The organism is Mucilaginibacter sp. P4_D1, assembly GCF_056401935.1.
In genome coordinates, this window is record NZ_JBFUIJ010000011.1 from 1 (window position 1) to 115343 (window position 115343).

Consider the following 115343-nt stretch of genomic DNA (forward strand, 5'->3'; position numbering starts at 1 on the left):
GATGTAACGCTGGCTCAGCAGTACCCCTATAAGTTTCATTATTTAACCGTTGACGAGGGATTATCACATACCGACGCCAACGATGTTGCACAGGATAAACAGGGGTATATTTGGGTAGCCACTTTTTTCGGCCTGGATAGGTTTGACGGTTATTCGGTTAAAAAATTTTATAATACCAACACACCACTAAACAACGCCTTTAAAAACAGGCTGGTAACTATTTATCCTGATGACGATGGAAATATTTGGCTGGCCACAGAAGGCGGCCTGCAATGTTTTAACCCAAGCCTGGAAAAGTATACTGATTATACCGAGACAAAAAAAAACAGCAACACCAGTTTTCAAAAAATATTTAAACCCAGGGGTAACCTCATTTATATTTTTACCGGCAACCAGCTCAAAGTATTCCGGATTAACGGGACTAATATTGAGGAGCAAAATTTAGTTACCCCTCCCGGTGTACAGTTTTCCGATATGGTGCAAGACCATAAAGGCCAGCTTTACTTAACAAGTAATAAGGGTATGTGGGCGCTTGATAAAAACAACCGTTTAAAAAAGGTACCTATTGCAGGCCTTACAAATGAAAACATATCGCGGGTGTATTTTAACAATAACGATAGTCCGGTGCTATCTGCAGAAAACAAAATATTACTTGTAGAAACAAGACAGGGTGCTACAGGGCAGGTTTGGGCTGTAGGAAAACAATTGGCTTGCCCCAGCTTTATAAGAAATATTACCGAAGGCGAAAAAGGCGACTATTGGCTAAATATTGGCCCCAGCCTGCTCAGGGTTGACCACAACTTAAACCTGGTACAAACGGTGAGTGATAAAAACTCACCCCACGGCTTAAATTCGGGTTCATTAAGCAAGGTATTTGTTGACCGTACCGATTGCTTGTGGGTTTGTACATTTGGCGGAGGGTTAAATTATTGCGATTTAAATGAAAAGCCATTTTATACCATTCAGCATAACCCCGAAGTCGCCAATTCACTTGCGGGCAATCACATCCGGTCTGTAATGGCCGATGGCGATAACCTTTGGATAGGTACCACCGCCAACGGGCTTAACCTGTACAATTTAAAAACTCAAAAATTCACTTATTACAATACCAATAATTCTCGCTTAAGATTAAAAAGCGATGTTATTACGGCTTTAACAATTGATAGCGACCATAATTTATGGATAGGCAGCTCGGCAGGTATCGAAATATTAAGACCCAACGGTACCGAATTGTGGAAACCCAACGGATATCAAAACTTCCCCTCCCACGTAATAGATACCTTTGTTAAAGATTATTACGGCAATATTTGGTTTGGCAATCATCAGGACAAACACGGAGTTATATGGAAGGATGCTAAAAATATTTACCAGGTAAAATACTACGACGAGGGCTTTTTTATTTTTGCGGATAAAAGCACGCCGCAGCTCCTTGTATCCAGCACGCATGGGTTAAAGCGGGTACTAATTGACGCGCAGGGCAATATTAAACAAACGTTCATTTACAGGGCATCTGGACAGCCAAATTCTTTAAGCTCAGATTATACCTACCCTATCAGCAAACAAAATGACAGTACTTATTGGATAGGCACCATTGGCGGCGGGGTTAACAGGCTTGTTTTGTGCGCCGCTAACAACTCATATACCATAAAGCAATACTCAGGCAGTTACGGTATTTTTAACGATGTAGAGAGCCTTGAAATTGATAATGCCGGTAATATATGGATGGGGGGCAATGGGCTGGAGTGCCTTAATCCATCAACGGGCAAATTGATACGGTATGATAAAAACGACGGCCTGCAGGGTAATAGTTTCAAGGTAGGCTCATCATACAAAGGCCCCGATGGCCGTTTATATTTCGGCGGCATTAACGGACTCAATTATTTTTACCCGGACCAGATCAGGGCCAACAGCATTGCAGCTATGCCCGTTTTAACTGATATTTTGATCAACAATCAAAAGCCGGGTTATGGGTTAGATGATTCATCGCAAAACAATATAAACCAGGCTATCGGTTACGGCAAAAAACTAACGCTTAGCTACCTCCAAAACAATTTTGTTATCTTTTTTTCATCTATGCATTTTGCAAACCCGTTAAAATGCAAATATCGCTATAAACTGGTTGGCTTTGATAAAGACTGGCAATACACCGATGGTAAAAACCCAAGCGCGGCCTACAGCAACCTCGATTACAGCAATTTTAGATTTGTGGTGGAAGCCACAAATAATGACGGGGTATGGAGCAAAAGTGAGGCCGGCACAAACATCACCATCACCCCGCCCTGGTGGAAATCGGGCATGGCTAAAACCATTTATATCCTGCTTATCATATCGGCGCTGCTGGGAATTTATATTTACCAGGCTCGTTGGTACCGCCTTAAGCGTGAGGTTGAAATCCGCAAAGTAAACGAGGCTCAACGTGAGGAAATACACCTGCAACGTGAGGAACTTTACCAGCAGCAGCTAATGTTCTTCACAAATGTATCGCACGAGTTTCGTACACCACTAACTTTAATTTTAGGTCCGCTGGAAAGCTTGATAAGTCAGAATAAGAACAAGGCGCTTGATTATTCCTACCAGCTCATGTTCAGGAATGCCAAACGCCTCATGAACCTGATAAGCGAGCTGATGAACTTTAAAAAAGTTGCTGATAGTATTGTAAAGCTACAGGTGCAGCCGTTGGCAGTCAACCAATTTTGCAGGGACCTGGCCTGGGAATTTCAAAACCTGGCCGTTAATAAGGGGATAAATTTCGAACTTAACTACCATACCGATAGCCAGGACGCACTTGCACAAACCGGATACTTTGATGTGCAGGTACTGGAAAAGATATTGTTTAACCTTTTGAATAACTCGTTCAAATACACCAACGCCGGCGGGCGCGTTTCCTTCGAGATCTTTTTTGATATCGAACGGTTTACGCCATCCTTTAACACCGGCTTCGAATTGTTGGCCAGGGAACACCAGGCAAAAAAATACATTTTTTTTCGCGTAGCCGATACCGGCATAGGCATTTCCAGCGACTCTATCACCCGTATTTTTGACCGTTATTACCGTATCAGCAAAAATCACCTTGGCTCGGGGGTGGGCCTGGCACTGGTTAAAAGCCTTACACAGCTGCACAAGGGTAACATTTATGTTTACAGCGAGCGGTATAAAGGCACCGAAATAATTATAGGCATTCCCTGGGGCGAAGAAAATTACCTACCGTCAGAAAAAACAGCTTCCGGATTGGTAGAGACACAGCTGGAAGTTATTGATAATGCCATTCAATTGCCATTGCCAGAATATGAAAACGAAGGCATTGGAGTTCAAACTAAAAACCGCAAACACATTTTACTGGTAGAAGATAACCAGGAACTGCGTACCTTTTTAAAACAGGCTTTTGAAAAACACTACCAAATTTACGAGGCCGAAGATGGCCACTCCGGGATGGAATTAGCGGCCAAAAAAGTACCGGACATGATTATCAGCGATGTTATGATGCCGGGAATGAGCGGTATTGAGCTTTGTAAGGCCATCAAAGAAACCTTTGAAACCAGCCACATCCCTTTTATCATCCTATCGGCCAAGGATGCCTTAGATACCAAAATTGAGGGAATGGAATCGGGCGCCGACTTTTATTTTGCCAAACCTTTAAGCATCGATCTTTTGCTGCTTACCGTACACAATATTTTTGAACAGGGCGAAAAGCTCAAACAACGCTATACCAAGGATTACCTGGTAAAAGCCACCGAGCTTGTACACTCCGAAAAAGACAAGGAATTTTTTAATAAATTATTAAAGTTGATCGAGGACAACATCCAGGATTTGAATCTTGATGTCGATTTTTTATGCAGGCATTTGTATATAAGCCGCACTAAGCTCTATCAAAAAATAAAGGGAATATCTGACCAATCAGTTGGTGAATTTATCCGGACCATCCGGCTAAAAAAGGCTATCCAGATTATGACGCATGAGGACGTTGCTATGAATGAAGTAGCCGACAGGATTGGCCTGCAAAGCAATTCAAATTTTTCGCGGGCCTTTAAAAAGGAATACGGCAAATCGCCCTTGCAGTTTATGCAGGCTTTAAAAAAGAGCTAAGTACCTCATCTGGCATGTCAAAAAGCTCCAGGTAAATCGCGGCGTTCATACGCTCGACGGCTCATCACATCCAGCATTCACAAATCAATGTTATTAAAAACCAAAAACACTTCATAGGGTATTTGTACTATTCTACCCTCCGTACATCCACATTTACATACATACGTTGGCCGGCGCCGCTGTAAACCACACCTTTTAATGGTACTACGTCGGCAAAATCGCGACCGATGGCAGTACGGATATGCCGGTCGTTAACCAGCAGGTTATTGGTGGCGTCAAACTCCGTCCACCCGATGTCGGGAATGTATAATGCTATCCAGGCGTGCGAGGCATCGGAGCCAAACAGTTTTGATTTTCCTGGTGGCGGCAGCGTTTCGATATATCCGCTTACGTACCTGGCCGATAAGCCTATCGACCGTAAACAGGCCAGCGAGAAATGCGCAAAATCCTGGCAAACACCTTTTTTATGTAAAAAAACTTCTTCCAGCTTGGTAGTAACATCTGTAAAGCCGGGGGTGAAATCAAAATCATTAAATATGCGCGAGTTGAGATCAAGCATGGCTTCCATAATTGGCCTGCCGGGCGTGAATGATTTTAATGCATACTCCCTGATGCCCTGTATAAACACCACATGGTCCGATTCAAGGTAAAATTGTCTGATGTCACTTTCAGCATCGGTACTTTTCAGCCAGATCACCACGTTTTCCCAGGGTGTCGTATTTTGGGGCGCAGCGCTTATCCATACCGGCTCGGAAATTTTAACCTCGCTTTTTATCTCGACGGTTAACCGTTGATGAAACTCTTCTATCGAAAAATAGATGAATTTATTACTAAAAAAGTCTTCCCTGGTCACAACCAAATGTGGTACGGGGTGAATTTGGTAGTTCACCTTCTCCACCTCCTGAAAACTGTGGTTAACCGGCACCTGGTACACCAGGTTATGGCATAACGATGCCGGCAGCTGGTATTCATATTTGGTGATATGGGTTACCTGGTATTTCATAAGCTTTGGCTATTGTGAAAACACCTGTTAAAAAATGCCTTTGTATTAGCGGTTCTCATAATTCGGGTAGCGCGTTATTATTTTTTACAAAACTGTACTGGCTTTGTGTTGGGCTAAAATAGCTTTCAAATATAATGGTTGATGCCTGGCTCAATAAGGTAATCAGGTGGTGTAAAAAGCCGTTAAGCTCTTTTTTGCCAAAGCCATTGGCATTGGCCGATGGTACCATCTTGTTTACATCGCAAAGCCTGATCATGGTTAAGGCCTCCAGCAGTTTTTTGTGAGCAGGGCTAAGGCCGCCTTCTTTATGGTTATCTGGCAAGTGCGCCAGGTGCTCATCAATTTTAGCAATTAAAAACGCTACCGATTTTGGATTATCCTCGTTAACCAGCAGTAAATTGAGCACACCCGGCAATTGCAGCGTCGACCGGTATAGGTATCGATAGGTAACCAAACTCTCGTTGCACATCAGCACCAGTTCCATCAATTGCTTCTCCACCTCTGGTGTTACGTTGTTAGCCAACGCCGCCTGTAAAATGATGCATGTATTTAACGATGACTCTAAAAAACGGCCTATGTTAAGCAACCGCCAGCTGGATGCCCTGGTCATGTTATCGTTATTAAGGCCGATAAAAGCCATCAGCTTAATGATAAACTGATCGAGGTTATGGTAAATCTTGCGTAAATCATCGCCGTTTTCCTTCATCAACTCAAATTCTTCGGATATACTATCCAGAATCCTCCATGTATCGAGGCTTAAACGATCGCGTACGGCAAATCCGTTTGTTAAAAATGATTGCAAGGATTGCGCCAAAGTACCCGCCCTGCCTGTTTCAACAACCAGCGACAATAACTCCTTTTCGGGCTGCCGTAACCTGGTCTGATCGGCTGAGGCAAAACCGGGTAAAGTACCCGTTACCGCGCTTAATGTTTTAAGCAGTATTACCAGCGTCTGGTTGGTTTCGGGGTGAATTTCATCATCGCGCTCGTTGTAAATTTTAAGCACAATACGCATTAACCGCACGTTTATAACTGCCCTGTCAAGGTACCGGCCCAACCAAAACAAGCTCTCGCCGGTGCGGCTTGGCAAAATATTTTTTACCTGCCGCAATACCGGCTGATTAACGGCGGGCTTTGCCTGGCTCTGGGGCGATGGGCCCAGCACCCAGGTATCCTTACTGATACCACCCGATTGGTTAGAAATAATAAACTCGCCTTTTGTAGGAAAACTCCTTGATAAACCGCCCGGCATTACATGGTAAACCTCTTTATCCATATCGGCTACAATGTAACTCCTGAAAACGGCGTTGCAGGCTTCCAGGTTGTTGCCAATTAATGATGGCGTGGTGCTGAAACTTACTACCTCCTGCGCCACATATAAATAAGGCCGGGTGTTTATTTCGGTTCTCAAATCATCTGTCTGCTTTTTGCTCAGTTCGCTGCCGATGTATGGGCGGTTTTCGTTACTCCGGTAAATAGACCGGATAATAAGGAAGGGCAGGTTATCCAGCACATATTTTTTTTCTTTCTCGTGCCCGCACCACCAGGTGGCTACCGATGGTAATATCAGTTCTTCGTTTAACAGGTGTTTGCACAGGCGCGGCAGAAAAGCCATCAGGCCAGGGTTCTCCAATATGCGGCCGCCTAATGGGTTAATAATGGTCACCTTTTTTTGCCGCACGGCTTCCATCAACCCAACAACACCTAAGTGCGAATCGCCTAAAAACTCCAGCGGATCGCAAAATATATCGTCAACACGGCGTACAATAACGTCTACTTTCTCTAACCCTTTTAAGGTTTTTAGCCATACATAGCCATCGCTCACGGTTAAATCCTGCCCAAAAACAAGGGTAAAACCTAATGACGATGCCAGGTAGGCGTGCTCAAAATAAGTTTCGTTGGCCGTACCCGGCGATAAAAGCACCACCCTCGGGTTCTCTTTATTTTGTAAAGCGAGCCTTGTAAGCGTATTTTTTAATGTTTGATAATAAGACGAAATTTTACGCACCTGGTTTTCCCGGATCAAATCCGGGAAAACCCTGGTCATGGCGGCCCTGTTTTCCAGCGTATAGCCGGCACCCGATGGGGCGTCGGCACGGTCATGCAGTACCCACATTTTGCCCAGGGGGCCACGTACCAGATCGGCAGAGTATTGAATAAGCTGAAATTTGCCGGGTATTTTAATTTTATCGGCCTGCCTTAAAAAACCTTTATGGCTAAATACCAGCTCAAAGGGGATAAACCCCTCTTTAATCAGCCTGCGTTCGCCATAAATATCAGCTATGATCAGGTTAAGCAATTCAGCACGTTGTACTAAGCCTTTTTCAATGTTCTCCCATTCCTGCTGGCTAAATACCATTGGCACAGGGTCAAGCTTCCAGGGGCGGTTAATGCCGTCGGGATCGCTGTACACGTTATAAGTAACCCCATTATCGCGCAACTCCTGGCTAATTTCCCGGCTCCGCTGCTCCATTTTTTCAAGGCCCAGCTCGTCATAAGCATGGGCAAGCTTTTTCCAATGCTCACGCACTACGCCTTCGGGCGCGGCAAGCTCATCAAAAAAAGGTTTGGCAGTTTTACCGTTCCGCTCCAGGTAAGTTTCAATCATTTTCCAAATGTCTGATTTTTCTGCTATAAATTCTTGGCATTTTTATATCGCCTCAAATCCATGGTATACGGGTATTCCGGGCTAACAACTTCATTGGTGATGGTATATTGTGGTAATATATTCATTTTGGTAACAAACCTCCCTCCTGCTGTTTGCCGGGCAACAGCCGGCTCAACCAGGTTAACCGAATGGCCAAAATCAAAAAAGCGGGAAATTATGCGCGATTCGGCTTCATAGCTGTTTACCGGGAAGGTATCGTAGCTGCGGCCTCCCGGATGCGACACATGGTACTGGCATGCAGCCACTGATTTTTGCGTCCAGGTGTCAAACAAATCAAACACCAGCGGCGTATCTGTACCGATGGTTGGATGCAGTGCCGATGGCGGTTGCCAGGCCCTATAGCGAACCCCTGCAATATACTCGCCTTGTACACCTGTGCTTTTTAGCGGTATTTTTAAGCCGTTACATAAAAAGGTGTAGCGCGAATCGGTAAGGCCCGATATTTTAACCTGGATACGTTCCAGCGAAGAATCCACAAAACGCGATGTGCCGGTGCTTGACATTTCTTCTCCCAATACATGCCATGGCTCAATAGCCATCTTAATTTCGATATTGATGTCATCTACCTGCAACTCGCCCAGGAAAGGGAAACGGAAGCTAAAGAAAGGCTCAAACCACGAGATATCAAACCCATAACCTGCATCGCGCAGGCTATTTACCACCTCGGTCATATCTTTATAGCAATAGTGCGGCAGCAGGAAACGGTCGTGCAGTTCGGTTCCCCAACGTACCAGTTTATGGTTGTATGGGGTTTTCCAGAACCAGGCCAGTAACGTGCGGATCAGCAGGAACTGCACCATACTCATGCGGTAATGCGGTGGCATATCAAATCCCCTGAACTCCAGGATGCCTAAACGGCCGCTTGATGAATCGGGCGAGTAAAGCTTATCGATACAAAACTCCGAGCGGTGTGTATTGCCCGTGATATCTGTTAAAAAGTGACGGAAAATCCTATCAACCAGCCAAAAAGGAACTTCATTTTCGGACCGGTCGGGAACTTGCTGAAACGCTATTTCCAGTTCATAAAGCGTTTCCATCCTTCCCTCGTCAACCCGTGGCGCCTGGCTGGTGGGACCTATAAACTGGGTAGAGAACAGGTATGACAAGCAAGGGTGATGCTGCCAAAAGGTTATAAAACTGCGCAGAATATCGGGCCTGCGCAATAGCGGGCTATCAGAAGGCGTTTCGCCGCCCAGGGTTACGTGGTTACCTCCACCTGTCCCGGTATGCCTGCCGTCAATGTTGAATTTTTCTGTGGCCAGGCGAGATTCTGCTGCCTTTTTATACAGAACATCATAATTTTTTGCCAGTTCGCGCCAACTTGCCGCGGGGTGAATGTTCACCTCGATAACGCCGGGATCGGGCGTTATCATCATTTTGGTTACCCGATTGTCTGTCGGCGGATCGTAGCCTTCAATTAATACCGGCATCTTTAGCTTCTCTGCTGTACGCTCAACGGCATTCACCAGGTATAAATAATGCTCAAAATAACTGGTAGGCGGGAAAAATATAAACAGTTTGCCCTGCCGCACTTCAACCACCATCGCCGTTTTAAAAATGGTTTTGCTGTTATTGAATTTGGTGCCGGTTACTGGAATCAAATGATCGCCATCGGGCAAGGCATCCACATCGGCAAAAAGGCTTCTTTCCGGTAGCTCTTCCTGCTCTGCCGGGTCAAAATACTGCACCGAATCCAATGGCAGGCGCAAGCCAACCGGCGAATTACCCGGTACCAGGAACAGGTTTTGCCGCCTGAACGACCATTTACAACTTTGCCAGTTGCTTTGCTCCAGGTCCCATTTAATAGGCACCACATAGCCAACAGGCTCATTCAGGCCAGTATTCAGCAACTCGGCCAGTTTTTGCCGCTCCAGCGGAGATTTCAGGTCAACTTTCAGCGGATCGACATTGATGGGCGTTTTACTCTCTTCCCACAAAAAGTAAAAAGGGTCTTCGTAAGTTGGATTAATATTTTTAGGGTCGATGTGCAATTCTTTGGTAAGCAGCTTCATGAAGCCTTTGGCATCCTTAGGGCCAAGGCCGTAATCTTTCGACAGGTCGGCCATTAAGGTATCGTTGTTCCATAAAGGCACATTATCCTTACGCCAATAGCAGGCAAGTTTCCAGCGGGGCAGCGGCTCTCCTGGGTACCATTTGCCTTGCCCGTACTGCATTAACGCGCCTTCACCATACTCATTTTTAAGCTTGTGGAACAAGATATTGGATAAGCGGCGCTTATGCTCGCCATCGGCAGCCGAGTTCCACTCAGGTGCTTCATTATTATCTACCGATACAAAAGTTGGCTCGCCGCCCATGGTAAGGCGTACGTTGTTGGCGGCAAATTCCTCATCAATCTTATCGCCAAGGGCCATAATATCTTCCCATTGCTCGTCAGAAAATGGTTTGGTTACCCGTGGCTTTTCTTCAATACGGGTGATGGTATTTTCAAAATGAAACTCTGTTTCGATGGGGTCGTTTGTATCGCTGATGATACCACCACTAATTGGGGCTGCGCTCTGCGGATCAGGCGTACAGGCCAATGGGATATGTCCCTCGCCGGCAAATAATCCAGATGTCGGGTCAAGCCCTATCCAGCCAGCGCCAGGCAGGTAAACTTCTGTCCAGGCATGCAGGTCGGTAAAATCCTGCTCGGGGCCTGATGGGCCATCTAATGATTTAATGTCGGGCTTTAACTGCACCAGGTAACCCGATGCAAAACGCGCAGCCAAACCAAAATGCCTTAACAATTGTACAAACAACCACGCGGTATCACGGCATGAACCCGATTTAAGCTCCAGCGTTTCCTCGCAGGATTGTACGCCCGGCTCCATGCGGATATTGTAGGATATTTCAAGATAAAGCAGCCTGTTTAGGGTAACCAAAAAATCCTGGGTAACTGCATTTTTCTTCAGTAACTCGGCGGCTTTCTCTGTTAAATCCATTAACAGCGGGCCACGCTCGGTTATCTCCAGGTATGGCACCAGGTTCTTTTTTAATGAATCCTCATACTCAAAAGGATAGTGATTAGCATACTCCTCCACAAAAAAATCAAAAGGGTTTATCACCACCATATCGGCAATCACCTCTACATCAATCACAAATTCATTTACCTTCTCGGGGAAAACAATCCGGGCAAGGTAATTACCAAAGGGGTCCTGCTGCCAGTTTATAAAATGCTTTTCGGGTAATATTTTTAGCGAGTAGCCTTTAATCATGGTACGCGAGTGCGCAGCAGGCCGTAAACGGATAACTTGTGGCGAAAGCGTGATATGTTTATCGTACTTGTAACTTGTAAAATGACGAATTGCTACTTTTATTGACATCGGCTATGTTTTATGTTATAAACATAGCCTATTTACAGTAAAATATTCAACAAAACCGGCAATTATTTATAGATTTTTTAATATTTATAAAATTCAGTCCCACTGGTATCAATAACGCTGTTGGCTGCAGTTAAGCCGCGGCTGTAAGTTGTGTACTTATCGGGCGTCCTAATTCAAAAACACCTCGTCCATAAAAACCCAGGCTGGTTTGCCTTTTGCCGGGTGCCAGGCAGGGACACTTTTAAGCGGCCTGGCAACCAGTTTTATACAGGATATGGGCTGGCCGCTTTTCAATTTACAATCCAGGTTCATGATGCTGTAAGTATCTTTTTTAAGCGGCGCGGCAGGTGTAACACTCCCTAACAGTTTGAGATGAGATTGATCGGTGCCGCCCCACACCTCTACCTTCGCGGGCAAAAATATCTGAGGGCCAGTATTGCGCATCACGTTAATGTTAACGGTATGTAAATCGACTGGCTTATTAAACCACATCAGCAATTCCAGGTCTTTTTGTGAGGCCAGCCATTTGCCATCGCCAAAATTACCGCTGCCCAGTTCCTTATCTATCATTGTTTTGGCGCCCTCGCCTTTGTATTTACTATCGGGATAGGTTGAAAAACTGATGCTATCAGGGGTATAGGTTGATTTATAAATATTAAACTGAACCGTATCGCTGCCTATCCAACCGGCTTTAAATGCCCTGGCGCGAATTACCGTGCTTTGCGTAAATGAAACGCCTGGTTTATAGGATATAGCATGAATACTATCCGGCGCGCTACCATCGGTAGTATACCGGATATCGGTTCCTTTTATCGGGTTGCCGAGCTGTAACAGGTAACTTTGCTTAAATATTACCGCAGTGTTTTTTAACTGCGGACTGGTAAGTTTTAAAGGCTTGCCATCATCTTTAAAACCGGTTAATAGGGTAACGTGCTTATTTGCTTTTTGTAGTGGCGCAAGATCGGCGGTTTTAAGGCCTGTATCCCAGATGGCCAGTTCGGTAAGGCTCTTGATGGCTGCCAGTTGCTTTACATCGGCGGCGTTTAATTTTACGCCTGCCAGCGAGAGGCTTTTAAGCAACTTAAGCGAAGTCAGTTCTTTTAGCCCCGCGCCGGTAACATCGCTAAAATTGAGGTTAAGCCTGCGCAGGTTTTCAAATTGGGCTATTGTTTTCAAATCAGCGTCCTTCACCGGCATTTTATTCAGGTCGAGCGATACCACCTGTTTTTTAATGGGACTAAGCTCGTCAAGCGCCTTGATGTTGTAGGTGCTTTTGTTGTAAATATTAACGGCCAAAGCGGGCGATTCGTTAGCCAGTGAATAAATTACCCGGTAATTATTGTTTAGTTTTTTAATCTCCTTATCGTCGGCTGCCGAAAAATCGTATGTCTCCTCCGCGCTTTCGGCGGGCTTTAATAATGTTGCTGCAATCATCCGGAGCGAATCGGTTGCGGGCAGGTCAATAACTTTTTTCTTAAAGTCGGGCTTGTTTTTTACCCAAAGGTAAAGCAGTACTTTTTCTTCGTCGGTTAGCTGCGGCTTACCGGTAGGCGGCATGTGCTTCTTTTCAGTTTCGGGCATGTGTACCCGTTGCAGCAGCAGGCTCATAGCCGGATCGCCGGGAATAAAAAGTTTACCATTTTTGCCGCCTTTTAATAGTGCAGACTGGCTGGTGAGCATTAGTCCGCCTTTCATTTTATCGGCATTATGGCAGCTTTGGCATTTGATTTCAAAAATCGGCCTGATAACGTCCTGGTAAACAAAGGCCTTATCAAGGGGTACTTTATTTTTATCCTTATCCATTACCGGTCCTAAAACAAAATCGTCGCCGTGGGTAAGGTTTGCGCCAAAATGCCCGGCCACTATTAAACAGAAAACCGTAACCAAAGCCCCTGTTTTGGCCAGCGTAGCGGTGTATTTTGTTGTGTTACGAATAAGATAAACGCCGTAGCCTACAAACGCCACACTGACACCAAACCACTTATGCCATAACAAATTGCCTCCCTCGTAACCCGGCTCGCGCGACAACAGCAGGCCCATAATTACCGTTAACGACGATAAAAGCGCGCCCAGTACCAGTAAATAATTGGTAAAGTTTTGGTAAAACCTTTCGTTAACAAACCCGGCCCTGAACCGGAAAAACTCCAGCACCATAGCCAGCATCAATATTACGATAGGGAAATGCAAAATTAAGGGGTGCAACCGCCCAACCGGCTGTAACCATTGCGGCACAACCAGGCTATCGCCGGCTACCAGTAAAACTAAAATGAAAATATTAAGCGCAAACAACGCACCGTCTGCAAAACCTTTATGGCTGCTCTTCATACCAGCAACAATATTTTATTTATCAAAACCAAATAAGCTAAAACGTTTTAAATACATCGATAAAAGATGTCAGCAGTCAAATCTATCAAAACCGGATAAGCTAAAACGTTTTAAGCATATCACTAAAAAGATACCAGCCGTAAAAATCAAAATCCTGTTAATCCTGTAAAATCCTAAAATCGTGTTAAGTGATAATCCCCTTTACCACATTTCCGGCCACATCCGTCAGCCTGTACCTCCGGCCTAAGCTTTTAAACGTAAGCTTTTTATGATCGATACCTAACTGATTAAGCATGGTAGCATGAAAATCATGCACATGAACAGGATCTTTAACAATGTTATACCCAAAATCGTCCGATTCGCCGTAAACCATGCCCGGTTTAATACCACCGCCGGCCATCCACACACTAAAGCAGCGCGGGTGATGATCGCGCCCATAGTTTGCTTTCTCCAACTTGCCCTGGCTGTAATTGGTACGGCCAAATTCGCCGCCCCATATTACCAGGGTTTCATCCAGCAGGCCACGTTGTTTTAAATCGGTAACCAAAGCGGCCGAAGCCTGGTCTACGTCCTTAGCCTGCCCGGCCATTTCCTGTGGCAGGTTGCTATGCTGATCCCACCCCTGGTGATAAAGCTGCACAAAGCGAACGCCGTTTTCTGATAGCTTCCTGGCCAGCAAACAATTGGCCGCGTAAGTACCGGGAATCAAACATTCGGGGCCGTACATTTTAACGATGTCGTCCGATTCTTTGGATACATCCATAATTTCGGGCACGGCCGTTTGCATGCGGTAGGCCATTTCGTACTGCTGTATCTTGGTGTTTATCTCCGGATCGCCGAATTGTTTATAGTTGATATCATTTAAAGCAGCCAGGTTATCCAGCATTTTGCGGCGTTCGTGCCGGTTTAATCCTTCGGGATCGTTCAGGTACAATATCGGATTTTCGCCGCTACTGAATTGTACCCCCTGGTGAATAGAATCTAAAAATCCATTACTCCACAATTTGGAGTATACCCCTTGCCCGTTGCCTTTTCCCTTGGATAATAATACCGTAAAGGCCGGCAGGTTTTTATTCTCGCTGCCAAGGCCATAGCTTACCCACGAGCCCATACTGGGGCGGTTACCCTGCTGTGCACCGGTCTGGAAAAAAGTAAGCGCAGGATCGTGGTTGATGGCATCGGTGTTCATCGAGCGAATGATACAGATATCATCGGCAATTTTGCCTATATGCGGGAACAGGTCGCTCACCCATGCCCCCGATTCACCGTATTGTTTAAAATCGTAAAATGAACCTACCAGCGGGAACGATGACTGCTTAGCAGTCATCCCGGTGAGTATCTGGTTACCGCGTACCGATGCTGGCAGCTCCTGCCCCATCATCTCGCGCAATTTGGGCTTATAATCAAATGATTCCAGTTGCGAAGGTGCGCCGTCCTGGAAAAGATAGATCACCCTTTTGGCTTTAGGCGCAAAGTTGGGGATACCCGGTACAAAATCCGCTTCGGCATCCGCACCGCTGCCACTAAAAAGATCGGGAATAAGTAATGATCCTAACGCAACACTCCCTATCCCCAGGCTTAACCTGGAGAGGAACTTGCGCCGGTTTATATTGAGCCTGCTCTCTAAAAATTCTTTCTCCATATCAGGTTTTTGTTATCGCTTCTTCTACATTGTACATAGCATCAACCACTTTCATCATAGCTGCCAATGTTACTTTATCAAGGTTAGCAGGTATCGGGTATTCGCCAACGCTTAACAGCTTTTGGGCATCAGCTTTGTTCATCCCTTTCAGCTCATCGTTATAATACGCTGTAAGTATAGCCAGTTCTTTTTCCTGCGGATGGCGGCACATAATCAGCCGGAACGCTTTGGTTATTTTATCCTGCATACGGCTGTTATCCTGCAATAACTTTGCGGCCAAAACACGGGATGCCTCCAGTACGGCAGGGTCATTAAGCATCACCAAAGCCTGTAAGGGCGTATTGGTGCGCAGTCGTTTTACTTCGCACTGATCGCGGTTGCTGGCATCAAAAATACCCAGCGAGGCTGGCGGCACAGTACGTTTGATAAGTGTATACATACCCCTGCGATAAAGATTGGGGCCATGAACCTGTTTATAGCTGGCCAGCTGCCCGCGGCCGGATGTCGCGTTTTCCCACAAGCCGGGCGGCTGGTACGGGTTAACACTTGGGCCGCCAATGGTATGGTTAAGTAAACCACTGCTGGCCAAAACCAAATCGCGCACAAACTCGGCAGGCAAGCGGCTACGGGGGCCGCGCGCCAGCCAGGTATTTTCAGGATCGTCCTTTAACTTTTCGGGGCTGATTACGGCTGATTGCCTGTAGGTAGCCGACATAACAATTTGTTTTACCAGCCGTTTGATATCCCAGCCATGATCCCTGAAATCAACAGCAAGCCAATCCAATAATTCGGGATGCGAAGGCAAATCGCCTTGCATGCCAAAATCGCCCGAGCTTTTTACAATGCCTTTGCCAAAAAACTCCTGCCAAACCTGGTTTACAAATACCCTTGCCGCAAGCGGGTTGTTTTTATTAAACAGCCATTCGGCCAAACCGAGGCGATTTTTAGGATAGTTCGCGGTAAATGGTAATATAGCCTTGGGCGTACCCGGCTCAACAACATCACCATGAGCGTCGTAATTGCCGCGTTTGAGGATATAGGTTGGCCGTACTTTATCGCTATCGGTCATGATAGATACAATAAGTTTATCCGTATCCTGCTTATTGATAAACTTCATCACCTTTTTAGCTTCATCGTTACTTATTTGCATCAATGGCCGCTTGGCATAAGTTTCGGGACCGCCTACAACCGACTCGATGCCTACTTCTTTTACATTATTAAAAAAGGCAAACATTTGGTAATAATCTTTTTGCGAAAACGGATCATATTTATGATCGTGGCAATGGGCGCACTCCAACGTAACCCCAAGCAGCGCTTTGCCGAAGGTGTTGGTACGATCTGTTACGTAGCTTACCCGATACTCTTCATCAATTACGCCACCTTCTTCGGTAATTTTGTGGTTGCGGTTAAAACCTGTTGCCAGCAATTGCTCGGTGGTGGCATTAGGCAGCTGGTCGCCGGCTATTTGCCAGGTAATGAATTTATCGTAGGGCAGGTTTTCATTAAAGGCATGAATTACCCAATCTCGCCAGGGCCACTGGCTGCGGTAATTATCGTCCTGGTAACCGTGCGAATCTGCGTAACGGGCTACATCCAGCCAATGCAGGGTCATTTTTTCGCCGTACTGCGGGGTTGCTATTAACTGGTCGACTACCTTTTGGTAAGCGTTGGCGCTGTTATCGGCCAAAAAGTTATCCATCATTTGCAATGTTGGCGGCAAGCCTGTCAAGTCAAGTGATACGCGTTTTAGCAAACGTTCTTTATCGGCTTCGGGGTTAGGATCAAAACCCTTTTGCTCCATTTTTTGAAGCACAAAATTATCTATCGGATTTTTTGGCCAGGCGGTATTTTGCACCTGCGGAACCGCATAAGAACGCGGTGGTACAAAAGCCCAATGTTTTTCATAGCGGGCGCCTTGTTTAATCCACTGCTTAATCAGGTCGATTTCAAAAGGTGTTAATTTTTTGAGGTTGGACGAGGGCGGGGGCATTTGCTCGGAAGTATCTTTGGTTGAAATGCGCCTGTAAACTTCAGACATCACGGGATCGCCGGCAACAAGCGCATGGGCTGTTGGGTTATCTTTCAGCGCTTTAAAGGCGCTTTCGGGAATATCAAGCCTTAAATCAGCCTGGCGGTGTGCAGCGTCGGGCCCGTGGCATTTAAAACATTTGTCAGATAATATAGGGCGGATGTTAAAGTTATAGCTGATGGTATCGGGCATTTGCTCCGCATCTGTTTTACCAGCCCGGTTGCAGGCATCCAGGGTATACAAAACACAGGCGGCTATTACAAGCCACACTAAATACAACTTCCGGAACATCAGTCTACTAATTGGTTAATTAAGAAATTAAAGTTATTAATTTCAATCGTAATCTGCAATTTGATTTCCGGGCCGTTGGTAACATTTCAACTACAGTAATTAACACAAAAAAAAACGGGCCTGACAATAATGCCAGGCCCGTTTTTTCTTGTGTCTTGATTCTTATTGTTTAACCGGGGTAGTATCCGGCGCTTTACCTATCAAATCCATAAATTGATCGAGTTTTGGCGTGATAATAATTTGTGTACGCCTGTTTTGGTTTTTGCCAGCCTGGGTACCATTATCGGCAATGGGGTTATACTCGCCCCTTCCACCGGCAGTTAAACGCTTAGGATCTACATTATAGGTGGTTTGCAAAGCCTGTACTACAGACGAGGCCCTTAAAGCACTTAAATCCCAGTTGTTACGGATGTTTGTTTGTTTAATTGGTACATTATCGGTGTTACCTTCAATCAACACATCGTAGGTTGAATAATCCGTAATGATTTTAGCAATCTTGGCCAACGACGATCCTGCTTTATCAGAAATTTCATAGCTCCCAGATTTATATAACATATTATCAGACAAGGAGATATACACAACACCTTTAAGCACCTGTACATCTACCCCCTGGGCTTCTTCCTTACTCAAAGAACGGGTAAGGTTATTAGTTAACACCATATTAAGTGAGTCGCTTTTGTTTTTGGTAGCCACCAGGTATTGGATGTATTTGTTGGAAGCATTTATTTCATCAACCAGCTTTGAAATGTTTGCACCACCCTGGTTATTGCCAGCCAAACATTTATTCAAAGCGTCCTTGAGCGAAWTGTTATTCGACCTCTCGGAAGCCAGCTGTTCTTCAAGGCTGGTGATTCGCCCGTTTGATACGGCCAGTGCCTGCTCGCTTCTTTGATATTTTACACTTAAGTCTTGTGTGCTATTTTGCAATTGCGTGTAATTGCCCTCCAGTTCCTTGTATTTTTTGCTGCTAACGCAACTTTGGGTCACGGTTGCTACAATAAGTACCAACGGTATTAAATGGTAAATTTTCATATCTGTTATTGTTTAATAGCCTGCTATAGTTTATTTATAGTCAGCATAGCATCTACAACAAAATTTTGAGTAAAAAGTTTACAATGCAAAATTTATGAGGGCAGCAATTTTAAAAAAGGTTTTTGTTTAACTTTAAAATTCACTCAACTTTTCCACTTTCAAAAAAACCGAAGGATCACTACTCTGTCATCTGACTACTGTGTGGGCGGATAAGGAATAATCTTTTATATTTGGTTATGCCAAATTATACCCCACCCGTTACCGGGAAATACATCGACCCTTTAGTGGATTTCGCTTWCAAAAAAATATTCGGCAGTGAGCCTAATAAAGACCTGCTGACCGCTTTTTTAAATGAAGTATTCAGAGGACGGAAGCATATTGTAGACTTAATTTACAATAAAAACGAATACCCAGGCGATTTAAAAGATGAAGGATCGGCCATATTTGATCTGCTTTGCACGGGAGATAGCGGTGAACATTTTATAATTGAGGTTCAGCGGGCAAAACAGGGGTATTTTAAGGAAAGGGCCTTATTTTATACTTCCCGCCTTATAAGCGACCAGGCGCCAAAAGGCAGACGGAGTGCCTGGGGTTATAAGATTACCGAAGTATATTTAATAGCCTTGTTAGAAGATTTTACATTGGAAGATAGCCCGGCAAATAGCTATCTGCATGATATTTGCTTATGCAACAGGGATACCGGTGAAATTTTTTACGATAAACTGGGTTATACCTATGTAGAATTGAGTAAATTTGTTAAAACGGAAACCGAACTGGAAACCGATTTAGATAAATGGCTCCATGTATTAAAAAACATGAGCCGGATGGAAAAAATTCCGGTTTATCTTCGGAAACCCATATTTGAGAAATTGTTCAGTATTGCAGAATATACAAACCTGACAAAGGAGGAGAAAACGATGTACGATAGCAGCTTAAAATACAAATGGGATAATAAAAATGTGATTGATTATGCCCGACAGGAAGGTATGGAAAAAGGCATGGTAAAAGGTATAGAAAAAGGCAAACGTGAAGAAGCCTTGGATATTGCCCGTGAAATGAAAATGGACGGTTTGCCATTGGCCCAAATTTCAAAATTTACTAAACTTTCTGCTGAAGAAATAGAAAAACTTTAAATACTCCCATCTTAACAGGGATCAATACTTTTGTCAGATTTGGAGGCTATTAGCTGCGCCCATTCAAATTAGATTACTTTAGTAATCGGCAAATTTCTGCTTATGCAAAGTCATATCCTTACCAACAATCGTGCTTAATTTTTTCGGGCAAAAAAACGATTATCGCTTCTGTTGAAAAAGGGGCACCCAACCAACATTGYTAATTAATTGAGGAAGATGAAGAAAGATGGAGAAATTTATCTCACGGTATGAAAAGTAGTTGTTTAAGGGGCTGGATAGCGGTATTGTTGCTCATGGCAACAGCAGGCTGTGGTTTGGTAAGGTCAATGGGTAAAAGTCCGCAGGGAGAAGAGCTTGCCCGTTTGGATACTTTGTCTAATTACAAAAACGGGAGTTTTGAAAACGTAGCCGAGCGTTCCGACTCCACTATCAAGCGTAAATTTCTTTTCCTGCACAGCCGCCCTAAAACCATTCGCCCTTCTCACGCATTGCCCTGGGTTAAAACTAATTTGAATACACTGGCCGCGCCAGCGCCAACCATCGTATGGTTTGGGCATTCCTCTCTGCTCATCAAAACCGGGCAGGGTAATGTACTTATTGATCCTATTTTTAGCAACCATGCAGGGCCAGTACCTGGATTAATTACCGCATTTGCCGGCACGATGAATTACCATGCTGAGGATATGCCGCCAATTGATGTGCTGATCATTTCCCATGACCACTATGATCATTTGGATTACCGCACCCTGAAAAAATTAAAAGATAAAATCAAAATGGCTGTAGTGCCCATGGGCGTTGGCTCGGATTTGGTTTACTGGGGATTTGATCCCAAAAAGATCACCGAACTGAATTGGGGCCAATCTGTCACGCTGCCTGGTGGCCTCCAGGTTACCGCTACCCCGGCGCAGCACCGCAGCAACCGCTCATATACACAAGAAAATAAAACGCTTTGGGCATCATACGTGATACAGGCGGGCCATTACCGGTTGTTTTACAGCGGCGATAGCGGCTATGGGCCACACTTCAAAAAAATAGGCCAGCAGTATGGCCCCTTCGACCTGGCGCTGATGGAATGCGGGCAATACAGCCCGAATTGGCCATGGACACATCTGCTGCTGGGGCAAACCGCCCAGGCGGCCGTTGACCTGCAGGCTTGTTTGATACAGCCCATCCACTGGGGTAAGTTTGTGGAAGCTAACCATCCCTGGAACGAACCTATTGAAAAGTTGCTGCCAGCTGCTGAAAAGCTGGGAGTTGAGGTAAACGTTCCGCGTATCGGTGAGCCTTATACGTTGGGTGATCCGCTCAGGACCAAAATATGGTGGGATTTTAAATAAATTATTGGGCCGATTGCCTAACGTGCAGCCTATGGCCCGCCTGTAATATTGTCAACGTTTTTGGTAAACTGACTTGATGAAAATGAATCACACAAGCGTATGGCACCCGGATACACACCCTTTTGCAAACACCTGAACTTTGCCGCTAGAGAGTTTAAACCGGGGAATGTGTATTTGAAATGCCACATGCCTGCGTGATACGGAATAAAATTAGTCAACGTTAAATGTAACGCCTGTTAGCTCTTCAGTCAATTTCCATAACCTTTTGGCACCGGCCTCATCCAGAGAATACGGTTTTACACCATTTGATATTGAAGGATTGATGGCCAACTCAGCAACGTCAACATCTTCAAGATAAACGCCACCTATTTGGTTTATCAGCGGGCTTGTGGCAGCCCATATGGTTGTTGCCGCCCCTTGTGGAATAGTTTTTAACGATTCAATAACTTCCTGCACAGGGTTTCCTTTATCATCCAAAAAACCAAATTGTTGTAGAATTTCTATGGGGGCTTCCCGGGTTAATTCTGTTCCCCAAATACTACCGGGATGTATCGAATATACATTTACGCCGAATGGTTTTGCACGATTGTCCAATTCAACTGAAAACAGGTTGACAGCGGTTTTTGATTGTCCGTAAGCCTGCAAGGTTTCATAATCACGCTGTTCAAAATTCGGATCGTCGAAATTGAAAGGCGCAAAATGGTGGCCCAGGGATGATACATTGACCACCCTTGCGCCATCGGCCATTTTTAACGCCCCCCACAACCCGGCAGTAAGCCGAAACACAGACAAATAATTGGTAGCGAGCTGTGATTCGTTTCCTTTGGCATCACGGCGTAATGGCACAAACATAATCCCGGCGTTATTAATGAGCAAGTGTAACAGGCGACCCGAAGCCATAAACTTTTCGGCAAAGGCGTCGACAGATCCAGGATTGATTAAATCCAATTCTTCTATCTCAACATTTGTAACTCCCTTCAAGTTTTCCTTAGCTTTTTCTACATTCCTTGCGGGTACAATAACCGTTGCCCCTGCTTTTGATAGCGTTTTAACCGTTTCTAAACCAATGCCTGTACTACCGCCTGTAACAATGGCGATTTTCCCTGTAAGGTTAATTCCTCTGATTACATCAGTTGTAGTTGAAGCGGCGTTAAACCCAGAACCTATTGTTTGCTGTAACGCGCCGTTATAATTATTCTTTTTCATGTTGATGTTTTCTTGATGAACGGTGAATTTGTTATTTCATCAGGCTAATGTTGGTAAGGCCTCCGTCTGAAAGAATTTCAGTACCAACGATAAAAGAAGAGTCGTCAGAGGCGAGAAAAACAGCTGCATTTCCAATGTCTGCCGGTAATCCTTGTCGGCCCACAGGTGTAATATCTATCCAGATTTGTTTCACCTGCTCCAATTGTGCCTCAGGTACTATTTTGCCAAATACCGGCGTATCAATTGAGCCGGGCGAGAGCGTATTCACCCTGATTTTACGCTCTAACAAATCGAGCGACAATCCCTTGGCCAAAGATATCATGGCCGCCTTTGCCGCACCGTAGATAGTCATTCCCGGTGCTGCGCGGTGTGCAGCACTTGATCCGATCAGGATGATGGAAGCGCCATTATTTAAATAAGGAAGCGCTTTTTGTACAGTGAAATAGGCGCTTTTTAAATTCAAATCCATGTAACGGTCATAATTTTCTTCCGTTGCCTCGTTTATAGTGGTCAATGGCATACCATCAACTACGCCTCCCGCATTAACAACCACCGTATCAATTTTGCCGAACCTATCAAAGGTTTCTTTAAAAACCTGTTCCAGGTCTTCCATCTTTGTTACATCGCCTTTGATGCCCATAAAACCCGTTCCAAGTTCCTTAACGCACTGGTCGAGTGTTTCCTGGTTTCTTCCTGTGATGGTGCCCACTGCACCTTCATTCCTGAATGCTTCGGCAATGCCAAAGCCAATGCCGCTATTACCGCCGGTTACTACGGCTACTTTATTTTTTAACTTGTTCATTTTTTGTTCAATTTTAATTTGATAAAAATTTAAATACCGTAAATACCGCCCGAAACAGCAATCTTTTCTCCGGTGATCCATGCTGAGTCATCAGAAGCAAGAAAGACGGCCACTTTTGCAATGTCTTCGGGTTGACCTGTACGACCAAGAGGTGTGTTGGCAACCAATTTTGCTTCAAAATCGCTACCGATAAAACCAGCACTATGCGAACCTTCTGTTTCGACAACGCCGGGCAAAATAGAATTGATGCGAATATTTTTACCGCTAAATTCTTTGGACAAGGCGACGGTAACAGCATCTAAAGCCGCTTTGGTTGCAGAATACACCGAGCCAGTAGCCAAGGGCGTATTGCTGGCGCCCAAACTGATGTTAATGATGTTCCCACCTTTATCGCCAAACAGCTTTACAGCTTCGCGAATGGCCAGTAAAGATCCTAATACATTAATATGGAAATGCTGTTGGATAGATTCGGCAGATACCTGTTCGATAGGTGCATAATGATAAATGCCAGCATTGTTTACCAGGATATCCAACAAGCCGAAAGCGTTTTTCGTTTCGTGAAACAACCTTATCACATCAGCTTCTTTCGATACATCGGCCTGCACCGAAATTGCCGTACCGCCATTATCGGTTATGGATTTTACAACTTTATCTGCATCTTCCCGGCTTGAAGCATAATTTACAACAACCTTTGCCCCTTCGGCCGCAAGGTATTTAGCGATTGATGCACCTATCCCTTTTGATGCACCGGTAACTATCGCCACTTTGTTTTTTAGTTTACTCATTTTTCTTTATTGATTGAATATTGAGCAGCAAAGTTATGTTAGTTAGATATATATTAGTAACTTCGTATCAAAAAGTAACAGTAACATCGAAGTAACAAAGTAACATATGGAGTGCAACCCAGAGTTTCAAACAGATCGAAAAAAGGAGATGATGGCTGTCCACGATGCGATGGACGTGCTGAGCGGGAAATGGAAGATTTATATCATTTCATCAATCTGCCATTACAATAAAAGAAGATTTTCTGATATCTTAAACGATGTTGTTGGTATCTCCAATAAAATGCTGAGCAAGGAATTAAAAGAACTGGAAATAAACAAGCTGGTTGAACGTACAGTTTTAAATACCCACCCTGTAACTGTTCACTATGAACTCACCAAACATGGCAAAACGTTACAAACCATCATCAACAACCTGACAGATTGGGGAATAGCGCACCGGAAAGAAATTATTGGGGAAAAATAAGGCGTGTTACCAGCGGATGGGCATTCATTGAATTTAATCATTTTTACCAATGATCATTAAAAGTTCCCGTGCCGAACGATGGTCATCATCAGCATTTGCAAGCCGCAAAAAAGCGCGAGCATTAGTAATAGATTTTTCAACTATTTCTCCATCTAAATATATTCGTCCTAAAAAATAGTTTGCCTCATCAATATCATATTGATAATTTCCAGCCTTCGATTTGTCTTTTGAAATATTCTTAAATATCTCAAAAGCCATCTTCGCGTCTTTTACTGTTCCAATACCAAAATAATAACACAGCGCCAAAGACAGCGAATCTGAATTATAAAGATGCTGTGCAATTTTATAAAGTTCAAACGCTTCTTTATAATTTTGCTTATCCCTATAAAATGCGGCCAAATTATTGGCCGCTATACCGCTGCCATCATCAATTCCTTTTCGATAAAGTTCAATAGCTAATTCAATGTTTTGTTTACAATGAATCCCTTCAATTAAAAAATCCGCAATACGGATACTTGCATCAACATTCCCATTTTCATAAGCACTATAGTACCATTTAAAAGCTATTGGTTGACTTTCATCGACAATCTTAATACCATTTACAACTAGCCCGCCATCATAATGTATGGCAACTTCATATTGAGCGATGTTATCACCGGTATTAGCAAGCGCCAACAGCTGAATCCAATCCTCATAAGTAGTTAGCTCCGACCTCATTTCTAATTTATTTAGTTTCCATCCTATTAGATTAGCTATAGACCAATAAACATTTACATGCCTTCGATCACGCCCGCATCTGAACCGTCAATCGGTCGCCTATAATACGACAAAAAGGTCTGGTTGAGCTATTATTGATTCAAATCCGGCTTGATTAACCACCATCTGAAATACTTCAGCCATGCATTTAAGCTCCGATAGTACCTGTTTTAATTTCTCCGGCGCGCTTGTAATTGGCAAAAATAACGCCGCCCGGCGTAACCACACTCTCTGTTAAGATAAATGCAGCTGGCGTTATGCCGTTGCTAAACAACTTCTTTCCTTCGCCAAGCAGCACGGGGTAAATCTTGAGCCAAAGTTCGTCTACCAAATCATGCTTAAGCAACAAACGAACAAGCTCGCTGCTGCCCCATACTTTAATGTCGGTACCGTCTGAATTTTTGAGTTTTTCGATATCACCCACGCTGGTAAGGAACTCTGTGTTTTGCCAATCCGACTTTTGCATGGTGCCCGACAAAACATATTTTGTTACCTCATTAATACCTGGCCAATAGCTAGCATGTTGGGGCCAATAACCGGCAAATATTTCGAATGTTTTTCGGCCAAGCAAAAGATCTGCCGGCTTCATCTGTTTTTGCATGGCCTTACCAGAAACTTCGTCGCCATAAGGTGCCGACCAACCACCATATTTAAAACCACCTGAAGAATCTTCCTCAGGACTGCCGGGGGCCTGCATCACACCGTCTAATGTCATAAATGTTGTAACGATGATTTTTCTCATGTTTATATTGCCGGTGATTATAGTGCTGACCTCGCACTTTTACGCTTGTATAATTGTGCTCTTAATCCAATGGCTCGCACCCAAATCCATAGTTTTTTACAAGTTTAATTAAAAAAAAATGCTACGTCGTGGCAAGCGGACTGATGCTATTTTAAAAAACATGCGGCAACACTCACGCAATAATTCGGGCGACAACTAATACGCGGATATCAATCTAAAGCCCGCTGCCATATTTAGCCCCGTACAATCAATTTACACTAAAATTGTTTCGTCCATGCCGAAATAAATTAACCATTAATAAATTATAATTTAATTTATTTAATTAGAACAATATTATCGCATAGTGCGTTATTCCAGTACATTTTATAAAAACCCACACATCTTTTAAATTAACACACTATGTTTCATCACGTTAAAGACCTACAATTTAATGCCAGGGTATCGCGCCCTGACCCCCGCTTTGCCAACCTGTTATTGGAGCAATTTGGAGGGGAAAACGGCGAACTGGCCGCGGCCATGCAGTATTTTACGCAGGCATTTGGCGCTAAGGCTGCTCATCCGGATAAATACGATATGCTGATGGATATCGCCACCGAGGAGTTTAGTCACCTGGAAATTGTTGGTGCTACTATCCAGATGTTATTAAAAGGCGTAAACGGCGATTTGAAAAACGCTGCAGATAGCTCTGAGATTATGCAGGTAATGGATGGCAAAGCGGCAAAAGAGAACATTATACACCAGGCACTTACGGCTAACCCGCAGTTTGTTATCATTACGGGCGGTGGTGTTACACCGCGTAATAGCCAGGGCATACCTTGGTGCGCATCTTACGTAAACTCCAACGGCGACCTGACGGTTGACCTGCGGACCAATTTAGCATCAGAATCGCGGGCTAAATTGGTGTATGAGCACCTGATGAAATTTACCGACGACCCTTACATTCACGAAACGCTATCATTTTTAATGACCAGGGAAGTTACCCATTACAAAATGTTCGAGGCGGCTTTAAACAGCATTCCCGACAATTTCCCTCCTGGCGTTTTGGCGGCAGATCCGCGTTTTTTACAAAACACCTATAACCTATCAGCAGGTACCGTACGCGGCCCATGGAATGACGGCGAAATGCCCGGATTAGGAAAAGATTTTGCCTACGTAGCCGACCCTATTGCCCAGGCAAGGGATACAAAAGGAAACACCGAATTGCCCGATCCGATGAAAAAAGAATTACAGGCAACCGAAAAGTTAAATAAAGAAATGAGCGCGCTGAAAAGCGGCGAGGAAAAAAAGGCCGAACCGGCGGGCGTAGCGCAATGGAGTACCTATGCCGACCCACAGGATTAGTACTATGATTTATAAAGCAGGCCGGGTTCGGTCTGCTTTATTATTGACGCCTGTTGTTGTATGCCCGTTTACAGTTATTTACCATTTGCTTAACCTTAACGCAGTCTCGTCAATTTTTCAGCCGGCAAAAACAATTCTCAGCTAACTTTTATTTGCTTATACACATCATCGCTACACCATCAACTTGAGAAATAAAAAACGAATAGCCATTATTGGCGGTGGCCCAAGCGGGCTCTTTATGTTTAAAAGACTGGTAGAAACCAGCAATATAGATATTGAGGTAACCATATTTGAGCGCAAAAAGAAATTAGGTGCCGGAATGCCTTACAGTGCCGAAGGCGCTAATGACGAGCACATAACCAACGTATCCGGAAATGAAATTCCGCCGCTGGTTACTTCGTTAAACGACTGGGTTAAAAACGTTCCGAAAGATACGCTGGATAAATACCACATGGATGCCGGCCGTTTTAACGAATACAAAGTGCTGCCACGCTTGTTGTTTGGCCAATATTTAACCGCGCAGTTTGATCTGCTTCAAAAAAAGGCGCGGGAAATTGGTATTGAATACGCCGTTCATTATAACAGCAACGTAACCGATATTATAGACCAGCCCGAAAAAGGGACAATTTTGGTAGAGGCAGATGGGCAGGACCAATTTGAATTTGACCACGTTGTTATTTGTACCGGGCATAATTGGCCCCGTAAACATGAGGGCAATGTTCCTAACTATTTCGATTCGCCCTACCCGCCTGCTAAGCTGGGTCTACAGCTTAACCACGCTGTTGCCATCAAAGGCTCATCACTCACCGCGGTAGATGCAATCAGGACCTTGGCCCGCCATAACGGAGTTTTTGATAAAGAGCAAAGCGGCAAATTGCATTATAAAGTATTGGACCAAAGTGCTGGTTTTAAAATGGTGCTGCACACGCGCAATGGCATGTTGCCCGCGGTTCGTTTTCACCTCGAAGAGTCGCACCTGGCAAATGACAGCCTGCTAAGCAAAGATGAGATTAAGGCGCACATTAAAGCTAATAACGGTTTTTTATCCTTAGATTATATCTTCGAGCGGGATTTTAAACTGCCCATACAAGCAAAGCAACCGGAGTTTTACCAGCAAATTAAACACATGCGGCTGGAGGAATTTGTAGCCGCAATGATGGAACTGCGCGAACGACTTGATCCATTCCAGCTGTTAAAAGCCGAATATGCCGAAGCGGAAAAATCAATCAAACGGAAGGAATCTGTTTACTGGAAAGAGATGCTGGGCGTGCTAAGCTTTGCCTTAAATTATCCGGCAAAACATCTTTCGGCCGAAGACATGCAAAGGCTTCAAAATTCGTTAACCCCGCTTATATCAATTGTGATAGCTTATATCCCCCAAAGTTCAAGCGAAGAATTATTGGCGCTACACCAGGCCGGCGTATTGGAGCTGATTCCCGTAGGCGACGACAGCGAGGTAGAACCTGATGAACGTGGCGGCGCCATTTATCATTATACCGATGAATCAGGCGTTGAACAGGCCGTACATTTTAACACCTATGTTGATTGCGTAGGCCAGCCGCACCTGGCTTTTAAAGATTTTCCTTTCAAAAGTTTGTTGGACCACCGTACGGTGAGCCCCGCCAAACTTAAATTCAGCAGTGCGGGGGAAGGGCTTAAAGCTTTAAATGAAGGTAAACCGGTAAGCCAGGACAGTAATGGCGATTATTACCTTACGGTTGCAGGCATTGCCATTAATGATCAGTTCCAGGTAGTAGATGCCTACGGGGCTTATAACGACCGGATATACATGATGGCGGTGCCATACATCGGCGGATATAACCCGGACTATTCTGGATTGGATTTTAGCGAGGAGGCTTCTGGTACCATTATTGAACGGTTAATGGCATGAAGCTTTATTTGTTATTGTTAGGAGCCGAAGCACCCGGACGAGTAGTTGAACAGCATGATTATTTTTTTGGCATTGCCGAAAACCTGGCAGCGCTGGTGCCCGATGTGAAAGCCTTTTGGCCCGAAGCCGGCGGCAGCCTGCACATTGACGGCTGGCGCGAAGTAACTAAGGTAGATGATTATTCTGTGCGCATCGTTGGCACAGATGATGCCACCCCGGGCTCAGTCAATAAATTATTCTTTTTAAACCTTGGCGGTTATACCTCCGGAAAACTGGAAGAACAACACTATACCGTACTCACCGTTCAGCCCGACCGGCTAAAAGCGGTGCAGGCGGCAAAGAAAAGCCTGTTCTTTAAAACAAACTCGTTAAAGGGCGTTGCTACCGCGCATATCGACGAAAAATACGGTGTTGATGTAGATAACGTATACCAAATTGATGACCTGATATCCCCCGCCATAAAAGCCCAATACAGGATAGTATTTGGCAACGGGGCCGGTTTACCTGAAGACGAGGTCCATTTAGGTTATTTTAAACTTGATAAAATCAAATGAGTCGCGAAAACAAATTACTTACCTGGGTAAAACAACAGCATAAGGGGCAACTTATAAAACGCACAACCGAGCCCTACATTAACCATTTGACGGCAGTTGCCCAAATGGCTGCCGTAACTCCCCTGGGATACGAGATAGGCTTATGCCATGATTTAATAGAAAAGACAGAAACAACTGCACAGCAATTGCAGGCGGCACTGGAGGGCTTTGGTTACGCCGGCGAGGATGCTGCCTTTATTACTACAGGTGCTATACACCTTACTAATGTTTTCACCAAAAAAGCCTACCCGGAATTAACCAAAACCATACGCAAAGAAAAAGAAGCCGTTAGATTGGCCACCATAAGCCCTACAGCGCAAACCGTTAAATACGCCGACCTCATCTACAATATTGGCTGGCTGCTGCAACATGGCCGAAAAAAGCCAAAGAAATACCTGCAAAAAAAACGACTGCTTGTGGCGGAAATGACAGGTGGAGATGAAGGCTTACGCCAGCATCTTTTATATATAATTGATAAAGAGCTTGTTACTGCCTGAAATTTCTGCATCGGTGTTGCTGCGATCACAGCAGCACTTCCGGTTGACGTGTCCTATTTCAGCCACAGGCCAGCTCGGACACTGCCCACTTTAATTACAAATTAACAAACCAAGTAAAATTATCTTTTTAAATAAAATTACAACTAATTATACCGGGTATTGTTAACCCATAAACACCATGCTATGAAAAACCCATTTAAACAACAAGATTATACAGGCCTTTTGATTGCTGCGGCTATTACCGGCACACTAGCCGCAGGCGCGGGCATTTGGTTTTATTTGCGTGGCAAACGCGCCGCCGAGGCAGAAGCTTACCGGCACCAACATGCACAAGATTACCTGGCGAATAAACGACAGGGCAAGAAAAAACACAAAACAGATATAGGCGAACTGGCCGATATTGTACATCATCAACAGGCTTAAATTAAATAACCACGCTGCACCAGGGTTGAATACACCGGGCAGCGTGGTTAAATTTTCGGCTTGTTATCAATTAAAGTCCCACAGTCTTTTTTAAGCTTGCCCTGTCCAAAGCCTCCATCCTGGTAATTTTTGACTTGTTTACTTTGCCATTAACGTCAATAACCACGTAAGTTGGGAATCCCCCTTCTGCATTAAGCACAGTTTTTAGCCTAGCGATGATTTTATCATTCACGTAAATATGCGTACCGGGTATCTGCATCTCTCCTATCCTGTTTTTCCATATATCAACACTTGAACTGCTGGTGGTACACAGATAGATGTATTCAACAGGCAGGTCTTTATTTTTTTCGTGCAAACTTTTGCTGAACGGCATATCGGCTATGCATGGGGCACACCAGGTAGCCCAAAAATCAATAATAAGTGCCTTGTTTGGGAATTTTGACTTTAGGTTTAAGATAAAGTTATCGATGTTTGCAACGGTATCTAACTGGTATAAGCCGGCATCAAAAGGTAGCCGCATTAGCGGGGTACCAATATCCGCCTTTTCTAATTTTGTTGATAAAGCTAAAACACTGTCTATTCTCTTTTGGTTAGCATCAACCTTAGTCATTTCGTCCGCAGCGATTTTTTTGCACCATGCTGTTTTGATACTGTTGATGATAATGGGGTAACTGCGGGCATAATTATCTTTCTCTGATTCTAAAAGGAATAGTTTTAAAAGGTCTGATCGCTGCCGCGTATATAAACTATCAAACAGCATCAAGGTGCCGTTAAGCGCCAATTCTTTTTTAAAGCGCTTGTTAGCCACGGTATAAATACCCAGGTACTTGTAAAACATCACACCATCGTTACTTGTAAAAAAAGGCTGATGGGCATTTATTTGTTTAATAACCTCGCCGGGCATAGTGTCATTCCAATAGGCGATACAAATTTCGCCGTAAAACTCCGACAAGGTTTCATTGTTAACAGCCCAGCCGTATTTAGGGTAACCGGTAATAAATTCGCTATCTATACTTTTCAATAGCTTTAAAACAGAATCGGTTTTACAAGTGAAGGCATCTGCGGCATATTTTTTTCTTGAATTACATATGGCCCGCAGATTATCAACCAAACCCTCCCTTTCATTCTTTTTAAACAATACTTTTTTGTTCATCACCGTGTTTAATTCCCCATCGTAACCAGAATAGGTTACCCCCTCGCCTATCATATACGCGCCGTCTTTGGGTACTTTCTGCGCGTCTACCGTTACAGTAAGCCCTTTATCCACATATATCCCAGCATATAGGTAGTTGCCCGCAGCTAACCATATTTGCTGGTAAGGTAAATTCCCGTCAAGAATTATTTTTACCAGGCCGGCGGCATTTGTTTCTGCATATTTAGTAGCCTGGATACTTCCGCCAAGTTGTACAAGGGTATATTTGATATTTAATTTTTTAACACTATCCGGCAGGTTTTTTATTTGCACGGTTAATGTTGCCGGTTTCCTGTTGGTGAGATAGGCGTCCATTTTTTTATCCTCGATGGCAATAGCAGGTAAATTTTGGGCACTTAAGTAGCTGCTGCAGCACATTAATGCTGCCAGTAATAGGTTTTTCATGATATGATTTTTTTATTTTTTTATAGTGTGTAAGCGTTTTATTACGTTCTCTTTTTTGTTCCTGGAGATGGGGATGCGGGTATTATCATCCATTAACAAATAGCCCGAATCTTCCTTGAGTAAGCTTTTGATAAATTTTATATTCACCAGGTGCGATTGATGGCACCGGATAAAATCGTAACTGCTTAATAATTCCTCGTATTCAAAAATTGGTTTTGATACCATGATATTTGTTCCATCCGATAAAAAGAACTGGGTGTAAGCATTTGATGATTCGCAGCGGATGATATCCCCGGTATGTACAAACCTGATCTCCTTGGTTGAAGAGAGGGCCAGTTTGTGTTCCTTTTTCGCGTCCTTATCCTTTATAAATTCCATTAAGTTTTCAAGCTGCAGGTTGGCCTTCTTTTGCATCAGCTTAGCCTCTACCTTGTTTACCGATGCTTTTAACTCTTCCGGATCTATCGGCTTCAGCAAATAATCTATAGCCGAAAATTTGACGGCCTGTATTCCGTAATTATCAAAGGCGGTAACAAAAACAACTTCAAACTGGTGGTGCGRCACAGCCTTAAGCACTTCAAAACCGTTCTTATCGGGCATCTGGATATCTAAGAACAACAAATCGGGATTGCTTGCCGTAATTAAACTAACGCCGTCATCGGCATTGGTGGCTGTGCCCACAACTGTTACCGGCAGCTCATACTTTCTTAACAGGTGCACAATATTTTCGATATTGTTTTTTTCGTCGTCAATAATTACCGCTCGTATCATATAAGCCAATTTTTAAAATTGATAATTACCTGGGTTACCTTATCCGTCCTTTTTACCAAAAATTCGATGTGCTGCCCGTTCAATGTCTGGTTTAATAATTTTATGCGCTCTTTGGTTAGCTGAAGGCCAAAGCCGTTAGCGTTGTCATCAGGGTTAAAACCTTTGCCATTATCATTTACGCTAACCACCATGTCGTTATCCAATTTCTCAAACAGTACAATGAGTTGCCCATTTTGCTGCAGGGCCGATATACCATGCTTTACCGCATTCTCTACCAGGGGTTGTAAAAACAAAGCTGGTATTTCAATGGCACTGGCATCAATCTCCCCGCTCACTTTAATTTGATAATTGAAGCCAAACCGCAGTTTTTCGAGTGCCAGGTAATTCTCCAGTATCTTTATTTCGGTAAAAATATTTACAAATTCCCGGTCACTGGCTTTTAGTGAATCGCGCATTAGGTTGCTAAACTCAATTAAATACTTCGATGCATTCTGCGAATCGTTTTTGGTGATGAGGCCTTGTATGGAGCTAAGGGCATTAAACACAAAATGCGGGTTAAATTGCGACCGTATGGACCTGAGTTCGGTTTGTACCAATTGCTTTAAGGTACTTTCTTCTTTAAGTTTTGCCGCCTGCTTCCTTGATCGCCACAGTAACAGCACAAACCCCACGGCCAATACACCAAGCAAACTTAAGGCTACTTTTGCCCATACCGTTTGATACCAGGCCGCCGTTACGGTAAATGCATAGCTGCAAATATTATTACGCTGTACACTGTAACGTATTTTTAACTGGTAATGCCCGGGCGACAGGTTTTTGAGCCAAACTAAGTTAAAATCAAAATCATTAACCGCCCAGCCGGTGCTGTCCCTGCCGTTCACCAGGTTATATTCAATGATACTTCTTGATTTAATAATGTCATCTAAATAAAAAATCAGGTTATTTTCGTTGTACCGGAAGTCTTTTTTCAACTTTAACAAAACGGTGTCTTTACTCCAATCGCTTTGATTAGGGTCTTCAATTGGACTTCTCCATTGCTTTTTAAAAAGACTCAAAAAATCGGGAAGCTGCGAAAATGTGAATACGCCTACAACCCTTGGCTGCCATTTTACCCAATACGCCGAGATCGAAGATTCAATACTGTCGGGCGCATTAATCCTGCGTACCTGGAAGGTAAGCGCTTTGCCATAGGCTTCTTTAAATTGGCCTAAATATGCAGATAGCTCATCTATCTTGTCGGGTTCGGCAATTTGAGTCATCAGGTAGGCTTTGCAAAACAACTTTGGCTTTGTCCATGGTAATACCACTTTCTGCTTATCCTCTATAACCCTGAATTGAAATTCGTTTACGTTTTGCGGGTTGATGCCGTTAACAGTTATAACTATTCCCGACGAATCAAAAATAGGGATGGCATATTTGCCGGCGTAGCCGTCTACCATTTGGAGATAAGCTTGCGACCTGGAGTTGTCGTATTCTTTTAACCGGGGTATTTTTTGTATAGCCTGGCGATAGTTTACCGCCAGTTTATTGGAGTAAAATGCGGTAAGCACCACCTTTTTATTTTTAGGGTGAAAGCTTTGATAATTAAAAAATGTAAAAGAAAAATACTTTCGGATAGAGTCGCCATGACTATCGTATCGAATCACCGGGTTGATACTATCCAGGTACATTACCGGCTTTTGCGCCTGGCAGCAAAGCCCCAGGAAACCAAAAAATATAAATATGATGATACCACGCATCAGCTCCGTTTGATTTTATAAACCAAAGTAAAGCTTTTAAACCATGGTTAAGATACGCCGATTTGAATATGGCAGGTGTTATTTTGAATTGGGTGGTATGTAGTGGTTTTGCGGCTGGTTATTTGGCGTTGGTGGGGATCTATCGATAGGTATCCGGTAGATTTTTTTTATTCCCTCCCAACGGGAGGGGTGCGGCCGAAAATGAGCGCAAAGGCAGGGAGGGGTTTCACCGCGCGACGAACCTAAACGCCTCATTAACCCCTACCTCCCCTTCCCAAGGGAAGGAATCGCACATTGCCCTGCTTTTTCTTCCCAATACTCATAACTTTCTTCATCGCCAACCCAATGCCGGGGCAACGTGTTCTAAAATGGCCGATAGCACATGAACATTGTACTCAACGCCCAGCGTGTTCGGTATGGTAAGCAGCAAGGTATCCGCTTCTTGTATCGCTTCGTCCTGGGCCAGTTCTTTGATGAGCTGGTCGGGCTCGGCTGCGTAGCTTTTACCGAAGACTGCACGTTTATCCGCTTCGATGTAACCAAAACTATCGGCACCTTTTCCCTGCTGACCAAAGTAAAGCCTGTCCTGCTCGGTTACCAATGCAAAAATAGACCGGCTTACCGATACCCTTGCTTCGTGTTGGTGCCCGGCATTTTTCCAGGCTTCTTTATATAGCCTGATCTGTTCTGCCTGCTGGATATGGAAAGGCTTGCCGCTTTCGTCAAATTTCAGGGTCGAACTTTGCAGGTGCATGCCGTTCTCGGCAGCCCAAACGGCGGTTGCGTTTGATGCAGCACCCCACCAGATGCGTTCCCGCAATCCTTCCGAATGTGGCTCCAGGCGTAACAAACCCGGCGGGTTCGGGAACATCGGGTAAGGGTTAGGCTGTGCAAACCCCTCTCCTTTTAATTTATCCAAAAAGTCCAGCGCCTTTTTTCGTCCCATATCTGCATCATTTTCCCCGGCAGCAGGCTCGTAACCAAAATAACGCCAGCCCTCAATCACCTGCTCGGGCGAACCGCGACTGATACCCAATTGCAAGCGCCCGCCCGAGATCAGGTCGGCAGCGCCGGCATCTTCTACCATATACATTGGGTTTTCATAGCGCATATCGATAACGCCAGTCCCAATCTCAATTTTGCTGGTTTTTGCCCCAATGGCCGAAAGCAGCGGAAACGGCGATGCCAACTGCCGCGCAAAATGATGAACCCGGAAATAGGCCCCGTCCAACCCAATTTCTTCCGCGGCAACAGCCAGGTCGATAGACTGCAGCAAATTATCACTGGCGGTACGCGCCTGGTACGCAGGATGGTTGGACCAATGCCCGAATGATAAAAATCCTATTTTCTTCATCATTAATTCGATTATTTACCTGCAAATGTAAGTAAACGGGTGGTGGGCGGAGGTCACGGGTTGGTAATAATGAGTTGGTATGAGATTGGCGGATAATGTGCTGTAAATAGCTCTCGGCAACCCGGATAACCATCATGGCTTATCGATTATCCGTGTATCTAACCACTATTCCTGTTTACCCAAAACTTTTTACATTTTTCAGATCAAATGATACGTTGAGGGGTGGCAAGGCTGCTTAGTTTTTTGAACTGAGCAGCCGGGTGATCTTTTCGATGTCCTCATTTACAAGTCCCACCTTTTTTAATTCTCCAAAATCCTCCAGAAATTCTTCTTTATAGGTTGCATGGGTTTTATCAAAGGGCTGGTCTTTGTATTTCAAATAAAGGGCCTCTGCCTCGGGATAGTGGCCTTGTAATAATAGTAGCAGGGGCAAATTAGCTTGTGGATATACATAGCCTGGTTCAAATTTTAAACTTTGATCCAGGTAGTTTTTTACGTTATCGAGTTTTTGGGTAACAATGCTGTACCAGGCAAGGCTGTTGTAGTGATTCGCCATTTGCGACCGGGTAAGGCTGTCGGGAGCAATATGGTAAAAAGCGGAGTCGAGCGCGACCAGCGTGCGGTAGTGTTCCCGTATATCCGAATCGGATTTTAAGTTTGAGGTTCCTTGTTTCAAAACGCTTTCCCGGTATTTTTTCAATTGGGCTACGCCAGGGAAAAATTCATCATAAGCTGCTTTGGCAATATCTGCGATCAGCAAATCCCTTTTCTTGGCGTCGCTATAAGAATCCATTAAAAAAATGGCGATAGCCAGGTGTTTGCTATCAGGCAACGTGATAATGCCCACATCGTTTGTAGCCGGCGACAAACCTTGTTCGTTAGTGCCCGATGTACCGCTCCTGTGCGCAAGCGGTGTCCCCTTTGGCAGCCCGGCCCTGATGCGACCAGGCGCTACATAGGTTGATAACATAAGTCGCATCAACAAATCGTTACTTTTTTTTGAAAGTACTGCTTGTCTGAAAATTAGACCCAACAATTGCACCTGGGCCGATGGCGTTGACCAGCTTTTGTATTGAAGCCCCCAATCGGCCTGCATGTCGGCTTCATTGCCTTTAATCTGTAACCCGCTCACTCCTATGGCATGTATATCGTTTGTAATTTTTTGGGGGCCTCCTAAAAGCTTCATTAAAATATCACAAGCATTATTGTCGCTAAGGGTGACCATATCGGTTAGTATCTCTCTAACGGAAACTTTAACATTGCCTTCGGGATATTTTTCCTGTAGTGCGCTTACGGTTTTAAGCAGCTCTGCTTTGGTGATCAGCACTTTTTGATCAAGGCTGATATCGCCCCTGTCAACAGCGCGCAGTAAACTCACGGCGATTGGAAATTTAAAAACACTTTGCATTGGATAATGCTGTGCATCATTAAAGCCGAGGGTATCATTATTTTCAAGTAATTTGATAGAAACGCCGATTTTACCAGACGATGATTTTGTTAGTCGTGTTATTTCGGCCCGCAGGCGGTGGTGGTTCAGATCCTGTGCAGGAGCAATTATAGAAAATAACAGCAACAGAAAAGCCGCGGAGTATGATTTGCAATGATGCATTTGCTTTATAATATATTATCGGCAAATATAGGTTTTCAATAGGATTGACTATCCCCCGCTGTCCAGATATTGAACTTAAAGCGCTTTTAGGTATGAGGGTTTACGACGAATTTGGTCGGACTATAAGATCTCGAATTACATCCTGCAGTCAGCCGCACAAAACTAAAATAGGCTCCCGTAGTATGCTTCGGATAAATTTCCGTCGAAATTCAAACACATTTTATAGGGTTTGCGTTTGGTATTTTTATAAAAAATCATTTGCCTGTTATCAAGGCTGGCATCAAGGGTAAATGTTGTTGCAGACATGGGGCTTATCCCGGTTGTATAACCATCAGCCGCCTTATAAAACAGGTGCCCTTTGATTATTGAAATTTCATTGACTCCGTACTTACCTATGAACCTTTTAAGTTCGCCCGCCCTCATTTTATAGGGATTAAGTTTGGCTTTAAAAATACGATACATCCACCTTGCATTATTGGCTATTAACGTATCAACCAAATTAATCTGTTGTTTGTAAAAAATCCCTATTGCCGCATCCAAAGCAAAATTCGCATTTACCATCACATCCGGTTTTACGCCGCAAGCTTCCCAATTAGTTTTTGTTACAGGGTTGATAGGCCTGGCAAAAGGAATATGAGCTGAAAGCCCGTTACCGATATCAATAATTTGCATGGGATGTGCAGCTCCCGCTGTTACCTCGCCTATTATTATTGCCCGGTGTAAACACTGCATATCGTAAGCAAATTCTTCGGCGGCGGATGCTGTATACCCACTTACTATAATATAAATTGGTTTGGCAAACCATATATCTGACTGGGGCCGTGGCTCTGTCCAGGTTTGGTAGAATTCATTTGTCCGTTTTATATAAAAATCATTGATGTGGGTCGGTTCTTTAAAAAACAAACTACTGATATACTTAACCATATCGGCCTGCCCGCCACCGTTAAGCCTCAGATCAATAATGAGTGCATTTGTATTTATCAGAAAATCAAATGCGCTGTTAACGGCACGTTTTGACGGTTCGTTCAAATCAAAAAAAACATTTAAAGCGAGGTAACCAATATTGCCGCTCAATATTTCTGCTTTTGATAAGCCATAATTCTGTTGCCTGTTTTGTTCCGCTATCTTCATCCTTTTTGCAGCTTCCTCTATATATGAAGTGTATGGTACCCCATTTTGTAACGGAGGCTGGTATACCACATTAAGGTGTTTATCTCTGTAAACAGCGCGCAGGTCTGTGGTCAGTTGCCGGGCAAAACCGGCAAGGTCAGCAATTTGATTATAGCCGCCTGCAGCATATATTTTCCTAATCCGCGATACCATTCGGGCGGCAGTATCCGGAAAAATATAGTTGGAAGTTAGTATACCGGCTAAGTTGTCAATAACAGCTGCTTCAACGGTAGGTGGTAATGCGGTTCTGTTAACCTGGCCGTACAGCAATTTAGGTAACAGGCACGATACGAAGAGCAAGCAAAAAACCTTTTTGAATAACATAAATAAAAGTTGAGCGTGCAGTAAAGTTTAGTTTAGCGTTTTGGTAAACAAATCGTGGTTATTAAGCAACAATTGTACAACCTGGTTATGCTTATCCCTGATAAAACCTAGCGGCATACTCAATGCAGAAACATTAAAGTGATCGGCAGAAACAAAATCCAATGTGCTGGCTCCGCCATCCCACAATTGCGTTGCGTATAAGGCTCCGTTTTTTAAGGAAACCTCTATTTTAAGCACCTGGCCATTGACTGTTATTTGATATTTGCCCAAAAAGCCGTTTGCGTTAAATGATGTTTTCTCGGTTGTTAAGGTTTTAAAATTATTATCTGCCCTTGTCCAGGCAACGCTGCCGTTTACCTTTATTTCAAATACMTTGTTATTCTTATCCCTGATAAATTTAACGGGTAAATTTTGGCTGGTTATTTTAAAATCGTCTCCGCCTACATGGTCTAAAGTCAACACCTGCCCGGTGGTAGATTTGGCCGTTAACTTTCCTTTTTCAACATACACATCTGCAAAAACAGTTTGCCCCGGTTGTTGCGCCTGGTATTTACCGGTATAGGCCGAAAATGCATCTTGTAGGTTACGACAGCTTGCCCCGTTTGCCTCAAACACAGTTAAACAAATAAATAATAAAAGTAGTGACGACGATAGTTTAAAATTATTCATGATTTGTAAAGTGAATAAATGGTTAAAATTTGGATTAATGCAGCGGCTTTAAAAAAGCACTGCTTGCACAAAACAAGTCACTTTACTATTTTTCACCTACTCAAATCGGGATTTGAGTATCATTTAACGGGCGACAACGTAACGTTTAAATCCTTTTGATAGCCACTGGGTGTTACGCCGGTAAATTGTTTGAAGCAGCGTTGAAAAGTTGCCAATGAGTTGAAGCCGCAATCGAAGGCGATGGCAGCAATAGTAAATTTGGAGAGTGAGGCATCAGCTAATTTCTTTCGGGCTTCCATCACCCGGTATTCGTTAATAAAGTCGTTAAAGCTTTTACCAAGGTGCTGGTTAAGCAAATTGGAAAGTTGCTTTTCTGGCAAAGCCATTTTTGCCGACAAAACATCGAGTTTTAACGCCGGGTTAAGGTACAGCCTATCTGTTTCCATTAACCCCAAAAGTTGGGTTTGGTACCTCTCTATTTCATCCTCCGCAAAGTAAGCTTTTGCGGGTATTTTATGATACTCCACCAAATCATCTACCGACATTTTGGCCTGGCGGGCATAAGCGGCCATTCCTAACCAGTAGGCAAACCCAATTGCCAGTAAGGCCATTACAAACCTTACCGGGTAAACCAGCTGTGGTACCGGCAAATAATTCAGGATAATGGTAATTAACCATATGGCCACAATGAGAAACAAAACAACTATCAATGTTTTTAGCCAACGAACATCTTTAAGCTTAAAGCCCGAAAGTTGCTGATTATCGGCTGACCTTACCATTTTAAGGGATAAGCCTAAGTAAATGAGGAAAGAAAAGAAAAATGGCAGCGTGGCCGAACTACCCGCTTCAAAATTCATTACCCAGGTTTCAAATGGCTGGTACCAGCTTCTGATAGCCGGAACGGATAGCAGCCTGAAAAAATGAAAGATAAAGGCAACTTGCGGCCCCATTTCAAATAATAACGGCGCAAAATGAAATCTATCCTTCCTGCTTAGCTGTTGCTTTTCTGACAAAAGACTTCGCGTATAAAAATAAAGTAACGGGCCTAATGCTAACCTGAGCTGCGGTATCACAAAATACACCCATGGATATTTATTGGGGATACCAGAATTTAGGATTACAGCTGTCAACGTAGAATACGACAGTAAGAAGATTACAGCCGCCAGCCACTTGTTGCTTTTAATTTTTTTTGAAGAGTAAAATAATATTACCGAAAGTACCAGGCCCTGAAATGTGAGGCACAAAAGCAAAAAATTTCCGATGATAGGTAGTACGCTCAATATTAATTTGCTAATTAAAAAGTGAATTTACGAATTAGTCCCGTTGGGTAAAGTATTCTATATAAATTGTTTTTTTAGCGGTTTTGCTTTGTGTGTTGAGTGGCGGATGTCTTGTGTTTTACTAAGTGATTAAGTTACAAAAGTCACAAGTGATCTTCCTGCATGCAGCCGCACAACACTTGCGCTAAAGTGGGGTAAAGGATTATATAAAATGTTTTTTTAGCGGTTTTGTTTTGTGTGTTGGGATGGTACAAAAGTCACAAGCGCCCCCTCCCGCATGCAGCCACACAACCTTGCGCTAAATGGGGGCTGACCACTGATTTATTAGAAGCGGGAATGAAATTGTCCACGACCATATTGGTAGCATCATGAATACCCCTGCTGTAGTGCTCCGCTGTGCGAGTCCCCCGCAAACAGCGGAACACTTCAAAAACAGCTACTTCATTAACGATAACTTCACTGCATCCTGTAGTCTGGAGACTACAGGCATAACCGACCAAAGTCAGAGACTTTGGACAGCTTTTTTTTTGCCAACTGAGTTTCATTTATTCAACCTGTAGTTTACGACTTTCTGATTTTCAGTTGCTCTATATCAATTATATCTTTTGATCTGCCACTTTCCTGTTTTTCATTTATCAGGTCTTCATAGCTGATGAAACAAATCTGTGTGCCTTCCAGCCCCACAGTCTCCCTTTTTGCAAAGGCGATCCCAAACTTTTTTAAACTCAATAACTCGGGGAGAAAATCGAAGGAAAAGCTGTCTGCTTCAAATTTGAAGTAAGATTTTTTGGGGGTGGGAGCAATTTCTTGTTCGTATGGAGCAGTGTCAAGACCTAACTCTTTCAGCGCTTTTAAAAGGTTGAAGTAATTTCCATAGGTAGGATTATACCAAATATCAAGATCATGTTTTTCATTGGGTATTCCATTGCTATCCATCGTAATTCGGAAATACCCATGTAATGCAACTGCAGTCCCTCCGACAATTAGATATTCAATGCCATAATTTTGGAGCACTTTGCAAACCTTAACAAGGTCGGCAATCAATTCATTTTCCATAACCCCGCGTCATGTTATAATGTCTTTTTTATCAACAAATTGCTTCTCAATAATTCGAAAAACTTTTCCAACTCTTTGACTTTCTCGGAATCAATAATGTTTGATTTTGGGTTGGGCTTTGGAGCCAACTTCAAAGCAGCAAAATCAGTATAACGTTTTAACTCTGCCATAACATTCTTTTATATTTAATAAATGCGAAAGAAAATGGTCGGCAACCCTCTTCTCTATCAAATATATAAACAATTGGTAACGAACTAAAGTTTTTAGTAGTTAATTTGCTTTAGTTAAAAACCCTTTGTTCTCTAATGAACAGCACCGGGTTTCCTTTATGCGACTCATAAGTCATCAATGGAGATTAGAAATTTATCCCAGCCGACGTCTTCAATTTCCTTTAAAGAGGGAGCTTCATTTATTTTAATTTGAATTCGCGGAACTGTCGGTTCGCCCAGTATTAGATATTCGGGATCTCGCCATATAGTATCACATTCATCGCATAATAGAAAAAGCCTATTGTCCAACGCATTTTTTTGAATGTCAATCCACCCCTGATCACAATAAGGGCACCATCCTACATGATAACATTGATGTTCCATATCTTTTTATTTATAAGAATAAGCTGGGATAACAGTGTTTATGCCTCCGCAATTCGAAATCTTCGACTTCAAATAGCGGTCGTGCATTTATTCCGCCTCCAACCCCATCCGCATCTCCACCATATGCTTCCCAAACCCAACTTTTTCATAAGCCCGTACCGCGCCCTCGTTACCGGCATAAACCTGAAGGCGCAGTTCGGTGAGGCCTTGTGCTTTGACCCATTCCTTTAGCTTGTCGATGATGAGCTTATTGATGCCTTTGCCCCTGTGTTGCGGCAAAACGTACATAAAGCCAAGGTAGGCAAAGCGTTCAAAATCAAAATAAATTTTTTCGCTTTGTTTAATGCGGACGTAGCCGCTGCCTACGAGCTGGCCGTCGAGTTCGGCAACTAACAGTTCCACATCGGGCGAGGTTATAAACATTTCCAGGTCGTAATATTTGATAGCGCCGGGCACCAGGGTTGGATCGAAGGGGCGCTCGGCGGTGATAACGCCCTGCTCAAATTGCAGCAGGGTTGGGATATCGTTGAGGGTGGCTGGGCGGATTTGCATGGGGTGGGATGTTTAGTTTTGTTAAGTATAAGAAATTTAGAAAGATATAATATCGAACACCGAATGTCCAATGTCGAATAATGAACCGAAAAACTTCGGCGTTCGATATTCAAAATTCATTATTCGATATTACTTTAACTTCTGCATTTCGGGTTAATGATATTCTATTACACCCTAAAATGCTCACAGCCCTTCAAAAACTCCTCATCAGCATCGGCGCCAATGCCTATCGCATCGTCAATATTCAATTTATAGCCGTCATAAGTAACACCACCTACGCAGGGATCAACCAGGTGGCCCAGCATGCAGGTGTCCATATCATAAAATTTGACGTTGGGGCTGGCGTATACAAAATGCAGTTTGGCGCTCAGGGCTATACGGCTTTCCAGCATCCCGCCCATCATACAGGCAATGCCTTTTGATTGAGCCTCGTCGTGGATGGCTTTAGCCTCCAGAATTCCGCCCGATTTGGCCATTTTGATGTTGATGTAGTGGCAGCTGCCRCTGTTGATCTGTTTGCGGGCGTCGTGGCGGTTGTATACGCTTTCGTCGGCCATAATTTTTACGGGCGATAGCTGCATCAGTTCGGGCAGCCGATCATCGTACCAGGTGCGCATCGGCTGTTCGCAAAACTCAACGTTGTACTCTCCCATGGCCTGCAGGGCAAAAACGGCATCGTCAAAGCTCCAGCCCTGGTTGGCATCAATACGGATACGCATTTCGGGGCCAACCGCTTCGCGGATCTGTTTAACCCGTTCCACATCGGCGGCCGCATTTTTGCCCAGTTTCACCTTCAGGATGTTTGCACCCGAAGCCTTAAAATACAAAGCTTTCATAGCCATGGTAGGCGGGCTGTCAATACCGATGGTAATGTCCGATTCTACCACGCGCTTTTCTCCGCCTAAAAACCGGTACAGCGGCAAACCGGCATTTTTGGCGGCAATATCATGCAGGGCAATGTCAAAAGCACTTTTAATGGTGGTGTTACCGGCGGCGGCGCTATGCAACTGCTGCATACGGGCGGGAATGTCGAGCGGGTTCTTCCCTATCCACAGCCGGGCAAAATCTTTAGCCATAACCAGGCAGGTTTCCTGYGTTTCGCCCACAATCATGGGGAAGGCCGAGCACTCGCCCACCCCGTAAAAACCGGCATCGGTATGCACCCGGATAAACACATTCTGCGCAGCATCCATAGTGCCGGTAGCAATGGTGAATGGCTCCATGGGGATGCTAAATCGATAAATATCAATATGGGTAATTAATAGTTTGTGTTGCATGGAAACGGTATTTCTTTTCTCTGCCCACCTGTCATGCTGAGGTACGAAGCATCTATTCCCGAACTTTGCAGGTTGGCCATGCTTGGTGGTTAACAGATGCTTCGTACCTCAGCATGACAGGTGGCTATGTAGTCGCAAATTACGATTTTTCAAGCCATCGGCGATTCCGGAACTATTCTTTTTTAAGCCCTCTCCTTTGGAGAGGGTTTGGGTGAGGCTGCTTTTTTTATTTGCACATTATATAACTATAATGTTATATTTGCGTTACTACTATTCAAATACAATTCAATTTTAGCCTCCTGGGCCCTTGTTACACAGGGAAAAGACGCATGGCTAACTTAAAACTTTCTTAAAAACATTATTAATTGCATGGCACAAGACAACACGCCTATATTTGACTATAATTCAACCAGGAATAAATTAATCCTGACAGAATACGGCCGCAACGTACAAAACATGGTTAAGTACATTATTGCGCTGCCCACTAAAGAAGAACGTAACCGCTACGCACAGGTGGTAATTGACCTGATGGGTTTTTTAAACCCGCACCTGCGCGATGTGGCCGATTTTAAACACAAACTTTGGGATCACCTGCACATTATATCTGACTACCAGATTGATGTAGATGCCCCCTACCCCAAACCGACACCTGAGGCTATTCATCTGAAACCACAGCCACTGCGTTACCCGCACCAGCGCATTAAATACAAGCACTATGGCAAAACCATTGAGCTGATGATTGAAAAAGCCAAAGCCATTGATGAGCCCGAGCGCAAACGCCACATGGTACAGGCCATAGCCAATTTTATGAAAATGGCCTATGTGCAATGGAACAAAGATTCTGTTACCGACGAAAGCATTATTGCCGATTTGTACGCCTTATCTGGCGGCACCCTAAAACTGGATGAAAACGTTAACCTTAACCGTGTTGAGTTTAGACCTAACAATAACCAGCAAAGCACCAACAATAACAACCGCGGCCGTAACAACCAGCAAAACAACAATAACAACAACCGCGGCGGTGGTGGCGGTGGCCGTACCAACAATAACCAAAATAACAACGGCCCGCGCAACAATAACCAAAACAACCGTAACCGTAACCAGGGCGCTAAAAAATATTAGTTTATTGATTCACTGGTTCATTAGTTCATTGGTCTTGTCTGGTGATTTTTTTGGGGCGATAATTTTTACAATCGGTGGTTGATGCACCGGTTAATTATTGCGATAAATACTGCAACCCTGTTCTTTGTAAAAAAGAATGGGGTTGTTTGTTTTGCTAACTTTTTAAATTAAAAAAAGTAGTATCTTTTTGTAGTATTTGTACAAATCTTTAGCTCATTAATAGTGTATTATTAGCAGTTTTTTACGCATTTATTACGTTTTTGGCCACAAAAAAACCTGTTTAAAAAGTTTAACACCAACAAAACCCCCAAATTCGCCGCGAAAGACCAATGAACTAATGAACCAATGAACTAATGAACAATCAGGAAAAATTATAATCTTTGCCGGATATAAAAACACATTTAACACTTTCGGGTGTTCACAACATTTGAAGCATTTGACCTATCAATTATAAACACCCATGACTAACGCATTTGTGATAAACGGCGGAAAACCGCTAAAAGGTGAAATTACCCCTCAAGGGGCCAAAAACGAAGCCCTACAGGTAATTTCGGCAGTACTGCTTACCGAAGAGAAAGTCACCATCAGCAACATACCTGATATTAAGGATGTTAACAAACTCATTGAGCTACTGGGCGATATGGGCGTTATCACCGAAAAAACTGACGAATCAACTTATACTTTCATCGCCAAAGATATCGACCAGGATTTTTTCCAGTCGGAGGCTTTTAAAACCAAGGGTGGCGGCTTAAGGGGCTCTATTATGATTGTGGGGCCACTGCTGGCGCGTTTCGGCAAGGCATCCATCCCCAAACCCGGCGGCGACAAAATAGGCCGCAGGAGGCTGGATACGCACTTTCTAGGCTTCGAGAAGTTGGGTGCCCGCTTTGATTATAACCCGGAAGACGGCTTTTTCAATGTAGATGCATCCAACCTGCAAGGTACCTATATCCTTTTGGATGAGGCATCTGTAACCGGCACCGCCAACATTGTGATGACTGCCGTGCTCGCCAAAGGCACCACCACTATTTACAATGCAGCCTGCGAACCATACCTGCAGCAGCTTTGCAAAATGCTTAACCGCATGGGTGCAAAAATCAGCGGCATAGGCTCAAACCTGCTTACTATTGAGGGCGTTACCAAATTAGGTGGCACCGACCACCGCTTGCTGCCGGATATGATCGAGATTGGCTCATTTATCGGCCTGGCTGCAATGACGGGATCTGAGATTACTATCAAAGATGTACATTACAAAGAGTTAGGCATGATCCCAGATGTATTTAAACGCCTGGGTATCAAGTTAGAGTTGCGCGGAGACGATATTTACATCCCTGCACAGGATCACTATGAAATTGAAACCTTCATCGATGGCTCTATCATGACCATTGCCGATGCCCCATGGCCCGGCTTTACCCCCGACCTGCTGAGCATCGTATTGGTAGTGGCAATACAGGCCAAAGGATCGGTTTTAATCCACCAAAAAATGTTTGAGAGCCGTTTGTTCTTCGTAGATAAACTATTGGATATGGGTGCCCAGATCATCCTTTGCGACCCGCACCGTGCTACTGTTATTGGTCTGGATAAGCAGGTTCAATTACGCGGCATTAGCATGACCTCTCCCGATATCCGCGCCGGGGTTTCCCTGCTGATTGCAGCGTTATCGGCACAAGGCAAATCAACCATTTACAATATTGAACAAATTGAGCGTGGTTATCAGCACATTGATACCCGTTTAAAAGCATTAGGCGCAGATATAACGCGTATTTAGGTTTAAAGGTAAAAGGCGAAAGGTAAAAGGTAGCTGCAAACAGTTTTCCAACCTTTCGCCTTTAACCTTTCTCCTTTTACCACTCTTTGCCCCTTTTTGCTTTTTACCGGTAAAGAATTATCTTTACCCTCCAGCATAAAGCTTTCGGCTTTTTTGCTTTCAGCCTTAAGCTCCAGAACATGCCCTACAGAAACCGGAAGTCGACGTACGTTTATTTCATATTGATTTTTGTATTTATAAAGGTCATTTTAAATCTGTTTGCCATTGGGCACTTCGGCTTTCACCGCGATGAGTTTTTGCACCTTGTACTGGCCGATCATCTGGATTGGGGGTATAAGGAAGTACCGCCGTTTATCGCACTGTTGGCCAAGCTAACTGTTACCTTATTTGGCAACTCGGTTTTTGCCGCGCGCATCTTCCCCACCATATTTGCAGGGCTCATTATCTGGTTCGCTGGCCGTATTGTAGTTGAATTTGGGGGCCGCAGGTTTGCCATTACCCTGGCCTGCCTCACCCTGATATTTTCGCCGGCATTTGCTGCGAGCGATTATCTTTTTCAGCCCGTTGTGTTTGACCAGTTTTGGTGGGTTTTAACGGTTTGGCTGTTTATTAAGTACCTCAACACAACCGATGTAAGATATTTATACTGGCTGGGTATGACTGTTGGCTTTGGTATGCTTACCAAATATACCATGTTGTTTTTTACCATAGCGCTTATCATAGGAGTGCTCATCAGCAAGCAGCGTAAGCTATTGTTTAACCGGCACATATTGGGCGCAATGGCTTTGGCGATGCTCATATTTCTGCCCAACTTTATATGGCAGGTAACGCACCATTTCCCGGTGATAACCCACATGAAAGCCCTGCGCGAGGAACAACTTGATTATATTACTACCGGCGACTTTATCAAACAGCAACTCACGGTTCATGGTATTGCTTTGTTTGTTTGGCTCACTGGTTTCGTATTTTTAATCTTTTCGTTCAAGCTGCGTAATTTCCAGTTTCTGGCCATTGCTTACGTACTGATATTCATTTTTTTACTGGAGATGGACGGTAAAAACTATTACCTGTTCGGGGCCTATCCTATGCTGTTTGCTGCAGGCGGCTTTGGGTTTGAACGATGGTTAAAAACAAGCGGTTATGCTTTGCGTACTTTAACTATTGCCTGTTTTACCATTCCAAATATGCTGTTGCTGCCTTTGGTACTGCCCATTTTACCGTTGCAACAAACACTGGCGTTTTTTAGGTTTACCGGCAAAAACCTGCCCCCCTTCAGGTTTGCCATGACCTGGGAAGACCAAAAGTTACACGCCACCACGCAAGATTATGCCGACATGCTTGGCTGGGATGAAATGGCCCAAAAAGTTGGTGTAGCTTACAATAGCCTTACTCCCGAACAACAAAAACAAACCATTGTATACGCCGATAACTATGGCGAGGCCGGCGCATTGCACCACTACCGCAAACAATATAACTATCCCGATGTAGTATCCCTTAACAGCAGTTTTACGCTTTGGGCGCCCGATACGCTTAACTGCAAATACATGATTTATGTGGATGATAACGGCGGCGAAAACATTCGGCAGTTTGTGGCTGGTAACATGATAGGCTCGTACAAAAAAATAGGCGAAGTGGAATACTACCTCGCCCGAGAAAAAGGCACCGGCATTTACCTGCTTACAGACATCAAGTTCCCGCTAAAGGAAAGATACCGGAAGGAGCTGATCAGGAAGAGGATGGAATAGCCGTTTAGGCGAAAGGTAAAGGGTGAAATGCTAAAGGTTTTTTACCTGGCATTGGCACACCCAACATTGATAGGTATCTTTACTACAGGCTATGCTAAAAACAGGAAATACATTACTGCTGATATTGCTTACCTGCAATGGTTTAAGGGCGCAATCAGCATCAAAACCCTTCCCGCAGCATACCACTTATACAAAAGGTGCTATCCTGCTCAATCACCTAAACCAAAAAAGCCTTGACAACAACACGGTTAACTTTTATTGGCAATGGAAAAACCGCTATGTAAAACAGGCGGCTGATAAAAGCCAAAGCTATATCTGGTTTGAAAGGCCGGGCAATAAACAATGTGTATCTGAAGGACAGGGCTATGGCATGATCATAGTTGCCCTGATGGCCGGGGCCGATCAATCTGCAAAGCCCGTTTATGATGCATTGTTCAGATATTATCAATTGCATCCTGCGCGGAAGGGACAATACCTGATGGCCTGGGCGCAAGATAAAAAAGGTGTTAGTACCGATCGCTCCTCGGCAACAGACGGCGATATGGACATTGCCTATTCACTATTACTCGCCGATAAGCAATGGGGCAGCCGGGGCAACAATAACTATTTAAAGGCAGCCAAATTGCTGATAGCCGATATCATGAAGTATGAAATTAACCGGCAGCAGTTTACCATTCTGCTCGGCAATGATGTTGAAGCCGACAGCGAGGATTATTTTGATACCCGTACATCCGATTTTATGCCATCGCACTTTAAAGCATTCAGAGCGGTAACCGGCGACGCAAGCTGGGATAAAGTAACCAACAATACCTATCGCCTTTTTACCCGGATGCAGCAAAAATACAGCCCGGATGCAGGCCTGGTGCCCGACTTTATACAGCAGGTAAACAAAAACCCACATCCCGCCAGGCCTATGTACCTGGAATCGAAGTATGACGGCTGTTATAACTATAATGCCTGCCGTGTACCCTGGCGCGTAGCGGCCGATTATTTGTTATATGGAGATGAAAGAGCTAAAGTAATAACATCCAAAATTAACCACTGGATCAGGTCGACAAGCAGCGATAATCCCGATAATATATCTGCCGGCTACACATTGGCCGGTAATGACCTGCCTACCCGTCATTTCGAAGCGTTGAGCTTTATCGCGCCCTTTACCGTTGCTGCGATGATTGATAGCAAAAACCAGCAATGGCTAAACCACACCTGGGATTACCTGCTTCATTTTAAGCTAAAAGATTATGATTATTACGACAACAGCATCAAAATGTTAAATATGATTATACTCAGCGGCAATTATTGGAAGGTTTAGCTGTTTGCCTCAGGGCAACCGCAGCTAAATTGGGTTAACATAACTTAACACATTTCAGGCAAAACACCGTACAAAAATCTGATAATCAACAATTTAATATTTATTCATGGTTAACACTAAACTGATGTTTCATCTATGCCAGCTGCCTCAATTATAAAAATTCTACTGTAATTTAAGCTGTTAAACATTTGAATAAAAATTAGCGTATAAACAAGAGCCGAACATCGTCGAATAATGTCCAATAAACACCTGTTTGCTTTTCTCATTATTTTGCTGTTGTTAAATGGCAAAGTCTTTTCGCAGGACATTGGCTTAAAAATGAGCCGGGTTAACAGCTCAAACAGTATCTCGCAAAATTCAATATCAAGCATACTAAAAGATAGTTATGGCTTTATGTGGTTTGGTACCCAGGATGGCCTTAACAAGTTTGACGGGTACCAGTTTACGGTGTATAAACATCGGTCAAAAAACAACAAAAGCTTACAAGCCAACAACATTTTAACCATTTGCGAAGATAAAAAAGGGAACATCTGGGTGGGGACACGCATGGGCGGGCTTAGTAAATATGACAGGGAAAAAGATGAATTTGTAAACTTTAAAGCCGACCCAAAAAAGCCATCAGCCCTAAACAACAACAATATCATCAGCCTTTTTAGTGATACCAAAAACAACCTTTGGGTTGGTACAGATAATGGGCTGAACCTGCTTATGAATGGCAAAACCGAATTTAAACACTTCATTCATAACAGCAAAGATACCAATAGCCTGAGCAGCGCGTCTGTTTATTCCATCTGCGAAGATGGTTACCGCCAGCTGTGGATAGGTACCGATAGCGGCCTGAATTTATACAACGAAAAAACGGGACATTTCAAAAGATTTATTCACGACCCTAAAAACAACAAAAGTATCAGCAATAATTCAATAAATGCCATTACCGAAGACGAACACCATAACCTTTGGATAGGCACAAACAATGGATTGAACTTGCTTAACAGGAGCAGCCTTACCTTTACCCACTATGCCAACGAAGCGGATCGCTATAGCGCCACCGGCAATAATCCTATTTATAGTTTATCGGCCAATAAAGCGGGAAAACTTTGGGTTGGTACCAATACTACATTACAGCTGCTAAACGTGGATAAAAAAGTATTTGTCCCTATAAATCAACCGTCTCCTGAAAATGAAAACATGCCAAATGATGGCATTTACTCTCTGTTTGCCGATCAGCAACATACATTATGGGTAGGCACCTCAAGCGAAGGGGTCTTAAAGTACGACAAAAATCTCAATATTTTCCCCTCATTTAAGTCCTCGCCTAACAACTCACCATCGGCAAAAAATATTATCCGGGGTTTAGCTCCTGACAATAAGGGGCAGCTTTATTTAGCTACAGATGCTGGTTTGGTTTATTTCAACCTTGCAACAGGCACCGGAATTACCTACACCCATGACAGTTCGGCGAAAAACAGCCTGATAAGTAATTATACCTCGTGTATTTTAATGACTAAAGCAAATGACGCGGTATGGCTGGGGACTTACAGCAATGGTGCAGACCGGTACGATGTTAAATCAAAACTATTCACCCACTTTACGATGGGAAATGGGCCAACAAACATAAACAGCACGGCTGTTTACGCCCTGCTTGAAGACCGCAGGGGCAACATTTGGATGGGCACAAACCTGGGAGGTGTAAATACTTATGATACAAAAACAAAAAAAATAAAAAAATGGGTTAACGACCCAAAAGATCCCAACTCGATAGCCGACAATTCAATTCAAGCACTTTACGAAAGTCGTGACGGCCATATTTGGTTAGGTGGTTACTCCAACGGAGTAAGTATCTACGATCCGGCTACGAGCAAGTTTTCAAGGATCAATACTGAAAACAGCAAGCTTACCAGTAATGTGATAAGTTATTTTTATGAAGATAACGAACACATGTGGATAGGCACCATGGAAGGTGGTTTAAATTGTTATGATTTTAAAACGAAGAAAATAACGGCATACACCGAAGATAACGGATTGATAAATAACACAGTAAATTACCTAACAGCCGACAACAAAGGTTTTATATGGATTACTACATTAAAGGGTATTACACGTTTTGATCCGGTGAATAAAACTTTTAGGAACTTTGGCGAACACAATGGGGCCAAAAGCCTGGAATTTAATTTATCAAGCGGTACCAGGCTGGCTGATGGGCGAATTGCTGTTGGCAGCATAAACGGGTTCAATGTAATTGACCCAACTAAACTAAGTTTTAACAACAACGTTCCGGTTGTAAGGATAACAGGCTTTAATTTATTTAATAAGCCGGCTCCTTTACCAATTGTAAATCCTGCTTTAAAGCAAGATGGTTTCTCTGCCGGCCAAATCGGGCTCAAGCATTTCCAATCAGTATTCACTTTTGAATTCGCGGCGCTTGACTATACAATTCCACAGGAGAACAAGTACGCTTATAAGCTGGAAGGTTTTGACCCCGAATGGAGATATATAGGAAACAAGCACGCCGTTACTTACACTAACCTTGACCCAGGCACGTACACTTTTTTAGTTAAAGCATCAAATAACGATGGCGTATGGAACAACAATGCAACAGCTGTTAAGATAATAATTGTGCCCCCATTCTGGAAAACATGGTGGTTTCGTACGCTGGCGGCGATATTTATTTTGGCGGGCATATATATAATTTACAAGCTGCGGATTAAATTTTTAGATGCGCAAAAACACGAACTGGAAAAATTAGTTAATGAGCGTACCACGCAAATAAGCAGGCAAACAAGCGATTTAAAAATCTTAAACGAAGAGTTACAGCTACAGGCACAACAATACCAGGCACAATCAGAAGAATTACAGTCGCAGTCAGAAGAGTTAATTGAGCAACGCGAGAAGGAACAAAAAGCCCGCGAAGAGGCCGAAAAGGCCAACATGGCCAAAAGTACTTTCCTGGCCACCATGAGCCATGAAATTCGCACACCAATGAATGGTGTGCTGGGCATGGCATCGTTACTTGAAGATACGAAGCTGGATACCGAACAACGGGAGTATACAGAAGCTATATTAAATAGCGGCGAATCGCTGTTAACAGTTATTAACGATATTCTTGATTTCTCAAAAATTGAATCGGGCAACCTGGAGCTCGATCCGCATAATTTTAACCTCAGAAAATGTATTGAAGACGTATTTGACCTGTTTGCTTCAAAAACTACCAAGTCCGGCATCGACTTGATTTATCAAATTGACGACCAGGTACCGTCCGACATTTTTGCAGATGGCTTGCGCTTACGGCAAATTTTGATAAACCTAGTGGGCAACGCCATAAAGTTCACCCACAAAGGCGAAGTGTTTGTATATGTAACCTCACAAACTATTAATGACGATACTTTAAAACTAACATTTGCAATAAGGGATACCGGCATCGGGATTTCTGAAGACCAGCTTGGCAATTTATTTAAAGCATTTAACCAGATAGACTCATCTGTAACACGTAAATATGGTGGCAGCGGGCTCGGCCTGGTTATTAGCGAGCGTTTGGCCAAATTAATGGGGGGCCAAATCACCGTTCAAAGCAAAAAAGCATTTGGCAGCACTTTTACCTTCAATATCATCTGTAACACTTGCGCGCAATTCCCCCCGGCTATGTTAATACCCAATGGTAAAATAGCCGAAGGAAAAAAAGTGTTGGTGGTTGACGATAATGAAACCAATTTAAGGATATTAAAAACGCTGCTTGAAAAATGGAAAACTGAAGTTATCGCCGTATCATCCGGGCAGGAGGCTTTATCGGTATTATCGGACACAAAGCATATCGACCTGATTATAACCGATATGCAAATGCCGGATATGGATGGTATAACCCTGGGTACCCGGATAAAGGCCCTGCCAGTTTTATGTCCCGTAATATTATTGAGTTCTATTGGCAACGACAGCAAAAAAACTCACCCGCACCTGTTTACATCAATACTTACAAAGCCTGTTAAACAACAGCACTTTTACAATATTATTGAAACAGTGTTAAAAAACGAAACGGTGGTGAGTGCCGAAAAGAAAGCAAGTTTGTTATCAGAAAAATTCGCAACGGGGTATCCTTTTAAGATGCTGGTTGCCGAAGACAACTTAATGAACCAAAAACTCATCATCCGCGTTTTGAACAAATTGGGATACCAGCCCGATTTGGCAAATGATGGCAAAGAAGTATTGCAAATGATGGAGCAAAATCCCTACGAAATTATATTAATGGATATCCAGATGCCTAATATTGATGGGCTTGAAGCTACGAGGCTTATCCGAAAAAATCATGACGCCAAACCCATTATAATTGCCCTCACTGCCAACGCACTTAGCGAGGATAAGGACAATTGCTTTACCGCCGGTATGGACAATTATCTGTCCAAGCCCATTAACATTGAACTTTTATTGGCCGCTTTAAAAGATGCATACGCTAAAATTACCTGATATTTTTGCGGATACGGCTGAGCGACGTTGGCGTAACGCCTATAAACGACGCCAGGTACTTTTGCGGGATTTTTTGAATGTATGGTGGCTTTGAGAGTAACTGAAGGTAACGCTCTTCGGCCGAATCTCTTTGCAAAGCAGTAAACCTATCGATAAGATTTAGCACGGCATCCTCCCAAAAGTTGCGCATCATCTCCTGCGTTTTGGGATGTGTTTGATATAGTTTTAGCAATTCGGTTTTGGGCAAATACATCACCTCACTATCTTCAATGGCCTGTAAAAAATAAACAGAGGCTTTTTCACTTATAAAACTGTAAATATCAATGGCCGATGAGTTTTTAAAGGCAAACCATACCGATATTTCCACATCGCCGGTAAGGTAAAAGAGCCTTAAACATCCATCCTGAACAAAAACAAGATCACTGCAGATATCACCCTCCTTTAACAGAAACTCATTTTTACTTAGCTGCTTTTTTTTAAACCGGCCAGCAATATCATCCAGTTCAGCGTCATCCAGCTTTACGTAGTTACTGATAAAGTTTTTCAGCTGCGTGCTCATAGTAAACAAAAATTTACCCAAGTTCGGTAATTCCGGCGTACAATTAATTGCKTTATAACAAATTATTGCACTGAAAATTTAAGACGCTTTTCGATTCACCCCTATTTTCGGAGGCAAATGATAAACCGGACTGAATTAATTGATATGATGATCTATCTTTAAAACCTTCCTGATTAACTCCATATTAAGTGGCTTGCTGATATATTCCTTCACAACGCTGTGCTTTAAAGCGCGATCTATATCGTGCCTGAATATAGAAGAGGATAATATAATAATCTGGCTGTTGCTGCCGTCGCCAATATTTAAACGGTGATATTCATCCAGGAACTTCCAGCCATCCATTACCGGCATAGCCAGGTCAAGGAATATAAATTCAGGCAATTTACCCGATTCTTGCTTAATACTTAATAGCTTTTCGATGGCATCGCGGCCGTTTAAACAAACTGTTATATTGGTATGTTTACTTGCCCTTTTGATTAAAGTCTCGGCAATAAAATTATTAACTACATCGTCATCTATGATCAGTACATCGGTGGGTTGATTGTAATTCATTCTTAAACAACAAATTAAACATCCATTGTTTTGATATTTTTTCATTATTAGCCAAAACAAACAATCATTTTGGCAATTTTTCGCGAGTTTAAAGTAAATCCTTATGTATTTTGACTTGTATAATAACGAATGGGATATAAAAAAACAGCTTTAATTAATTAGCACTAACAAAGAAAGCCTTTCGGAACATCCAAAAGGCTTTCTATATTAAAATACCATCCTTATCCTAAAATAAGGTAAATTCAACCCTGCGGTTAGCCTGGCGGCCTGCTGCAGTTTTATTGGTTGCAATTGGTTGCGTTTGGCCATAACCCGTAGCTTCAATACGTGAGGCATTTGCTCCCTTATTTACCAGGTAAGCTTTAATTGATTCGGCACGATCCTTTGACAGGCGCATATTCAAATCGTTTGAACCGGTATTGTCGGTATGCCCGGCCAGCTTTAAACTAAAGTTTTTATCAACCAACAATTGTGCAACCCTATCAAGGCTTGGCAATGAGTGTGCACGAATGGTTGCTTTACCTAAATCAAATTCAAGATTTTTGATAGCATCTTTAACTACTTTCTTATCTTCCTCGGTTACATATACTTTAACCTCGGGTTTAGCCAACGGACAGCCGGAGCCATCTACTTTTGTGCCGGCGGGCGTATTGGGGCATTTGTCATTAACATCTGCCACGCCATCTCCGTCACTATCGGTGGTTAATTTTGCAAGATTTGCATTCGTAGCATTCAAATCGTTTCTAAGTGCATCGTTTTTAGCTTTTTCAGCGTCAATTTGTTGTTGCAAGGCATTCTTAGTCTGTTCGTTTTGCCACATATACTCTGTTCGCATAGATGCTACCGGGTTATGTGTAGCCATCTGTGGTTTCTTTCTGCTCCCAAGGGCAAATTCTAAACCGATATGGGCATACGAGAACCTGTCGTTTCCGGATCCGTATTTATAGCCGTCGAAATTATCGGAGTTAACAAAATTAACCTGGTAACCAAGATCAAGGTTTACTCCCGGAGCCAGGTCAAACTTCAACCCTAAACCTAAAGGAATATACACCTCGTTAATTGACCCATTACCTGTATTTTTGAAGTTAACCTGCTGGCCACCAACCGGGGTAATTTTGGGCGTATAGTTCATGGTACCCGCTCCTACTGTTAAGTATGGTTGAATAAAAGGTTTTTCGTGCCTCCAGTTAATATTGGCCAGTGTAATGTTGGCGCTTAAAGCTGCAGACCAGTTAATATTTGTTTCATATTGCGAATAAACCGTGTTTCCTAAACCATCTGGCTGGCTGCTGGTTCCTTTAACTTTACCGCGAAGAAAATCGGCCTGCAGGCCAAATGACGGCAAAATTTGTTTTTTGATATAGGCACCATATCCAACCTGCTCCTGCGGATGGGTAAAATCTTGCTTATTATTGCTTCCAAAAACAGTAAAAGGAGTTAATAAACCGCCATGTACACCTATTGACCAGGTACGCATCTGGTCGCCACCTGAAAATGGCTTTATATAATCTTTAGTAACAACAGATGTATCTGCAGTTTGAGCGAATAATTTACCGCCAACCATCAATCCGGTAAGAATTAATGTGGCTTTTGTTAAATTTTTTTTCATATTATCGTGTTTAGTATAAGGCTCACCTTCCGGTTACCTCAACAATGATGTTGCAACATTAATGCCCCAAATAGCCTGTGTGGTAAATATGCCTTCATTTACCTGTTAACAGTMTTCATTACAAAGCATTGGATAATACTTTCAATTACGCTAAGATTTTGTTATAAAAAAGCAAATGCATCAAAAACAGTACATTTTATATTTGCCGCCAATACTATATCTTTGATTATTGCTCAATCTGTTAACTTAACAGCAACTAATTACTATCGTAACCGTATAAGAACGATAATTATAACCGTTCCATTTTTGGCAACTTTTTTCATTTAAATTGTATCAGCAACGTTGTATGTACAAGTGGTACCGTATTCTTAAACCGATTATTTGCGCTTTAATACTAAGCTGCAGCTTAATTCCGTTTATTGGCCACGCCCAAAACCAAAGTCTTAAATTTTTGCATGTGGGCACCGCCGAAGGGCTATCGCAAATAAATGTAAACTGTATTTTTCAGGATAGCCGGGGTTTTATGTGGATTGCTACCCGAAACGGTCTCAATAAGTATGATGGTTATCGCTTTATTACTTACAGATACGATGACAAGGACAGTAACTCTTTAAGCAACAATAATGTAACAGATATTGTTGAAGACAATAACGGCAACATGTGGTTAGCAACCCAAGGCGGCTTAAATATGTTCCAACGCAGCAAAGGCTGTTTTATACGTTATACACATGATAGCAGCAACCCCAAAAGCATTAGTGACAATATTATTACCCGTTTGCTTTTTGATAACGGTAACCTTTGGATTGCAACTCAAAACGGCGGACTCGACCGCTACAATTTAAGCGGCAATACTTTTACACATCACCAGCACAGCGATAAGGACACCGGTAGCCTGAGCAACAACAATGTACGCACGGTTTACAAAGATTCAGAACAACGGATCTGGATTGGAACAGGCAGCGGATTGAACCTTTATAATCCAAAAACAAACAATTTCATACAGTTACCGTACTATGATCCGGTAACAAAAACCCCTGACAGCGTAGTTATTAGCTGCATATTTGAAGACAAACTCCATCGTCTTTGGCTGGGCAGTCAAAACGACGGACTTTTTTTGTTTAACCCCGCCAATAAAATATTTAAACGTTTTATACAGGATAAAACCCGTGCCGACGCTATTTCATCTAATACAGTTTATGCTTTAAACAATGATACAGATGGTAACTTATGGATAGGCACCGAAAACGGTGGCCTTTGTGTGTTAGATAAACAAACCGGCAAATTTAGCACTTATGAGCACGATGAGGTAGATAACAACAGTATCAACGGTAATTCGGTATACGGTATTTGCCGCGACCGGACGGGCAATATGTGGGTTGGCGCTTTTGGGGGCGGCATCAACCTATCAAAAAAAACAACCTCCAGCTTTACCTTATACCGGCATAATAGTCACCCTGAAAGCCTGTCCAATAATTACGTACTTGACCTGGCTGAAGATAAAGACCATAAAATTTGGATTGGCACTGATGGCGGCGGAATAAACAAGTTTGACCCGGTAACTAAAACGTTTAAGGCCTATAAACAAACGCCCGATGGAAAAAACAGCATAACCGGTAATTATGTACTTACAGTAAAGCCTGATGCTGATGGCAAACTTTGGATTGGTACCTGGGGCGATGGACTAAGCGTATTTGATCCTAAAAAAAATACTTTTACCAATTACAAGCACGATGCCGCCAAACTACAGGGAATTGGCGGCAACAATATTTATTACATTTTACATGCCCGTAACCGGAAGACATGGCTGGCCACCTTTAATGATGGATTAGACTGTTATGATCACGACACCAAGGTATTTACCCATTATCATTTTGATGTAAACGATCCAAAATCTATTAGCAGCCCAAGGCCTTATGTAATGTTTGAAGACAAAAAAGGCAACATATGGGTAGGCACTTCAGATGGAGGGTTGGACCTTTTTAACAGCAAGACAAATACGTTCACCCGCTTTGTTCACGACGAAAAGACGAACAGCATAAGTAACAATGGCGTAACCGATATTTTTGAAGATAATAAAGGCCGGCTTTGGCTGGCTACACTATCGGGCCTCAACCTTTTTGATCTGTCAAGCAAACACTTTACTACATTTACAAAAAAAGACGGCTTACCAAGCGATATCATTTATGCCATAAGGGCCGACGATGCCGGCAAACTCTGGATAAGCAGCAACGGCGGGCTATCCAAATTTGATCCTGAAAATAAAACCTTTTATAACTACAGTACAGAGGATGGCCTGCAGGGCGACGAGTACAAACCCCATTCGGCCTTAAAAACAACTGATAAAACTATTTATTTTGGCGGCATTAATGGATTTAATTCTTTTTCGCCTGAAAAGGTACTTAAAAAGGCCGGCTTTGCCCCCCTGGTTATCACCTCCTTTCAATTATTTAACAAACCGCTTACCATCGCGGTAAACGCGCAGGACCCCTCGCCGTTAAAAAATGATATTACCGATACCCGCAACCTCACGCTATCGTATAAACAATCCGTGTTTTCTTTCGAATTTGCGGCACTTGACTACGCATCAACTGACAGAAAGCAGTACGCCTACTATTTAGACGGCTTTGATAAGGAATGGAATTATATTGGTAACCATAACACAGCTTTATATACCAACCTTGCACCTGGCACCTACCATGTACGGCTGAAATACCGCAATAGCCAGGGATTATGGTCGCCGGTAACAACTCCGCTTCAAATAACTATTATACCGCCATTCTGGCTTACCTGGTGGTTTGATACTCTTGGTGTTTTGGCATTTGCCGGTTTAATTTACGGCTTTTTTAAATACCGGATGCGCGCTGTAAGGCAGCAAAAAGAACAGCTTGAAATACAGGTAAAAGAACGCACCGAAAGCATCACACAGCTTACTATCGAAGAAAGAAGATCGCGCGAAGCGGCAGAAAAAGCCCGCGAGGAAGCTGAAAATGCCAACAAAGCCAAAAGTATATTTTTAGCTACCATGAGCCATGAAATCCGTACACCAATGAATGGTGTGATAGGAATGGCAACCTTGCTGGCCAATACCGACCTTACCGACGAACAGACCGAATACACCGAAACTATTAAACACTCGGGCGATGCCCTGTTGACGGTAATCAACGATATTCTCGATTTTTCCAAGATCGAATCGGGCAATATGGAATTGGAAGAGCATGACTTTAACATCCGGGATTGCGTAGAAAGTGTACTCGATCTTTTTGCTGATAAAGCATCAAAACTAAACATCGACCTTATTTACCAGATAGAGCCCGGTGTACCAGAGCATATCATTGCCGATTCGATGCGCCTGAGGCAGGTATTGATAAACCTGGTAGGCAATGCTATTAAGTTTACAACCGAAGGCGAAATATTTATTAATGTTGACAGGCTTACAGGAGATGATGGCGGTTTTGAATTGTCGTTCACCGTTCGCGACACAGGTATTGGAATACCCGAAGACAAATTGTCGCGGCTTTTCAAGGCATTTTCGCAGGTAGATTCCAGCACAACGCGCAAATACGGCGGCACAGGGCTTGGTTTGGTTATCAGCGAAAAACTAATTCATTTAATGGGCGGCCAAATTAAAGTAAGCAGTCGGGTTGCACATGGCACCACGTTCAGCTTTAACATAAAAACCAGGGTTGGGATAAAAACCAATTCAAGCAATTTTAACCTGGATACCGCCAACCTGGAAAATAAACAGGTATTGGTTGTTGATGACAATGCAACCAATCGCAATATTATGGAGAACCAGCTAAAGCATTGGAAATTTGTTCCTTTAATTGCCAGTTCCGGCGATGAAGCTTTAGCCATTTTAGCCACCAACAGCCAAATTGAGCTTGTAATTACAGATATGCATATGCCGCAGATGGATGGCGCCCAGCTGGCACGTAAAATAAAAGCCACGCACCCCACCCTGCCGCTAATATTGTTAAGTTCCATTGATAAACAAACCAAACGCGATTTTGATCTGTTTAACGTAATATTAACCAAGCCGGCCAAGCATAACATATTGCTTAAACACATTATAGATCAGTTAAAGAATGATAAAACGATTGCAGCCGATCAAAAACCTCAAAAAGACGCACTGTCAAAAGAACTGGCCATTAAATACCCGTTAAATATTTTGATTGCCGAAGACAATTTGATAAACCAAAAGGTAGCCAGGCAGATACTTAATAAAATGGGCTATCAACCAGATATTGCTATAAACGGCCGGGAAGCCATTGACGCAGTGGCGGCAAAGCAATACGATGTTATCCTGATGGATATCCAAATGCCCGAAATGGACGGCCTGGAAGCAACCCGTTACATCAGGAAAAACGTAGCCATTCAGCCAATAATTATCGCCATGACAGCCAATGCAATGGTAGAAGACAAGGAAGCCTGCCTGCAAGCCGGCATGGACGATTACCTGAGCAAACCCATGAAGCTTACCGAAATTATTGGTATGCTGGAGAAGTATGGAAAACAGGTGAATGCAGGGGTATAATTGAATGAAGCTTTTTTAGCATTATCCTAACATTATCTTTCCGTTAAATAACGCGCACACTCAATCCAGCTAAATATTCCTTGATAATTTCGGGCAAAAAAAGCCATGAAATTTATACAGCGCCCGTTGATAGTTGTTGCATTCATACTAACATGCCTGTATGCCAGCGCGCAAACCCAACACGTAAAATTCAACGGTGGCAAGCGGGTGGTTATTATTATGTTTGATGGTTTTGGCATGAGTTATTTCAACAACGCACCCATGCCTTATTTAAAAAGCATGATTCAAAAAGGCTTTTTTAAACCGGTAAGCGCGTTGATGCCTACGGTTACCAACGCCAACAACACATCCATATGTACCAGCACTTTTCCGGAAGTTAACGGCATAAGCGGCAACTTTTTTTTGAACGATAAAGGCCAGGAGGAATTTATGGAAGATAAACACCTGGTACTTGCCCCTACTATTTTCCAAAAGCTTAAAAAATATCATATTAAATCGGCGCTGATATCGAGCAAAAAGAAAAGCACCACCCTGCTTTCTGAGGGCACCGACATCGTAGTTTCACCCGAAACTGCTGATACTTCATGGACAAACAAAATTGGAAAACCCGATAGCATTTACAGCGCCGGGGTAAACTATTGGTCGATGAAGGCGGCCATCTACCTGTTAAAAAAACGTAAGGATATTGGCTGCATTTACATCCACACCACCGATTATCCAATGCATACCTGGGCACCAACGGACAGCAACTCCATCAAACACCTGCAAAATATAGATAACTATATCCGCCAAATTAATGAGGCAGCGCCGGATGCCACCATCCTGATCACGGCCGATCATGATGTAAACCATAAAAGCCGGTGTATCGATATTCAAAAAGCGCTGCTTGAACAGCAGGTCGGCATAAAATTAGCGCTAAGCCCCGAAAAGGATAAATACTTTAAGCATCATCGTGGCTTTGGCGGGGCATCGTATGTTTACCTGAATAACGCCAACGATTTACAAACGGTAAAAACGGCGCTATATCAATTAAAAGGAGTACAAAAGGTACTAACCCGTGTCGAAGCAGCTAAACAGTATCACCTGCCGCCTAACCGCATCGGCGACCTTATAGTTTTAGGTGATTCCACTACTGTTTTTGGCGATCTGGAAAACCATGCTACTGAAGATTTGCCGGCAACTTACCGCAGCCATGGCTCGGTTTATGAAATTAATGTGCCGCTTATTATTCTCAATGCCAACAAGCTTCCGCCCTCATCATTCTTTAACTATAATAAAGACCTGGCTGCCTGGTTGATGGATAAAAAGTACTGGTAATCAAATTACAGGATAATAGAAAAAATGTTTTACCTTTTGTCCTATATTGAGTTACAGCATCGTCATAGCTTAAAATTCGTTAAATCAACATAAAACAACCATTATGGCCTTACCCAATATTTTTTCGCAGCCCGTTGCTGATGGTATTATCCAAAGGATTAATACCCTTACGCCAGGCACCACTCCGCAATGGGGTAAAATGAATGTATCGCAAATGCTTGCACATTGTTGTGTATCGTACGAAATGGTTTACGAACCGGAAAAACACCCCAAACCCAATGGTTTTATGAAGCTGATCCTGAAACTGCTGGTAAAAAACAAAGTAGTAAGCGAAGCACCTTACAAACATAACGGCCCTACTGCCCCTGCCTTCATCATCACTACCGAAAGGGATTTTGAGACCGAAAAAACCAGGCTTATTGGCTACATCCAAAAAACACAGCAACTTGGCGAACAGGAGTTCGACGGAAAAATTTCGCATTCTTTTGGGCCTTTAAAAATTGAGGAATGGAATAACATGTTTTATAAACACGTTGACCACCACTTAACACAATTTGGAAGTTAAGTAAAAAACTGATGAAGCACCAATGTTTAACCCCATCCGAAGAAACAGAAATATAGGCACCCCAAAACAAGGGTATGGTAGTAACAATAAATTAAAAATTCCCTACCCGTGCTCTATATCAAAAAGCTTTTTTGAACGGCTGGATACCTATACCAAAGTGACTAGGTTAATAAAATGGGCACGAATTTATTTTTGTGGTTGAGACGACAAGAGGATTATGCCAACATGCATGCTCCATTGCCGACATTGAAAAAATTGTGGCCCAAATACCAGTGGTTGATTATGGCAATTTAAGGCTGATCATATTCAGGCAGCCTAAAAAGAAAGAAGAAATAATTTCACCGGTATGGGGCAGGCTAATTTACTCGTATGAATTTGAGGGCGACTATCATCCTGCAATCATAATTGAAGCTGCTAATTGCGGAAAGAAAATCACCTGGAGTAAGAGTTTAACCTCAGATGATCGGCGGGAACTCGATCGCCTGAAAGCAGATGGCCACCTGTTTTTAGAAGGCAAAACAAACTACACAGCTATCTTAGACATAGGGAATGTTAGAAACACCCAATTGTACCGCACCCTGCCACATGAATTTGGGCATTACGTACACTATTTAGAAATAGTTGAGCGCCCCGGAAATGACGAGGAAGATTACGAAGTATGGAGCAAACGCAATGACCTATATCACAAAATAACCAAAAACCAGAAAGAAAGCTACGCGCATAAGTATGCCGATAAACTTTTAAAAAAGCTTACATCCGAAAAAATAGTGCCATTTGAGCCGATATCCGATTATCCAAATACCCAAACCCCGCCCCTTTAATTAAAAAGGGACGGAATTATATTCAACCTGGTGGGCTTCCCAAAGCGCGGGTACTTCCAGCTTAACAATCAACCTATCCAGTACGGCATCTGGCACGGCAGCCTCGCGGCTTTTGTTTTGGCGGTGCAGGTGGGTATAGGGCACCTCTACATAAACTATCTTCACCCTGGCTTTATAGGCGGTAAACAAATCAACCAGTTGCTTCCGCATCTGCCGGGTGGTGTTGGTGGCATTCCATATAAAACCGGTTTGCTTACGCAGGTAAATCCTGGCCAGCTCCTTAGCCTCCTGTACTACCTGGCCATTACCAGACTTATCTGTTGGCGAAATTCCCCGCGCCGACCTGATATCGTCTAAACACACCACCGGCATATCCGGGTAATGTTTTTTGATAAACGTGTTTTTACCGGCGCCCGGCAAGCCACTCATCAATATTACTTCAAAGGCAGCCAGCTCAAAAGGCACATATTCTGCGTATGCATCGTCATGCTGCAGGTAGTACATCATGGCATCGTCATTGACAAAATTACGTGCAGTTCCCCAGCAGTTCTGCTCGCGGCAAAAGGCTTCAAAGCAGTCAACTTTAAAAAGCATTTCCTCGTGGTCGGCACAGGTACGCCCCAATACATCGGCACGCGCCAATAAAGCAAGCCATTCGGTATTAACCTCCATGCTGGCCATAATTAAAGCCTTTGCCGGGTCGGGTTTCTCAAATACCCAAAGCGGCAGGCCGTGGTACCTCACCAAACCCACTACCTGCTCCCTAATGGCAAACGGGGCGGGTACATCTCTGTACAAAATTTGCCTGGCCGTCATGGCGCCTTTACGCGCATGGCCGTTTGATGTAATACGCCCATCCGGCTCAACCACCGTGGTGCTGTATTTTTCAACATCGTGCAGCAATGCGGCAGCCCATAATATCTCCTGCTCCTGTGCAGGCAGTTGCTGATATGCAGCTTGGGCAATCAAAGCCGCCAGCACCATTTGCGTGTGGATAGCCACGTCACCTTCCGCATGGTAAATGGGATCTTGCTGCACGCCTTCCATCCTGCTTACCCATTCAAAACGGGTTGCCAGGCTGTCCCAGTCTTTATGTTCATTAATGGCCCACATAGGTACCTCCTTCATTTTTTAAGCGGGCGCGTTTCCAGCTGCGCGTCCAGTGTTCGTCAGTTTTAACGTGCCCTTTGCGTACGTATTTAAATACATTATGGGCAAAATCGTCAACAGCATAGCCGTTGGCGTTACGGGTAACAATGCCCTCAATGGTTGTTGGCGCGCCGGTAGTAATATCGTGCGGTTCCAGTGTGCCCCTGCCCGCGGTTAAAGCCAGTACATCTTTTTCAAAAACCTGCTGGCTTGCCGGTGTTGTTATAACGGCAAGCTCGGGCACGGTTGGCAAGCCTATCATTGCGGCATAAAACCGGGTTTCGTCCCAACTTAACCAGCGGTCATGCTCGCGGATGCCGAATACATAAAAATGGTTGTCCAGGTTATGGTATTCGATGGAATGTACCGCGTAAAGGTTCTCTAAAAAAATCTCCAGGTCGCCCAGGTCGTTTTTAATCAATTGCCAAAAGCGGCGGATACTTTCTGTCCACGGCGAAACCGTTGGCGCGGCATGTGAGCGCGCAAAAACACCATATTTCGACAGGCAATTATTTTCGCCATCCAGTTTTTCGGTATGTATTAATTGGGGTATCTGCTGCAGATGCGCCCAGTAGTCGTGCTGTATCCTGTCGTCGCTGGTAGTGCCGGGCGAAAACGGGTAATGATACGTACGACCATATTTTTGTGAAATAGCCATGTTGTAAAATTTAAGAAATGGAAATAGTAAATCTGTTTCCTCCCCGCGGGTATGGGGGAAGATCATTAAACATTTTTTATGCTAATGAGATTACATGGCTCAAAGTGTTGACAGATTGATTTAATCTGCGGCAAATATAACAAAGTGATTGATAATGCGGGCGTTAAATTTTCCGGCCAATACTTACGGTTAATGATTCAGGGTAATCTTTGTATATTTCTCAAAAAAAGCAATAGCAAGCGATGAGCCAGGACCACAGCGACCATAATTCGAAAGCCGAGCGGGAAATAATTGATGATGTAGAACAATTCGGTTGTAGTATTGCCCTTTTTGAAGCAGATAATTATTTGCCGGCTTTTGCTTATTCAATAGGTTTATACAAAAATTTCGGCCACCCCGAAATTATTTGCTTTGGTTTGCAAATCAATGTAATGACAAATCTTATAAACGACATCAGAGATATGGTTAAAGCAGGCGAAACAATAGCACCCGCTAAGCCATATGCTGAAGTTATTGATAATTACGATGTTCAGTTTGTACAGGTTGATAAAGCCTTCTACCCCAATTACCTCGGTTATGCAAGCTGGTTTTACGGTTATAGCCATGATTACCCCGTTTTGCAATTAGTTTGGCCCGATAAACAGCAGCTATTCCCCTGGGATGAAGCTTTTAATCCGGCCTGGAAATTCAAACAGCCGCTTTTAGACAGGGATTCCGGTTTTAAATTTTATGAGGAAAAAAACCTGGGCGTATATACTACAAAACAGGCATTTGAGGGCGAGCCGATATTATACGTTTATCATAACGAAGACGGCGACTGGCAGTTTCATACCGGCGATCATCCTGATATAACAGATTCACTGCTGGTTTGCCTTGAAGAGATTACCAAACTTGATCCGACTATCAACGATATATACCACTTACAATATGGCTGGAGCGCATGGAGAAGCAGCATTGATGAAAATTGGCAATATGCCGAAAGTGAAGATGAACAAGATGAGGACTGACAAGCTGTAGAAAAATAGTCGGAGGGTACTTACCTTTCATTAACCTTATATTTTTTTTCAATCCGCCATAGGGGTAAACACTCATCTTGTTGTCTGCAAAACAGATTATTGTTTAAAGTAGTACTTTTAACCCTGTCAGTTGGATACAGAACAAACACATATACCTTATAAACTGCAATTAAATGCAGATGGAGAAGACTTTGACCGTGTTTACCTGGAGCATTATGCCGCGCTGCACCACTATGCGTTTACTATGCTTGATGACACGGCATTAGCCGATGAAATGATCCAGGATGTATTTTTAAAAATTCTTGAACGGCCGGAGCCAGTCGCTATCCACACTTCGCTTAAAGCTTATTTGTACCGGTCGGTATATAACGAGTGTATGAATTATTTTAAGCACCACAAGGTACAGCAAAAATACCAGTCGCACACTTATTATGAGATGGATAAACATACCGAAAGCCCGCTGAACCAGCTGCAGTTCCGTGAGTTTGAGCAGCAGCTAAAAAGGGCGATTAATGATTTACCCGAGCAATGCCGCACTATTTTTCAGTTGAGCCGGTTTGAAGACTTGAAATATGCCCAGATAGCATCGCAGCTGGGCATCAGCATAAAAACAGTAGATAACCAGATGGGCAAAGCGCTAAAACGGTTAAGGTTACAACTGGCAGATTACCTGCCGCTGATGATATGGATATTAATTAAAATACTGTCATGAAAACACCGATACAAGTGAATGACGAATTACTGATAAGCTACCTGCTGGATGAAGTAACCGCCGAACAAGCCCGGCTGGTAACCGAATGGCGCGCCGCCGATGCTGCCAACGAACGCCGGTTTGAGCAATTCAGGCTGATATGGGACAGCAGCAAAAACTTTAAGGCCGATACAGGCATTGATGCGCAGGCATCCCTGCAAAAAGTAAAACAAAGGGCCGCGGAGCAAAAAAACGCACAACAAGTGGTAAACATGCGGAGCAACTACCGCTGGCTTAAAATGGCCGCGGCGATACTGTTTTTTGCAGGATGCGCATGGTTATATTTCAACCGGTTTGCAAACCCGCAGGTGCAATTTGAAACGCGGACGGCGGTTAAAACAGATACCTTGTCCGATGGCTCCTACATCACCTTAAATAAATATGCGTTACTGAGCTATCCAAAAAGCTTTAACGGCAAACAACGCGATGTTGAGTTAATTAAAGGCGAGGCGTTTTTTAAAGTAGCGCCCGATAAAGCCAAACCTTTTATTATTACAGCCGGTAAAGCTACAATCAGGGTGGTGGGAACATCTTTTAATGTGAATTTTAAAAATGGCAATATTGAAGTGATTGTTGAAACCGGGATAGTGCAGGTGAGCCTGAATGGCAAAACGGTTTCACTTAAACCAGGCGAAATGGTATCGGTGCAAAAAGGCAGCGCTATTTTACTAAAACAAAGCAACAATGACAACCTGTATAATTATTACTATAGCAGGGAGTTTGTAGCCAACAATGTACCACTATCTAAACTGGTTAAAGTATTAAATGAAGCCTATGACTGCCACATTGTAATAGGCCGTAAAGATTTAAACGACAAAAGAATAGTTGCTGTTTTAAAAACCAATCGGTCGCTCAACGAAGTCCTGCATTTGCTTAGCCTAACGTTCAACCTCGAAGTTGAAAGGAAACAAAATCAGATCGTACTTAAATAAACTTTTGTTTTTTAATGATCATTACCTACCTGCAAACTATAGATACCCGCAAACTGATAATTATTTCGGCGCTGCTCATACTGCCCTTCCTTTTTAATAATGCGCACGCGCAAAGCCTGCTTAACCGCCAGGTATCTGTCAACTTTAACCAGGCGCCCCTTGGCGAGGTACTAAAGCAAATAGAAAAAAAAGGGAATTGTTATTTTTCATATGACGCTAAATTGTTACCGCAGGATAGCCTGGTTACCATTAACGCGACAGATCAAAAAATCGCGGTGATACTTGGTTTACTTTTTAAGGATAAATACCAGGTAGCCGAATACAATGACTATATCATTTTAACCAAACCTGTGCCCCGACTTGCACTCGCTAATATCGATATAACCAATGATTATAACTCTTATAGCATCAGTGGCTTAGTTGTTAACGAGCACACCGGCGAACGATTGATGAATGCATCGGTTTACCTTAAGCAACTACTGGTTTCGGCACTCACCGATGAACATGGTTATTTCCGGCTCAAATTCAGGGCCGATAACCCACAGCAAATCAGCCTTACAGCCAGCAAGCTTGATTATAAAGACACCTCCATTAATTTTTTACAAAGCGTATCCATAAGCACTCGGGCGCTAAAGGAAAACTACGACAAAGCCGGTAAACGCCGCCAGGTTGAAAAAACTGGTATGGGGCGCTTTTTAATCTCGGCAAGGCAGCGCATCCAAAGMTTAAACATCCCTGATTTTTTTGCTACCCGGCCCTTCCAGGTATCCCTTACACCCGGGTTAAGCTCGCATGGCATGTTTAGTTCGCAGGTAGTTAATAATTTTTCGGTAAACCTTATTGGCGGTTATACGGCAGGTGTAAACGGTATTGAAGTAGCCGGTTTATTCAACATCAATAAAATGAATTCGCGGTATCTGCAATTGGCAAGTGTGTTTAACCTTGTAGGCGGCACGGTAACCGGCTTGCAGTTTGCCGGCATCAATAACCAGGCTTTAGACACGGTAAAAGGCGCGCAGCTGGCGTTTTTTGTTAATAAAGCCGAAAGCGATGTTGCGGGTGTACAGTTCTCGCTATTTAACAATAGCGCCCGTAAACTAAAGGGGCTACAAATTGGGCTGGTTAACACTGCCGATACCTCGCAGGGGGCAAGCATAGGTTTAGTGAATATTATAGGCAACGGCTTTTACAAAATAGGATTATCAACAAGCGACCTGATGAACACCAACACGTCGCTAACAACCGGTACGCATAGCTTTTACAGCAAATTCTCCTTAGGTGCAAATATATCACCAGGTAATAAGCTTTATGCTTTTGGCCTGGGTATCGGGCACGATTTTATGTTAAGCAATAACGTGTTTGTATCTGCCGAGACACATTACCTGATAGCCAACGCAGGCAGCTGGGACGATAGGCTGATACAGGCTAAACTGCTGTTAAACGTGCAGCTATCCAAACACGTCAGCATCATGGCTGGTCCGGTTTTTAACAGCTATAATTATAGTAATTCATTTTCGATACCGGGATATAAAAATCCGGTACATGCCCCATCCTATCCAAGCTACACATATGGCCACCAGGTAAGGAGCTGGCTGGGCTGGGAAGCGGGGTTGGCATTTAATTCGGTTTTTAAACCCGCCAAAAAAGTAGTTGACGATTCAAACGCCTGGTACCTTGGGGCGGCGGTTACAACCGGTGTAGGCTGGGATAACCCCTACGGCGGCTTTGTTCACGGTACCGAACTGATGGCGATGCGCGACCTGGGCAGCCACCTTACCGGTACGTTATCTGCCGGGTACACCTATTTTACGGTCCATAACGATTATTATTACGAAACAGTGGATGCTACACACCAGGTTAAATTGCCAGGTACTTCATCGCCGCGGCAATTTATACCGGCAAAAGTTGGGGTACGCTTAAAAACCGGCGGCCCGTTTTATATAGGCTGCGAATTGGGCCAGGCTTTTGGTTTATTTAACACCTACCATGACCCCAATATTATTATACCCGGTCGTAATTTGGTTGATGGACCCTACCGAAGTTCACTGTATGGTGTTTCTGCCGGTTTTAGTTTTAAAAACGGCCTGGAAACCGGGGTTAAGTTTGATAATTACAGCTATATTTTTAAACAATTTGCCCTGCGCCTGGGCTATCGCATTAAGCTAAGCAAATGAAATTTCCGTTGCCAAACGCATTTCAAACAATAGGAGTCTGATTAGCTTAACGGCTACAAAATCTTAAACCTTTAATAGTAACATCATGCAAATCAAAAACCCTCTCCCTTGGAGAGGGTTTGGGTGAGGCTAAATAAAATTACCCACTACCGTAGGGGTAAACCTGCCCATTGTTGTCACATCCCCAAAAACAGACAATAATGCAACGAATTTGCGAAACCACCATTGTTTTACTGCTGCTATTTTTAATTGCCGGTGTACTCATCATTGTATATAGCCTGCTTATGTGCTATGCATTTCCGAGAGCGCTGGGCCTGGCTTTGCTTTTTGCGCTGGCCCTGCTCAAAGGCTTAGTTATTAAAGCTAAACAGCTTCAAACATCTGCCCCTTTAACTGATAACGATGCCCGTTTGCTTAAGTTAATACTGTTAAGTATCTGCAGTATCTTCCTGGTGATCATATACACATCATACTTGCTTAAAAACCAGCAGGTGGCCGCCTGGGTAGCTTTCGGGCTCGGCTTGCTAACCCTCAAAAAAGCATTAAAATTTCTGCCTGCTTATTAACCTCTTTTCCTTTTTATCTATAAATAATTAAAACATGAAACACCTATTTTCATTCCTAACCATTTTTTTATTTTTATCCGGCATAACCCACGCTCAAACCGAAAACAGCTTGCGCATAGGTTTTGGTATAAACTCAGGCATTGCCACCAGCGTTGCATTTAAATATGCACTTGGCGGCGATATTCGTGTACAAAAGAATTTTAACGAGCACATTTCCGGAACAATAGCCACTGGCTTTACCCATTTTTTCGAGAAAGACCACTTTGCATCTTACAATCAATACGGCAGCCCATACAATGTTATCCCTGTAAAATTGGGGCTTAAGTATTTTGTGGGCGATAACCTTTACCTGGGCGGCGAGGCTGGCGCAGGCTTTGCCTTTGAACAATGGGGAAYATCGTTCCTGTGGTCGCCGTCCGTTGGGTTGGCCTTTAAAAACGGGATGGATATCARCATAAAATATGAAGACTATACACGCGACAGGGCAACTAAAGATATTGCCTTACGACTGGCCTATGGCTTTGGCGCCCGAACAGTTGCCCCACATAAACGCAGCATAGAACCAGCTGCCGGCCTTCAATGGGGCGTAAGTTTGAGTCAGGGCGTAACTACCAGCGCGTTTGAAGGGTATGTGTTTGGGATAGAAGGTAATGTAAGCAAAGCCATAAGCAGTAACGTTGAAGCTACTTTTTCTGTTGGCTACGCGCATGCCTCTCACAAACAACAATATTTTAGCACTGTTAGCTCATTATACCCGTCAATAGGCCATATTTATGAAACCCAAAGTAACATAGTACCTGTAAAAGCCGGCCTGCGCGTATATTTAGGCGACCTATTTTACCTTGGAGGAGAAGCAGGTGTAGCATTTACAACGGGTAGCGTTACCTCATTTATGTACACTCCATCAATGGGTTTTAAATTCAGAAACGGTATTGATATAGGTGTTAAGTATGATAACTACAGCAATTACAATATTGATGATGTGCTGGCTGTAAAAGTGGGCTATCATTTTAAATAAAATACCATCGCTTAAGTATACCAAAGGGCAGATAAAAATCACCTGCCCTTTTTTATTATGTATKAACTTTGGTTTTACAGGCAACCTCTTAACCAACGTGTTCGTTTTCATATAAAGGCCCTGAAACAACACGGGGCTATAGATAACCGAAAAAACTATACTATGAAAAAGATCACGTATTCGTTAATCATCCTGCTGGTCATCAGCCTTTCGGCATTTGCCCTGTCGCTTGTTACTTATAAAGTTAAAAGCCCTTATGAAGTTACCTTTGCAGGTGGCCGTATCAGCGGCAAATTTGAAACGCTGAAAGCCAATATCCAATTTGATAAGGCCGATCCGGGGCAATCAAAAATTTCGGCATCTATTGATGTGGAAAGTATTGCTACCGGCTTCTTTATCAAAAACAACCACGCCAAAGACGCCCTGGATGCCGACAATCATCCCACCATCACCTTTACCTCAACCGCAGTTAGCAAAAGCGGCAACGCGTACCAGGCTGTAGGTAATCTGAATATGAAGGGCGTTACCAAACCAGTTACCATTCATTTTACTTTTGATGATAAAGGAAACGAAGGCCTTTTTAAAGGCAGCTTTAAAGTAAAGCCAAAGGATTTTAATATCACCCGCAACGGATCGCCGGATGAACTAACCATTAGTTTAACGGTGCCTGTTGCTAAGGGCTAAATAGCAAGTACACAGCAAAAGCGCCACGTTATATTATAGCGTGGCGCTTTTGTTTTGTACCGGCTATATTTGTTGCGGAGTTGAATAAGGAATAAACTTTTATATTTGACTATGCCAAACAATAACCCGCCTATTCCTGGGAGATACATCGATCCTTTAGTTGACTTCGCCTTTAAAAAAATCTTCGGCAGTGAGCCCAATAAAGATTTGCTAATCGCTTTTTTAAATGAAGTATTCAGAGGAAGGAAGCATATTGTTGATTTAGTGTACAATAAAAATGAGCACCATGGTGATTTAAAGGACGAAGGCTCGGCCATATTCGACCTGCTTTGTACCGGCGACAGGGGTGAACAATTTCTGATTGAGATTCAGCGGGCCAAACAAGGATATTTTAAAGAACGGGCTTTGTTTTATACCAGTCGGCTAATAAGCGACCAGGCACCCAAGGGTAAGCGTAACGTCTGGGGCTACAACATTGCCGAAGTATATTTTATTGCCCTGTTGGAAGATTTCACTTTAGACGACACGCCAGAAAATACATACCTGCACGATATTTGCCTTTGTAACAGGGATACGGGTGAAATTTTTTACGATAAACTGGGTTATACTTATATAGAATTAGCTAAATTTGTTAAAACGGAAACCGAACTCGAGACCGATTTGGATAGATGGCTACATGTTTTAAAAGACTTGAGCCATATGGAAAAAATCCCGGTTTATCTTCGGAAACCAATATTTGAAAAATTATTCAGCATTGCAGAATATATAAACCTGACAAAGGAGGAAAAAACGATGTACGATAGCAGCTTAAAATACAAATGGGATAATAAAAATGTGCTGGACTATGCAGTATCGACCGCTGAGGCCAGGGGCGAGGAGAAAGGTATAGAGAAAGGTGAATATAAAAAGGCCTTAGATATTGCCCGTGAATTAAAAAAGGAAGGCTTAGCTAATGAATTTTTAGCAAGAACAACTAAACTCCCGATTGAAGAGATAGAGAAACTTTAAATATCCGCACTAAAAAAGGGGAGCGACAAAATCATCGCTCCCCTTTAGCTTAGCTTTCTGCTTTAAGCCTTAAGCTTTTAGCTTACAACCCAAAGCCATAAGCTAAACGCAAAGCCACCAGGCCTGTGTGATAATCCTTCATGTAAAAATCCTCATACCGCGCACTCAGGTCCCAGTGCTTGTTTGCGTACCCTACTCGTCCGGCCAGGTCGCGCCTGTGAAACGGCGCCCATCCCTGTCCATCTTCTAATTTTTCCCATGCTAAACCGCCTTCAACGCCAACRTAWACATTRGGTATAAAAAATTGTTTAACRCCTATTTTAAKCGGAATTTCGCCATAGCTGCCATAYCTTTCRCCGGTAGTGGGGTTCTTCTTCGGAAAAAAGTGGTAGCCGCCCGCAGCAAATGTTACCGCAAAATTATTGGTAATACCGTATTGAAACTGCCCTGTTGCACCAAGCACAAAGTTTGTACCCAGGCGGGCAACACCGGTTGGCAAACCTGTTTCGGCCCCCAGGCTAAATGTAAATTGTTTAGCCGCTACTGTTTGTGCCTGCGCGTTTGTTGTAAAAAATATAGCTGAGGCAACAATTGAAACGGCTATTAATTTTGATAGAACTTTCATTTGACGTGGTTTTAGTAAATAATCATTTACATGTATTACTGCCACTTTTATAAATACGTTGCCTGAGCCCGTTATTTTTTCTTTATCCAACCTAATCCGTATTAAGCAAAAAGCTTTTTTACTAAGCCTTACCACCATTACAAGCAAGCGGAACCATGAATAATTTATGAAGTAAATACGAAAATTTATTAACCGTGAATAACAATACATCCCTACTTGCCGTATAAATACCCAGTATCAAACCCTTGTCGCGCTAAAAAACTTTCATCATAATAAGGTAACATTTATGCAACATTGGACAGGTACATTTGGGGAAACAAAAAAATTATCGATGCGAACAGCAATTTTTTGCCCTAAGCACCTTAAGTTATTGTTCCTGAGCCTGCTGATATTTATCGGCCATAACGCCTACCCCCAAATCCCCACCATCTCCAACGGCTTTGCCCACAATGATTACTGGCATAAACGGCCTTTGTACGATGCTTTGGATAACGGTTTTACAAACATTGAAGCCGACGTATACTTAAGGAACAATAAACTCATTGTAGCGCATATCTTTCCTTTTTTAAAAAAACAAAGAACCCTGGAGCGCTTGTACCTGGCCCCGCTGATGGAATGCATCAACGGCACCAATAAAGAGATCAAATGCCCAACCTATCCGCTAACGCTGATGATCGACATAAAATCAGATGGCGCCAAAACCTACGAAGCATTACAGCTGTTACTTGAAAAGTACAAGCCAATCCTCTCGGGTTACGAAAACGGCGTTTACACCCAGCGGCAGGTAACCGTTGTTATTACCGGCCACCGCCCTTACGGGTTGATTAAAGCTCAAAACAGCCGGCTGGCTTTCGTTGATGAAGACCTGATGCAAATAAGGCAGGATACCGTTTCAAGAAATTTATACCAAACTGCAAGCTGCAAATACTCGCATTTATTAAAATGGGACGGCAAAGGCGATTTTTCGCCCTTTGAAAGGCAGCGCCTGCGTATGTACGTGCTGCTGGCCCACAAGTTTGGCAAAAAAGTAAGGCTTTGGGCCTCGCCCGAGAACGAGGTGGTATGGCGCGAATTACTAAACTGCGGCGTAGACCTGATTAATACCGATAGACTGGTTGAACTTAAAAACTTTTTGCAAACAGGCCCCAAAAGCTATGCAAAAGTTGATTGAGAAAAAGAGTTAAGAGTTAAGAATCAAGATTTAAGATAAATACCATTGGTTTATAAGTCATTTCTTCATTAAAGCTTACTGCAATAAGCCTTTTCTTTTTTTCTTTCTTGATTCTTGACTCTAATTTCTTGACTTTCACCTTCATTGTTAATAAATTCTTTTCCCAAAAACCACCTCTTAATAATTTCATAACGCTGGCTTCGCTTTATCTAAAAGTAGCGCAATTACTTTTAACAAATTATAAAGCAAGGCATCAGCCAGGCTTTATAATTAAAATAACAAGTAAAGCATTCAACCCTTGAATTTAACTTACACCCTTTAATTGAAAGTAAAGGAATGAAGAAAATATTATTCATTACTGGTTCAATTAACCAAACAACCCAGATGCACCAGATTGCAAATGAGTTGCCCGAATTTGATTGCTGGTTTAGCCAGCTATTTACAGATAATACACTCTTAAACTATCTGCTCGCCAAAACTCCCATTTTTAACGGCACAGTGTTATCGCGCAAATTCAGGTTAAAATCTGAAAGGTATTTATATCAAAACGCATTACAGGTTGATTTTATGGCCAAAAAAAACCAATACGACCTGGTAGTGTATTGCACCGATATGATTGTGCCCAGGCGTATGCGTAAATTTAAAACCATATGGGTGCAGGAGGGTATGATAGACCGCTATACCACCTGGAGCAAAATTGTACGTACCCTGCGGTTGCCATCAACCATGTGCGGCAATACATCACTAAACGGGGCAGCAAATATATGCGATGTTTATTGCGCAGCATCTGAAGGATATAAGCAGCAGTTTGCCAACAAAGGCACCGATGTTAACAAGATAGTTGTAACCGGCATGCCCAACTATGACAACCAGCAGCAACATTTAAATAATGATTTCCCGCACCACGATTATGTGATGGTGGCTACATCCGATATGCGCGAAACCTTCCGGATAGAGAACAGGGTAGCATTTATCAAAAATGCTGTTAAAATAGCGGCAGGCAGGCCGCTGCTTTTCAAACTTCATCCTAACGAGAATTTTGCCAGGGCCGAAAGTGAGATCCGCAAACATGCGCCGGCAGATGCCATGATCTATAAAGAGGGTAATACCGCCCATATGATAGCCAATTGCTGCGAATTGATAACCCAGTATTCCACGGTAGTATATACAGGTATAGCGCTGGGCAAAAAGGTTCACTCCTGGTTTGATATTAATGAACTGCAGGAGCTTGCGCCGTTGCAAAACGAAGGAACATCGGCCGAAACAATTGCCGCGCTTTGCCGCGAATACTTAAACCACAAAGGGAATAAAAAGAGTTTTGATCCGCAGCTGGCCATCTATAAACACCTGGTTAGCGGGCGGCAGCAGGAGTTAACCAACCAACTAATAGCAAACTGGTAATAAATATAAATACCATGACAGAAAAAATTGTAATCATAGTGCAGGCCCGCATGGCATCAAGCCGTTTGCCGGGCAAAGTAATGCTGCCCATATTGGGCAAAAGCCTTTTGGCTCGCATGATTGAGCGGCTGCAAATGATGCAGCATAAAGCCGACATCATCATCGCCACATCCGAGAATGAGGAGGACGATATCATTGTGAAGGAAGCTTTGGAGATGAATATACCCAGCTATCGCGGCAGCCTGGGCAATTTACTGGATAGGCACTACCAGGCCGCACGCCGGTTTAAAGCCGACATTGTGTTAAAGATCCCATCTGATTGCCCGCTGATAGACCCACGTATTATAGACCAGGTACTGGAATATTTTTTTGCTAACCGTGGCAAATACGATTATGTAAGCAACCTGCACCCGGCCACCTGGCCCGATGGTAACGATGTAGAGGTAATGACCATGGCCTGCCTTAAACAAGCATGGGAAAACGCCGGCCGCCCGCTTGAACTGGAGCATACCACGCCATACATCTGGGAAAACCCGCTCATTTTTAGCATCGGCAATGTAAGCCGGAAAACAGGTTTGGATTACTCCATGTCGCACAGGTTTACTATTGATTACCCTGAGGATTATTACTTTATCGAAAAAGTATACAGCGAGTTATACCCTATCTGCCACCAGTTTTCCTGCCAGGATATCCTTAACCTGCTTAACCGCAAGCCCGAAATAATGCAGATCAACACACAGTACGCCGGCGTAAACTGGTACCGCCATCACCTGGATGAGCTGCAAACCATTTTGCCCGATCAAACCAAAAAAGCACCGAAAGAAAACTCACAACAATTTGAACAAAGTGAAGCATAACACCCCAAACATCAACCAGCAGGAGTTAACGGCTATCGCCTTAAACGTACGCGAACACATTGTACGCATGTCTACAGATGGCGGCTGCTTTACTGGAGCATCGTTATCGGCGGTTGATTTGATAGTTTACTTATATACCCGTTTTTTAAATATCAACAAAGATAATCTTGACCATCCCGACAGGGACTACCTGTTCCTTTCCAAAGGGCATGATGTGCCTGCCCTGCATGGCACCTTTGCCGAGCTGGGTTTGTTGGATAAAGACCGGCTTAAAAATCACCTGTCTATTAACGATCATATTTACTGGCACCCCAATACGCATATTCCGGGTATTGAGTTTCATTCCGGTTCGTTAGGTCATTTGCCTTCCGTAGCTATCGGCGTGGCACTTGATCTTAAAATAAGTGGTGGCAATAACAAGGTAGTATGCATTTTAGGCGATGGTGAATTAAATGAAGGCACCTGCTGGGAGGCTGTATTGGTAGCCAATGCCTACAAACTGGATAATTTAATTTTCGTGGTCGACCGTAACCAATTCCAGGCCAATGTACGCACCGAAGACCTGATTCCGCTGGAGCCGCTTGCCGATAAATTCCGGGCCTTTGGCGCTGCTGTAAAACGTATAGACGGGCATAACTTTATTGATTTGCACCACGCTTTCAGCGCCTATCCTTTTGAAGAAGGAAAACTCAATGTAGTGATTGCCGACACCGTACGCGGCAAAGGATTGCCCAGCATTGAAGAGCGCGCCGACCGCTGGTTCTGTAATTTCAATGCAGATGAAATTGGCCAGCTTTTATTGGAACTGCACGGCAATCAAAACACCCTATTAACATCAGAAACTTTAGTAGTGAGATAAATATGACCTACGAAGAATTATTAACAGAAACAGCCCTTGCCAACGAGCAGATTATTGTGATGACTGCCGAAAACCGCGCATTGGTACGTAACCTGCCCGGCATTTTGGGCAAGCGTTTTATTGATACCGGCATTACCGAGCAAACCATGATAGGCGCAGCTGCGGGTTTGGCCTTACGCGGCCGTATCCCGGTGGTACATGCCCTTGCGGCATTTTTAACCATGCGTGCCTTTGAATTTGTACGTACCGATTTGGGCATTCCTAACCTTCCGGTTAAGCTGAGCGGTTTTATTCCCGGGCTTTTATCTGATGGAAATGGTCCCACCCACCAGGCTATTGAGGATATTTCGATAATGCGCGGCATCCCCAATGTAACTGTATTTGCCCCGGCCGATGAGGATGACCTTGTAAAAATGCTACCGCAAATATGGAACAGCGAACACCCTGCCTATACCCGTATCAACACCCGTAAAACATGGTACAATCATGAGCCTTTTGTTTTAGGCAAAGCCGAAGTAATAAGCGAAGGCAATGATGTAACCATATTAACCTACGGCCTATTGTTTGAGCAGGCGCTTATTGCAGTTGATATTCTGCGCAGCGAAGGCCTTTCTGTAGGCCTGGTAAATATGCGCAGCCTTAAACCTGTTGATGAGCAAGCTATACTACAAGCCTGCGCCCAAAGCAGCCTGGTTGTAACGCTCGAAGATCATTTTGTAACCGGCGGCCTGTACAGCATTTTGGCCGAAGTATTATTAAAACACCAAACCACCGCAAAAGTGCTGCCCATCGCCCTGAACGATAAATGGTTCAGGCCGGCATTACTGCCCGATGTTTTACAGCACGAAGGCTTTACAGGCAAGCAAATTGCCGAGCAGATTTTGGGCTACCAAACTGCCCACCACCAACCAGACATTTTAACACCTGAATTTTCAGAATAAAAAACAGCATTATGGCTAATAAAATAGCACTCGAAAATAATTTTCCTGACATCAGCCAGTCTGACAGTCTATATCAGCGAGCTTTAAAAGTACAAAAACCCGTTACACAAACCCTGGCAAAAGGCCCCGGCCAGTTTACCAATGGCGTAGCCCCTAAATACATTGTAAAAGGCAAAGGATCGCACGTGTGGGATGCAGATGGTAACGAGTATATCGATCTTAATTCGGCTATTGGCCCTATCTCATTGGGTTACGCTTACCCTGCGGTTGATGAAGCTATCCGCAGGCAACTGGAAGATGGTATTACCTTTTCATTAATGCATCCACTGGAGGTTGAATTGAGCGAATTGGTACAACAGGTAGTCCCTAATGCCGAGGCAGTTAAAATTAGCAAAACCGGTGCCGATGTATGTTCGGCAGCTGTACGCGTGGCCCGTGCTTTTACAGGCCGCGATAAAATATTTTGCTGTGGCTACCACGGCTGGCACGATTGGTATATAGGCATAACCAGCCGCAACGCGGGCGTACCAGATGCCATACAGGATTTAACCTACACTTTTGAATATAACGACATTGAATCCGTAAAAGCGGCTTTAGACGAAAGCGTTGCGGCCATAATACTGGAGCCCTTTATTTTTGAAGCCCCTAAACCCGGATACTTACAGCAACTGGCCGAAGTATGCAAAGCCAATGGTACACTGTTAATATTTGACGAAATGTGGACGGGTTTCCGCGTGGCTGTTGGCGGCGCGCAGGAATATTTTGACGTTAAGGCCGACCTGGCCGTGTTTTCAAAAGCCTGTGCCAACGGAATGCCCATAGCCTTATTAACCGGCCGTGCCGATGTGATGGAGTTATTTAACTCCGAAGTATTTAGCTACACCACCTTTGGCGGCGAGGCTTTATCATTAGCAGCTTGTATAGCAACCATTAACGAACTGCGCAATAAAAATGTGCCGCATTATTTAGATGCACACGGTGCTTTATTAAAAAACGGATATAACCTTGCAGCAATTGAAACCGGTATGGATAAATATACCCGTTGCGTGGGCTTTAACTGCCGCAGCATGGTAACTTTTACCGCAGAAGCAGGCAATGCCCTGGAGGTTAAAACCCTGATGCAGCAGGAAATGATAAAACGCGGTGTGCTTTGGGCGGGCTTCCATAATATGTGCTACAGCCATACCTCCGAAGATATCGACTACATTTTGTTAACATACCGAGATGTATTGCCCCTGGTAAAAGAAGCAATTGAAAGTGGCAATATCAAAAATTATCTAAAAGGCGAAGTATTGGAAGCTGTTTTTCGCAAGGTGAGTAACTACAACATTAAACCTAAAAGCGTTATAGCCGGGTGATTGAAGTCATAAGTCTTTAGTCGCAAGTCAGTAGCACAAATCATATAGAAATTTAGATGACGGGTTTATTTTCATTAACACAAAAAACGGCAGTAGTAACGGGTGCACTTGGCCTGATAGGCAAAAAACATTGCGAAGCGCTGGCAGCAGCCGGGGCCAATGTGGTAGTGGCCGATATTGATGCCGAAGCCGCACAAACCTTTGCGCAGCAATTAGGCCAAAACCATATTGGTATAGGCTTAGATGTAACCAGCAAACAATCATTGGTTGACGCGCTTAATACCATACTGAACCAATACGACGGGCTGGATATCCTGGTGAATAACGCGGCCATAAACGATAAGTTTGAAGATCCCGCGATGGCCAAAGAGCTGTCGGCATTTGAAAACTATCCGTTAGAGGCTTTTCAGCGATCATTAAATGTAAATGTAACCGGGGTGTTTTTAAGCTCGCAGATATTGGGTACCCATATGGCCCTGCAGGGCAGCGGCAGTATCATCAATATTGCCAGTACCTACGGCATGGTAGGCCCCGACCAAACGATATACCGTAACGCCGCGGGCGAACAGACATTTTATAAATCGGCAGCTTACCCGGTAACCAAGGGGGCTATCATCAACTTTACCCGTTTTTTGGCTGCATACTGGGGGCATACCGGGGTAAGGGTAAATACCCTATCGCCGGGTGGTGTCGAGAACGGACAAACCGAAGATTTTATAGGCAATTATTCAGCAAAAACTTTACTGGGCCGTATGGCCAAAGCATCTGATTACCAGGGTGCGCTTGTATTCCTGGCCAGCGAGGCCTCGGCTTACATGACCGGTGCAAACCTGGTAGTTGATGGAGGATGGACAGCAATTTAATTCACACATAAAACATGAATGAAATTTTAAAACAAAAAGCGGCGGGCATCAAACTTTTGCTAACCGACAACGATGGCGTACTAACTGACGCCGGTGTTTACTATAACACCGATGGCGAACTGCTTAAAAAATTCAACATGCGCGATGGCATGGGTGTGGACCGACTGCGAAAATTTGCAGGCGTAGATACCGGCATCATCACCGGCGAGCACTCCCCTTCGCTAATAAAAAGGGCTGCCAAACTGCAGATAGTTGAACTGCACGTAGGGATTAAAGATAAGGTTGCTGTTTTAAGAGAAATTTGCAGCCGTTTAAACCTGTCATTAACCGAAGTTGCCTACATAGGCGATGATTATAACGACCTGGAAGTAATGAAGCTGGCTGGCCTAACCGCTTGCCCTGCCGATGCTTTGCCTTTAATAAAAACAAAAGCCGATTTTGTAAGTACCCTAAATGGCGGCGAAGGCTGTTTCCGCGAGGTTTCAGAATTCATTATTGATGCCAAAGGCAATGCTACTTTATCAGCAGGCAACCGCAACGGTACTATCACCCTGCAAAATGGCCGCGTAATTGGCAAAGGCCAGCCAAGCTATATTATTGCCGAAATTGGTATTAACCATAACGGATCGCTGGAAACCTGCAAAAAGCTGATTGATGAGGCAGTTGCCGCCAAAGCCGATGCTGTTAAATTCCAGAAACGCACCCCCGAAATTTGTGTACCTAAAGACCAATGGGAAATTATGCGCGATACCCCATGGGGCCGCATCACTTACATTGATTACAAACGCAAAACCGAATTTGGGATAGCCGAATACGCCACAATTGACCACTATTGCAAAAAGCTGGGTATTGATTGGTTTGTATCAGCCTGGGATGCGCCATCCGTTGATTTTATGGAGCGCTTTGATACCATTTTATACAAGCTGGCATCAGCATCGTTAACCGATTTCGACCTGATACAGCGCATTCTGGAAACTGGCAAGCCGCTGATGCTATCAACAGGCATGTCGACCATGAAAGAGATTGAGGCTACCATGAATTTTGTGAACGCTTTTGACGAGAACTATCCTTTGTTCATCGCCCACTCTACCTCGGCCTATCCTTGCGCCCCGCAGGAATTAAACCTTAAAATGATCCAGACGTTGGAGGCTAAATATCCGGGGGTACCAATCGGTTATTCGGGCCACGAAACAGGTTTGGCTACTACTGTTGCCGCGGTATCATTAGGTGCAACGTTTGTTGAGCGCCATTTTACGCTCGACAGGGCCATGTGGGGATCAGACCATGCAGCGTCTGTTGAGCCGCAAGGCCTGCAACGCCTGGTGCGCGATATCCGCGATGTGGAAACTGCCACCGGCGATGGCGAAAAAAGAGTTTACGAATCTGAGCTGGCCCCTATGAAAAGATTGCGGGTTAACATCAGCGATGAGTATAAAGAAAAACCATTAGTATAAATAATGCCCCTGGACAAAGTATACACCATAACAACCATTATCCTTGCCTGCTGGGTGGTTTTCATCATCGCCTGGGAACGTGTTTCGCCCTACCGTAAAGGCCTGCCGTTTTTTAGGGAAGGGTTTTGGGTCGATTTGGTATGGTATACTTTAATTCAAAGTTATTTTTTGAAGATCCTGATCTTCAGCTATATCATTGCGCCGCTACAACAGCATTTCGATCTATCGGGTTGGAGTGCTGTTGGCAGCTGGCCACTGGCTGTGCAGGTACTATTTTTTGTGGTTACGCATGATCTTTATATCTACCTGTTTCACCGTTTCCAGCATTCCAGTAAAGTATTCTGGAGGCTTCATGAGGCACACCACTCGGGTAAAGAGGTTGATTTTTTAGCCGGGTCACGCTCTCATTTTATGGAGATTGTGATTAACCAAACCATCGAGTTTGCCCCCATTATTTTGTTAGGGGCAAACCCCATGGTAATACCCATCAAGGCGCTGATAGACGCAATGTACGGCATGTTTATTCATGCCAATATTAAAGTGAAATTTGGCAAGCTGAAGTACATTTTTAACTCCCCCGAATTGCATTTATGGCACCATGCCAATTACCAGGAAGTTTTTCATGCCAATTTCGCTACCAAGCTATCTGTGTGGGATTACCTGTTTGGTACCGTGTATGACCCTGGCCACGCACCGGGCAACAATCCCGAAAACTGGGGGCTTTATTATGATTACCCGAAGGATTACTTTTTACAGCATGCCTTCAGCGTAAAACGTTTTGATGAGTCAAAACTTTTAAAATATCCCTGGTTTAAATGGTATTATACGCTCCGCAAGAGGGCAATTAGCTGGCTTACCAAGAGGCTGCCGGTTAAATACAATGAACCGGTGATTGATTTACAACCAACGCCCTTACCAATAAAACAAGTATCCACTGAAGATAACCTCATACAACAAAACTAACATTGGCCTGGATCTATCTTATCATAGCCGCAGCATTTGAAGCTGCCTGGACATTTTCGCTCAAGTTTATGAAATTCAGCGACCTGAAGGCCCTGCGCTGGCATTCGGCTTTAAGCTTACAATACGGCTTGCCGGTTTGGCTGCCTTTTGCCGGGTACATTTTGTTTGGGATAGGCAATATCTACTTTTTCTCGCTGGCTATTAAGCTGGTGCCCACAGCTGTTGCTTATGCCGTATGGACGGCTATCACCCTTGTACTCATCAAAATTGCCGAAATGGCCATCTTTCACCAGAAACTATCCTGGATGGAGGTGTTTTTTATGACACTGATTATGACCGGCATTTTAGGGTTAAAGTTTTTTGGGGCAGAAGTGAAATAACAATCCGGCAACCAGGTAAATTATTTTTATTTTTTTGTTATCGGCCTATTATATACATCTTTAAGCATCTCATCATCGATATAGGAAATTGTCATTTCGAACGAACGAGGAGAGGTTTTGAGCGTTGGCGTGAGGAGAAATCTTTTACGTCATGCTTGCAAACCAACATCGTGGGATGCAGGGCCTATAAGATTTCTCCTTGTACCTCGTTCGAAATGACATTTTTTTTATTGAAAGATTTGTGCACACAGCACCTTCCCGGCAATCATATCCCCAACAATTACTCATCTATGTTATTATTGTACGGATCAGCTATCAGTTTAATACTATCGTTCCCCAGCACTTCCTCATCAAATTCAATCCTTACTTCCCTGGTTTCGCCTTTTAATAGCGTAAAATAATTATCGCTTACTATCGCCGGTAAAATTTGCTCGCCGGTTGATGCTTTCACCGCCTGTACCCTAATACCAAACGCAACCGCTTTTGACGATGCGGGATTGGTTACCTGGGCGGTGATATAACATTTGCCGTCAGCTTTAACCGTTTTATAGGTCACCTTCAAATTTACTTTTGGCAGGGTGTTCAATGCCGTATAATCCCGGCGTTTGTTGCCGCGCCAGTAAAAATTATCAGATACCAGTTTGCCGTTTTTATCCGTGAGTTTTACTTTAATAAAATGTACTGCCGATAAACCTTCGCTGGCTACATCGCCCTGGTAAACCTCAAAATTGTACAGGGAATAACCCCAGTAAGTCGCCCGTTCTACACCCTGCATCCGCACATACCTGGCAGTTACTTCGGGAAAGGTGATTTTTTGCGTCCCCTGGCGGCCATCAGCGGTACTATAAACGTCGAGCCAGGTATGGTTATCATTAGAGGTTTGGATTTTGAACGCTTTGGCATAGGCATCTTCCCAGGTAAGGCCAACGCCGTTAATCACTTCATCTTTACCCAAATCAATAGCGATCCATTCGCCGTCATTATAACTGCTGGCCCAGCGGGTGTCGCTTTTACCGTCGTTAACATCCGACGCGTTACCATTGGTTGATGAGGAGGCAACAACCGGTTTATTTTTAGCCAGATCGGCTTTGTATGGATTAAATTTAAGTTCGAACACCTGCCCCGCGCTATTGGCAGGCGCATCGGCTGTTTTGCTGATGCTGTATTGTTTTACTAAGGAACCATCAAGGTTATATACATCTGCCTGGGCGGTTAGGCCCTCTGCATCTGCGCGGGTGGTGTTGATAATTTTGATGGCATTGGTTAGCGGGTTCCATTGGATATGTAATGGTTCGCAGGCCTTTTTTGCTCCCCAGAATGCTCCGGTGAGGTCGTAATAGTAATCATAAGTTTGCCACACCATTGATGGGTAGGCCGATTGGCTCATCCAGGTCATCAGGCCCGAGGCATCTTCGCCCATGGCATCCTGCCAGCCCTCAAACATGGCCTTATTGGTTTCGATGTTTACAAACTGGGCCTTGCGGCAGTAATCTTCAATGCCTTTTGGCACGCCGTAACTACTTACACTTTCGTCATAATAATCGGGCCCGGCATTAAACGCCAGCGGGCCAAAAAAGTGCTGGTTCCACATCTCGTTGCGTGGCCACCATTTATCTTTCGGCATAAATTTTTTAAAGCTGTCGAAATTGGTAAACACAGCGGTCCCCAGTTCAGAACGCAGGCCCCACCCCTTATTACCACCAGAGCCAATGGGATAAGCCGTAAAATAATACCGCGGATCTTTATTGGCCCAGGGTCCGCTGCCGGTCAGGTTTTCGGCATGCGAGTTGGGTTGGTAGTGCCGTTCGCCTCCGTCAAACGTGGCCAGGTCTTCTTTAAGCCAGTTATTTAATGGAGCCATTGGCCAGCCTTCGTTTTCGGCACACCATACGGCTATCGAGGGATGATTACGAAAACGCTTAATCTTTTCTATCGCGTTAGCATTAAAAACATTGATATCCGCAGGCAGGTTTTCGTTGGCGTTCAGCCAAAAATCGTCCCAAACCATCATACCGTATTTATCGCAGGCGTCATAAAATTCCTCGTCGGTTACCGAGCCAATCCAGTTGCGGATCATATTAAAGTTCATCTCCTTGTGCAGCCTAACCCTGGTATCGTATTCGGCCCCGCGGCAACGCAGCATATATTCCGACATTCCCCAATCGCCGCCTTTTATAAATACTTTTACACCGTTAATAGCCACATGCAACACGTGGCCAACGGTATCATAGCTATATCTTTTGATGCCGATTTTGATATTTTGCACATCCGATACCTCGTCGCCAACAACTACGCTTAACTTACAATTGTACAGGTTTGGCTCGCCGTAGCCATTTGGCCACCATAGTTTGGGACTGTTGATCATCAGCTGCTCAAAGTCCTTTTTATCTAACTTAATGTTGGCGCTGCCATTACCATTTACATAAACCTTTTTTGAAAATTCGATATTGCCCGGCATAATAACACCTTTGATGATTGCAGCCTGCGGGCTTGCACTATTGTTTTTCAACTCGGCCGTCACGGATATATCGGCCCGGGCGTTGGTTGGCAGGCTGCTTTGAATCCATGGATCTTTTATGGTGATATCGCCGGTATTGCTCAAATAAACATTATCTGCAATACCCGAATTTAGGCCCGGCACGTAGGGCATCCAGTCCCAGCCGGCGCTTGACACATAATTGGGGCTGCCTACATTGGCCAGCGGTTGTACCGGCAGATAAACCAATACGGCCAGTACATTTTTATCGCGGCCTTTTACAAGTGATGTAATATCAAACTGCCCGCGCATCATAAAACCATCCAGGCTGCCCAGCAAGGCGCCGTTAAGGTAAATATCGGCCTTGCGGTTTACGCCTTTAAAGTTTAGCCAGATATTCTTTTGGGAGTAATTAGTCGGTACCTTAAATTCGGTACGGTACCAAAAATTACGGTCGTATTTTGCGCGGTCGACTTTATAAATGTTATCGCCAAAATTGGGGTCTTTTTCTAAACCGGCGGCCACGTATGATGCAAATGTGGTTCCGGGAACTATGGCGGGTATCCAGCCATCCGCATTAAAACCTGCTACTTTTATCTTATCCGAATCGTTCACATCGGCCTGCGGCTTTACTTTCCATTGCCGCGTTTTTGAGCTGTTGAGGTAAACAAAATTTGATTGTGCATTTGAGTTGTTGCACAACAACATCACGAAGATTATGACAAAAGCAGTCTTAAAACAAGAGATGAGGTTTGTTGGTAACATTTTTGAATTTCGGAGAGGGTTTACAATGTAGTTTTCAGAATGCTAAATTTATCTGATGCCTTCAGTCCAAAAAATGGATAAACTGTTGAATGCGATGGATTATTTTATTTGAATGGAGTAAGTGTAGGTTATTAAAATTCTGATTGAAAAACACTTCTGTTTTACTGCTTTTGTTGTGTCAGGGCGATGAGATCCCGGGGGAATTCCGAAGGAGGAAGGATGTATATAGAGAATAGCGGCGAGGGCTCAAACGGCTGCCCTAAAGCGTCGGGGCAGTCCCCTCTTCACCTCGCCGGAAAGAATGACTTGAAAATTTTAGTTATTAATTGAATAGCCAAAAATTATAAGAATCCATCTTTCCGCAATAGTGCATAGCAGTTACCCCGGCATGACGGGGGCATGGATAATCGCCAAAAAATCAATGCTCCCGCACCCGCTTTTTAAGTACCCCACCAGCTGCTTCCTTGATGCTGTTGGTAAACACGAATGCTTTGGGATCAATACTGTGTACCAGGTTTTTAAGACGACGTACTTCGAAGCGGGTTATTACTGTAAAAATGATATCAACAGGCTGGTGCACATCAAAGCTTTCTTTCAAAAATCCGCGCTCACCTTTATATATGGTGATGCCCCGGCCCAGTTCCATAACCAGTTTTTCTTTAATGATCTCGCTTTGGCCGGATATGATGTTTACCGCTGTATATTCTTCCAGCCCATCAATTACAAAGCTAATGGTGCGGGAGGCGGTGTAATAGGTTAATATGGAGTACAATGCGGTTGGCAGGCCAAGCTCAAAAGCAGCTATTAAAAATATAATAATGTTGATGCCTAAAATAATCTCGCTGATAGTAAAACTACTGCGTTTTAAGGTGTAAAGTGCCAGTATCTCTATCCCATCTAACGCGCAGCCGCCACGAATGGAAAGGCCAACCCCCAGGCCCATAAACACACCGCCGAATATGGATACCAGTAGCTTATCGGATGTAATAACCGGATAAGGCACATACAACAAGCAAACTCCAAGCCCTATTACGCAGGCAAAAGTTTTGAGCGCAAAAGACCTGTTCACCTGGAACATTCCCATAATGATGAACGGAATATTGGCAGCTATGATCACAAAAGCGATGTTGATGTGATAAAGCTCATGAATCAGCAGGGATATACCCGTTACTCCTCCATCAAAAAATTGGTTAGGTACCAAAAAACCTTTCAGGGCAAATCCGCAAAATAAAATCCCGATAATTACGGTTACTACATCCTTAATTATTTCAGATAAACTATGTTCCGGTTTAGTCATGTATAGTACTTTATATTAATCTTTCAGTTATTGTACGCAGGTGCTTTTCTTTTTCAGCTTCTCTTAAACTGATAGCTGTTTTGGTGAAATAGCGGTGGCTTTTCAGAAAGCTTACCTGCTGTTTATCCCACTCCTGTTCTGTTTTCAGTTTATGGGTTATTTCAAGTTCCGAAAATAACCTTTTACTAAGGATAAAAAAATCATTCCGGCCTAAATAATCCAAATCGGCATCACAAATAATTTCGCCAAGCTTATTATGCGGTTCCTGGGGTATTTTGGTAGCCATAATGATATCACAAACAACGGCTATCTGGGCATCTGTATAATTAAAGGCCGGCAGATGTTCGCGGGCTATTTTACAGGAGTTGCTTTCATGATCATCCAGCCCGCGCAAAAAACCCGAATCATGAAACAAGGTGGCTGTAAGCAACAAAGTAGTTTCTGCTAAATCGATACCTTCACCCAATGCTAGCTGTTTAGCAGCGTTGTATACATCCTGCGCATGGGTTGCATTGTGGTAGTAAAAATGTACCGAGAGTTCGCGTTTTATTTTATCCAGGATAAATTCCCCGGCCTTATCAATCTGCATTGGTTATAAATTGGCTGCTAATATAATAAAATGAGTTACCAGGCAAATTTCAAAAAGGCATAAATACATGGCGCTAAGTTTTTGTTTCGTCCCGGTGGTATACACATGCATCCGTTATACAGGTAAAAAACTATATTAGCTACATGAATGATTGGTTCAAAAACTACCAGGGCATCATATTGCTGATGGCCGGTATCATAGTTGGCAGCATTGCCGGCATTTTTTTAGGCGATAAGGTAAGTATTATTAAACCCATAGGCGATATTTTCCTGAACCTGTTGTTCACCGCTGTGGTACCACTGGTTTTCTTTGCCATTGCATCGGCCATAGCCGGGCTTGATGCCACAAACAAGCTTGGTAAACTATTGGGTATAACCTCGCTGGTATTTGTGGGCACGGTGCTGGTAGCGGCCATGGTGACTATCATCGCCATATGGATCTTCCCCATTCATCAGCATTTAGTGGCCAACCCTATTACCGAAGCCATTGACAAAAAACCGTTAGGCGATCAGCTCACCAACCTTTTTACTACAAGCGAATTTTACCAGCTGTTATCGCGCAAAAGTATGATGGCCATGATCATATTTTCGGTACTGATTGGCTTTGCCACCCTTAATGCTGGCGAAAAAGGTGCTGCGTTCACCCGCTTTTTGCACAGCGGTAACGAAGTGTTTAAAAATATTTTTATCCTGATCATGAAACTGGGGCCTATTGGATTAGGGGCTTATTTTGCTTACCAGGTGGGCGTGTTCGGTCCGCAGCTATTTGGGGGCTACGCTCGTTCGATGGCTTTGTACTATGGTGTGGGCGCGTTTTATTTTGTAGCCATATTTAGCCTTTACGCTTTTATAGCGGGGGGCGTCGGCGCGGTAAAAAGGTACTGGAAAAATAACATCATCCCATCGGCAACGGCAGTAGGCACCTGTAGCAGTATTGCAACCATCCCGGCAAATTTAGATGCCGCAAAAAAAATGGGCATTCGGGATGTTATCGCCAACGTAACCATTCCACTTGGCGGCACCCTGCACAAGGATGGATCGAGCATATCATCCATCGTAAAAATGGCGGTTGTATTTGCCTTGTTTGGCAAAAGTTTTAATAATGCAGAAACCGTTGTAGTGGCGCTGGCTTTAACCGTACTGGTAAGCCTGGTTGAAGGCGGCATACCCAACGGCGGTTATATAGGCGAATTGTTGTTTATATCGGCCTACGGCTTTCCGCCCGAGGCTTTACCCCCGGCCATGATCATAGGTACACTGGTTGACCCCATGGCTACCCTGCTGAACGCTACCGGCGATACCGTGGCCGCCATGCTGATCTCCCGCTTCGTAGATGGAAAAAACTGGATGAGCCCCGACCGCCTAAAGGGGGAGTAAGACGGGGCAAATGCATCTGATTGGGTTAACATAACTTAACACATTTCAGATAAAATATTTATAAATATCTAACAATCAATATGTTATATTTTATCATGGTTAACACTAAACTTATCGCGCAATTTAGGCGCATCCAAATACTTGTGCCTGGTGTTGGCCAATACAAGTCCCATCGGTAGCCGGATCATTTAACTGTGATCAGCCGATAACAACTAAGGGGGCGTTTGAAGCTTATATCGCTCATTCCATTAGCTATTTGGGTGCCTTTGCCCTGGGGAGAAAGAATCTTAGCTTTTTGATAGAAAACAAATTAACTATATTTGTTAAACACCTGCCTCCCATGCTACACATACTATACATCATAGCTATTATTGCCGAAGCCATGACCGCTGCCCTATCGGCAGGGCGCAGGGATATGGATTGGATAGGCGTTTGCATTATTGCCTGGGTTACTGCCTTAGGGGGCGGCACTGTGCGCAATATCCTGTTTAACCATTATCCCATGAGTTGGGTTGAGCATCCCGAATACCTGTTGATAACCGCTGGTGCCGCGATATTGGCAGCCGTTATTGCCCGGCTGATGACCAAAATGAAAACGCTGTTCCTATACCTTGATGCGCTGGGCTTAGTAGTATTTACTATTATAGGCTGCCAGATAGCGCAGCAAATAAACCTGCCGGCCACTATTGTATTATTAAGCGGAATGATAACGGGCTGCGCCGGCGGCGTACTGCGCGACGTACTTTGTAACGAAGTGCCGCTGCTATTCCGCAAGGAGATTTATGCAAGTGCATCAATAGTTACCGGGGCTGTTTACTTAGGAATTGAATATTTAGGCGCCAGCGATGCGGTTGCCATTATAATTGCTTGTATCATTGGCCTGGCGTTACGCCTGCTATCTATCAAATACAACTGGCAAATGCCCAAATTTGTTTATAGGGAAGAATGGCATTAAGCTTACTTGAGACGACTACTAATTGTCATCGTGAATAGTCAAATCTTGCGAATTTTGAAGTGGAAACGACGACAAAACCATTTTATTGTAAGTTATTGATTATCAATCTCTATTATCCGTCATTGCGAGTATCCACCAGCCTATGCTTGAAAAAACAGTAATGACATAATTGTAAACGGGGCTTTTGTAGAGACGCAACATTTTGCGTCTCCCGCATGCAAATCACACATGCAAGTTGAGCCTGTAAATTTTGAATGTCCTGGGGGAGACGCAAAGTATTGCGTCTCTACATTAAAAAAACAACCCTGATAATCAATAGCTTAAAATCATGTCATTATAAGGCACAAAGCAATGACGGTAGTTTAGTGCATTCGCTTAACTATATCCGTTGCGCGTCATAACATTTTTTTTCAGATTTTACCTGATGGATACCCGCAATGACGGTAGCTTAGAACATTCGTTTAACTACATCCATTGCACGTCATAAAAATTTTCTTCAGGTTCTATCTGGTGGGCAATGACATAATAAAAAAAGCCCTGCGAAGTTTTGAAAACTTCGCAAGGCTAGTATTTGTAAATAAACCCGCTATCGTTCCCCCTTCAGGGGGTTAGGGGGCTATTCGTTGGATAACGAGTAAGGCACATCGCTATCCTTCACCCCTCTGGTTTTATTTGGTGCCGGGGCCATGTTAAAGTTGATGGCGGCACCTTTTAACAATTCCTTGTGGCTTAACCAGTTCAAATCATAAGGCCTGCCATTTACACTCATGGTATTGATGTACCTGTTTGCGTAGTTATTATTGGCAGCATTAATGGTTACCATTTTGCCGTTCTCGAGCTTTAAGGTGATCTTTTTAAACAAAGGCGCACCCAGCACATATTGGTCGCTGGCCGGCGTTACCGGGTAAAAGCCCATGGCCGAGAATACATACCAGGCCGATGTTTGGCCGTTATCTTCATCGCCGCAATAGCCATCAGGGGTGGCTTTGTATAATTTGTTCATTACATCACGCACATGCAGCTGGGTTTTCCATGGTTCGCCGGCGTAGTTGTACAGGTAAATCATGTGTTGTATAGGCTGGTTGCCATGAGCATATTGTCCCATATTCACAATCTGCATCTCGCGGATTTCGTGAATGGTTTCGCCGTAATAACTGTCATCAAAAACTGGCGGCAGGGTAAATACCGAATCGAGCTTGGTAACAAATTGCTTTTTGCCGCCCATCAGGTTTATCAACCCCTGGATATCATGGAACACACTCCAGCTATAATGCCAGCTGTTGCCCTCTGTAAAGGCATCGCCCCATTTAAACGGACTAAATGGCGTTTCAAATGAGCCATCCTTATTTTTGCCACGCATTAATCCGGTTGATGGATCAAACAGGTTTTTATAGTTCATGCTGCGCTTTTTGTACACATCTGTTTCAGAAGCAGGTTTGCCTAAGGCTTTACCCAATTTGTAGATGGTGAAATCGTCATAAGCGTACTCCAGGGTACGGGCAGCATTTTCGTTTATCTTTACATCATAAGGTACATAACCTAATGTGTTGTAATACTCCACCCCTTCGCGGCCGGTTGCTGCGGGGCCTTTGTTATTGGCGCCATGTACCAGGGCCTCGTACAGTTTCTCGATATCGTAACCTTTGCCACCTTTTAAGTACGCTTCGGATACCACAGATGCAGAGTTGTTGCCTATCATTACCGCAGAGTATCCGGGGCTCGACCACTCCGGCAGCCAGCCGCCTTCTTTATAATCGTTAATAAGGCCTTCCTGCATCTCTTTATTGATAGACGGATAAACCAGGTTCAGGAATGGGTACAGCGCCCTGAAGGTGTCCCAAAAGCCGGTACCGGCAAATTTATAGCCTGGGAATACTTTACCTGTAGATGCGCTGTAGTGTACAATATTTCCTTTCTCGTCTATCTCATACAATTTATTAGGGAAGAAAACCATGCGGTACATACAAGAGTAAAAAGTACGGGTCTGGTCGATAGTGCCGCCCTCAACAGTCAAGCGGCTAAGGGTTTTATTCCAAACGTCCTTTGCTTTTTGTTTGGTTACATCAAAGCTATCGTTACCCACTTCCCTTTTCAGGTTTAGTTCGGCCTGCTCAATACTGATGAATGACGAAGCTACCCGCAGATGTACTTTCTCGCCATGGGTAGTTGCAAAACCTATTAAAGCGCTTGCATGCTCGGCTTTCAGTTCCAGGCCATTGCTCAGGGTAGTATCGCTGTAGGTTTGCGCAATGGTGATGGGCTTATCTACATAAATAACAAAATAGTTTTTAAAGTTTTTTAACGGGCCGCGGGCGTATTTGGTAGAGTAACCTACTATCTTCTTCTCGCCGGGAATAATCTTTACGTATGACCCTTTGTTCAGCGCGTCTATCACAATAAATGAGCTGTCTGTTTTGGGATAAGTAAACCTGAACTGGGCCGCCCTTTCGGTCGGAGTAATTTCGGTAGTTACGTCATGATCGGCCAGGTAAACGCTGTAATAATATGGCTTGGCTGTTTCGGCTTTGTGCGAAAACCAGCTTGCCCGGCCGTTTTGCGATACTTTTAAATGTTTGGTTACCGGCATTATAGCAAACTGCCCGTAATCGTTCATCCATGGCGACGGCTGGTGGGTTTGCTTAAAGCCGCGTATTTTATGGGCATCATAAGTATAAGCCCATCCATCGCCCATTACGCCGGTTTGAGGTGTCCAGAAGTTCATACCCCAGGGGAGCGCAATTGCCGGGTAAGTGTTACCGTTGGATAGGTCATAATGCGAATCGGTACCCATCAGCGGGTTAATGTATTCAACAGGGTCGGTTACTTTATTTACCTGCTGCGCCATGGCACAGGTGGCAGCCATTAATAATGAACCAATAAGTACAATGCTTTTCTTCATTCGGGGAGACATTTAATGTTTTTCAATTTACCTGTAAATATAAAAGACCGGCTGCAATGGCCGGTCTTTTATATTTAAATATTTGCCTCACCTAAATCCTTTCTAAAGGGGTCTCACCCTGCCCTCTCCAAAGGAGAGGGTTCTTGATTTGAATGTTTTTTTAAGTCCTCTCCTTTAGAGAGGATTAGGTGAGGCTTCTATTTTACCAACCTGGGTTTTGGGTTAGTTTAGCATTGGTACTAATCTCGCGCTGCGGAATAGGCCACAGGTAATACTGAGCTTTCATGGTTACATTTTGCTCGTTTTTGGTTGATGTAGCATCACCAAAAGTATTGCTGATAACATCATAAACCTGGTGAGTACGCTGTATATCAAAATAAGCTTTGTTTTCATAGGCTAGTTCATGATAGCGCTCTTTCCAAACCTCTTTGCGGAAGGCGTCCTGGCTTAAGGCGCCTATCGGTGCCAGTTGTGCACGTGCCCTTATCTTGTTAAGCTGGGCAATTGCTGTTGCATTAGGGGCTCCTTCTGCTTCGTTACTTGCTTCTGCATAAATCAGCATGGCTTCTGGCAAGCGTAAAAAGGTCCAGTTTTCATCGCTTTGACCATTACCTGTAGCACTCTCTACGTGGAAATATTTGTAAAGCGCATGCTCGCCAAAGTTGATAATAGTGCCATCTTTAGATGATGGGTAGCTTGAAAAATAAAACTGTCGTTCTTTTGCACGTAAGTCGCCCGCCTCGTAGCTGTTAAAGAAGGCATTGGTAGGTATCATAGCACCAAGGTGATCGCCATATACACCAACCAGTAAGTTAAATGGAACGGTTAACTGGGGGATGGCATTTGTAGCTACACCAACCAGGTAGTTGGATTGGAATATCAATTCGCCCTGGTTTTTGTGCGCATTATCATGCAGGTAATCGTACTTATCAAACAAAGTGTAAGCAGTACCGTTTACAACCGGCAATATTTCGGCAGCAGCCAAAGCATAATTGGCGGTCTTTTTAAGCGGGAAACYAGCTGTAGTTAAATAAACACTGGCTAACAAAGTGCGTACAGCGGTTAATGTAACCTTCCCTGTTTTATCAGACTCGGGCAGGCCTGATGCTTCCGCGGCTTTTAAATCGCTGATGATTTGATCATACACAGCAGCGGTAGCTGTACGCGCAGGATAAAGATCAGGGCTTGTAAGGCTAACCGGCTGGGTAATTAATGGTACATCGCCGTATAACCTCACCAGGTGATAGTAAAAGAACGCTCTTAAAAAATAGGCTTCGCCTAATAAGGCTTTTTTATCAGCATCGGCGAAGGGAGTAATTGGCGGAATATTTGCAAGGGCGAGGTTAGCGTTCGATATTGCCGCGTAGCTATTTTGCCATACATCCTCAAAACCCGGATTAACCGCATCTGTACGATTGTTGATAACGTTATTATTGTTAACGCTTTGCCCTAATGATGTGGTGTGGCCTGCAAAAAGCTCAATGGTAATAAACGGGCTTTCGCCGTAAGCATCGCCGTTTTGAAACAGGTAAAGCTTTTGGTAAATACCATTAACAAATATGCGGGCCTGGTTTGCGCTGGTAAAATAATTGCTTTTTACAAAGCCGCCCTTATTTTTTTCAACAAGTTCGTTTTTACAGCTGCCAAGAACTATAGTGAGAATCAGTAATAAGTAACCGATCCTGTATTTTTTTAAATTAAACTTCATAATAATATGTTTTAACGTTTAAATTAGAAACTAACATTTAAGCCAAGCAGGAAGGTTCTTGGTTTTGGATAATCGTAAAACTGGATGCTTTGATTAAAGTTGCTGTTATTGTTAGGATTCTTAGGATCGTAACCATAAGTAGAAACTTCGGGATCGTAACCAGTATACTTGGTTATCACAAACAAGTTTTGAGCCTGCGCGTACACCCTTAGCCTGCTCAATTTGATTTTAGCTATAGAAGCAGTTGGGAAAGTATAACCAAGTGTTACCGATCTGCCGCGGATGAAATTACCACTCTCTACCTTAGTCGAATAAATCTCTGTTTGGTAATACACATAAGCTGGCCTGTCTTCTGCAATGCTTGTATTTTGATTAGTTGGTGTCCATGCGTTTAATACGGTTGCATAGCTGTTAGCCTGCCCGGTACGGTCCTGGCCCGAGTGGCGGGTTAGGTTCATGATCTGGTTACCATAGTTAAACTGCAGATCGATACCTAAATCGATGTTTTTATAACGGAAGGTGTTACTTAATGTTCCGTATCCATCTGGTATTGATTTACCCAGGATCACTTTATCATCGGCTGTAATTTTGCCGTCGCCGTTAGTATCCTGTATTTTCAGGTCGCCTGGCAATTTGTTAAATATTGCAGCTTGTGATGCTTCGGCAGTCCCCCATGTACCCAACACTTTGTAACCGTAAAAGCTACCCGCAGGTAAACCTACACGCATCAGGTTAAATTGTGAAAGGAACGTTGGCGATAAAAATATATCATCGTTTGAGGCACCCAAAGCCAATATTTTGTTCTTTAAGAACGAGATATTGAATGTAGTATTCCAGGAGAAATCCTGGCTTTTTATATTTTGCGTACTGATAGTTAACTCCAAACCTTTGTTTTGCAGCCTGCCAATGTTTTTGTAAACACTGTTAAAACCGCTGGTTTCTGGCAATGGCGCGTTAAGCAGCAAGGCTTTGGTTTTCTTTAAATAGGCATCTGCCTCAATATTAACACGGTTGTTAAATAAACCTACAGAGAAACCAAGATCGTACTCCGCGGTTTTTTCCCATGAAAGATCATTGTTGCCAATTGATGTTAGCTGTGTACCTACAGCCTGGGCTCCATTAAATACATAATTAACTGTACCAATTTGCGCTTGTGAACGGTATTCGCCAATTTCGGAGTTACCTGTTAAACCGTAGCTCAACCTGAATTTAAGATCAGAAATTGTTTTGTTGTCCTTCAGGAAATCTTCTTGTGAAGCCCTCCACGCAAAAGCGGCTGATGGGAAAAACCCTGTTTTTACATTTGTACCAAAACGGGAAGAACCATCCTGACGACCGGTAACCGTTAACAGGTATTTTTCATTATAGTTATAATTTAAGCGTCCAAAATAAGAGCGCATTTGCCATGCATCATAATTTGATGAAGGAATACCTGGGATAGAACCTGCGCCTAAATTATAATACTGGTAGTAATTATCGGCTAAGTTGCCGGTAGATGCGCCTAAACCTGTTTGCTGAAAGTTTTGCTGCTCGGTGCCTGCAACTACGTTAATAGTATGCACCTTATTAAAGGTTTTGGTATAAGTAAAGTGATTTTCCCATTGCCAGAAAGTATTGTTCTGCTCATCAATTGATGCCGAACTGTTTGTTTGGCTGGCTACAGAACCACCTACTAAACCACTTTGAAAGTGCGGGTTATAATTGGCGGCTGTTGTTACACCCAAAGTACTGCGAAATTCAAGGCCGGGTATAATGTTTATATTCAGGTAACTGTTACCACTAAAAATACGTTTGCGGTAAAGTGCTTCAACTTCGTTGGCCTGGGCTACCGGGTTATCGCCACCTTCTAAGTTTGGATAATCGGTACGTTTGCCGTAAGTTCCATCAGGATATTTAATTGGGATAAAAGGAACCATCTCAATTAACATACGCGGAATGTTATTGCCTCCTGTACCATCATCAGCTGTACGTTGATCCTGGGTGTTGTAATTTAAAGTGGCACCTACCTTTAACCACGGTTTAATTTGGTTATCGAAAGTTAAACGGGCATTATAGCGTTTTAAATAGCTATTTAAAATTATACCCTGATCATTAGCGTAGTTTAAAAAGAAACCATAGGTTAACTTGTCTGAACCACCTGTGAAATTCAGGTTATGATTTTGACTTACCGCATTACGGGTGGTAGCTTTTTGCCAATCCACATCATACAACGGCTTAAGGTTTGAATCAAATAACTTGCCAATTAAAGCGGTGCGCAATTTAACAGGATCCTGGTCGGCATATTTGCCAGATGCCCAGCCTGTAGGGTCATATTTTTTAATGTTGGCGTATGAAAGGTCTTCAACAGCCATAAATTGAGCTGAATTCAAAACAGGTAATTCTTTGGCCATGTGACCTACGCTTACGTAGCTATCATAGCTTATGGTACCTTCTCCTTTTTTACCGCGTTTGGTGGTAACTAAAATAACGCCGTTTGCACCGCGTGTACCGTAAATAGCAGTTGATGACGCATCCTTCAGCACATCTACCGATTCGATATCATTAGGGCTTATGGAGTTACCGCCTTCTGTCCATATCACACCATCTACTACGTACAAAGGATCTGTACGGGTGTTGATGGAACTGTAACCACGAATCCTGATCTTGGTGTTACCACCTGGCGCGCCAGAGTTTGTAGATACGTTTACACCGGCAATTTTACCTGATAATTCCTGCTCAAGGTTGGTTTGCGGCCTTTCCTGTAACTGCTTTGAGTTTACACTACCTACCGAACCTGTTAAATCAACACGTTTTTGGGTACCATAACCAACAACAACAACTTCGCTTAACGCTTTGGGCGCTTCGGCAAGTAACACGTTTAGTGTTGTTTTACCGCCAACAGGAACCTCCTGCGTGTTGTAGCCAACAAAACTGAATACCAGTGTTCCGTTTTCGGGTACGTTTAAACTGAATTTACCGTTTACATCGGTTTGGGCGCCTTCATTGGAACCTTTGATCCTGATGCTTACACCAGGCAGCGGGCCTTTTGAATCAGACACAGTACCCGATACTTTAATATCGGCAGCAGCATCTGCATTTACCGCGTCCTTCTTTTTAACCACAATGGTTTCCTGGAAAATTTTGTAGGTTAAGGGCTGATCTTTAAACGCCTGGTCAAGCGCCTGTTCAAGCGTAACGCCCGAAACTTCGATATTAATAGCGCTTGCTTTAGCTACATCCTGTTTCTCATACATGAAATGATAACCAGTTTGTTTCTCGATAGAACGTAGTACTTTTTCGACACTGGCATTTTTTTGGTGCAGGGTAACAACCTGGCTGTAGGTTTTGGCGCTTACGTTGGTAAGTACCGCCACCATAATAATAACTGTTAGCTTCATAGCTAAAATTATTTTGGATAATTGGGGCCATACCAAAGGCGTGGCCTTAGAATTAAAATTCATAAGTTTGTAGAGTTTGGGTTAAACATTAACTTTCAATTCGTCGATTGCATTTTTTTGGGGCCCAGATGCTTAGCCGGGAAAGTACTGCGAATACTTCCCGGTTTTTTATTGGTTATATTTTGGCACCGGCATGTTATTTAAACATGAGCGACGAGCCATTTTACCATGCAAGCCCCGCCCGGGCTAACTTATATTTGGTATTTCTTCCATCATAGCTTTTTTAAAAAGTGAGTAATTGGTTGTTGATTAGTTGTATTTAAATTGGTTATTAATTGGGGTTGATTATTTATGGCAGCACCGTTATATGTTTGTCTTCAATTTTAAAATTAACGCCCATATATTTTAGCATTCCCATCAGTTCGGATGCCTTTACATTACGCGAAATGCGACCGGTAAACTCTTTTGCCGGTATTTTGCCGGCAAAGCTCACCTGCACATCGTACCAGCGCGCTGCCTGCCTCATAATGGCCTCGATACTTGCATCCCTGAACTGGAATATCCCCTGCTTCCAGGCAACAGCATCGTCTGCATCTGCTTCATCCGTTATTTTTATAGGCCCGTTTTGCTTAAGTAATGCTTGCTGCCCGGGTTTTAAAAGACCGCTAAATTGTTTGTTGCTGATTTTCACAGATCCTTCTAACAACGTTGTCTTCATAGCATCTTCATCATTATAAGCCATAATGTTAAAATGGGTACCCAGCACTTCAACAACGGTATTATTTACTTTTACTTTAAATGGCATCTTCGCATTTTTGGCCACCTCAAAATAAGCCTCGCCAGTAATTTCAACCTCCCTGGTTGCGCCCTTAAATGTTGCCGGGAAACTTAACGACGATGCCGAGTTTAGCCAAACCTTACTGCCATCATCCAATACCAGCTGATACTGCCCTCCGCGCGGGGTAGATACAATATTCATAGCAGCAGGTACATCAGCGCCTCCGTTTTTACCCCCTTCGTACACTAACTGGCCATCATGTGTTTTTTTGATATGAGCATTGCCTTCATTAGCCAGTAAACCATTTTTTGCGCTATCCAGCGTTATAGTTTTACCGTTGGCCAGGGTAAGCACGGCCTTGTTGCCACCGGGCAAAACATCATGCGCCGGCACAGGCTTTAGCCTGGCCTGGGCCCGTTTATTTGCTGCTGTTTTGTGTTGATTAACTAACACATAGGCACCAAAGCCAACAAACACCATCATAGCGGCTGCAACACCAACTTTTAACCATAACTGGTTTTTATTTGGTGGCCTTATGGGGTGTATATCGTCAGGGTGAGATTTACTTTGAAGAATATTATTAAGCATCTCCATGCTTTTTGTGGCATCAAAAAGTGTGTCACCTGCCTGGAGGGCATTCCAGGCTTCATGAATAAGTGCAGTAAGCTCTGCATCATTGGCAGATGAGTTGATGATTTCAAACAATTCATCCCTCTCCTGCTGCGTAGCAGTTTGGTGGTAATAACTATTAAACAGGTAGTTAAGCCTTGCATTAAATGCACTCATACAGGTAGATGTTAATTCATATTATAAATTGGTAAATGCCGAGTTTGGGGTCAACTCACACATAAGACAATAAATGCGATAAAAAAGGGGCTATCGCTTTTGAAAAAAAATAAAAAAAGTTTTTATTGCCAGCAAAACAACCGAATATACATCCAAATGGCTCCGTACATAATCGGTTATAGAGGTTGTGGCTATTTGCAGGTATTTTTTTACCGTTTCGCGGGACAGTTTAAGCTGATCGGCAATTTCGTTGTACTTCAAACGGTTGTGCCTGCTTAGCAAATATACTTTTTGCTGTTGCGACGGCAGGTGATCTATTGCTTCATCCAATAAGTTATAGTATAAGTTATCCTGCTGATCGCCCATGATCAAACCAAAACTGCTCTTTTCCAGTTTTTTTGCCTGTACCTTTTCTTTCGCCAGCTTTTTGAGGCAATTAAGGGCATGGTTTTTTGACATAACAAACAGGTAAGCCTTAAAGTCTTCTACCTGCGCCAGGGTTTCGCGCGCCATCCATATTTTCAAAAAAACATCTTGTACAACTTCTTCGGCCAGTTCTATTGAGTTGGTGACGCGATGAATATGAACCCCCAATTGCTGATGGTGTATAATAAACAAGCGGCGAAAAGCATGTTCATCCCCTTCCGCTACCTGTAATAGCAAATCCTTGTCATGATGTTGCGGCGATGCCCTTGCAAGCAATTCCGGCTCATGGTTATAAGCAATATCCAACATAGGTAAACGTGTAGTAGTGCAAATAATGGTTAATTAAAATGCAATAAAAATCACTTAGGTTAAAACACTACTACAACTACGAAATTGCGAAATAGTTTATACTTTTTTATCAACTAAATTGATTTAGTTGATATTATTTTGAGTCAAGGCCTATTTATAGCTGGTTGTCAGCATCATGATGAGTAAGTTTATTTTCGATCCTTTTATCGGGAATAAACCAAATACCGGCTACTAAAACATATAGCGCCATGGCGCCACTGGCACTAAACCACGATAAACAAATGGCTACGGCATATAAAATAACAGATATTTTACCCTTCCAGTCTTCGCCAAAGGCCTGTGCCAACAAAGAGTGTTCGCCGTGATGGCGAACAAGATTTTTCACCAGGATTGAATAGGCTATGCCATTCATCAGCAAAACAAAACCGTAACACATTACTGGCCATTTGGCAAAATGATTTTCGCCCATCCATCCGGTTACAAATGGTATTAACGATAGCCAAAACAGCAAATGCAGGTTGGCCCACAGCGTTTTGCCATTTATTGATTTTACCGCCTGCAGGGTATGGTGATGGTTGTTCCAATAAATACCTACGTAAACAAAACTCAATACGTAGGTCATGAAAACCGGAATAAGTGGCTTTAAAGCTTCAATACTATCGCCGTGCGGCACCTTCATCTCTAATACCATAATGGTAATAATGATGGCAATAACGCCATCGCTGAAAGCCTCTAACCTACCTTTACCTAATGCCATTTTATAATTTATACAGCTAAAAGTAAGTTATTTTTTTTTGCCGAATGCCAGGTAACGCTGCATAGCCTCGATAAAATAATAATCGGCGTAAGTTAAGGGGACGTCAATTTCTGTCCCGGCAGGGAAATGGCCAACGCTGTGCTGCAAAATAAAACCACCATTAGTACCCGCGGTAGCCATATAGGGGGGCGCCGAAAGGGTTTTCAATATGGTTTGTGCAACATCAAAATACTGTTGCCCCTGTTTGGCATCACTATACTTACATAATTCAAGCAGGGCGGATGCCATGACCGACGCAGCCGAGGCATCTTTTAAAGCATTGGGAATGTTGCTGGCATTGTAATCCCAATATGGAATTTTATCTGCCGGCAAGTTTGGGTTAGTCAATATAAAATGAGCAATGTTTTGCGCCTGGTCAAGATATTTTTTATCATGAGTTTCACGGTACATAACGGTATAGCCATACAACCCCCATGATTGGCCCCTTGCCCATGCCGATTCATTAGCGAAGCCCTGGGCTGTTTTCTTTTCTTTTACCGCTCCGGTTTGGGCATCATAATTTATAACATGGTACGAGCTAAAATCTGGCCTGAAATGATTTTTCATGGTGGTATTGGCGTGGGTAACCGCTATTTTATAATAGCTGGAATCGCCCGTTTCATGGGTTGCCCAAAAAAGCAGCTCAAGATTCATCATGTTATCAATAATCACCAGGTAATCACCGGGTTTTGAATCCCAGGATTTAATACAGCCCACCGCCGGGTTAAACCTGGTTGACAATGATTTGGCGCTATTAATCAGGATTTGTTTATACTCCGGCTTTGGCTCAATTTTATTGGCGTTGCCAAAGCTGCAATACATCATAAAACCCAAATCATGGGTATGGGTGTTAAATTGCTCTTTAGCTAGTACCCCCATAATACGGTTGGCTTCGGTGAGCAGCTGTTTATCTTTTGTTTGCTCGGACAAAAGCAACAGGCTGCCCGGATAAAAGCCGCTGCACCACCAGCCCGAGTTGCTGTTTTCCTGTTTGTCTTTATCCGGATGGTAAGTTTTCGGGAACTCCTCCGGTCCTATCTTTGTTGCTAATAATTTGTATTGGGCATCTGCGGCAATAAAGTTTTTTTTGAGGGTGTTAGAAAGGTCCTTTTGCGGTTTAAAAACCGATTGCGCATTACTAAAAAAAGCTATCGCAGTTAAGCAAACAGTACAGGAAAGGGTTGGCAATATTTTAAATTTCATAGGTATTATTTGGCTGGCAATAAAGTTGCAAATTTTGATTGGAATTTGCCAACATAAACCGGTGGCTTTATTAACCCGCCCCTATCTATACACTACCGTAAAAAATCGAGCACCAGCTTTTCCATTAACTCTGGCTGCTGGTAAAAAATAATATGGTCGGCATTGGGGATGATGGCCAATTGTGCGTGCGGTAACAGTTTATATATGCGTACAAAGCTTTCTATCGAATTATATTGATCCCTGTCGCCGGCAGTTACCATTACCGGGCATGCGATATTTTTTATCTCCTCATCGGTAAAAGCTACCTGGTTAACCCATGCCTGTTTCAATAGTTCCACAAATTCATCCCAGCGTTGTGGTTCGGGCATTAGTTTTTTCCTGTCGCTCACAAATCCCGGATCGTCTTTTTCCAACGAGCTGCCGTTTAGTTTTTTAAGCTCTTCTATTAGGCCGGGGCGGTAACTTGCCGCCGAGATATTTCCGCCTGCAAATACCATTTTTTTTACCAAACCGGGGTGATGGATAGCCAAGTCCATTGCCTGCACAGCACCATCGCTAAAGCCTAAAAGTAAAATGCTGTCCTTTGTTACATAGCGGATAATGGCATAAGCATCTTCGGCCATCATATGGTACGTGTAAGGCTTGTGCCCTATTTCGGATTTAGCGTGGCCGCGGGTGCCAATAGCTATAACCTTAAATTGTTTGGCTAAAGCAGGGATTAGCTTTCCATATTCAGAGATATCGCCATAAAGACCACCGTGAAGCAAAACCAACGGCTTACCGCTGCCGTAAACTTCGTAGTAAATCCTGGTACTATCTTTCATTTTCAGATAATTACCTACGCCTGGGTTATTACCGTATTCGATGGTTTACGCCATTGCCGAAGAGCAAAAAAGCACCACCATTAACATTATATTCTTCATAACTATTCGAGTGTTTTTATTGTCAGATTCCGGTAAGCGCCTAAGGATGAATTACCATGCCAGTAACCAACAGAGCCAATTTTTAATGTAGGATCAAGCGAGGTGTAAACCATGGCAGGTTTGGCAGCATTGTTCACATACACTTCCATTTTGCGCCCTATAACTATCACTTTAACATGAAACCAGCCGTTAGCAGGCAGTATTGCGCTGGCCTGGTATTTATCGGCCTCATAATCCCACCAGTTAAATTCGGCCTTTTTTTCGGGCATATATTGAATGGCGTTGATGGTACCTGACGACAATGGCCTGAAATATACAGTTTCATAATGATGAGCATCTTTAATCCTGAAGGCAAGGCCGATGTAACCATTGCCTTTTCCTGCAAATGCCAAATCGAAATCGATAATACCATCCTTAAAAATTATTTTTTTTGGATAAGCCAGGCTGGCCGATTTGTAATTATCTATCTTCCGTTTTATCAGCAGCGCTTTTTTACCCTGGTAGCTGCCTAATTCATAGTCAAGGGTATCATTTTTAGGAATATCCCATTCTTTCGGGTTAATGGGCGGCAGGTTCAGCACCTTATACCTTGGCTGGGCACTTACCTTAATAGCTGCAAAAAGAATAAATAGTATCAATAGCTTTTTCATAATTTGACTTTTATAGGTTGGCATTTTATTGTTTGATAACGAGACTGGCAAAATCGCCGGGCAAACTATCATTCCACAATCCGATGAGGCCGTGTTGCCGGTCATTCAGCTTTTTAACGCTGAGCGATGGTTTAGTTGAATGATTTACATATACCACAATTTCATCAGCTTTTACCACAATATGCGCGTGGAACCAGGCGGTAGCCAGCGGGAATGGATTAACGGCATTTTCGTACACAAGCGGATGATCTGCCCGCAGTTTATCCCACGAAAAATTTGGCTGGCTGATGTACTGCACGGCATGCTTACGCCTAAGTGTATCTGGTGATTGAAAATTAAAAGGCCTGAAATAAATGGCATCATAGGTAACCGTATCAATCCCATGAAAAGCAATGCCTAAAAAGCTTTGCTGAAAAACGTCTTTGCCCCGAAGATCAACGTCAATTGTCCCGGTTGTAAAGTCTATGTCTTTAAGCCAAACGATACCTGTAAACGAAATCCCCTCCCTGGTACCGTCGGTGATTTTGCTTAATTTTTTTGCGGACGATGTTATCGGCGTATCCTGTTTTAACAGGCTATTCAAATCATAGGCTCCCTTTTGCTGCGCACAGGCATCGCCGCAAAAAAACGTAGTTATTAAAAAGAGGCTAAATAAAATATTGTTCTTCATGGTTTTAGATTTTAACTTTAGCAAAACTTGCAAATAGCATTCAGAATTAAGCAGAACGGGCGTTTCAATCCTGTTCAAGTTTGTGTCAAGCCGTTTTTGCAGGTTTATAATATGCATCATCGCCTAAAATTTGATGGAAAAAGAAAAACAACTGCTTTTATTATGCTGCCAGCTTATTCAACGCTCGTTAAACTGGGGCGATAACAGCATTTGGAGTAATGACGATTTTGAGCAATTGAGCAAGCTGATCTTCGAAAAAACAAAAGTCAGGCTCAGTATTTCTACCCTAAAAAGAATTTGGGGCAAAGTACGTTATGATAGCTACCCAACAACCGCAACACTCAATGCCCTGGCCCGTTTCCTGGATTATGAAAGCTGGCGCGATTTCAGGCAACACCACCAGGTTAATGGCGTGGTTGAACAAAACGAGCCAGCCATTGCAATTGAACAAATTCCGGCGGTCAAGGCTTCCTCCAAAAACAGGTACAAATATTTGTTGCTCATGGCTATCCCCTTGCTATTGTTTGCCGCCTTTTATTTTGCCGGCATCAACAGAAAAGACACACCGGATTTATCAACCGTAAAATTCAGCAGTAAAAAGACATCTGACGACCTGCCCAATTCTGTGGTTTTCAACTATGATGCATCTGCTTTTCATACAGACAGTGTTTACATCCAGCAATCATGGGACCCACGCCGACGCGAGCTTGTGCCCGGCGGTGGTAAACAGCATACGTCCATCTATTATACCCCTGGCCATTTTATAGCAAAACTGGTGGTAAACAACCGGATAGTTAAACAAACTGTTGTTTTTATAAAAACCAAAGGATGGGTTGGGATTATAGATCGTCAGCCTGTGCCCGTGTACCTGTCATCGTCCGAAATAAAGGGTGATGGCTATATGGGCATTAAAGATAGCCTGATGCAGCAAAAACTGGGCACGCCGGTGTTTAATGATACCTGGTTAAAATTTTGCAACGTGCGTGAATTTCCTGGCATCCGGGCTGATAATTTCATGATGGAATGCACGCTGCGCAATACAGCAACACCTGGCCAATCTGTTTGCCGTAAAGCCGATTTAACCATTTTGGGCGATGGGATGGCCATTGTGATACCCATTGTAAACAAAGGATGCATTGCCAATATGGGCGTTTTAACCGGCCAATATTGGATTGGCGGCAACGACCATGACCTGAGTGCATTCGGCTGCGATTTCAGGCAATATCAAACCTTAAAATGCAGTGTTAATAACCATCGCTTAAAAATTTATCTCAATAACAAACAAATCATGGATGTTGAACAAAAGCGCAACATTGGCCGTATTGTAGGCCTGCGCTTTGAGTTTGAAGGTCCCGGCCAGGTAAAACATTACAAGCTGGAAACGCCCGGCGCAATGGTATACGAAGAGAATTTTTAGAGCTCAGGACGTCAATTCTACCTTCTGGTTAAAATCCTCATAGCTCAGTTTGCCTTTTCGCAGCTGGCTTATGTATTTAAAAACGCTTAGTTTATCCAATTCCTGCTTGTAGCGCTCGCGGTCATGATCTGCCGCCAGGTTGCCCTGTAGTTTTAAGCGGATTGATGTGCGGGAGATATCCTCCTCCAGTTTATCTATCGGGCAATTACGAAGATCATCAAAGTTACTGCGGGGGAAAAGGATACGGTCCATTGGGTTTTTGCTTCCTTAAATTTAAGGGCCGGGCATCAACATCAATTTAACTGTATGTTATTTAATTGTTATTGATAAGGGGCAAAAAAAACCTTTTAAACAACCGTCGCCTGTACTTACTTTTTTATCTCATATGTATTATTTCCCCTGTTTACATCGGGATACAGGCTATCCGGATCGATAGATACTTTAGTAACCGCGGCTTTTTTGTTACCGGTAAATCTGTAGCTGCCAGTATATTCCCATACCTCTACCGGAAACTCCCGGTGCTCTGTCGAGCCATCGGCGTAGGTTAGTTGAACCACCAGGGGCATGGCGGCCTTTTCCAGGTTTTCTATAGTGATCTGCGCCCTACCATTTGCAAGGTTTTCTACTTTAGCTACCGCCTGGTCAAGGCGGTAATTTTCTAAAAACATCGATTTCCAGAACCAGCTAAGGTCCTCGCCTGCCGAGCTATCCATGCTCCTGAAAAAATCCCAGGGTGTGGGGTGCTTGTAGGCCCAATCGCTGATATACTTGCGAAAAGCTTTATCAAACCTTTCGGGGCCAACTACCTGGTTACGCAGCAAGGTTAACACATAGGCTACCTTTTGGTACTGGACCGGGAAAACCATATCGCCGGGTATGGCATCAGGTCGGGTAATGATAGGTACAACCCGTTCTGAAAAAAGCGTATCAAGCGGGCTGTATATCTCAGCATAGCCCCTAAACTCGCCTTTATTAAAATCTTTTACAGCCAGGTTATCAATAAAGGTATTAAAACCCTCATCCATCCAGGCGTATTTACGCTCGTTGCCGCCCACTACCATCGGAAACCAGGTGTGGCCCAATTCGTGGTTTACCACCATAAAATAAGCATTGCCGGTATCCCTGGCCGAACAAAACACCATACCCGGGTACTCCATACCATCCAGGTTGGATGCCACATTTACCGCCTTATTGTAAGGGTAGGTAAACCACTTATCCGAAAAATGTTGTAACGTGAATTTGATATATTCCGACGACCGTTTCCAGCTGTCTTTCTTATCGGATTCAACCGGGTACAGTGAACTTCCCAACACTTTTTTACCCCCGGCTACCGGGAAGCTGAAGGCTTCCCAAATAAACGCCTTCGAGGCAGTCCAGGCAAAATCGCGGGTATTATCCATCCTGTATTTCCAGGTACAGGTAGCTTTTACCGGGCGCGACGATGCTGCCGTAACTTCTTTAGCCGAACGGATAAATACCGGCATCTTGCTTTGTTTAGCCGCCTGCCAGCGCTTAAGCTGTATGGGCGTTAACACCTCTTCGGGATTCAGCAGATCGCCCGAGCCCTCTACAATATAGCCTGCGGGCACGGTAATGTTCACGTTAAAATTGCCGTATTCCAGGTAAAACTCGCCGTTACCCAGGTAAGGTAGCGTATTCCAGCCTTCCACATCATCCAGTACGCACATCCTCGGGTACCATTGGGCAACCGCGTAAATGTTGCCGTTTTTGGTCGGCAGGATATCGGTACGGTTAACCAGGAAATCGGCATTTTTATAGTTTTGAGGAAAATTGTAACGGTACTGAATGCTGAAGGTTACTTTTTGCCCGCTTTTTAAGGGCTGCGGCAATGTCAATTCCATCCGGGTATCATAAATGTTATATTTAACATCGCCGGTAATTGCGCCATCTTTCAGCTTTACTACCTGTATATCGTATCCGCCATCGGCAGTTTCTTCCTCCGGGTTTTTATAAAGGAACAATTTTGATTTTATGCCTCTCGAATCTTTTTTAAACACATTTTGCTCCAACTGCAACCATAATGACGATAGCGATTTGGGGCTGTTGTTGGTATAAGTTATCGTAGCCGTTCCGCTAACCACATTTTTCTGATCATCCAGGGCTACATCTATCACGTAATCGGCCTGGTTTTGCCAGTATGCAGGCCCGGGTTCGCCGGTGGCAGTACGGTATTCGTTACCAGGGGGCAACAACGGTAAGGCGGGGAATAATGCCGATGGTTGATATCGCGATTGCCCGAAGGATTGGCAAACCACTAAAAAGATTAATGTAAAGGGGATGAAAAATCTAACCAAGCGTCTATTTGAAGAAACAGTTTTGTTATTTTGCATATGCTGCAATATAATAATTAATGGCTTTGGCTAATGTGGTTAAGATGGATAGAAATTATCTTTTTTGGCGTGCTCTGGGCCAACCTGAGGCAAGAATATGCATAGTTTGAATTGCATCTATCGTTCGCTCCCCCGGCATCACCTCAACACCGTAACATTGCCCGAAAACTTTTTGCCGCGCGAGTTGATGATATAATAATATGTTGCTGCAGGTACATCGCCGCTGTTTGTTTTGCCATTCCAGGGGTTAGCATAACCAATGCTGCTAAATACTACTGCACCAAAACGGTTGTACACGGTAACCTTACATTGCGCATCAAATGACAGGTTTGGTATCACCCAGGTATCATTAGCCCCATCGCCGTTGGGCGTAAAAACATTGGGAATTTTCAACACCCCCAAATCATCGTCAATAATTTTCACTGCTACCGTGTTTTGCGGATTGATGACAACAGTGCTGCCATCGCTGACGGCAAGAGCGTTAAATTCAATTAACCTATCATTAAATTCGTTTATCTTTTGGTCATCGGCTACGGGCATACTAATGCTAACTTTATTTTGCCCTACAGGGATAGTTACACCGGCCTGTGGTATAATTATCCGCTGATCTGTGCTGATATCCGTGCCGCCCCATTTATAAGCTATCGCAATATCGTCCTCAAAATAACGCCCACCCGGTACCTGCAGTGTTACATCCGCCGATTTGCCCTCGGGAATAGTAAGGCTCAGCGGCGAAATTTCAAGGTATTTGTAGTCCTGGTCATTATCAACTGCCACAACGGAGAGCGAATCGGTAAGCTGTCCCTTCCACAAAAACTGAAAGCTGCCCGTATGCGCGTCAATTGCACTAAGCGTTAGCTTTACCCGGCGATTTTTGCTGATGATATTATCATCAGGGTAAGTGATATTGAATGATGCAGCAACCGATGGCGTATCTATCAAAATATCATTTTGCGATTGTTGTAACGGTGTAAACCATCGTGCTTGCACCGTTTGTACAGGCAGCTGCCGTACCAGTTTATTGGGTTGCAGCAGGTTAAAACTATAAGCAATGCTGCCCGCTTCTTTTAGGGTATCGGTAGCTGGTGTGACCATTATCACCCTATTGGCAACAGTATTATTCAAATCATTTATTTTTATCCGGATAGCATCATTTGCCGTGGTAAATGTGCCCAGATCATTTAATACCGGACTCAACCGTCCGTTAATAAATTCGTCGCCTTCAATTAAATCATCGGTTTTGGCATCAACCTTAAACTGTACCGAATTTTGACCTGCCGGTATTGTGATGGCAACAGGCGTATAATCGGCGCCTGGCAACGCGGCAAAAGGATCGGCAAGCGGTAAAAAATTAAAACTTAGCGGCAATGATAACAAGGTACCAGGCGACAACGATACAGTGATCAATCCGGATGCGCCTTCTGTTATTTGAGGTGTATAGCTAATGGTATAAATTCTGTTGGCCGGCGTATTATCGTCATCGGCAATGGTAAAATCCGTGGTAGTTGATCCTGTTGCCAGCCTATAACCGCCAGCGTTGGCACCAATATCCAGGTTGGCGGTAAATGTTTCAGTACTTTCAACCACTGCGTCATTAATCACTTTTACCGTAATATTGGTGCTGGTATCTCCTTTTTTGATGACCGCCGTAGCAGGTAAAACAAAGTCGTTTTGATTAAGGGACGGATCTTTTTGCGACAATTTCACCGTAATATTTTCGCCCGCCGGGCATGACCTGGGCAAAGCCAGGTGCAATATAACATCCTGGCTACCCTCTACGCCGTTTTTAAGCACCGAGGCATGTACCTTTTTACAGGAATCAGCGTCTACGTACAGGTATTTACACCAAAAAAAAGTTTCATCCAGGTTTGATGGTGTTGAATAGTGTTTGCCGTCAAAAGTATAATCGGTAGTGTAATAACTTAAATGCCTTACCAGCATATTCAGCGTATCACCAACCATTTTTACATAGGTTCGTGTTATCGGATCGTCGCCAAAGGCGCCGATGTTATCATCGGCAAGCTTTGCATAATCTTTTTTACCATCAGATAAAAACCAATCGAAATTAAAATTAAGTGCATTAGTTTTAAAAGCCGTAAAATAATAATTGTTGCTATTGTTTTTGATAAAATCATATGGCCCCTTCGAGCTATCAAAACCCGAAAATATTTTAACCGAATCAGTAACTTTTAAACGTTGGTCAAAATTGATATCAAAAAAGCCGTCATTATTGGCACCATTAACGTCAAATGAATAAATATTAGTCCCCATTTGATAACCCGTGGCTGTATGCTGCACCAACCGCGGAAAATCTCCAAAATAAACCCAAGGATTATCGGATATTACTTTACAATTATTATCCAACACGATCCTACCTTTTAAACGCCCGCCGCGGCTCATGATAACCGTAGAATACCCGTTATCTGAAGGCACTAAAATTTGGGGGATTGATGAGATGGCCGTATCGTGATAAATTGAAGTTATCTTGCCGTTTGCCGATACTTTGGCCACAAATCCGTCTGGACTCCCCCCATTTGGGTTGTTTGTATCAATATCGTACCCTTGTATTTTTAGTTTGTTATAAAATATTGAACTCCAGTATACACCATCGGGCGCCAGTGCTATTGGACCGCCTGTAAGCGATGTTGAATAAGAATCGTCAGAAATTATTCCCCAAAGCGTTTTTCCATCTTTATCAAACTTTATTAAAAAGGTGCCTGATTGTAAAATGCTGCCATCATCAAGCGTGATGTTGCCACCTGCCCCGGAAATATATATATTTTGATCTTTATCTACCTGTAAATCATATATCTGGTCATATCCCTGAGGAGCTATGGTACGTGACCATTGCACTTTTCCGTTGGCGCTCACTTTTCCTATTACCGAATAATCTGACGATCCATTCCTGTTGGCAGGTTTGCCGCCAAAGACTGTTTCGTAACGGCTGTTTAAAACCACATAGGCATTACCGGCATCATCAATCTGGAAAAGATGAGCATATGCCGACTCAGTGTATCCAAGCATTGTGGTTTGGATATATTTTACCTGGGCATCTGCAAAAAAAGGCACAAAGAATAACAAAACAGCTATCCGCAAATATTTTAACATCATTATGATAAGTGCCGCTAATATATTAATATTTAAGGCACGATAAACAACTTACCGTTACTTAAGGGCATATGATAAACGTAAAAGCTGAAGTCAAATACAGGCTGCATAATTAGGATTAGGCATCCTCGCCTTTACTCCCCCAACCCAAAACAAACATACTCATCGCCCGATTTACTACCAATTTTGCCACCGCCGCAAGCTATAACCACATATTGTTTTCCATCTATTGCATAGGTGGCAGGTGTTGCGTACCCGGCGGCGGGCAGTTGGGCCTCCCAAACCATTTTGCCTGTTTTTTTATCAAAAGCATGAATCTTTTCGTCCTTGGTGGCTGCTACAAATACAAGCCCGCCTTTAGTTACCAACGGGCCACCGTATAATTCGGTACCGGTAACGGGGATGCCTTTTTTCTTCAGTTCCGGATATTCGCCCACCGGTACCTTCCAAAGCAGCTTGCCGGTGGTAAGGTCAACCGCGTTAAGCGTACCCCATGGCGGTTTAATGCCCGGGTAACCATCCTTATCCAAAAAGCGGTTGTAACCCGTCATGGTGTATGGTATTTCGTCAACCATTTTCTTCTCAGTTTTGGTTGCTGCGGTGCGGTCCCCGGTTGGTTCTTTGGCCAATGCTTTATTTGCCCTGGCATCGGGTAGTTTAAGGAGGAACGCCAGCAACGCTTTTTTATCTTCGGGTGTTATCTGTTTAAAAGACGGCATCATATTTCGGCCGCTGGCTATAATCTGGCTCAACTGATCCTCCTTATATTTTTTGCCAATGTTGACCAATGAAGGATACGACGACCCGTTGCCCTTCAGTTGGGGGCCATGGCAGCCTATGCAGTTTTTATTGTAAATAACCTGTCCGTTGCCGGCCAGCGTGCCATCGCTTGTCGCTTTAGGCACATCAATCATCACCTGCGCCCAGGGCATTTCAGAACA

86 protein-coding genes (1 of these 86 running past the window's edge) are annotated in these 115343 nt (G+C 43.5%); 39 read left to right on the forward strand and 47 right to left on the reverse strand.

What is annotated here, in order from left to right:
* On the forward strand, nucleotides 1-4083 hold a 4083-nt coding region (locus tag AC1DV1_RS12195; RefSeq protein WP_477359347.1), incomplete at its 5' end, for a hybrid sensor histidine kinase/response regulator transcription factor.
* Between the two features lie 127 nt (nucleotides 4084-4210).
* Here the strand turns inward: AC1DV1_RS12195 and AC1DV1_RS12200 are convergent.
* The 7 genes from AC1DV1_RS12200 to AC1DV1_RS12230 all read right to left on the reverse strand — a co-directional run bounded on the left by AC1DV1_RS12200 (nucleotide 4211) and on the right by AC1DV1_RS12230 (nucleotide 18396).
* Nucleotides 4211-5086, reverse strand: coding sequence for a transglutaminase family protein (locus tag AC1DV1_RS12200; RefSeq protein ID WP_477359350.1), 876 nt, complete (start codon nucleotides 5084-5086; stop codon nucleotides 4211-4213).
* A 55-nt stretch (nucleotides 5087-5141) separates the two neighbouring features.
* Nucleotides 5142-7694 carry a circularly permuted type 2 ATP-grasp protein gene (locus AC1DV1_RS12205; RefSeq protein WP_477359353.1) on the reverse strand — a complete coding sequence of 851 codons (2553 nt, stop codon included), beginning with the start codon at nucleotides 7692-7694 and terminating at the stop codon, nucleotides 5142-5144.
* Nucleotides 7695-7717: 23 nt separating this feature from the next.
* On the reverse strand, nucleotides 7718-11077 hold the full coding sequence (locus AC1DV1_RS12210; RefSeq protein ID WP_477359356.1) for a transglutaminase family protein: 3360 nt from the start codon (nucleotides 11075-11077) through the stop codon (nucleotides 7718-7720).
* 168 nt (nucleotides 11078-11245) lie between these two features.
* Entirely contained in the window at nucleotides 11246-13402 is a 2157-nt protein-coding gene (locus tag AC1DV1_RS12215) for a c-type cytochrome domain-containing protein (RefSeq protein ID WP_477359359.1), read from the reverse strand.
* Between the two features lie 184 nt (nucleotides 13403-13586).
* Nucleotides 13587-15044: a DUF1501 domain-containing protein gene (locus tag AC1DV1_RS12220; protein WP_477359362.1), complete on the reverse strand. Its 1458-nt coding sequence runs from the start codon at nucleotides 15042-15044 to the stop codon at nucleotides 13587-13589.
* Nucleotide 15045: 1 nt separating this feature from the next.
* Nucleotides 15046-17364 (reverse strand): PSD1 and planctomycete cytochrome C domain-containing protein, encoded by a 2319-nt coding sequence (locus AC1DV1_RS12225; RefSeq protein ID WP_477359365.1) that lies wholly within the window; start codon nucleotides 17362-17364, stop codon nucleotides 15046-15048.
* Between the two features lie 162 nt (nucleotides 17365-17526).
* A complete protein-coding gene (locus AC1DV1_RS12230; RefSeq protein WP_477359368.1) occupies nucleotides 17527-18396 on the reverse strand; it encodes an OmpA/MotB family protein in 870 nt (289 codons plus the stop codon).
* A 236-nt stretch (nucleotides 18397-18632) separates the two neighbouring features.
* On the opposite strand from AC1DV1_RS12230, the gene AC1DV1_RS12235 reads away from it, so the two are divergent.
* Nucleotides 18633-19529 carry an Rpn family recombination-promoting nuclease/putative transposase gene (locus tag AC1DV1_RS12235; RefSeq protein ID WP_477359371.1) on the forward strand — a complete coding sequence of 299 codons (897 nt, stop codon included), beginning with the start codon at nucleotides 18633-18635 and terminating at the stop codon, nucleotides 19527-19529.
* A 248-nt stretch (nucleotides 19530-19777) separates the two neighbouring features.
* The gene (locus tag AC1DV1_RS12240) at nucleotides 19778-20866 is read left to right on the forward strand and encodes an MBL fold metallo-hydrolase (protein ID WP_477359374.1); all 1089 of its coding nucleotides are present in this window, start codon (nucleotides 19778-19780) and stop codon (nucleotides 20864-20866) included.
* A gap of 210 nt (nucleotides 20867-21076) precedes the next feature.
* Here the strand turns inward: AC1DV1_RS12240 and AC1DV1_RS12245 are convergent, their stop codons facing one another.
* The 3 genes from AC1DV1_RS12245 to AC1DV1_RS12255 are packed head-to-tail and all read right to left on the reverse strand — an operon-like array spanning nucleotide 21077 to nucleotide 23659.
* Entirely contained in the window at nucleotides 21077-22072 is a 996-nt protein-coding gene (locus AC1DV1_RS12245; RefSeq protein ID WP_477359377.1) for an SDR family NAD(P)-dependent oxidoreductase, read from the reverse strand.
* Nucleotides 22073-22103: 31 nt separating this feature from the next.
* Nucleotides 22104-22874 carry an SDR family oxidoreductase gene (locus AC1DV1_RS12250; protein ID WP_477359380.1) on the reverse strand — a complete coding sequence of 257 codons (771 nt, stop codon included), beginning with the start codon at nucleotides 22872-22874 and terminating at the stop codon, nucleotides 22104-22106.
* Between the two features lie 29 nt (nucleotides 22875-22903).
* Complete coding sequence (locus AC1DV1_RS12255) at nucleotides 22904-23659, reverse strand: SDR family NAD(P)-dependent oxidoreductase (RefSeq protein ID WP_477359383.1); 756 nt, start codon at nucleotides 23657-23659, stop codon at nucleotides 22904-22906.
* Nucleotides 23660-23765: 106 nt separating this feature from the next.
* On the opposite strand from AC1DV1_RS12255, the gene AC1DV1_RS12260 reads away from it, so the two are divergent.
* Nucleotides 23766-24122 carry a winged helix-turn-helix transcriptional regulator gene (locus AC1DV1_RS12260; protein WP_477359386.1) on the forward strand — a complete coding sequence of 119 codons (357 nt, stop codon included), beginning with the start codon at nucleotides 23766-23768 and terminating at the stop codon, nucleotides 24120-24122.
* Between the two features lie 33 nt (nucleotides 24123-24155).
* Here the strand turns inward: AC1DV1_RS12260 and AC1DV1_RS12265 are convergent, their stop codons facing one another.
* On the reverse strand, nucleotides 24156-24839 hold the full coding sequence (locus AC1DV1_RS12265; protein WP_477359389.1) for a tetratricopeptide repeat protein: 684 nt from the start codon (nucleotides 24837-24839) through the stop codon (nucleotides 24156-24158).
* Between the two features lie 187 nt (nucleotides 24840-25026).
* On the reverse strand, nucleotides 25027-25620 hold the full coding sequence (locus AC1DV1_RS12270) for a dihydrofolate reductase family protein (RefSeq protein WP_477359392.1): 594 nt from the start codon (nucleotides 25618-25620) through the stop codon (nucleotides 25027-25029).
* Nucleotides 25621-26019: 399 nt separating this feature from the next.
* Here AC1DV1_RS12270 and AC1DV1_RS12275 point away from each other — a divergent pair, with 399 nt between their 5' ends.
* The 5 genes from AC1DV1_RS12275 to AC1DV1_RS12295 all read left to right on the forward strand — a co-directional run bounded on the left by AC1DV1_RS12275 (nucleotide 26020) and on the right by AC1DV1_RS12295 (nucleotide 30365).
* A complete protein-coding gene (locus AC1DV1_RS12275) occupies nucleotides 26020-26961 on the forward strand; it encodes a manganese catalase family protein (protein ID WP_477359395.1) in 942 nt (313 codons plus the stop codon).
* Between the two features lie 184 nt (nucleotides 26962-27145).
* The gene (locus AC1DV1_RS12280) at nucleotides 27146-28852 is read left to right on the forward strand and encodes an FAD/NAD(P)-binding protein (protein WP_477359398.1); all 1707 of its coding nucleotides are present in this window, start codon (nucleotides 27146-27148) and stop codon (nucleotides 28850-28852) included.
* Nucleotides 28849-29406, forward strand: a complete 558-nt coding sequence (locus AC1DV1_RS12285) for a DUF1543 domain-containing protein (RefSeq protein WP_477359401.1) — start codon at nucleotides 28849-28851, stop codon at nucleotides 29404-29406. Before AC1DV1_RS12280 ends, AC1DV1_RS12285 begins: the two co-directional genes overlap by 4 nt.
* The gene (locus tag AC1DV1_RS12290) at nucleotides 29403-29942 is read left to right on the forward strand and encodes a hypothetical protein (RefSeq protein WP_477359404.1); all 540 of its coding nucleotides are present in this window, start codon (nucleotides 29403-29405) and stop codon (nucleotides 29940-29942) included. The genes AC1DV1_RS12285 and AC1DV1_RS12290 overlap by 4 nt, the downstream gene beginning before the upstream one ends.
* A 183-nt stretch (nucleotides 29943-30125) precedes the next feature.
* Nucleotides 30126-30365 (forward strand): hypothetical protein, encoded by a 240-nt coding sequence (locus tag AC1DV1_RS12295; RefSeq protein WP_477359407.1) that lies wholly within the window; start codon nucleotides 30126-30128, stop codon nucleotides 30363-30365.
* A 70-nt stretch (nucleotides 30366-30435) separates the two neighbouring features.
* On the opposite strand, the gene AC1DV1_RS12300 is transcribed toward AC1DV1_RS12295, so the two are convergent.
* The 11 genes from AC1DV1_RS12300 to AC1DV1_RS12350 form a co-directional block, all read right to left on the reverse strand.
* Entirely contained in the window at nucleotides 30436-31962 is a 1527-nt protein-coding gene (locus AC1DV1_RS12300) for a TlpA family protein disulfide reductase (protein ID WP_477359410.1), read from the reverse strand.
* A 12-nt stretch (nucleotides 31963-31974) separates the two neighbouring features.
* On the reverse strand, nucleotides 31975-32733 hold the full coding sequence (locus AC1DV1_RS12305) for a LytR/AlgR family response regulator transcription factor (protein ID WP_477359414.1): 759 nt from the start codon (nucleotides 32731-32733) through the stop codon (nucleotides 31975-31977).
* A complete protein-coding gene (locus tag AC1DV1_RS12310; RefSeq protein WP_477359417.1) occupies nucleotides 32730-34472 on the reverse strand; it encodes a sensor histidine kinase in 1743 nt (580 codons plus the stop codon). The genes AC1DV1_RS12305 and AC1DV1_RS12310 overlap by 4 nt, the downstream gene beginning before the upstream one ends.
* Nucleotides 34473-34803: 331 nt before the next feature.
* The gene (locus AC1DV1_RS12315) at nucleotides 34804-35826 is read right to left on the reverse strand and encodes an LLM class flavin-dependent oxidoreductase (protein WP_477359732.1); all 1023 of its coding nucleotides are present in this window, start codon (nucleotides 35824-35826) and stop codon (nucleotides 34804-34806) included.
* A gap of 235 nt (nucleotides 35827-36061) precedes the next feature.
* Entirely contained in the window at nucleotides 36062-37435 is a 1374-nt protein-coding gene (gene bla, locus AC1DV1_RS12320) for a class A beta-lactamase (RefSeq protein ID WP_477359420.1), read from the reverse strand.
* Nucleotides 37436-37597: 162 nt separating this feature from the next.
* Entirely contained in the window at nucleotides 37598-38929 is a 1332-nt protein-coding gene (locus tag AC1DV1_RS12325) for a S41 family peptidase (RefSeq protein ID WP_477359423.1), read from the reverse strand.
* Between the two features lie 27 nt (nucleotides 38930-38956).
* Nucleotides 38957-39598 (reverse strand): hypothetical protein, encoded by a 642-nt coding sequence (locus tag AC1DV1_RS12330; protein ID WP_477359426.1) that lies wholly within the window; start codon nucleotides 39596-39598, stop codon nucleotides 38957-38959.
* A gap of 119 nt (nucleotides 39599-39717) precedes the next feature.
* Nucleotides 39718-40611: a helix-turn-helix domain-containing protein gene (locus AC1DV1_RS12335; RefSeq protein WP_477359430.1), complete on the reverse strand. Its 894-nt coding sequence runs from the start codon at nucleotides 40609-40611 to the stop codon at nucleotides 39718-39720.
* Nucleotides 40612-41439: 828 nt separating this feature from the next.
* Nucleotides 41440-41934 carry a hypothetical protein gene (locus AC1DV1_RS12340; protein WP_477359433.1) on the reverse strand — a complete coding sequence of 165 codons (495 nt, stop codon included), beginning with the start codon at nucleotides 41932-41934 and terminating at the stop codon, nucleotides 41440-41442.
* Between the two features lie 680 nt (nucleotides 41935-42614).
* Nucleotides 42615-43079, reverse strand: coding sequence for an N-acetyltransferase family protein (locus AC1DV1_RS12345; protein ID WP_477359436.1), 465 nt, complete (start codon nucleotides 43077-43079; stop codon nucleotides 42615-42617).
* A 167-nt stretch (nucleotides 43080-43246) separates the two neighbouring features.
* The gene (locus tag AC1DV1_RS12350; RefSeq protein ID WP_477359439.1) at nucleotides 43247-44356 is read right to left on the reverse strand and encodes a mandelate racemase/muconate lactonizing enzyme family protein; all 1110 of its coding nucleotides are present in this window, start codon (nucleotides 44354-44356) and stop codon (nucleotides 43247-43249) included.
* 369 nt (nucleotides 44357-44725) lie between these two features.
* On the opposite strand from AC1DV1_RS12350, the gene AC1DV1_RS12355 reads away from it, so the two are divergent.
* The 5 genes from AC1DV1_RS12355 to AC1DV1_RS12375 all read left to right on the forward strand — a co-directional run bounded on the left by AC1DV1_RS12355 (nucleotide 44726) and on the right by AC1DV1_RS12375 (nucleotide 54758).
* Nucleotides 44726-45478, forward strand: a complete 753-nt coding sequence (locus AC1DV1_RS12355; RefSeq protein WP_477359442.1) for a DUF4290 domain-containing protein — start codon at nucleotides 44726-44728, stop codon at nucleotides 45476-45478.
* Between the two features lie 460 nt (nucleotides 45479-45938).
* Nucleotides 45939-47246, forward strand: coding sequence for a UDP-N-acetylglucosamine 1-carboxyvinyltransferase (gene murA, locus AC1DV1_RS12360; protein ID WP_147052225.1), 1308 nt, complete (start codon nucleotides 45939-45941; stop codon nucleotides 47244-47246).
* 179 nt (nucleotides 47247-47425) lie between these two features.
* Complete coding sequence (locus AC1DV1_RS12365; RefSeq protein ID WP_477359445.1) at nucleotides 47426-48991, forward strand: glycosyltransferase family 39 protein; 1566 nt, start codon at nucleotides 47426-47428, stop codon at nucleotides 48989-48991.
* 91 nt (nucleotides 48992-49082) lie between these two features.
* Nucleotides 49083-50303, forward strand: a complete 1221-nt coding sequence (locus AC1DV1_RS12370; protein WP_477359448.1) for a family 8 glycosyl hydrolase — start codon at nucleotides 49083-49085, stop codon at nucleotides 50301-50303.
* 234 nt (nucleotides 50304-50537) lie between these two features.
* On the forward strand, nucleotides 50538-54758 hold the full coding sequence (locus tag AC1DV1_RS12375) for a hybrid sensor histidine kinase/response regulator (RefSeq protein WP_477359451.1): 4221 nt from the start codon (nucleotides 50538-50540) through the stop codon (nucleotides 54756-54758).
* Here the strand turns inward: AC1DV1_RS12375 and AC1DV1_RS12380 are convergent.
* The 3 genes from AC1DV1_RS12380 to AC1DV1_RS12390 form a co-directional block, all read right to left on the reverse strand.
* A complete protein-coding gene (locus AC1DV1_RS12380) occupies nucleotides 54751-55317 on the reverse strand; it encodes a Crp/Fnr family transcriptional regulator (protein ID WP_477359454.1) in 567 nt (188 codons plus the stop codon). The genes AC1DV1_RS12375 and AC1DV1_RS12380 overlap by 8 nt on opposite strands.
* 135 nt (nucleotides 55318-55452) lie before the next feature.
* On the reverse strand, nucleotides 55453-55869 hold the full coding sequence (locus AC1DV1_RS12385) for a response regulator (protein ID WP_477359457.1): 417 nt from the start codon (nucleotides 55867-55869) through the stop codon (nucleotides 55453-55455).
* A 226-nt stretch (nucleotides 55870-56095) separates the two neighbouring features.
* Complete coding sequence (locus tag AC1DV1_RS12390; RefSeq protein WP_477359460.1) at nucleotides 56096-57478, reverse strand: OmpA family protein; 1383 nt, start codon at nucleotides 57476-57478, stop codon at nucleotides 56096-56098.
* A 346-nt stretch (nucleotides 57479-57824) separates the two neighbouring features.
* Between AC1DV1_RS12390 and AC1DV1_RS12395 the strand changes: the two genes are divergently transcribed.
* The 4 genes from AC1DV1_RS12395 (at nucleotide 57825) to AC1DV1_RS12410 (ending at nucleotide 64715) form a co-directional block, all read left to right on the forward strand.
* Nucleotides 57825-62012 (forward strand): hybrid sensor histidine kinase/response regulator, encoded by a 4188-nt coding sequence (locus tag AC1DV1_RS12395; protein ID WP_477359463.1) that lies wholly within the window; start codon nucleotides 57825-57827, stop codon nucleotides 62010-62012.
* 105 nt (nucleotides 62013-62117) lie between these two features.
* Entirely contained in the window at nucleotides 62118-63329 is a 1212-nt protein-coding gene (locus AC1DV1_RS12400) for an alkaline phosphatase family protein (protein WP_477359467.1), read from the forward strand.
* A 103-nt stretch (nucleotides 63330-63432) separates the two neighbouring features.
* Nucleotides 63433-63894, forward strand: coding sequence for a DUF1569 domain-containing protein (locus AC1DV1_RS12405; RefSeq protein ID WP_477359470.1), 462 nt, complete (start codon nucleotides 63433-63435; stop codon nucleotides 63892-63894).
* Nucleotides 63895-64151: 257 nt separating this feature from the next.
* Nucleotides 64152-64715 carry a hypothetical protein gene (locus AC1DV1_RS12410; RefSeq protein ID WP_477359473.1) on the forward strand — a complete coding sequence of 188 codons (564 nt, stop codon included), beginning with the start codon at nucleotides 64152-64154 and terminating at the stop codon, nucleotides 64713-64715.
* Here AC1DV1_RS12410 and AC1DV1_RS12415 read toward each other — a convergent pair whose 3' ends face one another.
* Nucleotides 64716-65843: an AAA family ATPase gene (locus AC1DV1_RS12415; protein ID WP_477359476.1), complete on the reverse strand. Its 1128-nt coding sequence runs from the start codon at nucleotides 65841-65843 to the stop codon at nucleotides 64716-64718.
* Nucleotides 65815-66522 carry an RNA ligase family protein gene (locus tag AC1DV1_RS12420; protein ID WP_477359479.1) on the reverse strand — a complete coding sequence of 236 codons (708 nt, stop codon included), beginning with the start codon at nucleotides 66520-66522 and terminating at the stop codon, nucleotides 65815-65817. Before AC1DV1_RS12420 ends, AC1DV1_RS12415 begins: the two co-directional genes overlap by 29 nt.
* A gap of 242 nt (nucleotides 66523-66764) precedes the next feature.
* Between AC1DV1_RS12420 and AC1DV1_RS12425 the strand changes: the two genes are divergently transcribed.
* From AC1DV1_RS12425 to AC1DV1_RS12460, 8 genes are all read left to right on the forward strand, one after another.
* Nucleotides 66765-67529, forward strand: a complete 765-nt coding sequence (locus AC1DV1_RS12425) for a DUF4262 domain-containing protein (RefSeq protein ID WP_477359482.1) — start codon at nucleotides 66765-66767, stop codon at nucleotides 67527-67529.
* Nucleotides 67530-67668: 139 nt separating this feature from the next.
* Entirely contained in the window at nucleotides 67669-68250 is a 582-nt protein-coding gene (locus tag AC1DV1_RS12430; RefSeq protein WP_477359486.1) for an RNA polymerase sigma-70 factor, read from the forward strand.
* Complete coding sequence (locus AC1DV1_RS12435; RefSeq protein ID WP_477359489.1) at nucleotides 68247-69221, forward strand: FecR family protein; 975 nt, start codon at nucleotides 68247-68249, stop codon at nucleotides 69219-69221. The genes AC1DV1_RS12430 and AC1DV1_RS12435 overlap by 4 nt, the downstream gene beginning before the upstream one ends.
* A 14-nt stretch (nucleotides 69222-69235) precedes the next feature.
* Entirely contained in the window at nucleotides 69236-71395 is a 2160-nt protein-coding gene (locus AC1DV1_RS12440) for an LA_2272 family surface repeat-containing protein (RefSeq protein WP_477359492.1), read from the forward strand.
* A gap of 200 nt (nucleotides 71396-71595) precedes the next feature.
* A complete protein-coding gene (locus AC1DV1_RS12445; RefSeq protein ID WP_477359495.1) occupies nucleotides 71596-71961 on the forward strand; it encodes a hypothetical protein in 366 nt (121 codons plus the stop codon).
* Between the two features lie 34 nt (nucleotides 71962-71995).
* Complete coding sequence (locus tag AC1DV1_RS12450) at nucleotides 71996-72979, forward strand: hypothetical protein (protein WP_477359498.1); 984 nt, start codon at nucleotides 71996-71998, stop codon at nucleotides 72977-72979.
* Nucleotides 72980-73141: 162 nt separating this feature from the next.
* Entirely contained in the window at nucleotides 73142-73663 is a 522-nt protein-coding gene (locus AC1DV1_RS12455; RefSeq protein WP_477359501.1) for a YceI family protein, read from the forward strand.
* A gap of 111 nt (nucleotides 73664-73774) precedes the next feature.
* Nucleotides 73775-74671, forward strand: a complete 897-nt coding sequence (locus tag AC1DV1_RS12460; protein WP_477359503.1) for an Rpn family recombination-promoting nuclease/putative transposase — start codon at nucleotides 73775-73777, stop codon at nucleotides 74669-74671.
* Nucleotides 74672-74753: 82 nt separating this feature from the next.
* On the opposite strand, the gene AC1DV1_RS12465 is transcribed toward AC1DV1_RS12460, so the two are convergent.
* Nucleotides 74754-75296, reverse strand: coding sequence for a hypothetical protein (locus AC1DV1_RS12465; RefSeq protein WP_477359506.1), 543 nt, complete (start codon nucleotides 75294-75296; stop codon nucleotides 74754-74756).
* Between the two features lie 331 nt (nucleotides 75297-75627).
* Between AC1DV1_RS12465 and AC1DV1_RS12470 the strand changes: the two genes are divergently transcribed.
* Nucleotides 75628-76467, forward strand: a complete 840-nt coding sequence (locus tag AC1DV1_RS12470) for a phosphatidylinositol-specific phospholipase C/glycerophosphodiester phosphodiesterase family protein (RefSeq protein ID WP_477359509.1) — start codon at nucleotides 75628-75630, stop codon at nucleotides 76465-76467.
* Between the two features lie 16 nt (nucleotides 76468-76483).
* Here AC1DV1_RS12470 and AC1DV1_RS12475 read toward each other — a convergent pair whose 3' ends face one another.
* On the reverse strand, nucleotides 76484-76657 hold the full coding sequence (locus tag AC1DV1_RS12475) for a hypothetical protein (protein ID WP_477359512.1): 174 nt from the start codon (nucleotides 76655-76657) through the stop codon (nucleotides 76484-76486).
* A 146-nt stretch (nucleotides 76658-76803) separates the two neighbouring features.
* On the opposite strand from AC1DV1_RS12475, the gene AC1DV1_RS12480 reads away from it, so the two are divergent.
* Genes AC1DV1_RS12480 through AC1DV1_RS12520 form a run of 9 tightly spaced genes read left to right on the forward strand, consistent with a single transcriptional unit; the run spans nucleotide 76804 to nucleotide 85543 of the window.
* Nucleotides 76804-77868 carry a hypothetical protein gene (locus tag AC1DV1_RS12480; protein WP_477359515.1) on the forward strand — a complete coding sequence of 355 codons (1065 nt, stop codon included), beginning with the start codon at nucleotides 76804-76806 and terminating at the stop codon, nucleotides 77866-77868.
* Nucleotides 77869-77882: 14 nt separating this feature from the next.
* Nucleotides 77883-78725, forward strand: coding sequence for a cytidylyltransferase domain-containing protein (locus AC1DV1_RS12485; RefSeq protein ID WP_477359518.1), 843 nt, complete (start codon nucleotides 77883-77885; stop codon nucleotides 78723-78725).
* Nucleotides 78715-79584, forward strand: coding sequence for a transketolase (locus AC1DV1_RS12490; protein WP_477359521.1), 870 nt, complete (start codon nucleotides 78715-78717; stop codon nucleotides 79582-79584). The genes AC1DV1_RS12485 and AC1DV1_RS12490 overlap by 11 nt, the downstream gene beginning before the upstream one ends.
* A gap of 2 nt (nucleotides 79585-79586) precedes the next feature.
* The gene (locus AC1DV1_RS12495; RefSeq protein ID WP_477359524.1) at nucleotides 79587-80525 is read left to right on the forward strand and encodes a transketolase family protein; all 939 of its coding nucleotides are present in this window, start codon (nucleotides 79587-79589) and stop codon (nucleotides 80523-80525) included.
* A gap of 11 nt (nucleotides 80526-80536) precedes the next feature.
* Nucleotides 80537-81883 carry an aminotransferase class III-fold pyridoxal phosphate-dependent enzyme gene (locus tag AC1DV1_RS12500; RefSeq protein ID WP_477359527.1) on the forward strand — a complete coding sequence of 449 codons (1347 nt, stop codon included), beginning with the start codon at nucleotides 80537-80539 and terminating at the stop codon, nucleotides 81881-81883.
* A 56-nt stretch (nucleotides 81884-81939) separates the two neighbouring features.
* Nucleotides 81940-82746, forward strand: coding sequence for an SDR family oxidoreductase (locus AC1DV1_RS12505; protein ID WP_477359530.1), 807 nt, complete (start codon nucleotides 81940-81942; stop codon nucleotides 82744-82746).
* A gap of 14 nt (nucleotides 82747-82760) precedes the next feature.
* Nucleotides 82761-84200, forward strand: a complete 1440-nt coding sequence (locus AC1DV1_RS12510) for an N-acetylneuraminate synthase family protein (protein ID WP_477359533.1) — start codon at nucleotides 82761-82763, stop codon at nucleotides 84198-84200.
* Nucleotides 84201-84203: 3 nt separating this feature from the next.
* Entirely contained in the window at nucleotides 84204-85163 is a 960-nt protein-coding gene (locus tag AC1DV1_RS12515; protein WP_477359536.1) for a sterol desaturase family protein, read from the forward strand.
* A 2-nt stretch (nucleotides 85164-85165) separates the two neighbouring features.
* Complete coding sequence (locus AC1DV1_RS12520; protein ID WP_477359539.1) at nucleotides 85166-85543, forward strand: DMT family transporter; 378 nt, start codon at nucleotides 85166-85168, stop codon at nucleotides 85541-85543.
* Nucleotides 85544-85823: 280 nt separating this feature from the next.
* On the opposite strand, the gene AC1DV1_RS12525 is transcribed toward AC1DV1_RS12520, so the two are convergent.
* The 3 genes from AC1DV1_RS12525 to AC1DV1_RS12535 all read right to left on the reverse strand — a co-directional run bounded on the left by AC1DV1_RS12525 (nucleotide 85824) and on the right by AC1DV1_RS12535 (nucleotide 90670).
* The gene (locus AC1DV1_RS12525; RefSeq protein WP_477359542.1) at nucleotides 85824-88727 is read right to left on the reverse strand and encodes a discoidin domain-containing protein; all 2904 of its coding nucleotides are present in this window, start codon (nucleotides 88725-88727) and stop codon (nucleotides 85824-85826) included.
* 475 nt (nucleotides 88728-89202) lie between these two features.
* On the reverse strand, nucleotides 89203-90081 hold the full coding sequence (locus AC1DV1_RS12530; protein WP_090651951.1) for a YitT family protein: 879 nt from the start codon (nucleotides 90079-90081) through the stop codon (nucleotides 89203-89205).
* Nucleotides 90082-90091: 10 nt separating this feature from the next.
* Complete coding sequence (locus AC1DV1_RS12535) at nucleotides 90092-90670, reverse strand: HD domain-containing protein (protein WP_477359545.1); 579 nt, start codon at nucleotides 90668-90670, stop codon at nucleotides 90092-90094.
* A 143-nt stretch (nucleotides 90671-90813) separates the two neighbouring features.
* On the opposite strand from AC1DV1_RS12535, the gene AC1DV1_RS12540 reads away from it, so the two are divergent.
* Nucleotides 90814-92046 (forward strand): dicarboxylate/amino acid:cation symporter, encoded by a 1233-nt coding sequence (locus tag AC1DV1_RS12540; protein ID WP_477359548.1) that lies wholly within the window; start codon nucleotides 90814-90816, stop codon nucleotides 92044-92046.
* A gap of 340 nt (nucleotides 92047-92386) precedes the next feature.
* Complete coding sequence (locus AC1DV1_RS12545; RefSeq protein ID WP_477359552.1) at nucleotides 92387-93001, forward strand: trimeric intracellular cation channel family protein; 615 nt, start codon at nucleotides 92387-92389, stop codon at nucleotides 92999-93001.
* A gap of 616 nt (nucleotides 93002-93617) precedes the next feature.
* Here AC1DV1_RS12545 and AC1DV1_RS12550 read toward each other — a convergent pair.
* From AC1DV1_RS12550 to AC1DV1_RS12595, 10 genes are all read right to left on the reverse strand, one after another.
* Nucleotides 93618-95900, reverse strand: coding sequence for a GH92 family glycosyl hydrolase (locus tag AC1DV1_RS12550; RefSeq protein ID WP_477359555.1), 2283 nt, complete (start codon nucleotides 95898-95900; stop codon nucleotides 93618-93620).
* A gap of 202 nt (nucleotides 95901-96102) precedes the next feature.
* Nucleotides 96103-97608 carry a RagB/SusD family nutrient uptake outer membrane protein gene (locus AC1DV1_RS12555; RefSeq protein WP_477359558.1) on the reverse strand — a complete coding sequence of 502 codons (1506 nt, stop codon included), beginning with the start codon at nucleotides 97606-97608 and terminating at the stop codon, nucleotides 96103-96105.
* Nucleotides 97609-97631: 23 nt separating this feature from the next.
* Nucleotides 97632-100985, reverse strand: a complete 3354-nt coding sequence (locus AC1DV1_RS12560; RefSeq protein ID WP_477359561.1) for a TonB-dependent receptor — start codon at nucleotides 100983-100985, stop codon at nucleotides 97632-97634.
* A 349-nt stretch (nucleotides 100986-101334) separates the two neighbouring features.
* On the reverse strand, nucleotides 101335-102549 hold the full coding sequence (locus tag AC1DV1_RS12565; RefSeq protein ID WP_477359565.1) for a FecR family protein: 1215 nt from the start codon (nucleotides 102547-102549) through the stop codon (nucleotides 101335-101337).
* A 90-nt stretch (nucleotides 102550-102639) separates the two neighbouring features.
* The gene (locus tag AC1DV1_RS12570; protein WP_477359567.1) at nucleotides 102640-103284 is read right to left on the reverse strand and encodes a sigma-70 family RNA polymerase sigma factor; all 645 of its coding nucleotides are present in this window, start codon (nucleotides 103282-103284) and stop codon (nucleotides 102640-102642) included.
* 154 nt (nucleotides 103285-103438) lie between these two features.
* A complete protein-coding gene (locus AC1DV1_RS12575; protein ID WP_477359570.1) occupies nucleotides 103439-104041 on the reverse strand; it encodes a TMEM175 family protein in 603 nt (200 codons plus the stop codon).
* A gap of 27 nt (nucleotides 104042-104068) precedes the next feature.
* A complete protein-coding gene (locus tag AC1DV1_RS12580) occupies nucleotides 104069-105283 on the reverse strand; it encodes a glycoside hydrolase family 88 protein (RefSeq protein ID WP_477359573.1) in 1215 nt (404 codons plus the stop codon).
* A 92-nt stretch (nucleotides 105284-105375) separates the two neighbouring features.
* A complete protein-coding gene (locus tag AC1DV1_RS12585) occupies nucleotides 105376-106107 on the reverse strand; it encodes an alpha/beta fold hydrolase (protein ID WP_477359576.1) in 732 nt (243 codons plus the stop codon).
* Nucleotides 106108-106208: 101 nt separating this feature from the next.
* Complete coding sequence (locus AC1DV1_RS12590) at nucleotides 106209-106856, reverse strand: LamG domain-containing protein (RefSeq protein ID WP_477359579.1); 648 nt, start codon at nucleotides 106854-106856, stop codon at nucleotides 106209-106211.
* Between the two features lie 25 nt (nucleotides 106857-106881).
* The gene (locus tag AC1DV1_RS12595; RefSeq protein WP_477359582.1) at nucleotides 106882-107526 is read right to left on the reverse strand and encodes a hypothetical protein; all 645 of its coding nucleotides are present in this window, start codon (nucleotides 107524-107526) and stop codon (nucleotides 106882-106884) included.
* 133 nt (nucleotides 107527-107659) lie between these two features.
* Between AC1DV1_RS12595 and AC1DV1_RS12600 the strand changes: the two genes are divergently transcribed.
* Nucleotides 107660-108943, forward strand: a complete 1284-nt coding sequence (locus AC1DV1_RS12600) for a hypothetical protein (RefSeq protein WP_477359585.1) — start codon at nucleotides 107660-107662, stop codon at nucleotides 108941-108943.
* Between the two features lie 3 nt (nucleotides 108944-108946).
* On the opposite strand, the gene AC1DV1_RS12605 is transcribed toward AC1DV1_RS12600, so the two are convergent.
* The 4 genes from AC1DV1_RS12605 to AC1DV1_RS12620 all read right to left on the reverse strand — a co-directional run.
* Nucleotides 108947-109195: a hypothetical protein gene (locus AC1DV1_RS12605; RefSeq protein WP_477359589.1), complete on the reverse strand. Its 249-nt coding sequence runs from the start codon at nucleotides 109193-109195 to the stop codon at nucleotides 108947-108949.
* 116 nt (nucleotides 109196-109311) lie between these two features.
* On the reverse strand, nucleotides 109312-111153 hold the full coding sequence (locus AC1DV1_RS12610) for a M1 family metallopeptidase (protein WP_477359592.1): 1842 nt from the start codon (nucleotides 111151-111153) through the stop codon (nucleotides 109312-109314).
* A 279-nt stretch (nucleotides 111154-111432) separates the two neighbouring features.
* On the reverse strand, nucleotides 111433-114405 hold the full coding sequence (locus AC1DV1_RS12615) for a gliding motility-associated C-terminal domain-containing protein (RefSeq protein ID WP_477359596.1): 2973 nt from the start codon (nucleotides 114403-114405) through the stop codon (nucleotides 111433-111435).
* A gap of 131 nt (nucleotides 114406-114536) precedes the next feature.
* Nucleotides 114537-115343: the end of an outer membrane protein assembly factor BamB family protein gene (locus AC1DV1_RS12620; RefSeq protein ID WP_477359599.1), read on the reverse strand. Its footprint extends 1410 nt past the window's final position; 807 of the gene's 2217 nt are visible here — the last part of the coding sequence; its start codon lies off the right edge, out of view; it ends in the stop codon at nucleotides 114537-114539.

Excerpts from the sequence above, each read along its gene's own strand:
- AC1DV1_RS12200 (WP_477359350.1), bottom strand. The coding sequence starts at position 5,086 with ATGAAATACCAGGTAACCCATATCACCAAATATGAATACCAGCTGCCG.
- AC1DV1_RS12205 (WP_477359353.1), bottom strand. The coding sequence starts at position 7,694 with ATGATTGAAACTTACCTGGAGCGGAACGGTAAAACTGCCAAACCTTTT.
- AC1DV1_RS12210 (WP_477359356.1), bottom strand. The coding sequence starts at position 11,077 with ATGTCAATAAAAGTAGCAATTCGTCATTTTACAAGTTACAAGTACGAT.
- AC1DV1_RS12215 (WP_477359359.1), bottom strand. The coding sequence starts at position 13,402 with ATGAAGAGCAGCCATAAAGGTTTTGCAGACGGTGCGTTGTTTGCGCTT.
- AC1DV1_RS12220 (WP_477359362.1), bottom strand. The coding sequence starts at position 15,044 with ATGGAGAAAGAATTTTTAGAGAGCAGGCTCAATATAAACCGGCGCAAG.
- AC1DV1_RS12225 (WP_477359365.1), bottom strand. The coding sequence starts at position 17,364 with ATGTTCCGGAAGTTGTATTTAGTGTGGCTTGTAATAGCCGCCTGTGTT.
- AC1DV1_RS12240 (WP_477359374.1), top strand. The coding sequence starts at position 19,778 with ATGAAAAGTAGTTGTTTAAGGGGCTGGATAGCGGTATTGTTGCTCATG.
- AC1DV1_RS12245 (WP_477359377.1), bottom strand. The coding sequence starts at position 22,072 with ATGAAAAAGAATAATTATAACGGCGCGTTACAGCAAACAATAGGTTCT.
- AC1DV1_RS12250 (WP_477359380.1), bottom strand. The coding sequence starts at position 22,874 with ATGAACAAGTTAAAAAATAAAGTAGCCGTAGTAACCGGCGGTAATAGC.
- AC1DV1_RS12255 (WP_477359383.1), bottom strand. The coding sequence starts at position 23,659 with ATGAGTAAACTAAAAAACAAAGTGGCGATAGTTACCGGTGCATCAAAA.
- AC1DV1_RS12260 (WP_477359386.1), top strand. The coding sequence starts at position 23,766 with ATGGAGTGCAACCCAGAGTTTCAAACAGATCGAAAAAAGGAGATGATG.
- AC1DV1_RS12265 (WP_477359389.1), bottom strand. The coding sequence starts at position 24,839 with ATGAGGTCGGAGCTAACTACTTATGAGGATTGGATTCAGCTGTTGGCG.
- AC1DV1_RS12270 (WP_477359392.1), bottom strand. The coding sequence starts at position 25,620 with ATGAGAAAAATCATCGTTACAACATTTATGACATTAGACGGTGTGATG.
- AC1DV1_RS12275 (WP_477359395.1), top strand. The coding sequence starts at position 26,020 with ATGTTTCATCACGTTAAAGACCTACAATTTAATGCCAGGGTATCGCGC.
- AC1DV1_RS12285 (WP_477359401.1), top strand. The coding sequence starts at position 28,849 with ATGAAGCTTTATTTGTTATTGTTAGGAGCCGAAGCACCCGGACGAGTA.
- AC1DV1_RS12290 (WP_477359404.1), top strand. The coding sequence starts at position 29,403 with ATGAGTCGCGAAAACAAATTACTTACCTGGGTAAAACAACAGCATAAG.
- AC1DV1_RS12295 (WP_477359407.1), top strand. The coding sequence starts at position 30,126 with ATGAAAAACCCATTTAAACAACAAGATTATACAGGCCTTTTGATTGCT.
- AC1DV1_RS12300 (WP_477359410.1), bottom strand. The coding sequence starts at position 31,962 with ATGAAAAACCTATTACTGGCAGCATTAATGTGCTGCAGCAGCTACTTA.
- AC1DV1_RS12310 (WP_477359417.1), bottom strand. The coding sequence starts at position 34,472 with ATGCGTGGTATCATCATATTTATATTTTTTGGTTTCCTGGGGCTTTGC.
- AC1DV1_RS12315 (WP_477359732.1), bottom strand. The coding sequence starts at position 35,826 with ATGAAGAAAATAGGATTTTTATCATTCGGGCATTGGTCCAACCATCCT.
- bla (WP_477359420.1), bottom strand. The coding sequence starts at position 37,435 with ATGCATCATTGCAAATCATACTCCGCGGCTTTTCTGTTGCTGTTATTT.
- AC1DV1_RS12325 (WP_477359423.1), bottom strand. The coding sequence starts at position 38,929 with ATGTTATTCAAAAAGGTTTTTTGCTTGCTCTTCGTATCGTGCCTGTTA.
- AC1DV1_RS12340 (WP_477359433.1), bottom strand. The coding sequence starts at position 41,934 with ATGGAAAATGAATTGATTGCCGACCTTGTTAAGGTTTGCAAAGTGCTC.
- AC1DV1_RS12345 (WP_477359436.1), bottom strand. The coding sequence starts at position 43,079 with ATGCAAATCCGCCCAGCCACCCTCAACGATATCCCAACCCTGCTGCAA.
- AC1DV1_RS12355 (WP_477359442.1), top strand. The coding sequence starts at position 44,726 with ATGGCACAAGACAACACGCCTATATTTGACTATAATTCAACCAGGAAT.
- murA (WP_147052225.1), top strand. The coding sequence starts at position 45,939 with ATGACTAACGCATTTGTGATAAACGGCGGAAAACCGCTAAAAGGTGAA.
- AC1DV1_RS12365 (WP_477359445.1), top strand. The coding sequence starts at position 47,426 with ATGCCCTACAGAAACCGGAAGTCGACGTACGTTTATTTCATATTGATT.
- AC1DV1_RS12370 (WP_477359448.1), top strand. The coding sequence starts at position 49,083 with ATGCTAAAAACAGGAAATACATTACTGCTGATATTGCTTACCTGCAAT.
- AC1DV1_RS12375 (WP_477359451.1), top strand. The coding sequence starts at position 50,538 with ATGTCCAATAAACACCTGTTTGCTTTTCTCATTATTTTGCTGTTGTTA.
- AC1DV1_RS12380 (WP_477359454.1), bottom strand. The coding sequence starts at position 55,317 with ATGAGCACGCAGCTGAAAAACTTTATCAGTAACTACGTAAAGCTGGAT.
- AC1DV1_RS12385 (WP_477359457.1), bottom strand. The coding sequence starts at position 55,869 with ATGAATTACAATCAACCCACCGATGTACTGATCATAGATGACGATGTA.
- AC1DV1_RS12390 (WP_477359460.1), bottom strand. The coding sequence starts at position 57,478 with ATGAAAAAAAATTTAACAAAAGCCACATTAATTCTTACCGGATTGATG.
- AC1DV1_RS12395 (WP_477359463.1), top strand. The coding sequence starts at position 57,825 with ATGTACAAGTGGTACCGTATTCTTAAACCGATTATTTGCGCTTTAATA.
- AC1DV1_RS12400 (WP_477359467.1), top strand. The coding sequence starts at position 62,118 with ATGAAATTTATACAGCGCCCGTTGATAGTTGTTGCATTCATACTAACA.
- AC1DV1_RS12405 (WP_477359470.1), top strand. The coding sequence starts at position 63,433 with ATGGCCTTACCCAATATTTTTTCGCAGCCCGTTGCTGATGGTATTATC.
- AC1DV1_RS12415 (WP_477359476.1), bottom strand. The coding sequence starts at position 65,843 with ATGAAGGAGGTACCTATGTGGGCCATTAATGAACATAAAGACTGGGAC.
- AC1DV1_RS12420 (WP_477359479.1), bottom strand. The coding sequence starts at position 66,522 with ATGGCTATTTCACAAAAATATGGTCGTACGTATCATTACCCGTTTTCG.
- AC1DV1_RS12425 (WP_477359482.1), top strand. The coding sequence starts at position 66,765 with ATGAGCCAGGACCACAGCGACCATAATTCGAAAGCCGAGCGGGAAATA.
- AC1DV1_RS12435 (WP_477359489.1), top strand. The coding sequence starts at position 68,247 with ATGAAAACACCGATACAAGTGAATGACGAATTACTGATAAGCTACCTG.
- AC1DV1_RS12445 (WP_477359495.1), top strand. The coding sequence starts at position 71,596 with ATGCAACGAATTTGCGAAACCACCATTGTTTTACTGCTGCTATTTTTA.
- AC1DV1_RS12455 (WP_477359501.1), top strand. The coding sequence starts at position 73,142 with ATGAAAAAGATCACGTATTCGTTAATCATCCTGCTGGTCATCAGCCTT.
- AC1DV1_RS12460 (WP_477359503.1), top strand. The coding sequence starts at position 73,775 with ATGCCAAACAATAACCCGCCTATTCCTGGGAGATACATCGATCCTTTA.
- AC1DV1_RS12470 (WP_477359509.1), top strand. The coding sequence starts at position 75,628 with ATGCGAACAGCAATTTTTTGCCCTAAGCACCTTAAGTTATTGTTCCTG.
- AC1DV1_RS12475 (WP_477359512.1), bottom strand. The coding sequence starts at position 76,657 with ATGAAATTATTAAGAGGTGGTTTTTGGGAAAAGAATTTATTAACAATG.
- AC1DV1_RS12480 (WP_477359515.1), top strand. The coding sequence starts at position 76,804 with ATGAAGAAAATATTATTCATTACTGGTTCAATTAACCAAACAACCCAG.
- AC1DV1_RS12485 (WP_477359518.1), top strand. The coding sequence starts at position 77,883 with ATGACAGAAAAAATTGTAATCATAGTGCAGGCCCGCATGGCATCAAGC.
- AC1DV1_RS12495 (WP_477359524.1), top strand. The coding sequence starts at position 79,587 with ATGACCTACGAAGAATTATTAACAGAAACAGCCCTTGCCAACGAGCAG.
- AC1DV1_RS12500 (WP_477359527.1), top strand. The coding sequence starts at position 80,537 with ATGGCTAATAAAATAGCACTCGAAAATAATTTTCCTGACATCAGCCAG.
- AC1DV1_RS12505 (WP_477359530.1), top strand. The coding sequence starts at position 81,940 with ATGACGGGTTTATTTTCATTAACACAAAAAACGGCAGTAGTAACGGGT.
- AC1DV1_RS12510 (WP_477359533.1), top strand. The coding sequence starts at position 82,761 with ATGAATGAAATTTTAAAACAAAAAGCGGCGGGCATCAAACTTTTGCTA.
- AC1DV1_RS12515 (WP_477359536.1), top strand. The coding sequence starts at position 84,204 with ATGCCCCTGGACAAAGTATACACCATAACAACCATTATCCTTGCCTGC.
- AC1DV1_RS12525 (WP_477359542.1), bottom strand. The coding sequence starts at position 88,727 with ATGTTGTTGTGCAACAACTCAAATGCACAATCAAATTTTGTTTACCTC.
- AC1DV1_RS12530 (WP_090651951.1), bottom strand. The coding sequence starts at position 90,081 with ATGACTAAACCGGAACATAGTTTATCTGAAATAATTAAGGATGTAGTA.
- AC1DV1_RS12535 (WP_477359545.1), bottom strand. The coding sequence starts at position 90,670 with ATGCAGATTGATAAGGCCGGGGAATTTATCCTGGATAAAATAAAACGC.
- AC1DV1_RS12540 (WP_477359548.1), top strand. The coding sequence starts at position 90,814 with ATGAATGATTGGTTCAAAAACTACCAGGGCATCATATTGCTGATGGCC.
- AC1DV1_RS12545 (WP_477359552.1), top strand. The coding sequence starts at position 92,387 with ATGCTACACATACTATACATCATAGCTATTATTGCCGAAGCCATGACC.
- AC1DV1_RS12550 (WP_477359555.1), bottom strand. The coding sequence starts at position 95,900 with ATGAAGAAAAGCATTGTACTTATTGGTTCATTATTAATGGCTGCCACC.
- AC1DV1_RS12560 (WP_477359561.1), bottom strand. The coding sequence starts at position 100,985 with ATGAAGCTAACAGTTATTATTATGGTGGCGGTACTTACCAACGTAAGC.
- AC1DV1_RS12565 (WP_477359565.1), bottom strand. The coding sequence starts at position 102,549 with ATGAGTGCATTTAATGCAAGGCTTAACTACCTGTTTAATAGTTATTAC.
- AC1DV1_RS12570 (WP_477359567.1), bottom strand. The coding sequence starts at position 103,284 with ATGTTGGATATTGCTTATAACCATGAGCCGGAATTGCTTGCAAGGGCA.
- AC1DV1_RS12575 (WP_477359570.1), bottom strand. The coding sequence starts at position 104,041 with ATGGCATTAGGTAAAGGTAGGTTAGAGGCTTTCAGCGATGGCGTTATT.
- AC1DV1_RS12580 (WP_477359573.1), bottom strand. The coding sequence starts at position 105,283 with ATGAAATTTAAAATATTGCCAACCCTTTCCTGTACTGTTTGCTTAACT.
- AC1DV1_RS12585 (WP_477359576.1), bottom strand. The coding sequence starts at position 106,107 with ATGAAAGATAGTACCAGGATTTACTACGAAGTTTACGGCAGCGGTAAG.
- AC1DV1_RS12590 (WP_477359579.1), bottom strand. The coding sequence starts at position 106,856 with ATGAAAAAGCTATTGATACTATTTATTCTTTTTGCAGCTATTAAGGTA.
- AC1DV1_RS12595 (WP_477359582.1), bottom strand. The coding sequence starts at position 107,526 with ATGAAGAACAATATTTTATTTAGCCTCTTTTTAATAACTACGTTTTTT.
- AC1DV1_RS12600 (WP_477359585.1), top strand. The coding sequence starts at position 107,660 with ATGGAAAAAGAAAAACAACTGCTTTTATTATGCTGCCAGCTTATTCAA.
- AC1DV1_RS12605 (WP_477359589.1), bottom strand. The coding sequence starts at position 109,195 with ATGGACCGTATCCTTTTCCCCCGCAGTAACTTTGATGATCTTCGTAAT.
- AC1DV1_RS12615 (WP_477359596.1), bottom strand. The coding sequence starts at position 114,405 with ATGATGTTAAAATATTTGCGGATAGCTGTTTTGTTATTCTTTGTGCCT.